The sequence below is a fragment of the Jeotgalicoccus nanhaiensis genome (assembly GCF_015235105.1).
Classification (GTDB): domain Bacteria; phylum Bacillota; class Bacilli; order Staphylococcales; family Salinicoccaceae; genus Jeotgalicoccus; species Jeotgalicoccus nanhaiensis.
Genome location: NZ_JADGLW010000002.1, coordinates 1 through 115,343 on the forward strand (window position 1 = coordinate 1; position 115,343 = coordinate 115,343).

Here is a 115,343-nt window from a genome sequence, read left to right on the forward strand (position 1 = left end):
AATCCACCTTCGCCATTTAAATAATCTGTTACGACTGTTAACTTAAATTCAAAACTATGTTTATTATTTTTCATACAAAAACTCCCCTTAAGTTGAATAGTAAGTACAACTTAAGGGGAGCACGTCAAAGTGCAGCTCTTTTTTACTGTTGAAGGAAGTTTATATAATTCTGCATGGCAGGAGAAGCCTCGTTGATCAGCGTTTTGTGTTCATTCACAAAATCTTTTAAATCATCCGGAGACATATTTTCAAGGAGGGCAAGGGAAACTTCAGTTAAATCTTCTTTTTGTATATACGATGATTTTATTTCCTCTCTCTGATATACATCGATACCCTTATATCCTTCCGGATATTTATAAGGATTGCCGATAAGGCCTCTCACTTTCATATTATTTAGTAAAACCTGCAGCATCCATTCGTTTTTCTTGTCAGGCATTTCTATATATTCAGCGTCCGGACTCTCTTTGCCGGGAGTCAATGGTTTATAGACATAGGTTTCAGAAAACCTCGGTTTTGCTTTGTCACTTTCAGCAGTCACTCGAATACGGTATTTTCCCGGCTCATCCAGTATAAACTGACAGTATCTTGAATCTGTACGGTGAGATTTTTTATATGGTTTTCCGTCTTTGTAAAGTTCATATACATAGTATCTTGGTTCAATATAGTTCATATAGACAGAGAGAATATTATCTTCCAATTTTTCGTCAAACAGCAGCTGGTTTTCATAGTTGTCAGAGTTGAATTTTCTGAGCTGCTGGACAAGACCTTCATATATTTCAATAGGAGCATCCAGCATATCAGGAACGCCTTTGTTATCAGCGCTCAGAACAAGCTTATTGTCAATGCTGTTGTACAGGAGCTCATAAATGCCGGCAATGAAATCATCGTGTTCATTGTTCGGAAGCACGTCTATTAAGATGACCTGTTTATAAAAGGATGTCAGTTCAAGTATTTTATTTAAATGCTGTTTCAGAGCCTTGAACTGTTCAATTTTACGGACTTCTTCATAATCCACTGACTCGTCGAGCAGCTCGAAGGACTGTCTGTTGAAATAAGAGCCGTTATATTTTACAAGTGTGTTCATCTCGCTTAATAAATCAATCATTAATACTTCAGCCCGGGATTCTTGCAGCTTGCTTAAATTCGCCTTGTTTAAGTCTCTGTGGGCAGTTGAGATTTCAACGATGTCTGATGTGTTGAGATCTTTCATTGCAACCGGGTAAGGCTTGGATAAGAGTGACAGGAAACTTTGGCCCGTCACGAAATTATTTACATCATATGGGAAACTTCTGAATTCTGTTAAACGGCCGGCAAACTGACTGCCGATAATATCGATTTTCATAAAAATGCTCCTTGGTATTTTTCGTAGAATGTTTTCTATTTCGCCGCCTTAATAGTATAATATAAGATGAATCACTGAGAAGGAGACGGCGTATGTATTTTTTAAAGAAAAATTTACTTAATATTATCATATGGACATTGGCACTCGGAGTAGTGGGTACAGCTGTTAATTTCTTCATACCACCGTCCAGTACAACGTACGAAGAATATTATACCTTAGAAAGCGGGCTTGAACCAAATACGATTGCAAATTTAAATATTCAGTTTAACGAAACTGTGAATAAGGCATCGGATAATATTCTTGTAGCCGCTGCAGACGGCCAGTCGGGATCTGACATTTTACACCTGACAATTACGACTGAACCGGGAATTAATTACAATTCTATTCAAGCCCAGGCTATGGATATACTGGCTGAAGAAGGTGTTGTAACAACCGACAGTACTGCTCCGAATGTCTATGAGACACAAAACGACGCTTTAAAAATAATTATCATTTTACTGTCGCTGTTAATCGGTGCCGGAATCGGTATTGTGACAGCGCTTAGTAATAGAAATATAAGTACTGAAGAAGATATCGAGCACTATCTTGGTGAAAGAACCCTCGGTACTTTCTAGGAGTGAGACTATGAGCGAAACGGAAGACAGATTCAATAACTTTGACGAAGATATAATTAACAAGCTGTATGATACAGCTATGGCAATAAGAAATGAAAATCACGACAATCCCAATAACAAAACAATATTCTCTTCTGTAAATAAGAGAATGGCAGTGACTGATGCTGCGATGCATATTGCTTATATACTGACGGAATTAAAAGATAAGGTGCTGGTCGTTAATCTCGACAGCAGAAGCACTCCGGCAGTGGAAGAGTATATCCACTCAAAAGCAAAACCGAATTTGTTTACGACTTTAAGAAATTCGATGTTTTTAAGTGAAGCAATCAACCATTCAGCCTTTGAAAAACTCGATATTATTCATGTTGAAGAAATGGATGAAGAGGAATTGATGGCTAAGTTCAGCGACTACAATATACTGTCGAAATTAAGTCCGCTGAAAAGTTACTATGACCATATTTTCCTGATCGGCCCGCCTTTTGAAGAGTGCGAAAATTACGGTGCTTTTTTAGAACTGGCTGACAGCGCAGTGACTGTTATAAGTGCTAAAAAGAACGACAGACAGGAATTAAATCAATATTTACAAAAAATTAACCTTTTTAATGTAAAAAGTTTTGGTATACTAAGAAAAGCAGATTAATTTATTTAAGAAAAGGTAGGGTGTTTTCAGAGTGAAACTAACAACAATAGGATTAGGTTATATCGGATTGCCGACATCAATTATGTTTGCAAAACACGGAGTTGATGTACTGGGTGTCGATATTAAACAAGAGGCAGTAGATATGCTGAATGGAGGACACATTCACATCGAAGAACCTGGATTGCAGGAAGCGCTGGAGGAAGTGCTTGAAACAGGCAAATTCAGAGCGTCTACAACTGCTGAAGAAGCAGATGCATATATTATTGCGGTTCCTACACCAAACAATAATGATGAACACAAATCAGCAGATATCTCTATTGTAATGAGCGGCGTTAAATCGATTGTTCCATTACTTAAAAAAGGTGATACTGTTATCGTAGAATCAACAATAGCACCGCGTACGATGGACGACCACGTTGCGCCTTACCTTGAAGAACAGGGCTTTAAAATCGGAGAAGACATTTTCTTAGTCCACTGTCCAGAACGTGTACTGCCTGGTCAGATTATGGAAGAACTTGTGTATAACAACCGTATTGTCGGTGGTATGACCCCTCAATGTGTTGAAGCAGGTAAAAAAGTTTACGGTACATTTGTACAAGGTGAAATGATTGAGACAAACGCTAAGACAGCGGAAATGTCTAAATTGATGGAGAATACTTATCGTGACGTGAACATTGCATTAGCGAACGAACTTGCTATGATTTGTAACCGTCTGGATATTAACGTTCATGAAGTAATTGAAATGGCTAACAAGCATCCGCGTGTTAACCTGCACACACCGGGGCCTGGTGTCGGCGGACACTGTCTGGCTGTAGACCCTTACTTCATTATTGCTGAAGCGCCGGAAGAATCTCCGTTAATTCAGTTATCAAGATCAATCAACGTGTCTATGCCTGAATATGTAGTGAGTATTACTAAAAAAATGCTGTCTAAACTGAACGGCAACAAAGTAACTGTTTTAGGTTTAACATATAAAGGTGACGTGGATGATATCCGTGAATCACCAGCGTTTGATATTTACGAACTGCTTCGTAAAGAAGAAGGACTGGAAGTAAATACTTACGATCCGCACGTGAAAATGGACTTTGTTGAGAAAGATATGAAGTCTGCAGTGACTGATTCTTCATTAGTATTAGTATTAAGTGATCACAGTGAGTTCAAGATCTTAACAGATAACGATTTTGAAACAATGAAAGACAAAGTAATCTTTGATACGAAGAATGTAGTACCGAATAACTTCTCTGAAGTTCAATACTACAACTACGGTAATATTCAAAAGTTCTAGACTATATATAAATTAAAATAAACTGTAGACAAAGTTAATAACGATGTCTACAGTTTTATTTGTAAAGGATTGCTGTTCAATGGATATTAAAAAGATTATTAGTAAAAGTAAACATTTTGAAACTAATATATTGGAGTATGAAAAGGGAGAATTAGTTATAAAAGATAACTTAGATCCTGTAAAAATAAACGGTTCAATTGATTGGGATTATAGGCATCCACAAAATTCAAGAACGTATCAAGTATATTTACACAGTCTAAATATTGTTAAAGATTTTGTACAAATGTATTTGAAGACAGATGATAAAAAATATATTAAAGAAGCCAGAAAAATTATTAATGACTGGTATAATAAAAACTCTGATTATAAAATAAATAACTTTGCCTGGAATGAACATGCTGCTTCATACAGAGTAAATAATATTATATACTTCCAGGAACACTCTGAGAAAACAAAGCTCCCCCAAAAGATATTTAATGAAATTATCACAAAGCATGTGGATTTTTTAAATGATGATCAAAATTATCGTGATAATAACCATGGAATAATGATGGATAACTCATTGTTAGTAGCTAGTTTTTATTTGGAAAATAAAGAGAAACAAGAGCTAATTACATCAAAAGTTTATTATCGATTAAATTACAGTATTAAAAGAGACTTCTCTTATAAAGGACTCCATCTTGAAAATTCACCTGAGTATCATAGATTAGTTTTGACTCTTCTCAATAGATCGAAGCGTATATTAAAAGAGTTAAATAAACCATTCCCAAGTGATGTTTTAGATATTCTTGAAAATGCTAAGAGAATAACTTCTATTTTCATAAAACCTAACCGTCAGTATCCACTTGTAGGGGATACGGGAACAATAATTGATAAGAAGATACCTAAAAAATTTGTGGACTTTATTGATTATGAAGCAGGTCTATCAATATTTAATAATAAAAATAATGATAAAATTTCTGACAGTACTTGGTTCTTATTTAAATCAGGTTATCAGAGTAAAACTCATAAACATAAGGATGACTTATCTATGAATTTATATATGGATGGTATGGATATTTTTATAGATTCGGGCAAATATAATTATGAAAAAGAAAATCCTATAAGAGAGAAAGTTGTTTCACCAGAAGGTCACAGTACTATTTATATAGAAGGTAAAGATTATAAATTAACTTCTCCTCAGAAAGATCAGTTGAAGTTGTCTTTAAATAAATATATTAAGAAACATAAATATAAATTAGTATCTGCTAAAAATAATATGTATCATGCAACTTATTTAAGCAGAACTTGCATTTTGACCGATTCCGATGAGCTTATTGTTTATGACTCGATAAATTCCAAAATCAATCAAAAATACATACAAAATTTCGTTCTAAATCCAAATGCTAAAGTAAGTAAAATCAATAATAGAACTTTTCGTATTATGATTAATGACAAAAAATATTGTTTACAACTTATAGATGATAATAATGAAAAGGTAAATGCTGATATAAAAGAAACGGTTGTTTCCTTTGAATTTGGGAAAACAGTAAAAACAACTCAGCTTCAATTTAGTAAGCAAGGTACCAGAACAAGCTTCTTAACAGCCTTCTATAGAGAAGGACATTCAGATAATATCAGTAATCTACGAATAGATAAAAGTCAGATTATGTTTTCGGATAAAGGTGAAAAACATATTATAAATCTATAAAAAGGGTGATTTAAATGAACAGTGATTTAAAGAATTATAAATATTCCAAGCAGTATATATTATTGGAAAAGGAAACAAATGTAATACTTAAAAATTTAAAAGACAATTCTAAAGTAATAGATAATACTGATTACCAATGGAAAATAGTTACAAGTGTAACTCAAAAAAACTATAACGGAGAGATGTACGACTTTATTCAACTCGATGATCAAAAAGTCGGATGGATAAAACTAGAAGATTCAATCCAAATATTTAGATTTAATCCAAGAACTTTTAAATTGATTGAGGACAAGTATTACAGTGATGAGATTAATATGAAATTAGATTTTGAGAAAGACTTTTATTCTGCATTTGAAGGAAAACTGTTAACTATAAAATCTGAAATAGACTACAATGATAAAAAATACTATGGTGTTTTTATAAAGGATAAATTTCAAGGATTTCATCCATCATCATATTTAGATGAAGCAGTTGAATATAATTTGTATTTTGATAAAGGAAATCTTAAAAACTCTCAAGAATTATTCACTGTTAGTAGCCTGTCCGGTCAAATAAAAGAAAAAATTGATATTAATACTGTGAAGTTGGTGCTCTTATTCCACATAAAAAAATTAGCGAAATTACAAATAAATGACAAAGAAATGTATTGGACTTCATTTAGTAATATTGAGAATATAACAGAAATATTAAGTCAGTCTGATGATACTTTTGAAAAATCTAAAGAAGATAAATTAATAGAGGATATTCTTTACAGTGTTGATATTGAAAGAAACAAGACGAAGAAAATTATTAAATCAGTTATTTCAGCTAAAGAATTTATAAACCTCAATAAAGATAAGAAAGACTATATGAACTTTCCCGAAGAAGATGAGATTAAACTTTTAAAAGACGCACTTAAACTTAGTGAAGAGAGACTTGCATCACAAAAGAATTTTAGTAACAGGTTGACAGAACAAAAAGATCGATACAAAGCACGGATGGTTTTAGTTGAAGAAAAATTAAAAGTATTGGATGAGAAATATAAAGCGTTGAAGAATAAATAGGTGGTGAGTTAAATATGGATAAGAAAACATTAGAAAAAAAGCTAAAGAAGTACAGTAAAGTATACAAAAAAGATTTTGGTTTAGCATTAAATGAAATGATTAATGATTTAAATCCTAGTATAAATATTAGTGAATACAGCAAAAATTATAACAATAAACAAGAAACTGACCTATTTTATTACCTTAAAGTGAAGGAATTGGGAAGACAAAATGCATTAGATGAATATATCGAAATAATTAAGCGTAACGAAATAGCAGAGAGTAATGGAAGCAGATATTTTAAAAAGCTAAATTTAAATATCGGTATAATTGCTGATGAATTTTTATATGAATCATTTAAAGATATTGCAAACATGAAATACATATCTCGAAATGATATATCTATAGACAATTCATTGGACTTTGTAATATTTGCAACTACTTGGAGAGGTGTTGATCATTCTTGGGTAGGAGCCGCTAATCCCTTCTCTGATGCCCGTAAAGATATACTGCATCTTATTGAATTGTATAAAAATGAGGGGATAACAACGGTCTTTTATTCCAAAGAAGATCCAGTAAATTATAATTTATTTAAGGACATGTCGAAACCATGTGATTATATTTATACAACTTCACAAGAAGTTTTAAAAGATTATATAGAGTATACAGGAAATCAAAATGTTGATGTGCTTCAATTTGGTATCAACCCTGCAATACATAATCCAGTAGGAACTAGGAGTAAATACTTCGAGCATTATAAAAATAAAATATTATTTGCAGGGTCTTGGCTTGTTAAATATCCAGTTCGAATGTCAGAAACGCAACGTCTTTTTGATTCTATTCTTAAAGAAACAGAGGATTTAATCATTATAGATAGAAATTTAGAGCTCGAGAATCCAAGATATCAGTTTCCTTCTAAATATATAAATAAAATAACATTTCCAGTTAAACATGATTTGTTAATGAAGATGCATAAACTTTTTAGATGGAGTATTAATATGAACTCCGTAAAATATTCTGAAACTATGTTTGCCAACAGGGTATACGAATTGCAAGCTTTTGGAAATATTTTATTATCGAACTACAATACAGGTATTAACAATATGTTTCCTAATGTCAGAATGATAAATGATAAAGAGGATTTTAAGTTAATATATAATACAAAGGAAAAAGATCTTCAGGAATTGCAAGCTAAAGGAATCAGAACGGTTATGAACAATCATACAACTTATCATAGATTGTCCAAAGTCGCTTCGGATATAGGATTGAAAGTGAATCAGTATGAAGAAAGTAAAATACTGGTTATTTTGCAGGATGATTCTGAAAATACTATCGCTAATTTTGAAAGACAAATATATATAAATAAATATAGATGTCAGGAATCAGACATAGATACAGTAAATATTAAAGAGTATGACTATATAACTTATTTTTCTAGTGAAGTACTTTATGAAGAGTATTATTTGGAAGATATGATATCTGCATTTAAATATATTGATGTAGATTTTGTAGTGAAAAATAACTCTTCTGAAGCACATAATTTTATAAATATTATAGAGGATAAATATCTATCTATGATAGATACTCTAAATATTCAAAACATAGACGATATAAAAAATTTAGATAAAGGGTATAATTTAGATGATGTTGAAGTGTTTAAAGGGGACCCTGAAAATCTCGATCCTGTAACTAAAGAATTAAGTGTTATTGTTCCAATTCATAATAATGGCACTTATCTAGAAGAAAAATGTTTTGCAAGTTTGAAACGATCATCGATATTTGAAAAGATGGAAATAATTTTTGTTAACGATGGTAGTACAGATGAATACACAATAAAAATTATGAATCGTTTAAGAAGAAGACACCCGGATATAGTTTATATTGAAAACCCTACTGGTTCTGGCAGTGCTTCAAAACCAAGAAACCAAGGTGTTAAAGTCGCAAGTACAGATTTGATTACTTACCTAGATCCAGATAATGAAGCGACAGGTGATGGTTACGCTCATATGCTTGAGACAATGAATGAGAAAAATGTAGATATGGTTGTTGGGAACATTGTAAAAGAATCTGATGAGAAAAAGAATATGATTAGTTATACAAATGTTATTAAAAATAATAACTCTGGAAAATTGTATATTGACGATCCACAAGAATTTCTTAAAAGAAGTGAAATGAGAGTTCAAAGTATTCAAGCATTAATAATTAAGAAAAATATTATATTAGATAATGATATAATTATGGTTGAAGGTGCTGCGGGACAAGATACTATGTTTTTTCAGGAACTGGTTCTCAATTGCAAAAGTATCCAAGGGATTAATAAACTAATTCATATATATTATGCTGCAGTATCGGGAAGTGTCACAAACACTGTCAGTAAAAAATTCTTTATTAAATACTTAATATTGGAAAAAGAACGTGTTCCTTTTCTAAATAAATATGGACTAATGAACACGTATTTAGAAGAAAGGTTTAATTTCTATATTAAAAAGTGGTACAAACCTAGAATAGATAGACTATTACCACAAGATAGAAAAGAATCAATAAAATTATTTTTGGAGATTCTAGATTTATATAAGGATTACAATCCCGTATATGATTTAGACAATCAGAAATTAATTAAAGAACTATCAGAGGAATTGTCAAATTAAGAGTGGGAGGTAATATTATGATAGATAAAATAATTGAGTTATCTTCGTCTTATATAGAAGTTCATATTAATGATGATTATAACTACCTAGATGAGATTTTAAAATTACAAAAAGTAAAGATCATTGTATATTTAAATGATTATTTAAAATTTGAAGAAAACTACAAATATCTATTTAATATTCCGTTTAATAAACACATTCAACTGCGTGCAAACAAGCACACACTTAATAAAATAGACATGGAAATTATAAAAAATAACTTCATAATTAAAAACATAGAAATAAAAGATTATCACTACTATATAAACTGTTTTACAGTTGAAGAAATGCATAATTCATTAATTATCAACAATCAAAAAATTATTGATAAGATAGATCTTTTGCCGAGTAGTATTAATTCGTTATCCAAAGCCCATGAATTAGCTTATACAGCAAATGCAATTCTGAATGAGTATAAAGAAACGGACTCGAATTTAAAAGTTATTAAACAGAAATTAAGTTATGTTAATTCACTTGCAAGTAAGATGTAGGAGGGAATCCCCTTGTATGATAAATATCAGGCAAAATTAAAATCTATTAAGAAAGAACTCAATGAAAATACTGATAGATTAGAGAATGGTATATCGATTGTAATTCCTGTTTATGATGGCTTGGACTTTATTAATACTTGTTTGGAGAGTATTCTCAATCAAGAAATCTCCACAGCAAAATATGAAGTAATCATAATATTAAATGGTAAGTTTGCAGATGATATAAACTTTATCTACAGTAACATTGATAAATATAATAATTTAGATCTTACAATACTAATTAATGATGAACCGAGTGCTGGAGCAGCAAGAAATTTAGGTACACAATATGCTAAATATACGCATGTTACTTACGTCGATATTGATGATTTTATTTCATCCAGATTTATACAATCCAGTTTCGATTTATTAGAGCCTCAAACTATATTGTATACACAGATACATAATATAACAGACGGGGAAATTGACGAGACCAACAGTTTGAATTATGAAATAATAAATACATCACAGAAGGAAATAGCAGCACTTACGGATTTAAATAAAATTTCAACAATAACAGCCTGCAAAATAATTCCAAAAAAATTTTTATTAACCCAAGAGTTCAGATCTTCCCTTAAGAGTGGGGAGGATACTGTCTATTTCTGTGAACTCTTTGCTAATAATAGACCAAATCTTAAGGTTGTACCTGTGGATGAGGAAGTAGTGTACTATAGAGTAATTCGAGAGAACTCAGTTTCTCGAAAAGCAGGAAGTTATGATTTCTTAATACTTCAAAGAATTGAAATTTTAGAAATTTTAGATGCGTTGTATGATTTAGTGAAAAACAAACAAGTCCAACGATTAATTCGGTCTAAATATTTAGCACAGATAGTATTTATGAATAGTTATATTAGAGAGAATATAGCTGAACATGGTAAGATTGTCGATTTAATTGATAAAATGAATTTTAAACATTTTGATTATTCGATACTAAATAGAGACCTAGCTAAAAAACTTGTTGTGTCATATTGTTTCCCTCCATATAGCGATACAAGTGCTACGATTATTTCTAAACGGATTTTAAAAGATAATCAAATTGTAGATGTAGTATCAAATAACATGAATAAAATTAGAAAGAAAGAAACTTCTTTACAGAAAATCGTAAAACATTTAGTAGGCAAAAATAAAATCAGCAATACTCAAGCATCATTTAGTAATATGTTTTATCTAAATAAATATGTCGATGATGCATTTAGTTTATTTTTAGAGAACACTGAAAGATATGAAGAAATTTATAGTCGAGCAATGTTCCCCATCTCACATTTCCCACCACTATTTATGAAAATTTTGAAGCCTGAAGTTAGATGGACTGCTGAATTTTCAGATCCATTGTTAGTAGATATACATTCTAAAGTGAGATTTACTGATATAGGAAATAATAATCTTGTAAGATATCTATCAAAAGATATACTGGGATCTTTTAGCAAATATGTTGATAATAATCTTTTCAACTTAATGGAAATCATTCCTTTTGCATTAGCAGATGAGTTAGTGTTTACAAATGAGAATCAAATGGAATCTATGATTAAACGCTTCACTATTGAAGAAAAAGAAATACTCAGAAGAAAATCAGTTATTCTCAAACATCCCACACTAGATAAGAAATATTATAGTCTGAAACCTAGCTCATTCGATTTTGATAAATCCGTTATCAATATAGGGTACTTTGGTAACTTCTATAAAAATAGAAGTTATCATCATTTTATAAAACTAATTGATTACTTAAATGAAAAATTTAATTTTCAATTTAAACTCCACTTGTTCACTAATATCGATGTGATACCAGAAGGAGAACAAAAAATATTAGATGAATTAAATATTAATTTATATCCATATTTATCATTCTTGGAATTTTTAAATACAACTCTAAAATTGGATTTCTTATTGATTAATGATGCACTAACGCGTGGTATTAAAGATACAAACCCATATCTACCTTCAAAACTCAGTGACTATCTTGGCAGTAATACACCAGTCATTGGTTTTGTGGAAACTGGTAGTGTAATGAGTACTGAAAATAATGGCATTATAAAGATTAATGTCGAGAATATTGATTATAATAAATTTAATGTTGATGCTTCTACTCTTACTGAAATTGAAAACAAAGTCACAGAAATCACGAATGATATTAACAGACAATATTTAGTTTATAATTCGGAATCTATAGATCTGTGCCGTGATAATAACGAAATATCACTTAGCCCAGATCTGAGAATGAATAATTTAGCAATAAAAGAGTGGATGATAAAGCCACTGGAACTTCCAATAAAAATGAAGAACATGTATACTTTATACTACAAAAACAATGGTGAAAATGTCGAAAAAATAGGTATCCAAAGCTTTTACAGTGTTAAAAATGTTATAAAAGTTAATATTGACTATAATGGTGAATTCAATAATGAAGTTTGTATATCAAAATTTAGAGATCTCAAAGAGATATCCATACAGCCAAAAGAATTTATTAAGATAAAATTAAAATATAAAAAATATTATAATCAAAGAACTTTTATCGAAGCTGGAAGATTAAAATTGATTAACCTCTAGATGTTTTTACTGAGAATAGGAGTGAAAATATGGCTGTCAATTCATACAGGAAGGATCAATTTTTAATTACCAGAGGAAAATTAGAGAATATTCCTGAATATTTGAATCAAGTAGAAAAGTTAACTAGTGCTTACTTTTACTATGAAAAATCGAGTAATTTAACTCAGGTTATTGATGAAGATGTAAATATTATAATGTTAGGTTACGTTTTAGACATTAGAGATTCAAAAAAGGATAGTAATGAAATATTAAAACACTTAAGTAAACAATACAAAATATCGCGTGAATACTTCTATGATGCTTTGGATTACTTAAATGGAAGATATATTTTAATAGTAGATGACTCCGATGATACACAGGTATATACTGATGCAACCTCTATGAAGCCAATATATTATTGGAATAAAGAGCTTTTTGGTTCACATGAAGTAATAGTTCGTGAAGTAGTTAAAAAAAATAGGAATGTTACTTTAAAAACAAGATGGACTAATGGTTATATGGATTATACCGGTACACAATCTATTTATAAATTTAACTGTAATAATTATTTTTCTTTCAAAGAAAACCAGTTTAGTAGATATTTCCCAAGATACGATATAGAAAACCAATCAGCAGAAGAAATAGCTGAAAAAACTATTCCGTTTCTAAAAAATCAGGTTGAATGGTTATCGAAATTAGACAAAACATTATATCTATCTTTAACTGGAGGCATGGATTCTAAAGTATCCTTGGCAATCCTTAAATCAATTAAATCAAAACTCAATTTATTCACATACCTAATTGATTTTGAAAAGGAAAAAGAAGGGCCAAGAAAAGATATATATACACGGGATAAAGAATTGGTAGATAGACTGGTGTATAACTTTGATTTGAAACATAAATATTATAATTTCGAAGATTTAAATATTCCAGATGAGTTTATAAAGCAGATGAAATACAATTTTAGTTCAGCTCATTCCGATGAAGTTGCATACTTAGTCAGAGAAAATATGGATTTTAATAGTATACATATAAAGTCGAACATTTACGAGATGGCTAAATTGCCATATACTCAATCTGGATATAAGGTAACGAAAATTGAAGATGGTTACAACATTTCTAAAAAATGGCTACCGCGTAGTATTCGTGACAAAAATGATATAGGTAAGAAAATGTACTTAGACGCAGCCCGTAGATGTAATTTAAATCGTGAAGAGATTTTAAATGCCAATTTAAGCATGATGTTATATCTTGAATCAAAGCTTAGTAATTGGCATAGCAGTATTACGCAGGAAACAGAGGCAATACAAGAAACTTTTATATTTTTCAATAGTAAATTTTTATTGCGTAATTTATTGTCATTAAAAATGGATGAAAGAAGAAATACCATTCTTCTGAGTCTATATATTAAAGCATTCTGGCCGTTCTTGAATTATCAAGTTGCAAACAGCTATAACACATTAGATGTATATAGAAGTAACAGAATAGAACTAGTTCATCCTATTGAATCTTTAAGAATAGTTAACCCGATGAATGTTAGTATGAAAACTATCGAGAACAAAGTAACCGTTAAGCCGTATGATGGAATAGCATTACGCGATACTAATATTAGTTTTGAAGTAGTCAATGACAGTAGTGAAGATGTATCTGTAAATATTAAGAGTAACTATAGCCATCCAGAAAAAAATATCTTTATAATTATTAATAAAAAGAAACTCTCTATAAATAATTATATTGAAGGTCAAAATATTAATATTAAAGGGAAAACGTCAATACAAGTTCAAATAGAATATCGTAAAAACTTTAAGTATAATTCATGGGTTAAAGCAGGAGAATTAACTATAGGGTAGATATGTAATGATTGGAGATGCTTTAAGTGGATTTCAAACTTTTAAATTCTATAATGATAGAACATTTAGCTGATCTTCCTATTAATAAATACACAACTAATTTTCAAGGTACTTTAATGTTAGCCAATCACCATATATCTAAACTAGATGACTGTAGAAGTGTAAAAGCTAGTAAATTTGCTATAAAAATGAAATATAAGAATGAATTGTTTGGATCAATTTATGGACAAACACCTACTTCTAATAAAGTTAAAGCAAAAGAAATTTCAAAAGATAAACTGGCAACAGAACTAGCATTGAAAAACGCTGGTATTAGAACAAGTGATTCAATTGGATTTGGTGTGGATCAGTATGAACAAGCTAAAAAGTATGTAGAAGATTCAGGAAAAAGCTATGTTTTTAAGCCAAGTAATCTTAATGGTGGCCGAGGCATTACTTTAAATGTCGACTCAAGTAATTTTGATCAAGCGTGGAAATTCGCAGAAACTGCGACTAGAGAAAGAAAGAAAGAATTCAATTTAATAGTTCAGGAATTTATATCAGGAATTGAAACCAGATTTCTTGTTATTGAAAAACAGTTCAACTCAGCAATTTTAAGAGTACCAGCTAATGTTATCGGTAATGGTAATAATACAATTCACGAACTTATAGCTATAAAAAATAAACAAAGAACATTCAATCCTCATTTGAAAGTATTACCAATTAAAGTTGATGAGAGAGTTATAAATAATTTAAACAATGAAGGTCTTAGCCTCGATAGTGTACCTGATAGTGACCAGGTGATTTATCTTCATAAGTCTTCAAATATCTCATTAGGTGGAGATAGTTACGAAATATCTCATCTTGTTAATAATGCTATGATACAAGCTGCCGAGTCAGCAGTACAAGCAATTCCGGGATTAAGTACAGCAGGTGTGGATATGATTTATAAATCACTAGATGACAGAGATCCTTATGTATTGGAACTTAATCCGGATGCAAATTTAAGAATGCATCATTATCCGTATAAAGGAACTCCAAAAGAACCAGTATTTGATTTAATAGATGCTATGTTAGCAGATTTCAAATCAAAAAATAATATTGATTAAATAAATTTAAATAAATGAGGCTGTATAAATTGGATAATAAAGATTTAAATTACTTATTTAATAATAGTCCACATAAAATACAAAATAAATATGATGAGAATATAATTACCTCAACAGCGGGCTTACAGCTTAACTTCTTAAAGAACAGTAATTATAAATATAAAATACGCAATACTAAAAGAAAATATTTGAAAAAGTTAGATATATTGAGGGTGGACGGATCTAGAATAGGTACAGTATTAAATCCATTTTATCCTACGACAGCAAAAATTGGTAGAGAATTAACAAATGATAAGTTAAAAACAGAATTATTATTAAATAGATATGGAATAAAGACACCGCAATCTATAGTATATGATAAAGATGAAATGAATCTTGCGTATGAGAATGCTTTTAGAAATAATGAAAGTAATATTGTTATTAAACCATTATCTTCTTCCTTAGGTAGAGGTGTAAGAGTCAACGTTTCTAAAGAGCGTTTTAAACATAATTGGGAGTTATCAGTAGCTGCAATAAAAGAAAGAGATAAAAGAATGGTGGTTCAAAACTATTTAGAAGGTTTCGAAGCCAGAGTAACTGTCATTGAAGGCGCAATTGAATCTATTGTTGTTAGAGTACCACCATATGTATGTTAAATAATTCATTTATTAATTTTTTTCTAAAATATTGCGGGAAATAAATTGATATCTCACTGTGATTTTGCATATCTGGTGATAAATATATATCATGATTTATACTTAATTGATTAAGTTTATCAATAAATGGTTTAACGTGTATCTCATATTGCCAATCATTTTCGCTACTAATAAGATAAAGATTAGATAGTACAGGAGAATTTAATAAATTAAACATAATTGAATTTAATTGATTGTACCTTTTATTATAATCTTTCGAATTAGCATCTCCTAGAAGGAAATCAGTAGATTCCGGACGTCTCATAGTTATTAAGTCTGCTATTTTGGTTTGAAAGGCACCTGCAAAAATAGCTCCGAGCTTATATTTTAGACCGAAGTATAGAGCTGCAGTTCCACCCTTTGATGATCCGAGAGTAATAATGTTTTCTAAACTGATAGAATAATTCCGGGCAGTCATAAGTATTAAAGAAATGACACTACTATCGACATCAAAGTTTAGATATTGCCCGAAATAATACGAACCAGTTTCGCCATTATCATCTAGAATATACAATTTATGAACATTTGTATCAGAGAGTATGTTCATATAATTATACTTATGTTTAATTTTAGAATCTTTTGATGCATAACCTGAAAATATCACGATTAATTTATTAACTGATTTGTTACCTTCTTTAAAAATATATTTGACATCTTTATCGCTACTATAAATTTTTTCACCTTGCATATTGTTCACCTGTTTTCTAATATTATAATTATTTTAACATAATAACCTTGAAAGTATTAGTGTGAATAAATAAACTTAATCTGCATATTATCTTACCAACAGCCTAACTATATAAAGTGATTTAAGTTATAATAAGATAATCAGTATATAAAAGGGTGATAAAATGGATTTAAAGAACATTATTTTTAATCACTTAGAATTAAAGATAAGTAATCAATACGCTATGAAAGTGGCAAAGAGAATATTGGATGATATTTTAATCATTAGGGTAGGACATGTCCCTGACAATATTGAATTGAGTCCAGATTATTTAATATTTAATAATAATTTTAATTGGCATATCGACATAGGGGAAAAGACAAACATGGCAATGTTCCATCTTAATACATTGGAACCTATAAAGTATCTATTACAAGCTTATGAAATTGATAACAATGACAAGTATTTATACAAAGCTATTGAAATCTTGGAAGCGTGGAATAATAATCTTATAGAAGATAAGGAGTCAACTTATACATGGTATGATCATTGTGTCTCAGAACGTACATTAATTATTATATTACTAAAAATAAACTTAAATAATAGAAATATAAATGACTATAATACTTTTATTCATACTTTATTGTCAAAGCATCAGCTATACCTTGCTGACTCTGATAATCATAGCTTAGGTAATCATGGATTGATGATTGATCGAAGTCTATACATTTTAACGAAATATTTAAATAATAATGATAGTTATGTTTTACTTGCAAAGAAAAGAATACGTAGACTATTTGATATCTCATTTACCAAAAATGGAATTAATACCGAAAATTCAATTTCTTATCATTTATTTAATATGGATTTATACTTAATTATTGAATATGAACTTTTAAATTATTTTGAAGATTCAATAGGTGAGGATTTTAAAAAGAGAATTGAAGCAGCATTTAATTACATAGCAATATTCACACAAAATAATACTAAATTCCCTAATATTGGAGATGGGGAGAGGTATGATTTAAAGCAATTATACTCACGAAGAATGGGAGAAACTTATCAGTCGTATATACCTAAAATGTTAAAAAGAAATGAAGAACAAAAAAATTTTTACTTTCCAGATGAAGGGATATTTTACTATAAACAAGACAAAAGATTTTTCTCATTTATTTCAGGAAAGTTATACAACAATCATAAACACGGTGATGATTTATCGTTTACCTACTCGTTTGATGAAGATGATATTTTAGTTGATTGTGGAACCTACACCTATCAAAAAGGTGAGTTTAGAAAGCATTTTATGTCAGCAAGATCTCATAATGGCCTAATTGTTGAAAATAAAAGTTACCCCTTTCTTAGTAAAGAATTGAGTAAAATAGGTTTAATACATTTTGAAGAAAATGATGAATATACATATGTTGTTGGTAAAAATGATTTATATGAATCGGTAAACATTAATAGACATATAATTATAACCAAATTAAACAGTATTATTATTTATGATGAGCTAATCTCTGATTTTAGTCAGCTGGTGAGCCAAAACTTTAATTTACACCCTGATTTTAATGAGTCAATAGCATTTGAAAGCGACAATTTGTATAAAGTAACTCATCCTATGTCAAAACGAGAGTTAGTTATAAAGCAACACCAACCAACTAATATTCAATGTAAAATTGGAGATATAGAAAAAGCTGACTATGGAATATATTCGGAACGTTTCCATAAGATATCACCAATTAAGAATGTTCAATTCGACACACACGAAAATATATTTTTAACATCTATTCAGTATGGAAGAAATAATTCTGAAATTACTGTTCAAAAAAATGATAATCATATTTCTATTGTCGAAGAAAATTTATCACTTGTAATTAAATTGTATCAAAATTCGCGTGAACTTAATAAACTATCTTTTATCAAAGAGAAAAAGATAGACGGAAAAAGATTTAGTTTTGAATGTATACATAATTATAATTTTGAGAATCCTCAATATGCATGGTATATATACAAAGATGGAAAAATATTTGATAAAAAATGGTATTCTGAAAGCAACATCTTGAATTATAAATTTGTAGAGAATGGTAAATATAGGATCCAATATTATATACTTGATAAATTAAGTAATGAGAAAATAATTAAATGGCATAATGGAATATATATATAGTTTTACCTTGAAGATATTTAAGCCAGGTCATAGACCTGGCTTATTTTTTGGTATTTATATTTGATATTAATTGCTTCAATTACCTTTAAAATAGTATGATTTTAATGAATCAATTTGTGGAGGGCTCTTATGTATTACTTCAAAACCATTCTCTTCTTGTGTTTTTGCTGTTTTCTATTACTTCTATCTGCCTGTAATAATGTTTCTACTACCCAGGCGACAAGCAACAACCTTATCAACAAAGTCAATCTCGTAGGAGACCGCTGGGTTAACTACAAGGGTATTTTAGAAAACAATAAGGCAATGATGCAGTCGCAGTTCATCCCGTATAATCCAGAAAAAGATTATGAGGTAAGCCGTGACACTTATGTATCCTACTTCAATGGTGAAGAGTTTATAAAAACAGAACTCTATGAAGATACACCAGAGATGCTTAATTCAGTTGAAGAAGCAGATGGTATAATACTCAGCTTTAATAAAAGTAATAGAAATGGCATGCAGCTCGTTGAAATTGAATAATATCAAATGCGGAGGCAACAATGAATATTAAAATTGCAATCCCTTTACTTGTTATACTTGCTCTTACATTTATAGCAATTTTAATAGAAAGTTTTATACCTGGAGAGTCTGATTCACCAAAAGACAGCGATGTGATTGTCATTCTCGGCGGCGGAGATCAGGGCCGTGTAGAGAGAGCTGCTGATTTATATCAGTCAGGCTATGCCGGTAAAGTGCTGATTACCCCAGCAGGGGACAGATATAATGCTGAAGAACTTACATCTATTGTTCGCCATTACGGTGTCGAAGAGGAAGATGTAATCGTTGATACTGAATCCACCAGCACGTATTCAAATGCAGAGAGAACTATAGAAATTATGGAAGATAATAATTTTGAATCTGCAATGATAGTTACAAGTGATTATCATCTTAAACGGGCAAAACTAGCGTTCGAACGGTTGAATGATAATGAAAAAACCTTTAACTATATCTCCGCTTCAAATCTTGAAGGAAAAAAAGGTCTCGACAGAGAAGACGCTTTTTCCCACTGGATTAGCGAGTTTGTAAAAATATGGGGCTACCGCTTCGGCTTATATAATCTCTTTGGTTAACAGTTAGACAGCCAGCAATATTATGCTATTATTTAACTGTTACTTACTTTAAACAGAAAAGGGGAACATCAATGAAAACCAAATTGTCTTTTATGAGTTTACTCGTGGGAATTATGCTTTTATCAGCGTGCAGCGGCGGTTCAGATGATAATCTGATGGATATGGGATCGCTCACTGAAGGCAGCTGGATGGGCTATAATGGTGAGGCTGTTGAAAATGAAGAAATGATGACTACTGATTATATTGACTACGATCCATCTAATACTTATGAAATTAACCGTTCAAGCTACGTATCTTATTTTAACGGGGAAGATTTTATTGAAACGATTCAATACAGCGGAGAGCCGCCGATGACACTGGATACTGTAGAAGAAGCCGACCGGATTATGGTGAGTTTCAATCAGTACAATGAAGATTCTATTAATTTAAAAACTGCAGAATAAAAGCAAGCCGTGAGAGGATATCTCACGGTTTTTTATTTACATTAATTTTACTTTTGTAAAACTGTATCTAAGTACTGGCCTGTTACACTGCAGGTAACAATACAAGTGAGGTGAGTACTGTTATGTCTTATGAAAATAAAACACTAATTGTCTACCTTGACGGTGATTACCGCCGCTTTAAAGCAGTTGCAGATCTTTATCAGAAATTTGATTACGGCAAGGCGCATATCCTAATTACATCATTTAATGACGAAAACGAACTCCGCGGTACGAAAGATCTTTTAAACTCCACCTACGATTATATAGACGAACGTCATATCCTCACAGAATACTTCTCAACGACTACCTACAACAACGCAGTAGAAATTCAGCAGATACTATCCAGATTAAATTACAGTCATGTCATCATTGTTACGAGCCAGTACCATATTTTCCGCACCAGAATGATTTTTAATAAGGTGTTTAACGGAAGCAGAAAATTAAAATTTATAGGCGTTAATCATCAAACGACACTGCTCGAATATTCATCTGAAGCGGTGAAATTAGTATTGTATCTGCTGCGGAATTACAAGTTTTTTACTAAAGACAAACTGCTTTATAATAAGAGCAGATACAGAAGACTATCCCGGTTAAGATATCAGTAATAAAATCAGCAGGAGCATCAAATTTTAATCCCCTGTATGTTAAACTGTTAATAATGACATAAAGAATAGGGGATTACATGAAAAGCTATAAAGAAACTAAAGAAGAATTATTGAATCAGACAGACTATAGAAACTTTACATACAGAATGACCCGTCTGCCGGAGATGATTGAAGCGCAGTCCAAAAATCTGGATGACATTTTAGCTCAATTTAAAGAAGAAGGTTTCAATCACTTATCTGTGGTAAAACTTTGCCGTGCTTTCGTCAGAATTGATTTAATCAGATTATCACTCATGCAAAGTACTCACGGTGTCTTGAGCGAAGATAAGAAAGTTCAATATCCTTCAGAGTACGAAGTGCTTGAAAGATTTACTCTGGAAAAAGCTGATCAGGACTTTTATCCTTTAGATTTTCCTAAGGAACTTGAAGACAAGAACCAGGAAATCCGCGCTCAGCTGATTCAGCTGACGAAAGAACTCGAACCGCTGCTGCGTCTTGTCGAGCAGAACACAGGCGATATGAACGAGACACTTAAAGTTGTCATCACACAGCTGCAGGCAAGCAACAACCATGTGCTCAGCAAGATTTACGATGATGTATTCTATACGACAGTGCTGGACTACAACATCGATAATGCCTTTGAAACAGCATGGAAAAACAATTTAATCCAATCGCCGCTGGTATCATTCTACTCGGTATTCACACTGTCATTTTACGATGATATGTTTAAAGATCAGCTGGTATAATTTTAAATTTGCACCGTTCTTAATTTGTATTAAGGACGGTTTTTTTATTTTGATTGATTAATAAATGACTAATATACATCTAATCGGGTATTTATCTATTAGCAAATACTTTACTGAAAGTGAGTGATTCCTATGGTGACATGTCAAAATTGCGGTGAAGAAGTACTGGAAGGCACAAGAGTCTGTCCAACATGCGGAGAGTTCATCCGCGAAGATGAGAATTTCACAGATACCAACGGTCTGATTCAGGAAAGAGCACCTGAAGAGGAGTTCTTAAACGGTCCCGGCAAAGATAATAAGATGGAAGATATGCCGGAAGAGAATTATCCTGAAGACGAGTTAAATAAACAGCAGAAAAAAGAACGCAGTGATTTCGGCCGTGCAGATGAAGACTAAAGTTTGCTTCCCGGTGCTGCCGGGAAGTTTTTTCTTATGATGAAATGACTAGATATATTTGATAAGGGTATTTGTCTAAGAACATAAACGGAAAAGAGGTTTACATTATGGATGCATGTCAAAATTGCGGTGCGAAAATCGCCGAAGAGACTGCTATTTGTCCGAATTGCGGAGCATATACTTACGGCGGAGAACAAGCCGAAGATGTCGAAGACAGAATTGAGAACGTAGCAGTGGAAGAAGAAATTCTGGACGGTCCTGTGTCTTACAATGAACCGATAGAAAATCTTCCTGATGAAACATATCTGGATGACGAGGTGGACGACCTGGAACTTGAAGCGGAACGCAGAAAGTTCGGCAAGTCGACTGAATAGAAAAATCTCAGGATAATCCTAAATTAATAAAAGCAGAGGTGTAAACTCATTAACGTTTACACCTCTGTTTTTTAATTATCGCTCAATCTGATTTCTTTTATTTTGTGATTAATCAAATTAATATCTTTGTTTGTCGGAATATCGTTTACCGCAATCACTCTGCTGTCCGATATGGGCAAGGTGAAATTTGCAATCAGTAAATCGACTTCGTCTGATGTCTCGAGCAGCGCTTCGATATTATATGAATCGATTAATTCCGTATCCACACGCTCATAAAATTCAGTTTGCAAAATAGACTGCATTAGCCGGGCATGATATATATCGTGGCTGCTGACCACTTTTACTTTAATTTTACGCTGGGATTTTAAAAGATTTCTAAACAGGTTTTCCCATCTCGTGACAAAAGAGTGCATTAAATGAAAAATAAAATCTTCATTATATTTAATCTCCATCAGTTCAACGTAATTTTCTAATTTTACTTTAAGACTGCTATAGAACTTTGGGAACAATTCTCTGAACTGCTGCAGCAGCATAAATTTATTATTGATGATTAGTGGTCTGACATTAATATTGCGAATACCGAGCTGGGCGCTGTTATGTATATTGTAAATCAGCATTTCCCTGTTATCGATTGGTATGTCAAATTCTGTAGCTAATTCATTGATAATCTGTGTTAAATGAATGTAGGATTGGGCAGAATAACTGTCAATTGTCGCGCTTTTCAGCAGTTCATCATGATTAAAGAAAAAATAGTCGGAAATTATATAAGACAGGTTGTCAGTAAATACTTGGGCATGGAAATCTCCTTTAAAGACAGCAGAAAATATTTTAAAAAATTGATCAGACTGATTCAGCATATTTAAAATGCCGGATGTTCGAACTCCCTGATTATCCACTGTATGTCCCTGGCTTACCCGTATATGTGAGACTGCGAGAGAAAGTTTCAGTAATTTTAAGTCAGAATACTGAAGTTTGAATTTTAATGTATCAGTGAAAGCCGTAAACATTTTTAATAATTCATCATGATCGATATCCGTAAAAGGCCACTCATTGATATCATAACGTTCTGTCAGATATTGAATATAGAAGCTTCTTATTTCAATTTCGTCACCGTGAAGACAGCAGGGAGAAGTTGAAAAACTGATCTCAAAGTTATCTTTCAGTCCTTCATTAATACGTGCAATTAAACGGTAGACGGTCGGTAGCGAAATATGATAGATATCAGCTAAATCATCAACGGTTACATTTTTATTGAAAAGAGTATATTCAATAATATTGAAACATATATTATTTTTCATAATATAATTTCCGAAAGAGTCGATAGAACAGTTATCGTGAAAACGAATACTGTATTCTTTAGAACGCGATTCAATTTCAAATATATGCGATAAATCGGACTCTGAAATTTCTCTAATATCCTCGTAAACGGTTCTCACTTTTGCTCCAAGTTTCTGTGCCAGATCATCAATATGTATAAAACTGTCAGACTGGTAAAGGAACTGGATCAGCTGAAATTTTCTATGATTTGAAGCTGTTAATACTTCTAACATAATGCCACCCCATGTATATAAATTAATCTCAGTATATCGAACATTATATATTCTTTAAAGTAGTGCTTGTAAAATATTGTTAAAAGATTGATGAAAGGTATGTTCTTTTTATCTAGTTTATAAGAATAAATTTTCTGATAAGTTATTGTTATAAAAGCAATGATTGTTATAATTAAAATAAATAAGGAAAAGGAGGAAAATTTATGCAATGTCCAAATTGTAAGGCGCAGATTTTTGAAGGTGACCGTTTCTGCGGAGAGTGCGGAACAGATGTTTCAAAAATCACAGGCAGCGAGCCTGACAACGGTCATATTAAGATGGTGTCTGATACAAATCAGCAAGGAAAAGCAGGCACTTCAGCGCCTAACAGCAATACATATTTTAAAACGGTTTTATCTTTTATTAAAAATTCTTTTTTAAGACCGGGAAGAATGATTGGAGCCGACAAAATTTACGATCCATCTGTTACATCGGGGACGGTTGGTATGGCAGCAGTAATTGTCAGTCTGCTCTTCTTTATTATGGGGCGGTCGCTGGCAGGTCCTTACACGTCAGTTCCATTCTCTGTACTGTTTAGAATTTTCTTCGTGCTGGCAGTATTAATTGCTATATATTACGGGGTCACCATGCTCATGAATGTTTTATTGTTGAAAAATGCGAAGAGCTGGCAGCAGATTCTGCATGATTTTTCTGTTTCTACAACGATTGTACTCGGCTTGTTTGTAGTGGCAATTGGCTTTTCAGCAATTACACTGGTGGAAATCGGTATGCTTTTCTGGGTAGTTGGATCACTGTTATTTATTACAGCACCGATTTATATTTGCCTGAAGTACGCACAGAATCACAATGTGAAGTTTGACAGCTACTACTCATTAATTATTTACTTCATTATTAATGCAATTATTTATTATATTTTAGTCCGTATTGCAATTGCACAGTCCCTGTACTATATGGAAGATTTATTTATGTTTTAAATTAGGAGGAGCCAATGAAATTTTGTAAGAATTGCGGACATGAACTTCGCGATAACGCTAAAGTGTGCACTCACTGCGGTACGCCTGTATCCGCACAAGACGAGGAAAAGAAAGAGCAGCCGGCTTATGTGACATCACAGACAGCTTCAGATGATGCTGCGCGCGAACCTATGGATCCGAAGAAAAAGAAAAAATTAATTACGATTATCAGCATTGCAGCAGCAGTGATTATTGCATTGTTTATAATTTATAAAGTACTTGAAAATATGGCGTCCCCGGACGCCGCGCTCGACGATATCAGTGAAGCTGTAACGAGTGAAGACACAGAGTCATTTCAAAACGCAGTCAGCACCGATATATCAGAAGAAGAAGCACTGGCTTACTTTGCCTATGTAGACAGTGAAATCGGCATGTCTCAGTATCAGGATATGATTAATGAACAAAAGACGTATCTCAGTGACGGTGTGCCAGGCAATGACATTCATGACGGGCTGCATACGCTGCTGTCGATTGAACAAAACGGTTCTAAATATTTATTCTTCGATGATTATCAGTTTAGTATTCCGAAATCCAATGTATATGTTGAAGAAAGCGGCGGACTGGATACTTTTAACTACGAATTTAATGGGGAAACTGTATCGTGGAATACCAGTGACAGTAAATTTAACGAACTGATTCCGGGTAAATATAATTTTGATGGTACCGGAATTATTAATGAATCAGAAGAATATAACGCATCAGTTCAAGTGAATTTTGCAGAGTCCTATGATAGAGTAGAAGGTATTTTGAATGCAGATCTGTATAACGTGGAACTGACTGTCCCTGCACTTTCATTCTACGGTTTGGATATCAGCAGTGAAGATATTTCATTGACATTGAACGGGGAGCCGTTCGCAGAAGATGAAGAGCTCGATGCAAATCCAAAAATCGGCCCATTTAAATATGATGAGGAATACGTAATAGAAGGCACAGTCGAATACGGCGGTGAAACTTTTAACATGGACAGCGTAACGCTTAATTTAAATGAAGACAGTGACGAACTGTTTTCCGATTATGACGAATCTATTCCTTACTATATGCTTGAAGTGAAATTTGATGAAGAAGCAATTTATAACCAGCGCGATAAAGTGTCTGAACAGGAACAGATTGAAGAAAACCGGGAATCGTTTGAAGAAGATATGGAATCAAATGCTGAAAATCTGGTCAGAGATTATTTAAATGCTCTGGAATTTATGTATCTGTTTGATGATATTGGCGAAGTAGAACCTTATATTGCTGAAGGTTCTGATATTTTGGATATTCTGGAAGGCAATCTCGACAGCGATTCATTTGGCAATATGGATATACAGCGAGTATCGTTCAGCAATTACAGCAAAGACGGCAACTCGATTGTAATTGATGCGGAAACACGCAGAATGCATGATGATATTGATGAGCCGGTGACTTACTCTACACGCTATAATATTGAGTATGACCCGGAAACACTGGAATTGAAAATTACAAGTTTCACCGATTTATAATTAAGTATCTTTAAAACAAGAGCTCCCTTTAAAGGGGCTCTTTTTATCTATTGCAATATAGATACTAAAGTATTCATTTTACTGGTAATATATACAATGTATGATTCTAAAATGAAAGTGGTGAAGCCACTGTGAACTTTCCAAGGAAGTCTCAATTTCTGTTTACATATGAAGGAATTGTTTTTACTCTGATTTTTACGCTGCTGTTCAGCACAGCCCATCTGACAGCGATTGATTTCGGCGGACTCGGAAATGTCGTGAAAAATGACATGCCATTGTATATATTGATCTTCACAGCAATATTTATATATTTGCAGCGTAATTCTAAAATTTTTTTTTACCGCAGTAAAGACAGGATTCTATATAATCTGGCTGCTGTATATTTTGACTATACTCATTAATGATTTCTCTGCAGGAGAGTTCAGCTGGACTAAAACCGCAGTTTATATTTTAATTTCTTTAATTTTTTTATATAAAATTCCATCAGAACTTCCTGTATTTTTAATTTCAGGCGGGATAATAAGCGGATTTATATTGCTGGGCGGTACTGACGGAAGCGGTGTTTCCGTCGCTGCGTCCTTGATTTTAAGCTCGGGTTTGCTCCTCCTACCTAAAGATAATCAAGCCTTTCTTTTCTATCTGCTGCCGGCAGTATCAATCATTCTCATAATTCCGTTCAGCAGTACAGCTCTAATTACCATGGGAGGGACATTTTTATCCTATTTCATCCTGATTAACATTTCCTCCACCGGACGGTATACTACTTCTGTTACAGTGACAATAACAGCTGTTATAATTTTCACAGTAAATTTTATATATCAAAATTTTATTTTACAGAAAAGCATATATACTGTTTTTGACAGTATTCTCGAAACAAATGGCATCATCACGCTGATTCTTTTTATATTTCTGCTCATCTATACTGCTGCAATCTCTGTTCCATTTTCAGCAGCAGCATATATTTCTTTATATTTAATCGCGTTTTCAAGCCTTTTGATTTATGAACCGGTCTTCTTTTCAAATTTAGTGATTTTTACTCCTTCTGTGATACTAATCTTATTATTATCAATAATTTTATCTAATAAACATAAAAGTGATTACCGATTTTAAATTGAAAAATAGAACGCTGTAACCCTTATACTCCAAGGGTTACAGCGTTTTTTTTTTTTTGAATTTTTTATCTATTTATTACGAATTCTAAATACTTTCCGTAATAATATTCCAAATATTTAAAAAGCATGTTACATTCACTTTACCTTGAGCGGGGTAGAAATTTACCACTATCATGTAGGAGGTCAATATGGATGAAAATATGAGTATTGAGCATATGTTTGATGTTATTAAAAAGTATTTTCCTTTTATTTTACTGCTGACTTTATTTTTTGGAATGGTCGTTCTCGCATTTACTTTATTTTTTATGACTCCAAAGTACGAGGCCCAAACACAGATACTCGTCAGCCAGTCAGAGAGAAGCACGTCGTTCAATAACTTGGATATTGAAACAAGTCTCCAGCTCATCAATACATACGGAGACATTATTGAAAGTCCAATCGTACTGAACGATGTTATAGACAGGCTGGAGCTTACAGAGACAGCAGAAGAGCTCGCAGCAAAAATTAATATCGTTACAGAAGAATCATCGCAGGTCATAAATATTACAGTAACTGATGAAAGTCAGTCACGCGCCGCGATGATTGCGAACGAATTGTCAGATGTATTTCAGGAAAAAGTCACTGAAGTTATGAGCGTTGATAACGTCTCGGTACTTGCTCCTGCAAATATTGAAGATAATCCTGTACAGGTGTCACCGGATCCTGTGCTGAATACTATTATCGGTTTGTTTATTGGGGCAGTGACCGGCATAGTCATTGCATTTTTAAGAACCTATCTTGACCGTTCGGTGAGAACACCGGAAGAAGTGGAGAAACATCTCGGACTGCCGGTGCTCGGCGTGACGACAAAATTTGAAAAATAGGGGCGGGGTTTATGAATTTTAAAAAAGAAGGCTTTGTGAACAGCCAGGCGAGAAACCTCGCGTTTTTACAGCCGGGAAATTCACTGATCAGCGAGCAGTACAGAATTATCAGAACGAATATAATGTTTTCCAATGTCGACAGCGATATTCAGTCTGTTTTATTTACATCCGAGATGCCCGGAGCAGGAAAGTCAACCACGGCGGCAAACGTGGCAGCTGCTTTTGCCCAGGCGGGAAAGAGGACCGTTCTTGTCGATGCAGATCTCAGACGTCCGACCAGCCATTATACCTTCGGGCTTTCCAATCAAAGTGGTCTGACCACAAGCATTGTTAATCAGCTGCATATGGAAGAGATTATTAAACACACATCTGTTGAAAATTTGGATCTTATCACTTCAGGTCCCGTACCGCCGAATCCGTCGGAATTGCTGTCATCTATAAAAATGACTCAGCTCTTAAGAGAATTGAAAAGTCACTACGACATGATTATTGTCGATTCACCGCCGGTTCTCGCCGTCACCGATGCTCAAATCTTAAGTAAGCACACAGACGGTACTGTCATTGTGACCGATGTAAAAAATAATAACGTGCACAGGCTGAAGGAAGCGAAACAGCTGCTTGAAAAAACAGATTCCAAAATACTCGGGGTTGTTCTGAATAACGTCAATATGAAAAAAGAAAGCAAAAATAACTATCATTATTACGGGAGTGATGATTGATGATCGATATCCATAATCATGTTTTAATCAGGGCGGATGACGGTCCTGACTCAGAAGAAGAAGCAATTAAACTGCTTCTGCAGGCCGAGGCTGCGGGAATAACGGATATCATCGTGACGCCGCATCACTACAGCGGAGATTTTGAAAATCCAGGAGAAAAAGTAACGGAAATGCTGACTCTCTTAAACAGGGCTGCAGAGAGTACGGAGATTGCTGTCAGGCTGTATCCGGGACAGGAAGTCAGAATTAATCCGAATCTCTTGTACCAGCTCTTGTCCGGTACAAGTATTACTCTTAATAATTCCCGGTATGTGCTTATTGAATTTTCTTATATTGAAATAGCTGATTACACAGACCAGCTGATTTTCGATCTTCAGATGAATGGATTTGTTCCAGTAGTTGCCCATCCTGAAAGGTGCACACCGCTGATGGATAATATTGATGAACTGTACAAGCTCGTTGATAAAGGAGTTATTACCCAGATTACAGCAGGTTCCGTCACAGGTTTGTTCGGCAGCAATTTAAAAGCTCAGACTTTAAAAATGATCGAGCAGAATCTTGTCCATGTTGTTGCAAGTGATGCACATCATTCGGTAACGAGGCCTTTTATGCTGCTTGAAGCGTACAAAATTATCGAAACGGAACTCGGGAAATCCTACGTATATTATCTTAAAAACAATGCAGAGGCGATCTTGAATAACGAAGAAGTGACTGTAAAGTCACCGGCGCGGAACGACTTGAGACATGAGTTTAAGAAAAAGAAAAGACGAAACTTATGGGGTCTATTTTAGAGGAGAGAAGTGTTTAATTATGGGTGTTAAAAAACGCTTTTTACTATTTCTGGTGGCAGATTCATTGATAGCGACATTTTCGGTGTTTATCGGATATTACATTCTGGAACCTTTTTTCCTGGAGTACTCCCTGCCCGTTCTTCTTGTAGCAGCGGTTATTCTTCTGGTCAGTCACCATATTTTCGCCTATATCTTTAACTTGTATCACCGGGCCTGGCAGTTCGCAAGTGTCCGGGAAATGATTTCAATAGCACAGGCGGTCACATGCTCCGTCCTCACGTCATACATTATTATTCTGATGATTTTTGAATTTTCGTTTACCAGACTCATGATAATTACCTGGATGATGCATTTAATTTTAATCGGTGCATCGAGATTGTCCTGGCGCGTAGTCGCTTATCATATAAACGGCAATTACATCAGAACCACAGCACTGACAAAAACTCTGGTTGTCGGTGTCGGCAAAGGCGGCTCGGTACTGATTAAGCAGATGCTGGAATCTCCGGCAATCGGCATGAATCCGGTCGTAGCAGTAGATGATGATCCGCTGAAACAGCGGATGGAAGTATGCGGCGGTGTCAGAGTAGAAGGGACCCGCGATGATATACAGCGTCTCATTAAAAAATACGGCATTCAGAAAGTCATTATTGCTATTCCTTCTTTAAACAAAAATGAGCTTAGAAAAATTAATGAGCTGTCGCTTCACGACGGTGTGGAAGTGATGACCATGCCGAGTATCAACGGAGTGTTGTCAGGAAAAATCGAAGTTAATATTTTGAAAAAGGTAGAAGTGGAAGATCTGCTCGGCCGGGAACCTGTTGAGCTCGATACCGATGGAATCGAGGACCAGGTTATGGACCGCACTATACTGATTACCGGCGCCGGCGGCAGTATCGGTTCTGAGCTTGTTCGTCAGATTGCAAAGTTCCATCCGAGACAAATACTGCTCCTCGGCAATGGTGAAAACAGCATTTACACCATTCTCGAAGAAGTCAGCAGTAAAAAAGATAACATCAAATACATTCCTGTTATCGCTGATGTCCAGAACAGGGAGCGCATGTTTGAAGTATTCAGCAAATACAGACCGGATATTGTCTACCATGCTGCGGCGCATAAGCATGTGCCGATGATGGAATATAATCCGCGGGAAGCTGTAAAAAACAATATCGTCGGCACTAAAAATACTGCCGAAGCTGCCTGCCGCTTCAAGGCGAAAAAATTCGTCATGATTTCAACTGATAAGGCTGTCAATCCGCCGAACGTTATGGGGGCAACGAAACGCATGGCGGAAATGATTGTCCAGGCCTTAAATAAAAATTGTGAAGAAACGACACTCGTCGCTGTAAGATTCGGCAACGTGCTCGGCAGCAGGGGGTCTGTCATTCCTAAATTTAAACAGCAGATACTGGCCGGGGGACCTGTAACTGTTACCGATGAGAGAATGACGAGATATTTTATGACAATACCAGAGGCCTCCCGGCTCGTCATTCAGGCAGGGACAATAGCTGCGGGCGGAGAAGTATTTGTGCTGGACATGGGCGAACCGATGAAAATTACCGATCTTGCTAAAAATATGATCAGGCTCAGCGGTTTTACAGAGGATGATATCGAAATAAATTATATCGGTTTAAGACCGGGTGAGAAGCTGTATGAGGAACTGCTCAGTGAAGATGAGATTCACCCGGAACAGGTCTATGAAAAAATTTACAGAGGCAAAGTATCAGAAACACCTCTCAGTGATATCGAACAGCACATACAGGAACTGCTTTCAGCTGAGGAAAATTCCGTAAAAGAAAAAATACTGAGTTTTATTAACAAAGATAAAGCTGTAAAAAACAGTGAGAATGTTATTTCACTTGAAATAGGCTGATGAAAGGAAGGGGAAGATTCAATGGTCAAAATATTAGTGACGGGAACCGCCGGTTTTATCGGTTCCCACTTAGCCAAAAGGCTGCTTGGTGAAAAACACGAAGTAATCGGCATTGATAATCTGAATGATTATTATGATGTTGGCTTGAAACGAGACCGACTGAAAGTTTTACTGAATAATTCGCTTAAAAACTATGAGGTTAACCTCGCAGATAAAGAAGCGGTGGCGGAAGTATTCAGACAGGAAAAGCCCGATATAGTGATTAATCTGGCAGCTCAGGCAGGTGTGCGCTACAGCCTCGAAAATCCGCACGTCTATATCGACAGCAATATAAACGGTTTCGTTAATATTCTGGAAGGCTGCAGGCACAATGATGTCAAGCATCTGATCTATGCCTCATCGAGTTCTGTATACGGTGCAAATACACTGAAACCTTTTTCGACATCGGTAAATATCGATCATCCGCTCAGCCTGTATGCTGCTACTAAGAAGTCTAATGAACTGATGGCGCATACCTACAGTCATTTGTTTAAAATACCGACGACCGGGCTCAGATTCTTTACAGTGTACGGACCTTGGGGCAGACCTGATATGGCCCTGTTTAAATTTACAGAAGCCATAGTCAAGGAGGAAGCGATTGATGTTTACAATCACGGCAAAATGATGCGGGACTTTACTTATGTGGATGATATTGTCGAAGCTATCAGCCGGCTGGTGGATCTGCCTGCTGAACCGAATCCCGACTGGACTGGCAACTGGCCGGATCCGAGTTCCAGCAGTGCACCTTATAAAATTTATAATATCGGCAATAACAGTCCGGTAAAATTAATGGACTTTATAGAAGCTATCGAAGAGAAACTCGGCAAGGAAGCAAAGAAAAATTATTTGGGACTGCAGGCGGGAGACGTGCCGGAAACGTATGCGGATGTCGATGATTTATATAAAAATATTAATTTCAAGCCGGCCACGGATATCAAGACTGGCGTCAGTCATTTTGCAGACTGGTATTTAAAATACTACGAATAGGGTGATTCTGTGAAGCAATTATTAAACGTCTATTATAAATCGCCGATTATGCTGCAGCATCTGTTTACTAGTCTGTACGGCTATAAATTGAAAAGAGACAGGTATAACCGGCTGTACCGGGATTACCTCGAAGATTATATTCATCACCGCATTTCTCCGGCAGAGGAACTGTTAAAACTGCTGCAGCATCTGTCGGCAAATATCGAAGCTTATAAAGGAATAGAAGTCGATGAAGAAGATGTAGAAAACACATTTATGTCGCTGCCTTTTACTGTTAAAGATGATTTAAGAAAGGAACTGTCTCACAGGTCTCACCTTAAAGGCCAGCTCAGACAAAACAGAACGAGCGGTACAACCGGTGAAAATTTAATTGTGCATAACTCTGAACACGACCGGGCGAAACGGATGGCTTATTTAGATTATATAAAACTGCTGCACGGTGTTAAGCCGTTTTCAAAGCGGGCTTCTTTTACCGGTCATGAAATTTCACAAGAGCAAAACAGCAAGGTCGTATGGCGATATAATTTCCCGATTAACCAGGTACTGTACGCAACCTATCAGTTTAATCATCAGAATATGAAATTTATCTTCGATAATTTGAAAAAACAAAACCCTGTATCACTGGACGGTTATCCTTCCGCGATACATATGATCGCAAAATATATGCTTCAGAATAAAAAAACAGCGCACTGGAAGATAAAAGCTGTATTTCCTACAGCTGAAGTGCTGGCGCCGCATGTTAAAAAAGATATAGAAACAGCATTTAAGACAACAGTGGTCGATCAGTACGCAAGCAGTGAAGGTGCACCTTTTATTTACACAAATACTGATGGTAAATACACAGTCGGACATGAAACAGGTATTTTTGAATTCTTTAAAGTTGACGGGAACATATACGAAATGGTTGTGACGAGTTTTCTGAACTATGCTACGCCGATTATCAGGTATAAAATCGGCGATCGTGCTGAGATTAAGTCGGATAAGCCGTATTTAAACTCTTTTACTGATGATTTCCAAGTCGAGCGGATTATCGGGAGAAAGAGCGATTATTTAATCGGCAGCAATAACAATAAAGTAACGGATGTTAATATTTCATGGATTATAGACGGTCTTGAAGAAAAGGTAGTCCAGTTCCAGCTCATTCAAAAAGCGAGAAATAAATTTGTTATGAATCTGGCTGTCGAAGAGACCTTCAATAGAAAGAAGGATCTTCTCGAAATTAAAGAGAGGCTGGACAGGAAATTCGGCAGCGGCTGCCAGTTCGATTTCATCTTTTTAAAAGATATTCCGCGTGAGAAAAATGGGAAAATCCGGTTCATCATAAATGAAATGGGTGAAGTTCATGAATAGAAAAATAGGGGTTGTGGGACTGGGTTACGTCGGTCTGCCGGTGGCGATTGCCTTCGGCAAACAGCACAAGACAGTCGGTTTTGATATTAATAAAGAGCGTATCAGTGAATTGCAAAAGGGCTGTGACCGTACTCATGAAACAAGAGAAGAAGATTTAAAAGCAGCAGATGTTCATTTTACAAGTGATAAGTCAACTCTGTTAGAGTGCGATTTAATTATTATCGCGGTGCCGACACCGATTAACAAACATAAGCAGCCGGAACTCTCTCCGCTTATCAGGGCCAGTGAAACAGTCGGCAGCATCCTGAAAAAAGGAGATATTATCGTTTATGAATCGACAGTCTATCCGGGTGCAACTGAAGATGTCTGTGTCCCTGTTCTCGAAGAGTACTCGAACTTAAAATGCGGTGAAGATTTCTTTATCGGTTATTCTCCTGAACGGATTAATCCGGGGGACCGTGAACATACTTTTGAGAAAATTACCAAGGTGGTCAGCGGGCAGACTCCGGAAGTATTAGATGTTATCTCAGAAGCGTACTCCTCGGTAGTGAAGGCAGGAGTGTATAAAGCAGAAAGTATCCAGGTGGCAGAAGCGGCTAAAGTAATTGAAAATATCCAGCGCGATGTGAACGTCGCCCTGATGAATGAGCTTGCTGTAATTTTTAATAAGCTCGGCATTGAAATTAAAGATGTTCTCGCAGCGGCGGGCACCAAGTGGAACTTTCTGAAATTTTCACCGGGGCTTGTCGGCGGACACTGTATCGGGGTCGATCCCTACTATTTAACTCACAAAGCGCAGGAAGTCGGCCACCATCCTGAAATTATTCTTGCCGGCAGAAGAATTAATGACGGCATGGCAGGCTATATCGCGGTATCAATTATTAAAGAAATGCTCAGAAAGAATCTGCCTGTCCGGGGAGCGACTCTGAATTTTTTAGGATTGACGTTTAAAGAAAATACACCGGATTTAAGAAATACGAAAGTGATTGATCTGATTAAGGAGCTGAAAGACTTCGGGCTGAAGGTGGCTGTGCATGACGCCGAGGCAAATGCTGAAGAAGCGAAGCGGCTGTATGGTATTACTCTGATTGATAAAACTGAACTTCAGCAAACGGATTTTCTTGTGATAGCAGTACCGCATCAGGAATATGTTGATAACAGGCAGGATTATTTGAGTACCTTAAGCAATAACGGCATTGTCTGCGATATTAAAGGCATGGTTGAAGTGGAAGATTTAATCGGCAGACAGTCAGTCTGGAGGCTGTAAATGAATAAAAAGATTATGCAGGTAACAGCAATCGGTATGTCTCAAGTTAAGCTGCTGTCAGCCTTGAACAGTACGCTTATGGAAGAAGGATATGAGGTGCACAGTCTCTGTACAGCTGATGAATACGAAGATGAAATCAGACAGTCGGGTGTTGTTTTTCATAATGTCAATGTGGCCCGTTCCATCAATATTACAAGCAATATTAAAACACTGCTCTCAATGATTAAAGTTTTTAAAACCGTGAAGCCGGATATTCTGCATGTTCACACACCGGTGGCTGCTCTGCTCGGAAGAATTGCAGGAAGATTATCCGGTGTGCCGCACATCATTTATACAGCTCACGGTTTTTACTTTCATGAGGGCATGAGCAGATATCAGTATTACTTTTATTATCTGCTGGAAAAATATGCCGCGCGGTTCTGTACAGATTATATTTTTACTCAGAGCAGAGAAGACTGTGAGCTCGCTGTAAAGGGAGGATTTTTAAGAGAAGAAAACTGCCTTCATATTTCTAACGGTATCGATCTTGACGCCCGTTTTAATTATAACAGCGTCAGCCAATCTGCTATTAACAGCCTGAAAAAAGAACTCGGCATCGGCAAAGAAACGGTTGTTTTCAGCTTTTTAGGAAGAATGGTCAAGGAAAAAGGGATTTTGGACTTGCTTGAAGCCTTCAGCTCAGTAAATGAAATATATCCTGACACAGTCTTAATATGCATGGGTAGTATGCCGGACTCTGAAAGAGACCAGACAGCGGGGAAAGAGATTGAAAAATATCATGACAAGCAGAGTATTATTTTTACCGGTCAGCTTAAATCGCCGGAATTGTATTATGCAGCCTCGGATGTCTTTGTCCTGCCGTCATACAGAGAAGGTATGCCGCGTTCGATAATAGAAGCTATGGCGATGTTTAATGCGGTTATTGCAACGAATATCAGAGGGGCAAGAGAAGAAGTCACTCACGGGGAAAACGGCCTGCTCGTTCCGGTAGGTGATACGGCTGAACTAGCCCGGGCTATGAGTTATCTGCTTGACCGTCCAGAACTTATCGAACAGATGAAAGAGGCCGGCTATGCGCGAACTTTAGAGGAATACGATGAAAAAAAGGTTGTTAAAAAACAGCTGGAAGTATTCGGTCAGTTAGTAGAGGAGGACGGTTATGAAACGGTTATTTGATGTTACAGCTGCAGCAGGTGGAATTATTTGCATCTCTCCAGTACTTGCTGTTATTGCACTTGTTGTGAGAAAAAAGCTCGGTTCGCCGGTCATATTTAAACAGACGAGAATCGGCCAGTACGGAGAACCGTTTGAAATTTATAAATTCCGCTCGATGACTGATGAGCGGGATGCTGCAGGCAATTTGAAAAGCGATGAAGAACGTTTGACCGATACCGGGAGCTTTCTTAGAAAGTACAGCCTCGACGAGCTGCCGCAGCTGTTTAATGTACTTAAAGGCGATTTAAGTCTCGTCGGCCCGCGTCCTTTATTAATGCAGTATTTAAAACTGTTCAATAGAGAGCAGATGAAACGGCATATGATTAAACCGGGCATCACGGGCTGGGCCCAGGTTAACGGCCGCAATGAATTGTCTTGGCAGGAGAAGTTCGATATGGATGTCTGGTATGTGGAAAACCGGTCCTTCTTATTGGATATAAAAATTCTGTACATGACGATCCGGGATTTATTTAAGCGTAAAAACGTCAACGGCAAAGACGGAAATATGGTGGAATATTTCACCGGAAACTAGGTGATATAAATGAAATCAGTACTTTTTCTCGGCAGAAAAAAATGGGCGGCACTGGCGCTCGATATACTGCTTAAAAACAATTACAACGTTATCGGTACAGTCGGCATGCAGCAGTTTCAAGGATCAGAAGATGAGTGTCCAACAGCCTCCTACGCAAAAGAAAATAACATTCCGGTTTACAGTCATTTGGATTTATACAGACTGCTGGATTTAGAAAAGCGGACTTTTGACGGCAAGAAACTGGATATTGTGATCTCATACCTGTTCCCTTTAAAGGTTAAAAAGGAACTGCTGCAGGCAGCAAATACCGCTGCTGTAAATTTTCATCCAGCACCTTTGCCGGACTACCAGGGACTCGGCGGCTATAATGCAGCAATTATGGATGAGCGCGATTATTACGGGGTGACTGCTCATCAAATGACGGAAAGCATTGATGCAGGTGAAATTCTAAAAGTTAAAACATTTAATATTACAGATGCAGAAACTGCCTGGTCGCTGGAACAAAAAAGTATGGAAGCAATGTTTGAACTTTTTACAGAAATATTTAGCGGAGACTTTGAGCACTGCTTGAAACACAGTTATAAAAACGATACTGCATCGGGCAGATATATCAACAGGAAAGAATTCGAAGCTATGAAATATGTTGAACCGGATGATACGGACGAAATCATTAATAAAAAGATAAGAGCTTTCTGGTATCCGCCTTACGAAGGGGCTAAAGTTCAAGTCGGCGGAAGCTATTATACACTTGTTGATTCAGCGCTGCTGGATCAAATTGCAGGCCGATACAAAGACGAAGGAGAGACGAAGGAGCTGACTTAAAATATGAAAGAAAGAATTTATTTGTCGTCACCGCATATGGGCGGAACGGAAGAAATGTACGTTCAGGAAGCATTCGATACAAACTGGATTGCACCGCTCGGTTCAAACGTATCGCGTTTCGAAGAGCAGATTAGAGAATATACAGAAGCAAAAGGGGCCTGTGCCTTGTCGAGCGGGACCGCGGGTATTCATCTGGCACTGGATCTGCTCGGTGTAAGGGCCGGAGATTATGTTTTCTGTTCGAGTTTGACCTTTATTGCGAGCGCTAATCCGATTACTTACCTCGGTGCGAAACCGGTCTTTATCGATTCTGAAATTGACAGCTGGAATATGTCTCCTGAAGCACTTGAGAAAGCTTTGCAAATATATGCTGCTAAAGGCCATCTGCCAAAAGCAGCAGTTATCGTTAATCTGTACGGTCAGTCTGCTCGAATGGAAAAGCTTCTGCCGATTTGTAAAAAATACAAGGTGCCGGTGGTGGAAGATGCAGCCGAGTCTCTCGGGGCGACATACAGGGGACAGAACAGTGGAACATTTGGAGAAATCGGCATCTTTTCATTTAACGGCAATAAAATTATTACGACATCAGGCGGGGGCATGATGATTTCCAATGATGCGGCACTGATGGAACAAGCACATAAAAAGTCAGCCCAGGCTAAAGATAAGGCTTTGTTTTATTCACACAGCGAAACGGGATATAACTACAGACTGAGCAATATCTGTGCCGGTATCGGACGGGGACAGATGGAAGTGCTGGACGAACGCATCCAAAAGAAAAGAGCAATATTTGAGCAGTATAAAAAAGGTCTTGGTTCTATACCAGGACTGTCGTTTATGCCAGAAATATCTCATTCTTTTCATACGCGCTGGCTGACCACACTGACGATTGATAAAAAGCTGTTAAATCTAACGCCGGAAGAAATTATTAACTATCTCGCCAGTCACAATATCGAAGCGAGACATGTCTGGAAACCGCTGCATCTGCAGCCGGTGTTTTACGGTGCGGATTACTTCAGCTTTGATGAGGATAATGCAAAAACTTTGTTTGAATCGGGGCTGTGCCTGCCGTCGGATACTAAAATGACTGAAGAACATGTCGAAGAAGTCATTAATCTTATAAAGACACTGATTAGCGAATATCAAGAGATCCCATCAGAACAAGCAAATCTTACAATAGCCGGGGAGGAAATACATTGAAATCGAAACGACTTTCGAAATTGCTGCCGGAAAAATTTCTTAAAGCGGTTCACTCATTTTATCTTGTAAAAATTTTTGCAGGAGAATACCTCAGTATCTTTAAAAAGAGGCACCTATTCAGCCATGTAGAACTGTCAGAAGGAGAAGAAGCTGCGATTCAGCAGGTTTGGAAAAGAAATTACAATAAGAAAATATCTACGCGCTGGCATCGTCTGTATCAAAGCTACAATGGGAAGTTCAATAAATTTTACTTCCCGGAAGTGCTCTTTACACTGAAGCTCGAAAGGAAGCTGAACGACCGGGAGATTGCACGCGTACTGAGTGATAAGAGCATGCTGCCCATATACTATCAGAATATAGCAGACGTCAGGATGCCGGATACGTATCTGATTAATAACAGCGGAATATTTTACACGGGGGAAAGAAAAATAATTGAGAAAGAGACAGCAGAAGAAATCATCGATAATATCGGCGAAGCGATTATTAAACCGACGCTCGATTCAAGCTCGGGAGATTCGGTAACGCTCTGTGATTTTCACGGGGGAACAGACCAACGAAGCGGTAAAACTTCCGGCGAAGTATTTAAATCCTATAAGGAAAATTATATTATTCAGGAAAAAATTATTCCGTGCAGAGAATTGGAAAAATTGTACCCGCATTCGATCAATACGCTGAGAGTAATTACTTATATTGTCGGTGATAGAGTTGAACATGCACCGATTACACTGAGCATGGGGAGAAGCGGAAATCATGTTGATAATATACAAGCCGGGGGAGTATCGGTTGCTGTGACAGATCAGGGAGTTTTAAACAGTGAAGGATTTACCCATTATAAAGAAGTTTATAAAAGTCACCCGGATACGGGCACTGTATTTGATAATTACAGACTTCCTGAAATCGAAAAACTCATAAATACAGCGAAAAGCATGCACGAAAAAACACCGCATATGAGAATGATTTCCTGGGACTTTACTTTAGATGAACAAAACAGAATTGTATTGCTCGAGTTTAATTTGTCAGGGCAGTCAGTGTGGTTTCCGCAGATGGTGAGCGGTAAGGCGGTATTCGGTAAAAATACTGAAAAAATGATTCAGCTGATTAAGAAATAACAGTAGTGAAAAAGGAGAGTGCGGCCATGCCTGTACATGATATATGTGCTTTTGATTTATACGGCAGCTGCAAGTATACGATATGAAAATAAAAATGCTGCACGTATTATCAACCTTGCTCTTTTCCTTGAATCAGTGGCTGCAGGTAATTTTAATAACGAGAGTTATCGGCCTGTATGAAATCGGACTGTTTTCTTACTTTCTGGCTATCGCCGGACCTTTAGTATTATTCAGCCGCTTTTCATTTTCTGATCTTGTGCCTACTCAGAAAAAATATAATTACGGCTACTCAATATTTTTTAAATACAGAAATATAATGAATATGCTGTTCCTGCTTTTAATCATTATCCTGGCTGTGCTTTTTGATTTCAGCACATATGAAGCTGTCTGTTTTATGCTTTTTGGAATTTATAAATTTTATGAAACGAAAGAGGATTTTATATATACAGAGAATATTGCCGAATCTAATATAAAGTTTTTGGCTTATTCAAAAATTATAAAAAGTATTATTACAGCAGTTTTATTTGCTGCAGGAGTATTTATAGCTGAATCTCTTCTTGCTGCAATCTTGAGCCTCCTGGTTTCGCAAATGATTATCTATTATCTTTACGATAAAAAATTTACATTTATTAATCGGTCTGAAACGCTGCAGTTTGGAAGAAAGCATTTTAAACATATTTTCTGGCTCGGCATCGGGCTGTCTCTCGTAGGATTGCTGTCTTCTTTAAATGCGAATATTCCGCGCTATTTTCTCGAGTATTATTTCAGCGTGGAAGTTCTCGGTATATACGCGACGATTATGTATTTTGCGACCATTTCCTTAAATATAGTAATAACGATTAATCAGAGTCTTATTGCAGAACTTGCAAGAACAGCTGCACAGAACATCCGGGCCTTTTATAATTTTTTTATAAAAATTATGATATTTTATCTGGCTGCGATTATGCTCGGAAATATTATACTGTTCCTGTACGGCAGTCAGCTGCTTGTGTTTATTTACGGCAATGATTTTCTCGGTTTCGAAAGAGAACTCATGCTGCTCGGGATTTTTATCAGTCTGATAGTCATTGAGAAGACACTGGAAATGGTCATGAATATATTTAATTTATATAATATCCAGGTTGTTTTCCAAATTATAAATATAGTACTGACAACTGTATTGTCTATTATATTTATAATTCCTTACGGAATAAGCGGTGCATTTGCTGTAGCAATCGTTACCGGCCTGTTCGTAGTTGCCGGCCAGATTGCGGCGATTATATATAAAAACTCAAAACTCTTTTAAGGGAGGTGCCGGATGCTGTTACTGTGGATTCTGACACTAATGTATGGATTAGCGGGTTTTCTGATCAATGATTATTTTTCAGTGCACATATATTTAACAGTATCGTTTATCGGCATCTCTTCAATCTTGCTACTGTTTGTGCTGTTAAAAAACTATTATAAATTTGCGGGTCTTATATTTTTGAGTTTTACGGTCAGAGTCGGACTCATGCTGGTTGATTTATATGCTGGAGATTTATTTACTGTGCCGCACAGCGGGGATGATACGGAGAATTTTTATGCTACAGGTTTAAAGGTCGCAAATGATATGACTATGCTCGGAGAATCCATTTACGGGGGGACATACTCGCATCTGCTCGGGATTTTATTTAGTGTATACGGAGATGACAGGCTGTTTGCGCAGTATCTTAATATACTGATTGCTGTAACTACGATAGTGATAGTGATACAGATATTCAGGATGCTTGAGGTACCGCTGAAAATCCAAATTATACTCGCTGCTGTGATGGCATTTTTCCCGCATTCACTAATATTTTCAGCCATACTTTTAAGAGAATCTATTATTTCACTGCTTGTCGTCTGTTCACTGTACTTCTTTATAAAATGGTATAAATTCAAAGGAAACCATAATATCAGTTTTAGTATTATTCTGGCGGTAGTCGGAGGAATGTTCCATACCGGGGTCATCGGAATATTAATCGGCTATATTTTCGCCCTTATATTTTACCGGCATGATTCAGGGAAACTTAAATTAACCCTCAAATCTGTTCTTCCGTTTGCACTGCTGGCAGCAGGGGGATTATATCTGCTGATGTTTCCGGAAATATTCAGCACACTCCCGCTTTTTAATAAATTTGAACAGGAACTGTCGAATAACAAAAATATTTACGATGTATTTAATACCGAACGCGGTGAGTCCGCTTATCTGACTAATTTAGAAATTAATAATTTTTTAGAAATGATTATTTTTGCGCCGCTTAAAATATTATATTTTATCGGCTCGCCGATGCCATGGACGCTTAGAAACTTGAGTGATCTGATCAGTTTCTTTCTCGATTCAGTTTTTTATCTGTTTGCAGCCTTTGTATTTATTAAAAATTGGTATCTGCTTAAAAAAAATCCGCTGCTCCTGATTATACTGATCAGTCTGGTATCCGGCTGGCTGATTTTTGGGCTTGGGATATCAAATGCAGGTACGGCACTCAGACATAGATTTAAACTGTTCTATTTAATTATTATTGCTTTAAGCCTAATCTGGTCTAAAAAGAAGCGACAAGACTGAAGAATACAGGAGCGTAAAAGTATGAAGAAAAAATTATTGATTGCCGCCGGTATAATCGTCTCAGTCTTACTGCTTATTTCTCTCGCTGACAGTTTCAATCACAATTATTCGGACAACCCCGAAGACAGTGATGTAATCGTAATGATCGGCGGAGATACTGGCAGGCTTAAGCGTGCTGCTGAACTATATCAGGATGGTTATGCGGATTATGTCATGATTACACCGGTTATTAATATACCGGGTCTGGAACAGAATATAGAAGCAGCAGAAGATTACGGCATTCCAGAAAATGCCCTGATTGCTGATTATACGGCGGAGAGCACCTATACGAATGCGACGGCGATAATTGATTATATGGAAGAAAATAATATGATATCCGCTCTAATAGTAACGAGCGATTATCATATTAAAAGAACAAAGTATATTTTTGAGAAAGAAAATGATGGCAGATTCACCTTTAAATATGTTGCCGCCCTAAGTAAAAACGGGGAGAGATGGTACGATACGAGCGATTCATTTTTTATATGGTGGAGTGAATATATTAAGATATGGTGGTACCGGTTCGGCTTGTACAGATTTACCGGCTGATATAGAAAATATTGAATTCACTTGCTTAAAGTTAAGGATAATCAATTTTCATTTATACGAATCTCTGCAATCAGCCTCTTAATTTCAATGAAATCTTCATCTGCAGGAACATCATTTACTGCGATAATCCGTTTATCAGCAACAGGAATGGTGAAATTCACGACGAATATATCTATATTAGAATCTATATTTAAAAGTTCATTAAGGTCAATAGAATCGAGAACGCTCACTTTTATTTCGTCGTGGAATTCGTATTTTAATATAGATTTCATCAGTCTCGCATGATATATATCGTGAGAACTGACTACATGTATCTTTATTTTACGCTGACGGGAATATAAGTGATGAAGCAAATTTTCCCAGCGTGTAAAAATATTATGAATTAAATGGTTGATGAGATCACTATTGTACTCCAATTCCATCAGTAATAAATAAGTTTTAATACGTTTTTCAATATCATTGTAAAAGTCCGGGAAGAGATTTTTAAACTGTTTTAAAAGGAAGGATTTATTGTCTACCAGTATATATCGGATATTAATATTTTTAAAACCCATTTGAGCACTGTTGTGAACACTATAAATTAAGGCATCTTTGTTAACGAGAGGAATATCGTAAGTTTTAGACAGTTCGTTAAACATTTCGCTTAAATTAATAAAGGAACGGGCTGCATACTCATCGTGATGGGCATGTGTCAGGAGTTCTTCATAATTAAAATAAAAATAATCCGTCACAACGTATGCCAGATTATCATTAAACATTTCGGCATTGGTTACATCTTTAAAAACGGCTGAAAACTGTTTATAGAGTAAAGGTGAATTACTTAATCTGTGCTGCAGCTTGGCCATACGGGTACTGCGTCCGCTGATATGAAATCCCTGTTTAAACCTTATATGGGACACGGCCAACAGTATTTTAATCGTTCTTAAAAATGAATACTGGCGGGTAAAATTCAAAGAGTCTGTAATTTTTCGGAATACATTCAGTATTTCATCTTCGTTAAGATTGTCAAAAGGCCATTCTGAAATAGGATATTTCTCAACAAAATACTGCAGATAAAAACTTCGTACTTCCACTTCATCTCCTTCAAGCCGGCACGGGTTGGTTTCAAATTTCAAATGGAATCTTTTTTTCAATCCTTTATTAATCCGGCTGATCATTCTGTAAAGCGTAGGCAGAGAAATATGATTTTTTTCGGCCAGTTCTTCCGCACTGAGACCCTCGTTAAAAAACACATAATCGAGCAGGGAGAAACAATCGTTATCATTCATAATATGATGACCGACAGCATCTATCGTCATATTATTCTTCATATGCAATTTGTATGATTTGGAACGTGTTTCTATTTCAAAGATATGCAACAGCTCAGGCGAAGACAGCTCTTTGACATCATCGAGAATATTACGCTCCTTACAGTTGAGAGTAGCAGTGAGTTCGTTAATACTCACATAAGTTCTTGAATCGCTTAGCAGTTTAACCAGCTTAAATTTTCTCTGACTTGCTTTTGTTAAAAAATCCAGCATATACTCATCCCCCATTTTAACAAAACAACTTTCCCCTTACTTCTATTAAACAGTAAATAGAAGTTAATTGGAAGGGAATAAATTCCAAATTTTAAAGTATGTCTTTTTCTTCATCTCATTTTATATAGTTATGTAATATTCAACGAATAGAACGAAATGCCATTATCATTTTTTTGTTTGCTTCACAAAAAATTGATTTGTAGATATTTTTTCAAAATGGTAATCTTTCTTTGTTTGGCTTTACGAATTATAAATTAAAAAGAATAAAAGGAGATTGATTAAAAAATATGCCTAAGGTCTTTAGTGCCGGCAAAATTATGCCGGTTATGTTTACAGTGATGATGGTAATATCTCTGTTTTTGGAACCGTTGACATATATGAACGTCAATGCACAAAATGCAGCAGAAATTATCCATGGAGATGATACGGGAAGCGTAATGAATTATGGAGAATCTCAGGAATACGAAGATTCTATCATTTCGAAAAACGCTACATATACCGGAACACCCGGAGAGTACTTTATCGATTTGAGAGTTGAAGGAAAAGAAAGAGAAGTCGATGAATCTACCGATATTGTTATTGTTTATGATAACTCTAACAGTATGTCAACGAATAATAGAGTAACAATAGCGCGTAATGCGACTACTCAGTTTATCGATGAAATGATAGAGAACAATGAACAAGTACAAATAGCGACAGTTATTTACGGTACCCACGTCATGGACGGCAGACGAAACATAGCAAGAAATGCAGGGAATACTGAAAACCTCTCTCAAAAAACATTGACAAGAGATGCTGAAGCATTAAAAAGATCACTGCCGACAAGTATTCCATCTAATAGAGGCAGGGGCGATGATGGAGGCACATTCACTCAGGAAGGAATCGAAGTTGCTGCTTCTATTTTAAATGGCAGTACCGCTCAAAATAAAATAATTGTCACTATAACGGATGGGATTCCGACTGTTAGTAAAAATTCTTCTAATACAGTTATAGGTAACGGGACAAGTTTTACAGCAGGATATACTAACCATGGTGTTGGTACTTTGCGCGCAGCTAATGCTATACAAGCAAGTGGAATAGATATGCATTCTATAGGTATTGAAATTACAGCTGGAAGTAATGCAACAGAAACTCAGGCTCACAATGTCATGAGCGGCTTGGCATCTAATCCAGGTCAATATTATCAAGCGGATAGAGTGTCAGAAATTGTAGATATACTTAGCGGGTTAGCAACAGGACTAACAGGAACCATTTCCAGTGGATCTATTGTTGACCCAATGGGAGAGATGGTTAATTTAAATATTCACTCTAATGGTTTTGTTTCAGCAAGTAATGAAAATTTAACAGACGGCAGCTACTACATAAGCGGTACGCCGCAGACTGCTGTTGATGCTGCAGGTGTCAGTTTGAGCGGTGATACACTGAATGTTAATAACCTGAATCTGGGTGCAAATCAGTATATAAATATCCGGTATAAAGTAAATCTGGATACTGATAACCCTGCTTTTAGCGCTGATGAATATTATGCTACGAATGGACAAACGACGTTTTTAGCGACACCTGAAGATTCAGTATACCGCGATTTTGAAGTTCCAACTATTAAAGGGGCAGATTTTGAACTTGGGGGAACAAAAGTATGGAATGACTCGGGCGGAGAAATGAATCGGCCAGAGACGTTAGAGATAGAATTACATCGAATGATTGACGGTGACGAAAACCGAACTCAGTATTTAGAAACGGTGGAAGTGTCACCAAACGAAAATGAGGAATGGAATTATATTTTCGAAGACTATCCAATGTATTCTTCTACTGGTGAATTATACGACTATTACATAAATGAAATTTCAGTAGATGGTTATACAGCAGAATACGATGAAGACTTGAACTTAGTTAATAATTTGGAATACGAACCGCAGATTTCTTTAGAGAAAACAAGTGATGTGGAAAGGATTTCTGAAGCGGGTGAAGCAGTCGTCTATACTTTTGAAATTACCAACACAGGTAATGTTATTCTCAGCGATATAGTACTGAACGATGAAAAACTTGGAGGAAATATTACTCTCGAAAACACTTCGCTTGAGCCGGGTGAAACAATAACTGTTACTGAGGAATACACAGTGACTCAAGCAGATATAGACAATGCGGCTTTAGAAAACACCGCAACAGTCACAGGCATCGACCCAGAGGATACCGGCGTGGAAGATGCAGACAGTAATACGATTCCAGCAACGCAGCTCGCTTCTATTGATTTAGTAAAGGAAGCTGATCGCGATGAATTAGTTGCCGGTGAAAATGTGAATTATACTTTTACTGCAACAAATGACGGTAATGTCACTTTATCTAATATATCAATTAGCGATGTCTTAGAAGGCTTGAGTGATATTACTTATACAGCAATTAACGGTGAGGAGATTACTGATCCAGAAAATATTAAGTTAATGCCGGGAGATGTGCTTACTGCTGATGCATTTTATCAGATTACACAGGCAGATTTGAATGCCGGTGAAGTTGAAAACACTGCAACAGTTACAGGAACAGATCCAAGTGAAGAACCTGTAACAGACACTGATACGGAATATATTGTCGGTGAACAAAAGCCTGGCATTCAAATCACGAAAACATCAGATGTTGAAGAGTTTACTGCCGTTGGCGAAGAAATTACGTATACATTTGAAGTCGAGAATACCGGCAACGTAACATTAGAAGATGTCATTGTTACTGATCCAATGTTTAAAGAAGGTATTTCATTAGAGACAACCACGCTCAATCCTAATGAAAGCACAACAGGAACAGCCGTATATCAAGTGACCCAAAATGATTTGGACAATGGAACTATTTTAAATACAGCTTCAGTTACGGGAACGCCGCCTGGAGAAGGAACACCTCCGACAGATAATACTGAAATTATTATTCCAGCAAGTCAGAATCCTTCAATCGAGCTCGTAAAATCTGCAGATTCAAATGAAGAACTGACAGCAGGTAATGAAGTGACCTATACATTTACAGCGACAAATAACGGAAACGTCACATTAAATAATGTTATTGTGACAGATATGCTTGAAGGCTTGAGTGATATACGGTATTTAGCAATTAATGGAGAGACAGCAGAGGATTTAGAAAATATTAGTCTGTCACCAGATGATGTATTAACTGCTGAAGCAGTTTATACAGTCACACAGCAAGATGTAGATAACGGTACGATAACAAATACTGCAACAGTAAACGGACAGGATACTAACAGCAATGAAGTGACTGATAATGATGAAGAAGTCATAGAGCTGAATCAAAACACAGATATTGAAATTGTGAAATCAGCAGCTGTTGAGACATTTAGTGAAGTAAATCAGCAGATTGAATATACTTTTGAAGTAACAAACACAGGTAATGTTACTTTGAATAACATTACTGTGGAAGATGAAATGTTCTCAGAAGGTGTTACTATCACACCATCTTCACTTGAACCAGGACAGACTGCAACAGGTACAGCTGTACGAACTGTATCTCAGGAAGATTTAGATAATGGTTCAATCTATAATTCAGCAACAGCGACAGGTACACCGCCTGGAGATATTACACCTCCGTCTGCTGAAGATAATGTAACAATTACTGCTGAACAAGAACCTTCTATAGTTATAGAAAAAATTGCAGACCGCTTAGATTTAATAGCGGGAGAAGATGTTAATTATCAATTCATTGTGACGAATGATGGAAACGTCACATTAAATAATGTTGCAATCTCAGATGTAATGGAAGGATTAAGCGATATTACCTATGTAACGGTCAATGACAATGTTGTTGAAGACCCAGAAAATATCACTTTAAATCCGAATGACGTTTTAACTGCATCTGCGAATTATAATATTACGCAGACAGACGTTAACACCGGAGCTATTAATAACACAGCGAATGTTACAGGTACACCGCCAGCAGGCGATCCGGTAACAAGCGAAGATGATGAAACAGTAACAGGTGAACGTCAACCAGCAATTGAAATTAACAAAACGATAGATGCAGATAGTTACAGTACAGCAGGACAAACAGTAGAATATACATTCGAAGTTATAAATACCGGGAATGTGACACTGCAAAATATAGTCGTTACTGATCCAATGTTCGAAGAAAGTATTGAACTTGAAGAAACAACATTGCAGCCGGGCCAATCAGCAACAGGCACTATGGTTTATGAAATTACCCAGGATGATGTAAATAATGGGTCACTTTCAAACGCTGCAACTGTCACAGGAACTCCGCCTGATAACCTGGAACCGCCGACAGATGATGATGAAGTAACAATTGAAGCGGGACAAAATCCTTCAATCAGTTTAATTAAAGAATCTGATAGAAATGATTTAGTTGCCGGTGAAGATATTAATTACAAGTTCACTGCAACAAACGATGGTAATGTTACATTAACAAACGTAAATATTACCGATATATTTGAAGGGTTAAGTGATATTTCTTATGTCACTATAAATGATGAAGAAATTGCAGACGAAGAAAATATTACTTTAAATCCTAACGATACATTAGTCGCGTATGCAGACTATACAATTAAGCAGAGTGATGTGGATTCAGGACAGCTGACAAATGAAGCAACAGTCAGTGGTACACCGCCAACTGGTGCAGATGTTACAAGTACAGATTATGTAGCGGTTCCGCAAGATCCAGAACCGGGCTTGTCACTCAGCAAAACATCATCGACAGAATCATTTAATGCTGTCGGCGATGAAATCGTTTATAACTTTGAAATCATCAATGAAGGTAACGTCACGGTCAGCGGTCTAACACTGATTGATGAAATGTTCCCAGATGGTGTTGAAGTCGAACCGACGACACTTGCACCGGGAGAAACTGCAACAGGTACCGCAACTCATACCGTAACGCAGGAAGACCTGGATACTGGAGAAGTTCTTAACGCAGCATCAGTTACGGGCACACCGCCGGACGGTGAAACAGAAGTGCCGCCGGGTGAAGACGAAGTGACTGTTCCCGGAGAACAAACTCCTTCTATTAATCTGGTTAAAGAATCTGACAGAGACGACTTAGTCGCTGGTGAAGATATTAATTACATCTTTACTGCAACGAACGATGGTAACGTTACACTGCAAAATGTAACACTTACGGACGTATTGGAAGGTATCAGTGAAATAAGTTATGTTTCAATTGATGGAGAAGAAATCGAAGATACTGAGAATATAACTTTATTACCTGGTCAGGAATTAATCGCCAATGCGAGCTATGAAATTACGCAAAGTGACGTAGACTCTGGGCAGTTGACCAACGAAGCAACAATTACTGGTACACCGTCAAACGGTGACGATGTCACAAGCACAGATTCCGTAGCGGTTCCGCAAGATCCGGAACCAGGATTGTCACTCAATAAAACATCATCAACAGAGTCATTTAATACTGTCGGTGATGAAATCGTTTATAACTTTGAAATCAACAACGAAGGTAATGTCACAGTCAGCGGTTTAACACTGATTGATGAAATGTTCCCAGATGGTATTGAAGTTGAACCGACGACAATCGGACCAAACGAAACAGCGACAGGTACCGCAACTTATACCGTGACACAAGAAGATGTGGATGCTGGAGAAGTTCTTAACGCAGCATCAGTCACAGGCACGCCGCCGGACGGTGAAACAGAAGTGCCGCCGGGTGAAGACGAAGTGACTGTGCCGGGAGAACAAACTCCATCCATTAACCTAATTAAAGAATCTAACAGAGATGATTTAGTTGCCGGCGAAGATATTAATTACACATTTACAGCAACAAACGATGGTAATGTCACACTGGAAAATGTCATCCTTACAGATGTATTGGAAGGATTAAGTGAAATAAGTTATGTATCAATCGATGGAGAAGAAATCGAAGATACTGGAAATATAACTTTATTACCTGGACAGGAATTAATAGCGAACGCCAGTTACGAAATTACTCAGGCAGACATAAATAACCAGTCGGTTATCAACACTGCAACAGTTACAGGGACACCGCCAACTGGTGAAGAAGTTACAGGAGAAGATTCAGTCACTGTTTCAGGTAAAGGCAATAAATCATTAATATTCGAGAAAGCATCAACGACGGAATCATTTACTGAAGTTGGAGATATTATCGAATATGCCTTTACTGTGACGAATAGTGGAGATATTACACTTGAAAATGTAACAGTTACAGATGAAATGTTTTCACAGGGAATCGAACTTGATCAGACAACGTTAGAACCGGGTGAGACTGCAACCGGTACCGCAGAATATACAGTTACTCAGGAAGACATTGATAACGGTTCGGTATTAAACGCAGCAACTGCAACAGGTACACCTCCTGGTACTGATGAACCTATTGAACCAGTACCAGATGAAGTTACAGTGCCTCACGTTCCAGCAGAACCGGCTGACGCATCAGTTCAATTAGAGAAATCGAGCGATGTTGCTTCGGTAAATGAAGCCGGTTACACAATTAATTACACATTTGTAATTACAAATACTGGTGATGTTGAATTCAATCATTTAATCCTGTATGATGCAATGCTCGGCGGATTGATTGAATTGGAAGTTACTGAGTTAGCACCTAACGAATCTACTCAAGTAACCGTGCCTTATGAAGTAACAATGACAGACATTATAAGTGGAAACATCTATAATGAAGCAGATGTTAGAGCATACACTCCTGATAACCAAAGAAAAGTTGATCAGTCAGAAAATAATGTCAGCACCCCAGGACAATCTGTTCCCCAAGGTGAAGCAACTAAAACTGTCAATGGATACGATAAATATGAAGTAAGTTCCAATGATGAAATCTTTACATTTGAAATGAAGACTGTACTTGACGCAGTAAATGATGTTACAACATTTACGATTAGTGATAAAGTTGATAATCGACTTAATATCAGCAATGTGGATGTTACGATTGCTGAGAGTGCAGCAACAGACTCAAATGAAGTTGCAGAACTTGAAGAGAACAAGTTAAATCTTGAAACACAGCTTGAATCGTTAAGAGCTGAACTTGAAAAACTTGAAGCAATAGAAGAAGAACAGCAAACTCAGGAACTTGAAGAAGATGAAAATTCAGATTCTGAAGAAGAGCCGCAAACTGAGGAAAATAAAGAAGCGGAAACTTCGAACACTGAAGAAGAAAACATTTCAAGTGGCACTCAGTCGGAATCAGAACAGAGTGATTCTGTTGAAGAACCTGCCAATGAAGAAATAGAAAATCAGCAGGAAGCAGCAGCAGTTACAGAAGAAATTACTGAAGAATCAGTTGAAGAAGGGACATCTTCACCAGAAGAAAGTCCTGAAGCTGAAAGTTTAGAAAGTGAATCAGCTGAAGAGGTTGAAACTGAAGAATCAGTGAAAGCCGAAGAAACAGTTGTTAATCCTCAAGTGATAGAAGAACTAGAATCTGATATTGCTGAGTTAGAAACTCAACTTGAAGAAATTGAACAGCAGTTAGATGAAGTCGAACAAGTTGATATTCCAGCAGGCAGTATTTTAGAGTTTGGTAATTTAAGTACAAACGGTAACAATATCACATTCACTATTACTGATGAGAAAGTTCTTGAAGCATTAGAAGGCTATGAAATAACAATGGCAATAGATTCATCATTTGCTTCTATTGATGAAGATGCTGAAAAGAACGGTGTTAGAAATCAGGCAACTTTCAATATCGGTGATAAAACACTTAATACTAATACAGTTGTTGTCGCACCGCATGTAGAAACAAAAGTTCCTGAAAGACCGGAAGAACCTGAGGAGAAACCGGAACAACCAGAAGGTCCATCAGAACCTGAGGAGAAACCGGAACAACCAGAAGGTCCATCAGAACCTGAGGAGAAACCGGAACAACCGGAAGGTCCATCAGAACCTGAAGAGAAACCGGAACAATTGGAAGATCCATCAGAACCTGAGGAGAGACCGGATCAACCGGTAGGTCCATCAGAATCTGAAGAACAACCAGTTAAACCGGAAGGTTCAACGGATTCTGGAAACAAATCGGAAGAACTGGAAGAAACAAATACAACATCAACAGATAAACAATTAGAAGATGATGCAACATTACCTGATACAGGAGAAACACAAAACAATCTTCTGTATGTTGGAAGCATTCTCGCATTACTCGCGGGTGTAGCACTGCTTTTCGTTACCCGGAAAAAGAAAAACGAAGACCACTAAAATTTTTAAGGAACTAAGCTGAGAAATCAGCTTGGTTCCTTTCTTCTTTTAAGTATTAAAATAGTATATTCAATAAAAAGGCGGCCCGAGTATTTTCGGACTGCCTGTAAATATATATCTTATTTTAGAAAATCTTCTGTTGATGTGGTTTCTGCATACATACCGTTTAAAGATACAATGAATGAGTAGTGAACCTGTTCTGCCGGCACATCATGCCGATAACAATTACTTTTGTGACACCATTGTCTCTTAATTTAATTTCAAGATAAGTCTTAAGGAAGCTGTTCGGGAAGTTTTTAACAATCACTGTTTTGACTTCTTTTGGTAGTACTGATTCATGAATATCAGCACCTTCTGATTCAGGCAGGAAAACGCCTAAAGAAGGATCTGCAGAGATGTGCTGAATAATTAAGTGAAAATCAAATCCTGTTAAAAAATGATATACATTTGTAAGAGATTTGTTAAATCAAAACGGATATTTTTATCTAAGCACTAATCCGTTGTATAATATAGGTGACTACAGTGAATGGAGAGATTTAATGATAGATATTCATAATCACTTATTAATCAACGTAGACGACGGTCCGAAGTCTGAGGAAGAAACTCTGGATTTACTCAATCAGGCCGTGGGCGAAGGTATTACAGATATTATATGTACGCCGCATCATCACAGCGGTACGTATAATACACCTGCTGATATTGTAAAAGAAAAGCTTTCTGAAGTACAAAATATTATCGATAAACACCAGCTGCCAGTTAAAGTGCATCCGGGCCAGGAAATCCGAATCAACGATGATTTGATTAAGGAGCTCCGAACGGGAGAAGCTTTGACACTGGCCGGCAGCAAATATATTCTTATCGAGTTTTCTTTTACAGAATTGCGCGAAGATGTAGATGAAGTCTTCACGGCACTCCGGGAGCTCGGTCTTACTCCAATTATTGCCCACCCCGAACGCTGCCGTCCGCTCGTTAAAAATGAGCAAATTTTAGCGCGCTTAATCAAAGAGGGGGCGCTGGCTCAAGTTACTGCAGCTTCCGTATGCGGAGAATTCGGCAGCGACCTGCAGGAAAACTCACTGGAGCTGATACAAAAAGGCCTGATTCATATTGTGGCAAGTGATGCGCACCATGCAGAATACAGGCCGTTTATGTCCAAAGAGGCATTTGAAATTATTGAAAACGAACTCGGTGAGTCCTATGTTGAAAAGATGAAACAGACGGCAGCAGATGTACTGCATAATCAATAGTAATTATTCCCGCTCTTTTTTACTTTGTTTCACTTTAAAATAGTCGCCGCCCTTTTTTTTAGAATCATCGGTTCCCCAGTCAGTTAGATTTTTCGTATCGACGAGCTTAGGGATATGTTTCGAACAGTGGATGTAAGCTTCATGCACTGTCGTCACAACCCAGCGTTCTGTCCGGTTTTCGTGCTGCTTTAATAGGGTCGTCCTGGTGTCTTCATCCGGAATAATTGTATGTAGTTCATCGTTTTCAATAATTTCAGCAGCACCGTTAACGTGCAGGCCGATCCGGTCTTCAAAGAAATCGATAAACAAAAGGCCGATATGCGGATTCTCGGTAATATTTCCAAGCGATGCCATGACGCCGTTGCCGCGGTATTCGGGGTACATGAGACGTTTATCGTCTATAATATAAACGAAACCCGGTTCACCAGCTTTAAAGGTCGAATCACAGTTGCCGCCGGCATCGCTTGTCGACATGAACAAAAACTGCTGGGCTTTCACAAACTCCTGCATTTCCGTATTTAAATAGTCAATCATTTGGTTGTTGTAAAAAGCATCCGCACGGCGTTCTGTGCCGTGCATTTTCTGTAAATTACGTTCACCCTGTGACATAATATCACTCCTTAATACGCTCAATTTTAACATTTTTAAAGTTATAAAATACGGGTATAGTTTACAAAGAGGTGAAGGAAATGAAACAAATTATTACGATTCATTATATCGGCGGGTCAACGATGGAAGTGAATAAGACTGAAGCAGTAAATGAATTACTCGGCTTAATCGACGGTACCTTTGAAGATAATCAGTTTGTGAAACTTCCGAATCGGAGCGGCGGAGAAGTTTATGTTAATTTAAGTCTGGTAACTTCTTTAGAAGTGCGGAGTATATAAAAAAGTAAAAAGGCCTGGAATCTTGATTTTAAGATTTCCAAGCCTTTTTTTGTGCTGAAGTAGATGAAGGACGGTTTCTCGAGTGTTAATGCAGGCTCTGTCCCTCTAGGATTTGTATGACGGGATTTCATGTGGCTCCGTCCCTCTAGGATTTGCATGACAGGATTTCATGTGTATCCGGACTCTTCAGGGTTTGCATGACAGGGTCTCATGTGTATCCGGATCCTTTAGGGTTTGCATGACAGGATTTCATGTGTATCCGGATCCTTTAGGGTTTGCATAACAGGATCTCATGTGTATCCGGATCTTTTAGGGTTTGCATGACAGGATCTCATGTGTATTCGGATCCTTTAGGGTTTGTATGACAGGATTTCATGTGTATCTGGATCCTTTAGGGTTTCAATGACAGAATCTCATGTGTATCCGGCTTTATTTTGCAGTCAATAACAAGCCATTTCTGTCATTTTTCTGCTAAAAGTCTACAAAAATTGACAGACATCATCCTCACTCATCAGAAACTGACATCAAATTCTCCATAATAGTGAGCATGTTAGCTCTGGTTGGAACGTTTTCGACACAAATAACTCGCGAGTGAGGGTTATCCTCAATCGGGAAATTGCTGATGATAAGGTCGTAACTATTACTGCTAAGCGCTTCCTTAATCACTTTAAGGTCGGTTCCAATCGTAATTTCAAGCTGTTCGGAAAACTCAAAATCGATGACGGATCTCATCATCGTGGCGTGTTTTATATCATTACTGCTGACAAGCAGTACAGAAGCTTTCTTCTGCTGGGCTTTCAGAGAAACAAATAAATCATCCCAGTGTGTCATAAAGGTATAAATCATATGGTTGAGCAAGATTTTATCGTTTCTTTCATAAATATCGACAATATAATCAGTCATATAATGATACATATCATTATAAAAATCAGGATAAAGTTCTTTGGCAGCCTGTACGAATTTTCTCTTTTTATCATTTAAAATGAAGTTCGTATACAGCTCGCTTCTGCCTAAAAATAAAGTGTTATGCACACCCATAATCATGTCGTCACGGTTGGGGATTGGCAATTCATATTTTTTAGACAGTGCATTTATCATCTCCAGCAACCTGAAATATGAATGGGTAATAACCGGGCTTTGGTTTGCTTTTCTGATAAAATCCTCATTGGTAAAAGGCACGTTTGCCTGTAAAAATACTGCGAATGTTTCAGACAATGTTTCTTCGGTAATTTTAATATCTAACGCATCTTCAAGCGCGGTCAAATCAAATGTCCGAGCGGCCTCATCTATAATTTCATACTTTCCGGTTTCAACATCTTCGTTTAAGAAATAATTGTTTTTATAGCGCAAGAGCCCAATTATTCCTACATATTTTACATACCTTAAGAAGGAGAAATCAACGTCGATTCCAATCAGATCAATAAGAGACTCGACTAAATCATCCATCAGTTTTTCGCTGACGATATCTTCAAACGGCCAGTCAAAAATACTATATTTTTCAGAGAAAAATGTGACGTAAAAGGCACGAATATCCTCTTCATTACCCGACACTCTGCACGGGTTTGTCTTCAATTCCACAGTAAAGTTTTCTTTTAAAACATCTTCGATTTTTCGGAACTGCCGGTAAATAGTCGATGTACTGACATACATAGATTCTGCCAGCTCTTCCAAATGCAGTGTTTCATTAAAAAACATTTCTTCCAGTAATTTATAGGAGAAATTGTGATTAATCAAATACTGGGTGACAGACTCAACTCCGGTATTCTGATGAAATTCCATTTTCACTTTATCCTGCAGCAGTGTAATGGTAAGAATATCAGACAAATTATCCATCTCAGCGATATCCTCTTTTAAATTTCGGACCGAAGTTTGGAGCTCGGCCGCCAGATCTTCAATGGGCATATAATCATTTTTTTGATAAAGCAGCTCAATCATATATAATTTTCTATTTTCAATTTTTGATAATAATCGTCTCATAATCTTGCCTCCAAATGCATTATAGAATGTGCATCCAGTAATGACAAAAAAAACCGGCTATCTCAAGCCGGTTTTTAAAATTATAGTGAATTGTTATCGTAAAAGTCTGTCATTGCTTTTAGTCCAGCGGCAGGGTCGATATTGTCTCCGCCGTGTGACTGTAAAAACACACCGAATGTAGTAATGAAGTTCAGCAGATTCTGTTTTTCAGCAACGTATCCCATACTTCCGATGCGCCAGATTTTACCTGCCACAGCACCAAAAGTACCGGCAATTTCAATACCGAAGCGGGACAGCAGTTCTGCTCTGAATTCCGCATCGTTAATACCTTCCGGTATTTTAACGCAGACAACCATTTGCATTTCATGTTCTTCATCACCGAACAGCTCAAGACCGAGTGCTTTGACTCCTTCTTTCATCGCTTCGTGGTGATAGCTATGACGGCGGGCTCGTGCTTCTACTCCTTCAGCTATTGCGAGTTTCAAGCCTTCATACAGCCCGTATACGTTTACCGTTGCCTCTGTATGGTGGTTTAAGCGGCGTTCGCCCCAGTAGTCCTGCAGCTGGGTTAAATCCAGATAGTTGCTCGTAATGAAATGGGATGTCGATTTGTCATTCTCTGTACGTATTCCTTTTTCCACGCGTTTCCGCTTATTGATCTCATCGCTGAAACGTTCATTAAAGGTAATCGGAGTAATTCCCGATGGCACCGACAGACATTTCTGTGCACCGCCGATTACAGCGTCGAGTGCCCATTCATCAACCGGGATATCCTGTCCCATATAAGTCGCTACTGCATCAACTACAGTAAAGACGCCGCGTTCTTTTGCTGCATGACCAATTTTCTCAATCGGCTGCAGGCGGCCGGAGGAGGTTTCTCCGTGAATAACTGCCAGTACTTTAGGTTTTACTTCATCCATTTTTTCAATAATATCATCCTCAGGGATTACTTCTCCCATCGGCGCTTCGATTGTGTGAACGACACCGCCGGCACGTTCAACAAGTTCAGTCACCAGGTAGCCGAAACGTCCGATGATCGGAACCAGCACCTTGTCGCCCGGTTCAACGATACTGGCAATTACAGCCTCGATGCCGGCACGGCTCGTACCGTCTATTGGAAATGACCATTTATTTTCAGTTTTAAATGATTTCCGGATTAGTTCCATAGTTTCATTCATTATGCCCGTGAATTCCGGATCGAATTGTCCAAGAATGGAATTGCTCATAGCCTGGGATACTCTCGGATCCACCGCAACGGGTCCAGGTGTCATGATTAGTCTTTTGTTTATTTGTAAACTTGCCATTATGCGCATCATCCTTCGTCTTTTTATTTTTTTGTACTGTTAATAATATAATTATTAACGCAATTATACAAATATTTTTATAAAACTTATTTTTACACCGGATTTTTTGTGATGTTTTGCACAATAACGATAAAAATTTTATCTACTATAGATAAAGTAATATCGGGAGCGGTGCTGTAAAATATAAAGTGATCATAATATAAAACTATTATAAAGGAGACTAACCATGGAAAACAAAAAACTTTCCAACAGCTACTGGATAAAAATCGTCATTGTTTTTACGCTCGGATGGATTGCAATTTATGCAACACGCACAATTTTAAATCCGATTATGACCAATATTCAGTCTGAATTTGCCATTAACGCAACCCAGCTCGGCCTTCTGAGCAGTCTGTTCTTCTTAGGATATACTGTCACACAGATTCCTTCAGGCTATCTCGGAGATAAATTCGGAAGGAAGAAAATGATTATCCCTGCCTTTATCGGCTTTGGTGTTCTTGCAATTATTTCAGGACAGATGGTTACATTCTATATGTTCCTGATGATGTGGTTCCTGACTGGTACTTTCCAGGGTGTATTCTACGGACCGCAGTACGGATTATCATCTGAAGCGATTCCGCAAAAACGCCTGACACTCGGCAGTGCCATTATTAACAGTGGTATGGCTATCGGTATGTCAGCCGGGTACTGGATTTCAAGTATTACAGTTCAGGAAATGGACATGTCATGGCGCACACCGTTCTGGATTATGGGTGTTATCGTAATTGTTATCGGTATTATTATGTGGATTATGGTGAAGGAGCACCCGCCGGGTTATCAGGCAACAACGAGCGAAAGCGGTGCGCCAGCGAAACTGAAAGTATCGGAACTGTTCAAAAACAGAAACCTTATACTGGCTTTTATCACTATATTCTGTTCAATCTATGGTTTCTTCGTAATTCTGACCTGGCTGCCGTACTACCTTGAAACAGCACGCGGCATCAGCGGCTCAAGCGTTGCTTTCGTGTCATCATTAGTACCATGGGCATCAATTCCTGGTATGCTGTTCTTCGGCTGGCTGTCAGACAAATTAGGCAAACAGCGTCCAGTACTATTGGTAATGGTTCCGCTAGCTTTCCTATCGACAATATCTATCGTACTCTTCGATCAGATGTGGGTACTCTATGTATCACTCATCGTTTACGGTATCGTTGGTAAGTTAAGTACAAACCCTGTACTGATTGCCGTTGTTGCCAATAACGCGCCGCGTGTCGGTCTTGCAACATCCTTCGGTATTTATAACTTTATCGGAATGTCGGCATCAATTTTAGCACCGTACATTACCGGTTTCATTACAGACGTTACAGGAAACTTAGATATGGGCTTCTACCTTGCAGGCGGCCTGCTTGTAGTCGGTATTATTGCGGTATTCCTGCTGGATGAATCAGGTTATAAAAGAGTAGAGCATGTAGAGAAAGTAAATTAATATTATTTAGTAAGGTACTCCCCGGAGCTGGTATGAGCTTCGGGGAGTTTTTATATAAGGAGATGAATTATTCGCTCAATTCTTACTATAAGCGCTTACATTATTCTATTAATAAGATAAAGTTATCAGTTAACATTAAATTTATATAGATTTATCTGAATATTTATGATAAATTCATATCATGTTTATTTTAGGGGGGATTTTTGTGAGCGATTCCAAGGATAGAGGAGTTGTCCAAAAAAGTTATGATAACCTTTGGAGTGAATCCAAAAGGACAAAGTCATTACTCAAGTTTTTTAGTACTAAAGATTTAAGGAATGCAGCTACCGGTGCGCCTTCGCCTGAAGAGCACAGGAAAGCATATAGTAAAGCTCAATTAATCGGTTTGATTTTAGGGCCGCTGCTTTTTGTTTTGGCTCTGCTGTTTTTAAAATCCGATTCGCTGGACAGCTCGGGTATTTTCGTTGTCGCCGCAGCACTGTGGATAGCAACATGGTGGGTGACGGAGGCGATTCCGATTCCTGCCACATCACTGCTGCCTCTGTTTCTCTTCCCGATGGGCGGAGTAATGTCCAATCAGGAAACAGCAAGTTTTTACGGAGATGACATAGTATTCTTATTCTTAGGCGGTTTCTTACTCGCCGTAGCAATGGAAAAATGGAATTTACATACCCGTATTGCCCTGTCTATTATTAAAGCTATAGGTACGACAACAGCAACAATTTTACTTGGTTTTATGGTCTCTACTGCCTTGCTTTCAATGTTCGTATCCAATACAGCAGCAGTAATGATTATGATTCCAATCGGTCTTGCAATTATTAAAGAAGCACATTCGTTATCAACGCCGGAACTCGGAGGCGATGTTAAATTATTTGAGAAAGCACTCGTCCTCGGTATCGGTTATGCAGGAACAATCGGCGGACTCGGTACTTTAATCGGAACGCCGCCGCTGATTATACTGGCAGGCCAGATGAGACAGATTTTTGATGTTGAATTAAACTTTGCCCAGTGGATGCTCGTCGGTATACCGGTAGTCATTGTAATGCTTGCGATTGCCTGGGCATATATGAATTACTTCTCGTTTAAGCACGGTATGAAAGAACTGCCGGGCGGACGTAAAATTATCACAGATGAACTGGAAAAGCTTGGCAAAATGACAAGAGAAGAAGTATGGGTGCTGATAATATTCATCCTGGCAGCAGCCCTATGGATTATGCGCGGTTTCTTCTTCGATCAGTTCGCGTTTACAGAAATGCTCGGCGACGGTTCCATTGCGATGTTCGCTGCTGTTCTTCTGTTCCTGATTCCATCGAAGAAACAAAACGGGCGTGTTCTCGACTGGGGTGTCGCAAAAGACTTGCCTTGGGGCGTTCTGCTTCTGTTCGGGGGCGGGCTGGCTTTAGCTGGATCTATAGTTGCCACAGGCGTAGATGCCTGGATTGGTGAAATGCTCGCAGGTGTAGGCGGCATGCCGCTGATTCTGATGATTGCTATCGTGGCAATTTTAATACTGTTCTTAACAGAGTTCACATCAAATACAGCAACAGCAACGATGATTTTACCTGTACTTGCAGGACTTGCGATTGCTCTTGATGTTCATCCGCTTGCTTTAATGATTCCGGCAGCAATGGCTGCAAACTGTGCTTTCATGCTGCCTGTCGGAACACCGCCGAATGCGATTGTCTTTGGAACAAATAAGGTAAGTATCGCAGAAATGGTTAAAACAGGGGTCTGGCTGAATGTCATTGCTTCAGTTATCATTATCGTTGTGGTTTATCTGTGGGTGCCGGTCGTTTACGGTATCGACCTGCATGTATTCCCGTTCTAACAGTTTAATAAATAAAATAAATGAGTCCCCTGCAAAAAGGCTGGGGACTCATTTTCGGCAGTGAGCTAATATAAAATTCAAGACAAAAAAGCAGCGAAGATATCTATTAAATAGATGACTTCGCTGCTTTTATAAATATTTTTAAGCGTGTGATTCTTTTCCGCTTCTAAGGTAGATTACAAAGAAGAAGAATACTGCTGCGGCAATCAGTAAGATTGAACCGATATAGAAAGCAAGTACTTGTGAACCGGTTACGTCACCGATATAACCTGTCAGCCAAGGTGCCACGACTGATGATGCCATACCGAAGAAGTTGAACAAGCCAAGAGCTTTGGCTGTTTTTTGTTCCGGAACAGAATCTGAGACGTACGTGATTAACACAGGGTCGATTGCAAGTTTACCCATTAGTCCGTAAAGGATCAGTGCGATGTAAAGAATCCATGGTGAAGGTGAGTAAACTGTAAGTCCGATCATAACTGCTGCAACGAGAAGGAGCATAAGAATATATTTCAAACGGTCCTGCTGTCTTCTGTCGATCAGACGTGCGAAAATCAGTGCACCCGGAATACCTGCAACAGCAACTAAAGCTGATACATAACCTACATCCGATTGTGCGAATCCTTTTTCAGCTACGAGGAATGATGGTAACCAGGTTACAATCATGTAGTAACCGTAACATACTGCGAAATACGTGAAGTATATTGTAATGTGTTTGCCTGAGAATAATGAAACATCATCCGCTGAATCTGTAACGATATCCGCTGAAGTGGCATCAGCGTTTTCTTTGTTTTCAACTTCAGGTGATTTTTTATCGCTCTTGATATTTATATAGAATACGAATGTCACACCTAAGATGATTAATGCTGTACCGTAAAGCATCCAGTTCCACTCAACGTTTAAACCGCCGACGAGGACTGAAGAACCTATAAGACCAATAACCATACCGACTGCAGAACCACTGTTAATGATTGCGTTGGCAAAAGTTTTCTTGTCTTTTGGCACGTGTTTAGCTGATAAACTGTATGCTGATCCGTAGTAACTACCTGTAGCAATACCCGAGATTAAAGACCCGATGTATACTTGTGGCAGTGAACCTGCTGTACCGAGTACAACAGCACCGATCGCAAAACCGATAAATGCTGGAATTAAGACTGCTTTCTGACCAAATTTATCAACCAGTACGCCCGCGGGAATTTGCATTCCTGTATAAGCAAAGAAATATACAGAAGCAATTAGACCGATTTCTGCGTTAGATACATCGCCTAAAGAGCTCTGAATCTGAGGGTAAATCGGCGTTAAAATCGTTCTGTAAATCCAGATTGCGACCCAACCAAGTACTAAAGCAACTATTATTTTTTTATAGTACTGGGAGCCGTTCTTTTCTAATTCATTCATTAAGTACGCCTCCTATAATTTTTAACTACCCATATTATACGCTTTAAAACACAAACACTCATTGTTCACATTGAACAATGAGTGCTGCTGTAATTATTGATTCCCTACAATTAATTAATTATTCTGGATGTGCTTAGAAATGAATAAGGCAAGGCGGATATTGAGAGAATGCACAGGATCAGTTACATTTACCCTGAGCATTTCTTCGCACTTATTAATGCGGTATTTGACAGTATTTCTATGCACGAAAATTTCATTGGATGTTTTCGTAATATCACACTGATTATCCATATAAATCTGCAGGGTTTTCTTTAATTCTTTATCTTTTGTATTCGACGGAAAAGCAAGTTCGCCGAGAGTGCTGAGCACAAACGGGCGGACTTTATCCTGCGGCAGGAGCTGCAGCAGTTCTTCAAAATTCCGCGGACGATAAATTTCGAGAAACTCGCGCTTTCCTTCATCTTTGCAGAGATCAAAAGTTTCCAGCGCTTCGACGAAAGAAGAGTGAATTTGAGTGAAATCCGATACTTCATTGCCTATGCCGAAAGACAGTGACTCTTTAAAGAACTTCTTGTATTCCTGCTGCAGATGGCGGCAGTAGGCTTCGTAATATTCATGCTTGTCCTGCAGCAGAATAGCGAATTTATTTGAATCGCCAAAACCGAAAATACTGATGTTCGGGTCGAGGGTAACGAGAACGCTTTGCAGCCATTCGAAGGTCAGCTGGTAGCGTTCATTGACATACTCCGAATTCTCAATATCGCTGCCCGGATCAATTCCGCAAATAATCACTTTATAGTACGAAGAATCTTTCAAATGATAACGTTCGAAAAACTCCGGGTTGCTCTCGAGACTGATAGGCGAGCCTTCAGTTGTATTAATCAGCGAGCTGAAAAGCAGATTGACATCTTCCTGCTCCGTCGCGCGTATTCTAGAGTCTTTATAAATCGCGAACGACAGCGAGTTAATCGCCTGTTCTATGGCGAGATGGCTGAAAGGATAACTAATAGTTTCGAGATTCGATACGATTAAATAATAAGGGAAATAGCTGAAAGCCGGAACTTCGAATACTGCAATCCTGCTGTTGAAATCGACATTTACGCTGTCTTTATCAGGCAGATACACGTTGTTGAAATACCTCAGGTTTTCCTTCAGCAGCTTCTGATCATTTTTAAAATCGTTGCTCGTTACCTCCACTTTATAAAACGGATTAATCAGCACAAGGGGCAGACGTAAAAACTGGCTCAGCTGATTCAGCATGCGTTCGACGCTGAATTCTTTAATCAGCATGGAATTCATTCGCTGCTGCACTTCCAGCGCGTAATATAATTTTTCCGTTTCATCTTTTGAAATATAAGTGGAAATGCTGTGAGTCGCCTGACCGAGCTTCCAGTTTTCAGGAATTTCTATCAGCGGGAAGCCGAGCTTGTCGGCGTGTTCAATCACTTCTTTGTCAATCGTGTGAATGAAACGCGATAATTTAATGCCGAGTGCCGCAACAGGTACACTGTCAAGCTCACTGATAAAGTTAATGAGCGACCGCTGGTTGTCCTTAAAATTCATGGCCGTCGTTAAAAGGAGAGTATCTTGGGATGTATAATCTTTCACATCCGGTGTTTCCGTAATATCGACACTGGTCACTTCGCGGGACAGGTCCGCACTTTTATTTATTAATTTGAAATTGCTGAAACGTTCCAAGGATAAAATCTCTTTAATAGATACCAATTAGTCATCACCTAAAATGCCGAATATAAGAATTTGTACAAAATGCACAAATTTAATATTCAGACGTAATATTTTAACTATATTTATTTCTTCACATAATAGTACACTAATAATAATTAAAACGTAAATATAATTAACCGGCTGTGCGTTTTACAGGCTGCACTAAGGGTAAAGTATACGGACAGCTGAGTAATACTTTTGCGTTTTACGTTTTTACAGAAATGGTCAGGAGGAATATAAATGGCTTTTGATTTAGTTATAAAAAACGGACTGGTTATTTTACCGGGTGGAGAAAAGAATGTGGATATCGGTGTGAAAGACGGCAAGATTGCTGCTATCGGTACAGATATTGATGCAGGCGAAGCCCGCGTTACAGATGCAGAAGGTTTAATTGTATCACCGGGTATGATCGATGCTCACGTACATATCAGTGAACCGGGCGGCAGTATCCGCGATCACTGGGAAGGGTACGATACAGGTACACGCGCATCAGCAAAAGGCGGAGTGACGTCATTTATCGAAATGCCTTTAAACCAAATTCCGGCAACAGTTGACGAAGAGTCGATTAACAAGAAATTTGCAGCCGGTGAAGATAAATTATCTGTGGATGTTTACAGCTACGGCGGCTTAGTGCCGTTTAATCTTGAAGGCGGCATTCAGGAACTTGATGAAAACGGCGTTGTTGCTTATAAAGCATTCGTTGCAACAGCAGGCGACCGCGCAATTGAAGGCGATTTTATGAACGTCGATGATTACTCTTTATATGAAGGAATGCGTCAAATTGCAAAAACAGGTAAAATTCTGTCGATTCACGCTGAGAACGGACCAATCACAGATAAACTCGGCCAGCTTGCCCAGGAGCGCGGTGAAAAATCTCTAGCAGCTTATGTGGACTCACGCCCTGTATTTACTGAAATTGAACCGATTCAAAAAATCATTTTATTCGCGCGTGAAACAGGATGCCGTGTGCATATCGTGCACGTAGCATGTGCTGAAGGTGTTGATTTAATCAATGAAGCGGCAAACGACGGTGTGGATATTACATGCGAAACATGTACTCACTACTTATACTTCTATAAAGAAGAACTCGATGATATCGGACCGGTAGTGAAATGCTCGCCGCCCATCCGTGAAAAATCACGTCTTGAAGGAATGTGGGAACGCGTATTTGACGGCAAAGTGATGTTCGTTACAAGTGACCACTCACCATGTACACCAGATCTTAAAGACACTGACGATGCATTTAAAGCGTGGGGCGGAATCTCAGGAATCCAGAACAACGTGGATATGCTGTTTGATGAAGCAGTCCAAAAACGCGGCATGTCACTCGTTCAGTTCTCTGACATTATTGCAACGAACGTTGCTGCACGCTTTGAACTTGAAGGAAAAGGCCGTATCGAAGTGGGATACGATGCTGACTTCGTGCTGATAAAAGGCGATTCACCATACACAGTAGAAAAAGAAGAATTAGAATACCGCAATAAAATCAGTCCTTACATCGGACGCGAAATCGGCGCTCAGGTTGCCGGTACAATTTTACGCGGTGAAGAAATCTATTCACTTGAGAATGGCGTAAGCAACGTTAAAATCGGTAAATTTTATAAATAAATTAAAGGAAGCACCGCGCAATTTTTGATTGCGGGGTGCTTTTTTGGTGGGGTGAGGGAGTTTGGTGGGGGGGGTGGATGCCTGTGTAAGTTTGACGTGGTAAGTTAAAGCGCGTTGGATGCCCATGTGGAATTGACGTGGTAAGTTAAAGCGCGTTGGATTCCCATGTGGAATTGACGTGGTAAGTTAAAGGGGTTTGGATTCCCATGTGAGTTTGACAAGGTAAGTTAAAGGGGTTTGGATTCCCATGTGAGTTTGACAAGGTAATTTAAAGCGGTTTGGATCTCCATGTGAGTTTGACATGGTAACTTAACGTGCTTTGGATGCCCATGTGGAATTAACATGGTAATTTAAAGCGGTTTGGATCTCCATGTGAGTTTGACATGGTAAACCAATGCGAAAAGAAAGACAACTTGCTGCGTGTACTTTGTGAAATCAACAACGTTCATAGAGCAACCTGCAAGTACTTTGTTAAATCGACAACGTCCTTAGAACAATCTGCAAGTACTTTGTCAAATCAACAACGTCCATAGAACACCAACACCAACCACCCATCGCCCAAAAGAAAAACACCGGCACTCAATCTGCCGGTGTTTCACTCTAAATCTGCTCAGCCATAAACTGAACTGCGCGTTCGTATATTTTAATATTGTCATCAGATACTTCCTGGTCGAAATTGTGTGTTACCGTATCGACTTCGACAAATTCACTGATCGCCGCAGTTTTCGCAAGTTTTCTGCTGAAAAACACCGGAACATCCGGATCGCCTTTTGCGTGTGCGATAAAGACCGGAGGCAGTGCTGCGAGATCATCATTGGTCAGACGGTATTTATCGGATTCGGTATCGATGCCGAGCGTTTCGGCCCAGTTTCCCAAATGCCGGTAGTATAAATAAAGCAGGTATCTCGGATCAGGGGGTTCGTTCACAGTCGCATAATCCCGTATATTATTCGCTGCCAGTTCTTCTGTGAGCATATTTGATAAATGTTTTTGGTCGTGCGGGAGGTAATTAAAGTCGCTGTGGGTAAAGTTAAAATAGCCGTAAAAGTCTATCACACCGGCGATGTCGAAGTCCCGCGCCGTGATTAAACTTAAGTAACCGCCTGCCGATCTTCCCATAATATATACATTACCGTGTTTCAAAGATGCCGCGAAGTGATATATGTGATGTAAGTCGGTAAAGATATCGTCGATATCAGATTCCGGCGCTAATCTGTAATCGGCAGTCAGCACATGGAATTTTTGTCTGAGTACTGCTGTATATTCTGAAGGGAGGTCCGTTCTTTCTCCGAATACAAGTCCGCCGCCGTGTAAATAAATCAAAGTGCCGAGCACGTCCGATTCATTCTGTGCGGTGCTTTCATACAGATTGCCAGAAAGAGTGTAAGTGTCAGTTTCTTTTATAGTTACTGCTGTCATAGGTTTAAGCCTCCTTTATTTACTTGTACTATTATACAGGCTAATGAATTTTTGTGTATTTGTCTAAAGTGAATAATTTGAAAAATAATGATTGTTGGAACTGTCAATGCCCGAGGAGGCAATTAAATCTATAATTATAAGTGAAATAATATGAGTGGAGTGGATAAAATAATGGATATTCGTGAAACCTTTCTAAAACTGGACAAACAGTTTACAAGTTACGGCGGCTTAGATCCGCGCGGAATTACACGTTTACTATATTCTGAAGAATGGCGTCAGGCAGTCGGTGCACTGCAGGATATCTTCAAAGAGAATGGTCTGGAAGTTTCCAGCGATGCAATCGGTAACGTTTCAGGCCGTTTAATCGGAAGTGAATTCCCGGATGAGACAATCATGAGCGGTTCGCACATTGATACAGTCGTTGAAGGGGGCCACCTTGACGGTCAATTCGGTATTTTAAGTGCTTTGATTGCTACACTTTACCTGAAAGAAAAATACGGTCAGCCGAAACGCACGCTCGAAGTGCTGTCGATTGCTGAAGAAGAAGGATCACGCTTCCCTTATACTTTCTGGGGTGTTAAAAACTTCTTCAACCTGCAGAATAATGACGATGTTAAAGACATTACAGATGACGAAGGTATTAAATTCGTCGATGCAATGAGAGACTCAGGATTTGATTTTAGAACAGACGATAAAGTCCGCGATGATATTAAAGCTTTCATTGAAGTTCACATCGAGCAGGGCCAGATCTTAGAAAAAGAAGAAAAACAAATTGGTGTAGTTACTGGTATCGTCGGTCAAAAACGCTACACAATTAACTTAAAAGGTGAAGCAAACCACGCAGGTACAACTCCGATGGGCTACCGTAAAGATGCGGTTGTAGCATTCACTGAAATCGCACAGACTTTAGTTCAAAAAGCACGCGAAATCGGCGACCCGCTCGTTGTTACTTTCGGCAGTGTTAAACCGGTTCCTGGTGTCGTAAACGTTGTTCCTGGTGAAGTTGAATTCTCCGTGGATACTCGTCATATCGATGAAGAAGAACTGAATGCATTTGCGAAAACTGTAGAATCGACAATTAATGAAGTTGCTGATAAATACGGTATGACTGCAGATATCAACCTGTGGATGGAACAGTCTCCAGGACTGATGGATGAGTCAATCGTCAAAATGATTGAAGAATCAGCTGAAAAAGTAGTTGGAGATTCTTACAAAGTAATGCCTTCAGGTGCCGGTCATGATGCACAGATCTTCGCAGGCTATATGCCGACAGGAATGCTTTTCGTTCCTTCAATCGGAGGCATCTCGCATAATGTGGAAGAAGAAACTGATATTGACGACCTCGTTAATGGTATTGAAGTACTGGCAGAAACTCTTTACAAATTAGCGTATTAATCAGCGGTTAAAGATTTTTATAAAATATTCGGATACTAAGAAAGGGAGATATAATAATGGGTTACTTAAACCATCAGCAGGGATACAGAGAAGGATTACTTGAAACACGTTCAATCGTTAAAAAGGATGAGTTCGCGGTACTTACTCCGGACGGACTTGTAAATAACGTCGTACCTGGATTTGACGACTGCGACATGTCAATCCTCGGTTCACCGCGCATGGGCGCACGCTTTGTCGACTATTTAGTTACTGTTAAAAACCAGGGCGGAAACACTCAAGGTTTCGGCGGAGACGGAGTACAAACTTTCATGTATGTAGTATACGGAAACGTTACTGCAACAGTTGACGGTGAAACTTACGAATTATCAGAAGGCGGATATGTTTACGTTCCACCTCACCTTGAACTGACTTTTGTTAACAATAATAACGGTGAAGACAGCCGTCTTTTCCTTTACAAAAAACGTTACCAGGAAGCTAAAGGTGTCGGCAAACCTGAAATCGTTACAGGCAATGTAAATGACATTCAGGCTAAAGCTTACGAAGGAATGGACGAAGTGCTTGTACAGGACCTTCTTCCTGCAGATATTGCTTACGACATGAACTTCCACATCCTGTCATTTAAACCGGGTGCTTCACACGGTTATATCGAAACTCACGTACAGGAACACGGCGCTTATGTGTTAAGCGGACGCGGAATGTACAATCTTGATAACAACTGGATGCCTGTTGATAAAGGCGACTACATCTTTATGGGTGCTTATGCGCTGCAGGCAACTTATGCAGTTGGTCTCGATGAGTCATTCTCATATATTTACTCTAAAGATGCCAACAGAGACGTTGAAATTTAATTAAACTATTCAGGAGGCAACGATATGTCAGAACAACTGGTAATTTCGAATTCATCTGAACTTCGCCGGTTATTTAAAGAAAAACTGATGCTGAATGGTATGCCGGAAGCTTACGCTGATCGTGCCGCAGACGTCCTCGTCTGGGCAGATGAGCGCGGTATTCATTCCCACGGCTCAGTGCGCATGCAGTATTATTCTGAACGCTGCGCAAAAGGCGGCTTCAATAACGATCCGGAACTTAAGTTTGAGAAAACCGGACCGTCAACTGGTGTCTACCACGGCGATAACGCTGTCGGCCACTACGTTGCATATGAAGCGATGGAAGAAGCGATTAACCTCGCTAAAGAATCCGGTATCGGTGCAGTCGGCGTCAGCGAAATGAGCCACTCAGGTGCTATCGGCTATTTCGTACAAAAAGCAGCAGAACAAGGTATGGTGGCTTTATCAGTCTGCCAGTCAGACCCGATGGTTGTACCTTTTGGCGGCTCTGAACCGTACTTCGGTACGAACCCGATTGCTTTCGCTGCACCGCGCAAAAACGATACACCAATCGTTTTTGATATGGCAACAACAGTGCAGGCCTGGGGTAAAATCCTCGATGCACGCAGCAAGAACAAAGACATTCCTGACACATGGGCTGTTGATAAAGACGGCAACCCGACGACCGACCCGTACGCAGTAAATGCACTGCTTCCGGTAGCAGGTCCTAAAGGTTACGGCCTGATGATGATCGTGGACATTTTAGCGGGAAGCCTGCTCGGCTTAAACCACGGTAAGCACGTTACAAGCATGTACAAAGACTTGAGCGAGTACCGCCGTCTCGGACAGTTCCACCTCGTTATCAATCCTGACTTCTTCAGTTCAAGAGAAGCGATGGAAGAAAAAATGGATACGATGGTTGACGAACTTCACGGCAACAAACCGGCAACAGGATTTGACCAGGTATACTACCCGGGTGAATTAATGGAAGCGACGAAAGCTGAATACGAAAAATCAGGTATTCCGATTCCGGAAGACATCATGGAGTATTTAAAATCGGATACACCATATTAAAAGGTGAGGTTTTGTAAATGCGCGTATCAAAAGAAGAATTATTCAACTTAATGAAAGATAAACTTCAAAAAGCAGGCTTAAAAGAAGATGCGGCGGCTGATATTAGTGATGTTTTAACATTTGCTGACCACCGCGGCATTCATTCCCACGGTGCAGTGCGCGTCGAATACTATGCAGAACGTATTGCCAAAGGCGGTATTACCAACGACCCGGAATATAAATTTGAAAAGACCGGCCCGTCAACAGCTATATTAGATGGTGACAACGGTCCAGGCCATCAAGTTGCAAAACAGGGTATGGAGCGCGCTATTGAAATCGCACGGGATAATGGTGTCGCTGTCGTCGGCATGACGAACATTTCCCACTCCGGTGCTCTCGGCTACTTCGTTGAACAGGCGGCAAAAGAGGACATGGTGGCAATTTCTGTCTGCCAGTCCGATCCGATGGTTGTGCCTTTCGGCGGCACAGAGCCGTACTTCGGTACGAATCCAATCGCCTTCAGTGCACCGACCAATGACGAGCGTATTATTACGTTCGACATGGCAACGACAGTGCAGGCCTGGGGTAAAGTGCTCGACGCCCGTTCTAAAGGCAATGATATTCCGGATACTTGGGCTGTTAACGATAAAGGTGAACCGACGACAAACTCAAGAGACGTTCACGCCCTCGTTCCTGTAGCAGGACCGAAAGGCTACGGCCTCATGATGATGGTCGATATCCTTTCAGGCAGTCTCTTAGGTCTGCCGCACGGAGTGCATGTATCGAGCATGTACAAAGACTTAACGGCAGGCAGACAGCTTGGCCAGCTTCATATCGTGATTAATCCGGCTTACTTTACGGATGTTGATCAGTTTAAGCGTCAGCTGTCGACTATGCTTGACGAACTGAAAGAACAGACACCGGCACCAGGATTTACAGAAGTCAATTATCCGGGAGAACGCGGCAAGATGCGTGCGGATAAGTACGATGAAGAAGGCATAGAAATTGTCGATGAAATTTATGACTACCTCGTGAGTGACGATATTCATTTTGATCGCTACCACGGCAAAAACAGATTTGCAGAATAAATATTAATGGAGGTACATGATGTTATATACAATTATTAAAGAAAATACGTATCAGGATTCTATCGTATTAATGCTTTTAAGCCAGAAATTAAGCGCTATGGACGGCGTGAACAAAGCATCAGTTATGATGGGAACGCCTGCTAACAAAGACATTTTTAAAGGTGCAGGACTCGGTACTCCGGAACTTGAAACAGCAAGTGCCAACGATATCGCTATCGTAATCGATACTGAAGACGAATCAAAAGTTGATGAAGTGAACGAAGCAGTTGATACTGAACTTGCAGGCGGAGGCGGTTCTGACGAGTCTGCTAAGAGCAGTGAAGCTCACAACTGGAAACGCGCGCTTGAACTTGCAAACAATCCGAACCTTGCAATGATTTCAATTCCCGGCACATACGCTGCTATGGAAGCTGAAAACGCACTTCATAACGGATTGCACGTATTCATGTTCAGTGACAACGTGGCAAAAGAAGACGAAGTTCGTCTGAAAGAACTTGCACACGATAAAGGATTATTAGTAATGGGTCCTGACTGCGGTACAGGAATTATCCACAGCGTGCCGTTGGCATTTACAAACACAGTTGCTGAAGGCGACATCGGTGTCGTAGGTGCATCAGGTACAGGAATTCAGGAAGTTACTACTATTATCGACCGTATGGGCAAAGGTGTAACGAACGCTATCGGTACAGGCGGACGCGACTTATCTACAGAAGTTGGCGCTGTAACTATGCTCGACAGCATTAAAGCGTTAAACCAGGATCCTAAAGTTAAGGTCATCACTGTTATTTCTAAGCCGCCGGCTAAAGAAGTACAGGAAAAAGTAGAAAGCTTACTGCGGAGCATTGACAAACCAGTCGTTGCTTTATTCCTTGGTAACAAACCTGAATATCAGGAAGAAGAAATTTATCACGCTTACACTCTTGAAGAAGCTGCAGTTGCATCAGTTCAGCTGTCAAATGGTGAGAAAGTTAACTTCACACCTTCAGCTCTCGACAACATTAAAGCGGACTTCGACGAAAATCAAAAAGGCATCAAAGCTTACTACTCAGGCGGTACGCTTGCAAGTGAAGCAGCGATGATGATTAAACATTCACTTGGTGAAGAAGAAATTAAAGATGAAGGTTTCACTTATAAATCTGCATCACATGAAGTTATCGACCTTGGTGATGACATGTACACACAAGGTAAGCCTCACCCGATGATCGACCCTGAAAAACGTATTGAGAAACTAGAAACATCTGCTGACAGTGAAGATACTGCAGTTATTATGCTCGACAACGTTATCGGTTACGGTTCACATGCCGACATGGCTTCTGAACTTGCTCCGACAATTAAACGCATTACTGACAAAGCAGCTTCAGAAGAGCGTTCATTAGTCGTTCTAGCAACTGTAGTCGGTACTGACAAAGATGCACAGGGCTATGATAAACAGCGCCAGATTTTAGAAGAAGCAGGTGCGGTAATCTGTGATACTAACGATCAGATGGTCCGTACAGCAATCGAATTAATCGGCGGCAAAGTCGTTCAGCCTGAACTTGAAATCAAAACATTCGACAAAGGTACTGAAGACCTGTCTGTAGACGATAAAATGATGAGTCTGATTTCTAACAAACCGAGCGTAATCAACATCGGTCTGAAGAGCTTCACTGAAGCAGTAGAAAACAGCGGAGCTGAAGTTGTTCAGTTCAACTGGCGTCCAGTTGCCGGCGGCGATGAGAAGCTTATGAAAGTACTTCAATTCTTAAACAATTATGAAGGAGAGAATGTATAATGGCTTACCAAACTATAGATGAAGCAAACAAAGCAGTCGTACAGAAAATGATTGGCTCAGCACCTTTCTTAACAGATGTTGTACCTGCACACACTGTAATTCCGGAACTGACTGAGCATGTATTATTACATGCCGGTCCTCCGATTAAATATGAAAACATGACTGACCCTATGCAGGGTTCATGTGTCGGTGCTATTCTTTTTGAAGGATGGGCAGACGACGAGCAGGGTGCACGTGAATTGCTGGAAAACGGCAAAATCACTTTCATCCCTTGTCACCACGTAAATGCAGTAGGGCCAATGGGCGGTATTACTTCAATGAACATGCCTGTTGTAGTTGTCGTTAACAAAGAACACGGCAACGAAGCTTACTGTACTTTAAACGAAGGTATCGGTGCGGTTCTCCGTTTCGGTTCTTACAGCGACCAGGTTCTTACACGTCTTCACTGGATGAAAGATGTACTTGGCCCGGTATTATCAAAAGCGCTTAAAACTATGGACGAAGGTTTAAACGTCAACGTTTTAGTTGCTAAAGCGATCGCTATGGGCGACGAATTCCACCAGAGAAATATCGCAGCTTCACTGGCTTTCCTTAAAGAAGTTGCTCCGGCAATTACAAGCCTTGAAGATGTTGAATTAGAAAAACGCGAAGAAGTTATGCAGTTCCTTGCTGACACTGACCAGTTCTTCTTAAACGTGGCAATGGCAACAGGTAAAGCAATGACTGATGCTGCGCGTACAATTGAACATGGTACAATCGTTACAGCAATGTGCCGTAACGGTGAAAACTTCGGTATCCGTATCGCAGGTATGGGTGATGAGTGGTTCACAGCACCGGTAAACACACCTCAAGGTCTGTACTTCACAGGTTACTCAGCTGAAGATGCAAACACGGATATCGGTGACTCTGCTATTACTGAAACAATCGGTGTCGGCGGTATGGCGATGATTGCAGCACCTGCTGTTACTCGCTTTGTCGGTTCAGGCGGTTTCAACGATGCACTTGAAACAAGCAATAACATGGCTGAAATTACAGAACAGGAAAACCCTAACTTCATTATCCCGACTTGGGACTTTAAAGGTGCACCAACAGGAATCGATGCACGTAAAGTAGTTGAATCAGGAATCCTTCCGGTAATTAACACAGGTATTGCACACAAAGTTGCAGGATTTGGTCAGATTGGTGCCGGTACAGTTAACCCGCCGATCGAATGTTTCGAAAAAGCAATTACAGCTTATGCTGAAAAACTCGGGTTTAATGCATAAATGATATATGAGTCAAGTGCGATCGGAGAGATCGCACTTTCCTTGTTACAAACAAACAAAGCAATGCGTGTGCACAGTATTTTTAACAATGGCTTTAATATTGTTAATGACAAGAATGAGTTAATCTTTATCGGAACAAATAAAAATGGTTATTTTCCATTTGGAATTACGATAGATCAATATACAATTCATCACATCAAAGAAACGCTTAAAATCAATGACACCGTCAGGCTGACGAAGAATGGCGTGAATCACAATGATTTTATGCTGATGGTAAATAAGGCCGAACTGTATGCTTATAAAGAAGTGACAGAACAGGCTGATATCAGTACAATTAAAAAAGTTGTCGATAACTATGACTTTACAGATTATGCCGAGGGCGATTTCAATCCCGAAAAGCTTTCGTCGATAATCGATGATCTTGCTGATGACAGTGCGGATTTTCCGCTCGCATATTTAGCGGGACGGGGCATCGGGCTGACGCCGTCAGGCGACGATATTATTACAGGTATTCTGTATGTCGATAAGCTCCAGCCGTTTATCGCCGAGAAGCATCTCTTTGAACTGGATCAGTATATTAGTCAAACGGTAACGACAATTGTCAGCGAAAACTTTATTAAACTGGCGTTAAAAGGAATATTCAGTACACGTATTACAGCAATTGGCAATGAGCCGTCACAGGAAAGTGTCGATGAACTGCTTGAGCTCGGCTCAAGTTCAGGGCGCGACACGCTGTACGGTATTTATATGACACTAAATAGGAGATGAAAGAATGGGTAAAAAAGTAGTATTAGCTTTAGGCGGAAACGCAATTTTACAGCCTAAACAGGAAGCAACATTTGAAAACCAGTACCAGAACGTAGTTAATGCGGCAAACCGCATGGTTGAAATTTCAGAAGCAGGCCACAAAATCGTAGTTACACACGGTAACGGTCCGCAGGTCGGCAACATCATCGCTCAAAACGAAGCGGCAAAAGAAGAAATACCAGCAATGCCGATTTTCGTCAACAATGCTGAATCTCAAGGTATGATCGGCTACATGATGGAATCTGCTCTTAAAAACAGACTGGCTGAAGGCGACGACAAAACAAACGTTGTTACACTGCTTACAATGGTAGAAGTCGACAAAGACGACAAAGCTTTCGACAATCCGACTAAACCTGTCGGCGTATTCTTCACAGAAGAAGAAGCTAAAAAAATGACTGAAGAAAAAGGCTATCAGATGTCTGAAGACGCAGGCCGCGGATTCAGACGTGTTGTACCTTCTCCTGAACCAAAAGTCATCCACGGTGTTGAAGAAATCAAAACACTGATTGAAACATCACTCGTTGTATCATCAGGCGGCGGCGGTATTCCTATTTACCGCGACGACAAAGGTCAAATCCACGGCGTTGAAGCTGTAATCGATAAAGACCGTTCAGGCTTAAAACTTGCGGAACAGACTGAAGCTGACGTATTCATGATGCTGACAGACGTTCCTAACGTTTATATTAACTTCGGTAAAGAAAACGAGCAGAAGCTTGAAGAGATTACTGTTGAAGAAGCTGAAAAACACGTTGCTGACGGACAATTCCCGGCAGGTTCTATGCTTCCTAAAATCGAAGCGGCAATCGCATTCGCTAAACACGAAGGCAAAGAAGGCATCATCTGTTCATTAGATGAAGCAGTACTTGCACTTGAAGGTAAAGCGGGTACAAGAATTAAATTATAAGGTATGCAAAAAGCGGTGAAGACTGAGTCTTCACCGCTTTTTTGTGCTGTCTTATAATAATTTTTTGGTCGTATTTTTATTCATTATCCATCTGACCAGAAGGCCGATACCGATGAGTACACCTGCATAGCCGAAAATCGGATAGAAGAAATTAACGAGATCTACAAAGCCGATAAACGTTAAAATGTAGCCGATAACAAGAGATGTAACCAGCCAGATTTTATATTTTTTGGAATAAGGTTTTGTAAAACGCGCTAAAAATGCATACAGCAGACCGACGACAGTGTTGTAAATCAGTAAAATAATAATAATCGAGAATATAGTCCCGAAGACCGGATGAATGGCATTTGCCATAACAAGTGTCGGCAGTGCTACGCGGTTTGCCTCATCCAGTACTGCAAGCATTCCGGCATTGAGCAGAAACAGCATAATAAGAAATATTATTCCGCCGTAGACTGCGCCTCGCCGTGCGATAAATTGTTTATCAGCATCAGCTCCCATAATGGACAGAAAGCTGAAAGCGACACCGATAACGACGCCTGAGTAGGTGATTGCATCGAACCACCAGAGACCTGTCGGTGTACGGCTGATATCTGCAGCCTGGTTCACCTCGCTGAGGACGACTTCCGGATTGAAAATATTAACCAGTGAAATGATTAATACTGCAATAATTAAAAACGGTGTCACTGCACCAAGTACAGTAACAATTTTGTCGAAATCCAAAAGCAGTGTGAAGAACACTAAAAATAACAGCACGATGGAACCAATCCAAGGTTCGAGACCGAAACTTTCTTCAAAAGCTGAACCGCTTCCCGCAATCATTATAATTGCAATCCCATACATAAAAAAAGCAAAGATATAATCGACCAATGTACCTGCAGTTTTCCCAAACAATTTATGTAATGGTACTTCATGAGAAACTACATCGTATCTGTATCCAAGCTTGGCAGTCTGCCTGCTCATAAATAATACGCAGATTGCAGCAACCGCTACACCTGCAAAACTCCAGAGGCCAAAACTGGTAAAGAACTGTAAAACTTCCTGACCGGTAGAGAACCCCGCGCCTACAACAATTCCCGTATAGGCAAAAGCAAATTTAATTGCATCTTTTTGTGCTTGCACAAAAATCTCCTCCTAAATTAGTAACACAAGTGAACATACTAACACAGTTGGGCTTTTAAAATAACCGTAAATGTGTAATAAGTAATATATAATTTAGTGGTAATTTCTGTAATTATATTTCAGTGGTGGTATTGATACAGTTTTGCAATTTTTGTAAGTTGTTTGGCTTTTATGATTTTTGTGGAGCATTTTGCTGTATAACTGAAATAAGCAAATTTATATTGGAGGCGGATAAATGTTCTTGAACCCGAGACTTAAATCCCATGATTTATTATTTTACGATGCGCTTGAAAAAAGGACCGAATTAACGAAGCACGAAAACAGAAGACATGCTGCAGCGTTGAAAGGTTTTGAGGGCGAGTGTTTATACGATGAGATTTTTAATGATGTCGGACACGACGATGTCTTAGTTTACCGGGACCTTTATCTTAAAATTGGAGAATCAGTTACCCAGTACGATGCGCTCGTCATTGATGATGAAGGAATCGTTGTAAACGAGATAAAAAACTACACGGGAGATTACAAGGTGGAAGGCGGTGACTGGTACCGCGCCGGCCGGAGGATAACAGAAGATCCGGTCGCTCAGCTAAACCGTGCCGTCGGAAAACTGATCGGCTTGAGGAATACTGCTAACAGCAGCTTTCGGGTCAGCGGTAAACTGATTTTCCCGAGCGATGATTTTTATCTTCATACTGACGACAATTCTATTTGGAGTAAAATTGTTGTGCGTTCCGATTTAAGAAGATATTTCAGGCAGTTCCGGGGCGGGAAAATCGGTAATAAATCCCAATTCATAGTCCGGCTTTTGAGTGAACAAATCGCAGAAAATCCTTATTTTAAAAGTGATGTTGATGAGACGCGGCTGAGGAAGGGAGTGTACTGCGAACAATGTAGCAGTTATATCTTGTTAAAAACACGTTTTCATTTCACTTGTACAGAATGTCAAAGTAAAATGACTAACGAAACACTTCTATTACGTGCACTTAGTGATTATAAGTATCTTTTTTATGGAAAACCAATGACGAGAGTTTCATTTATGAACTTTATCGGACACAGTCTAACATTTAAAGTTGTATACAGAATTTTATTAAAGCATTGTTACGTGGATAGAAAAGGAAAGAAAACGACATATACTTTTAAGTATCGTAATTTTGAAGAGGCAATGTCGAAAGCGGAGCTGTACTTTAAATATAAAGACCATTTGAAGGGCTGAGCTGATTGTTGGATTCCCATGCGGTTTTGACATGGGCAACGAGCAGCGTTTGGATTCCCATGTAGTTTTGACATGGGCAACTAACAGCGTTTGGATTCCCATATAGTTTTCACATGGGCAACGAGCGGCCTTTGGATTCCCATGTGACTTTGACATGGGCAACCAACAGCGTTTGGATTCCCATGTAGTTTTGACATGGGCAACCAACAGCGTTTGAATTCCCATGTAGATTTCACATAGGCAACCAGCAGCGTTTGAATTCCCATGTGACTTTGACATGGGCAACCAACAGCGTTTGAATTCCCATGTAGCTTTCACATAGGCAACCAAGAACACGAACCACCACACCCACCCAACACAAACACCCCATCCACACAAGGCGGATGGGGGTTTATCTTCTTTCACATCATCTAAAGCAGTTTTTTTTTCGTATTTTTGTTCATGATCCAGCGGATGAACAGCGAAAGTGAGATTGCGAGTCCGATATAGCCGAGGATCGGGTAAACAATATTGACAAGTTCGACGAATCCGACATTGGCTATGATAAAGGCTGCGATAAGCGAGACGACCAGCATAATTTTATACTTTCCGGAATAAGCAGTGGTGAAGCGGGTCAGGAATGGGTACATTAATCCGACTACTGAATTGTAAATCAGCAGAATGATAATGATTGAATAGACCGCCCCGAGCCACGGTGCCATATTGTCCGCCATTTCCATGGCCGGCAGCGGCACCTCGTTTGCTGTCGGCATTATTGACAGCACGCCGACATTGACGAGCAGCATTAACAGCATAATAATCAGTCCGCCATATATTGCACCGCGGCGGGCAATTGCGTGTCTCTGAGCTTCAGATCCCATAATCGATAAAAAGCTGAATGCTGTCGCGAGCGCAAGTCCCGCATAAGTAATTGCATCGAACCACCAGAATGAACTTGGGGTGCGTGACGGTTCCACATAGTTATTAACCTCAGAGTAGGGAACGTATGGATTTAGTATGTTGTAACCGGTTATAATGACTACTGCGATAATTAAAAGCGGTGTAATCCCGCCTATGATATTGACGATTTTATCGAAGTCGAGCAGCAGTGTGCCGAATGTTAATAGTATAAGAATCAGCACGCCGAGCTGCGGATGTATTCCGAATGCCTGGTTAAAAGTTGCTCCGCTTCCCGCAATCATTACAACTGCGATGCCGTATAAAAAGAATATTAAAACGTAATCGATGACCAGGCCGAGTTTGGCACCGAATAGAACCCTGAGCGGCGTTTCATGTGACTCGGCATTCAATCTGAAGCCGAGTTTTGCCGCCTGTCTGCCGACGAACATTAAAATTAGCGCCGCCAGTATAATTCCTAAAATACTGACCAGTCCGTGACTGGCAAAAAACTGCAGTACTTCCTGTCCTGTTGAGAATCCGGCTCCGACGATGATTCCGGCATATGCAAAGCCCATTCGCCATGAAGCACGGTTTTTACCTTGTGACATAATTTCATCTCCTGTATGTTGTTTACATAACTTATATAAACTATTAGAAAAAAGATAAACATTATAAGCGAAAAAGATATAAAAAAAATCCTGCAGCTGCCGGGAGGCAGTCACAGGATTAATCATCTTATTCATCTTCATTATCCGACAATTTTTCAGCCAGCTTTCGTGCTTTAAGTTTTAAAAATACCCAGCGAATAGTCAGCATTACTCCGATAGTCATGCCGACATAACCAAACAGCGGGTAAATAATATTAACGAGTTCGACGAATCCGACGTAAGTGCCGAAGTAGCCGATAATCAGCGAGGCGGCCAGCAGCATTTTGTATTTACCTGTCCCGGGTTTTGTAAAACGCGCGAGGAAAGGAAATAAAAAGCCGACGATAGAATTATAAATTAATAATATAATAATTACCGAGTAGGCGGTACCGAGCCATGGTGACACATTTACTGCCATCTGCATCGTAGGTAGGGCCACGTCGTAAGCATTCGGTATGATTGACAGCACCCCGAAGTTTATCAGAAGCATTAACAGCGTGATTAAGAGTCCGCCGTAAACCGCACCGCGTCTGACGATAGATTGGCGGGCGGATTCAGATCCCATTATTGATAAAAAGCTGAAAGCTGTTGCCAGCGTAAAGCCGGCATAAGTAATAGCATCAAACCACCAGAAACCAGTCGGTGTTCGTGATACATCGTTATACTGATTTACTTCCGACAGCGGGACCATCGGATTCAATATGTTATACCCTGCAATAAAAAACATTGCAATGACGAGCACCGGGGTAATGACGCCGATTATGGATACTATTTTATCAAAATCCATTAATAATGTAATAAAAGCAAGTATAATCAGAATGATTGCTCCAACTTGCGGATGAATGCCAAAACCTTCGTTGAAAGTTGCGCCGCTTCCTGCGATCATCACGATAGCGAGACCGTATAAGAAGAAGGCGAGGATAATATCAACGACGAGTCCGAGTTTTTTCCCGAACAAGGTATTCAGCGGCAGAACGTGGGATTCAGCGTGTGTCGAGTATCCGAGTTTTGCCGCCTGGCGTCCAATAAACATTACTGCGAGTCCCGTTAAAATAACTCCGATAAAACTGATAAGTCCATAACTTGCGAAAAACTGAAGCACTTCCTGTCCTGTTGCAAAGCCGGCACCGACAACGATACCGGTATATGCAAAGGCATATTTCCAGGAAGCGCGACTTTTACCATTTGCCATGATTCCAACTCCTATTTCTGTATGCTACTGATTATACCCTTTTTTATAAAAACATAACAAAAAATTTCCTGTTGTATCAAACGGAGTATTCCGTTATGCAAGATTTCCTGCGTATAGTATACTCAGGTACTAGAGATTAAGTTTGATCGTTTGTTTTGAGAGGAGAATTTTAAATGTATAAAGGCTTTAATTTTACACATGACTATAAAGCGCTGCCGCGAACTTTCTGGTCTCCTTACGAACCCGAAGAGTCTGAGGCGCCGAAAGTTGTTCTTTTTAATAACCACATGGCAAGACTGCTTGAACTGGATGAGCATGCACTTGAAGACGATGCTGAGTTTTTCAGCGGCAACCGTCTGCCGGAATCAGCAGAACCGATTGCACAAGCCTACATGGGACATCAATTCGGTATATTGAACATGCTCGGTGACGGACGGAACGTCCTCTTAGGAGAGCATAACACAGATGGAGAAAAATACGACATTGTTCTAAAAGGTTCCGGGGCAACGAAATATTCGCGTCAGGGCGACGGCCGGGCGCCGATTGATTCGATGCTGCGCGAATATATTATCAGCGAGTATATGGCGAATATCGGTATTTCTACGACACGTTCGCTTTCTGTCGTTGATACTGGGGAAAAACTGACCCGGCAAAAAGTAACGCCGAGCGGCATTTTGACCCGAGTCGCGAGTTCTCATATCAGAGTCGGCACTTTTGAATATGCCGTGCGCCAGTCGAAAGATGACTTAAAGGCACTTGCGGACTTCGCTATTGAACGGCACTATCCATATTTGTCCGCGCTTGAAGAAGATAAAAAGTATCTCTTATTTTACGACCATGTCGTGCGGAAGCAGGCAGAACTGATTGCACAGTGGCAGGCTGTCGGTTTTATTCATGGAGTGATGAACACGGATAACATTTCAATTTCAGGCGAAACGCTTGATTATGGTCCCTGTGCCTTTATGGATGTTTATAATCCGGATACATTTTTCAGTTCAATTGATACCGGCGGACGCTACCGGTACAAAAATCAGCCGCCGATCGGGCAGTGGGATTTAGGCAAGCTCGGAGAAGCGCTGTGTCCGCTGTTTAACAGCTCCGAAGAAGAAGCGGTGCAGGCCGCCCAGACAGTGCTTGATAAGTATCCTCAGTATTATAATAGAAAGTATATTTCACTGATGGGCGACAAGCTCGGAATACTGGATCTGGATTATGAAGAGCAGTATGATGTACAGCTGGTCGATGATCTGCTTCGCTTTATGTTTAAATATGAAGCGGATTACACACGCACCTTCCGGGACCTTTATCTGACGAATTACGATAAACTGCCGATGTTTAACGATAGTGACTTTATTAACTGGTTTGAACAGTATCAGGCGAGAAAGAAAGCTCAGAGTGCAAAAAAAGAAGAAATTTATATCGCGATGAATGCGGCGAATCCGAGTTTTATTCCGCGAAATCATCTGGTTCAAAAATCATTGGATCTCGCAGTAGAAGGTCATTACGGCGAATTAAAACAGCTGCTGAAAGCTGTATCGAAACCGTTTAATGATAAACTTGGCGGGAAATATACCGATGCACCGGGGGAAGATGATGCTGACCCGAACTTTAAAACATACTGCGGAACATAAAAATAAATTATTTCGGGGACAGAGAAAAGAATGCAGAATTTTTTAGAAGAAGTTATTAATCAGTTTGGCTACGCCGCAATTATAATCCTGATTGCAGTGGAAAATATTTTTCCACCGATACCTTCGGAAGTTATTTTAACATTTGGCGGTTTTATGACTGCAGCATCTAATATGTCAGTAACCGGTGTGATTGCTGCTTCGACGGCAGGCTCCGTCGGCGGGGCGGTCGTGCTGTATTACATCGGCGGTATCCTCGGGCTTGAACGGATGAAGCGGATAATCTTAAAATACGGCAAATGGCTGCGCCTGACGACAGCGGATGTAGACAAGTCGTATGCCTGGTTTGATAAGTACGGTCCCTGGACTGTATTTTTCTGCAGATTTATTCCCTTGATCAGAAGTCTGATTTCGATTCCTGCCGGAATGAGTAAAATGAAGATGCCGAAGTTTTTACTGCTGACCACAGCGGGGACGCTCATCTGGAATACGGTGCTGGTCAATCTCGGTGCTTCAGTCGGAGAGAACTGGGAAGATATTACAGGAGTTATGGATGTGTATTCGAATATTGTTTACGCAATCCTTGTGATTTTAGCTCTTGCCTTCTTAGCTTGGCTCTTTTACTTCAGGCCAAAGAAAAAAGTGAAATAAAAAAAGGAGAAATCACCATCCGGTGATCTCTCCTTTTTAGTTTACTGTTTTTCATAGCCGGCGAAGAGGGTGACGACCATGTCGAGCACGGGTGTGTGCAGGTCATCGTCCTCTTTCATGTTATAGATAAACTGCTGGATGTGTTCAAACTCCGTAGTGCGGTTAGCCATAACGTCGTAATACATACTCGTGCCCATGTCGCGCGGATAGCTGTAATACATATCCATAGCAGTTTCGGTAAAGTCATCACCAACCTGCACAGCGTCAGTATTGTATTTGTTTACAACGGTTATCGCTTCTTCGAGCAGCTGGCGGGTCAGCTGAACCATCTTATCATCTTCGAATATTTTTGAGGTATTTTTGCTGAGTGCGGTCACCGAGTTAATACCGACATTTATCAGCAGCTTCTCATAGCGTATTTTGTGAAAATCGGAACTTTTAAAGAGTTCGAAATTAACCTGTTGACGAACATTAATCATCGCGATCAGTTCATCGATGTATGTATAGTCTGTTTCCGGCAGAATAATTTTCTGATTGACGAAGTGTTCGATGTAATCGTTATGCTGCTGGCCGCTGATGTAAACAACGGACGGAATCCCGCCTTCGAAGACTGAATCGTAGCCCATGCCGTTCAGTGCATAGACAATTTCCGAATTTTTGTGGGTAATGTTATCAACTGTATCTTTCAGCATTTTAAGTGCCGGGGTCTTTGTCGCGATAAAGACCACATCAAATCGTTCCGATACTTTATTTACATCGTGAACCTGTATTTCATGATATGTTTTTACCCCGTCTTCGAGGATAGTAAAGCCGTCCCTCGGTGTCCGGGCCATTAATGTAAGCTGTACTTTATCAGCGGGCAGTTTAGAAAATTCGCGGGCGATAATACTGCCGACTGCACCCGCACCGATAATACCTATTTTCATATATGTCACTCCGTTTTTATCTTGTATTTGTGGTAAAATAATTATATCTAATTTTAAGAAAGTAGGGAAACTATGAAGTCGACAGCAGATTTAATCAGCATGAAAAACAATGACAGAATAGTGATGGTAACAGCATATGATTACCCTTCTGCAAAACTTGCAGAACAGGCGGATGTGGACGTCATTTTAGTGGGAGATTCACTTGGAATGGTCGTGCTAGGCTACGAATCACCGGTACAGGTGACACTGGACGATATGATTCACCACGCGAAGGCGGCAAGACGCGGTGCAGGGGATACCTTTATCGTCGTTGATATGCCTTTTGGTTCTCATCATACAGATGTAAATGAAGGTATTAAAAACGGCATCAGATTGTATCAGAACAGCGATGCGAATATGATCAAAATGGAAGGCGCCGATTCATTCGATGTTATCCGCGGACTGGTTAAAGCGGGTGTGCCTGTCTGCGGGCATTTAGGATTAACACCGCAGCACTTCGGTATTACAGGCTTTAAAATGCAGGCGGGAGACGCGGAGCAGGCTGAACAGCTGCTTCAGGATGCGAAAGCACTTGAAGCGGCCGGCGCATCGATGATGGTGCTGGAAGCAATTCCGATGGACCTTGCCAAAAAGGTAACGGAATCAGTCAGCATTCCGACGATCGGCATAGGAGCAGGCATTCATACCGACGGCCAGGTGCTCGTTTATCACGATCTTCTGCAGTACGGCAGCGACCGTCTGCCGAAATTCGTTAAACCGTATGCGGATATAAATTCAGTTGCTGTTGAGGGGCTCACGAACTACCGGAACGAAGTGAAGAGCAGAATGTTCCCGACAGAGGAAACAACCTATAAGAAACGGGTGTACGAATAAATGCATCATACCGGAAGTATTAAAGAAGTCAGAAGACTTTTAGACAGAGAGAGCGGTAAAAAAATTGCGCTTGTGCCGACTATGGGCTATCTGCATGAAGGCCACGCAGCGCTGATCGAAGCAGCGAAGCAGCACGCTGACCTTGTGGCAGTCAGTATTTTTGTCAATCCGCTGCAGTTCGGGCCGGAGGAAGATTATGATACTTATCCGCGCGACTTAGAATATGATTTAAACATCTGCCGGGAGCACGGTGTGGATTTTGTTTTCCATCCCGAAGATGATGAAATGTATCCGGAGAGTATGGAATTCACGCTCGGCATTAAAACGATGGCGAATATACTGGACGGGGTGAAGCGCCCGGGCCACTTCGAAGGTGTTGTCACAGTGGTCAGCAAACTGTTTAATATTATCCGGCCGGATATTGCGGTGTTCGGTGAAAAAGACCGCCAGCAGCTGATGGTTATTGAACGCTATGTCCGGGATTTTAATGTGCCGGTTGAGATTATCGGGGTGCCGACAAAGCGAGAAGAGAGCGGCCTTGCGAAAAGTTCCCGCAATGTCAATTTAAGCGGAGATGAATATAAGGAAGCACCGGAAATATATGCAGCCTTATTAAACGCTGCTGAACAAATTAAAAACGGCACTGTCAATACGGATAAAGTGATGTCGTTTATCAGGCTGCATATCGAACAAAAGACAAGCGGCACTGTCGATGACCTCGCGATTTACACAGCGCGCGGACTGGAGCCGCTTGAAAACATCGATCAGGATGTTATTATATTTATTGCAGTGCAATTTGAAAAAGCAAGATTGATTGATAATTTATACGTCAGCATTTAATGGAGGAGTAATATGGCACGGCGGATCGCAGCGTTATTAATATTATATGCAGCCTTGTTCTTTATCGCACCGGCCGTACAATCCTACGATTTCGAGGAAGGTCTGACCGAAGATTATTTTAATTACTGGCTGGAACAGAATGTCATTCCGAATTACGATACGGCAAAAATTGAACAGGTTCACGGAACTCAGGAAACAAACATCGATTATTCGCTGGGTTCTTCGTTCAGGACAGATGAAGAGGCGGTGGTTCATTCCGAATACGAGGGCGACTTTGTTATTATGAACCAGCCGGGAGCCTTTCACATGGTGCTCGTCCGCGACGGCGTTGTGACCGGCGGCTACACTAATTCGGGCGATGTGTCATTCGGAAATATGAGTATTGAAGGAATGAACCGGGATAAGCTGCGTGAAGTATACGGCGAACCAGTCGATTATATCCGTAAACAGTGGAAGCGGCTGAAAGTTGACCATGAAGAATATGATGTCTTCGATGCCGGCAACTACTATGCATATTTCTTTTACGATATACATGAAAACTATAAAGCGAACGGCATGATGATTATAAATAAAGATGAAGTAATTGAAATCAACGATCTTTATAATCATCCTGCGAAGGAAGATAACGAGGAAATGCATTTTAATTTAGTAAATGCAACACGTGCTGAGTATGGTTATTCTCTGCTGGAACGGAATCCTTCTGCAGATCAAGTCGCCTACGGGCACAGCAGTGATATGGCAGAAAATAATTACTTTGATCACGACTCACCCGATGGCCGTACACTTAAAGACAGACTGATAAACGGCTCGGTTGAATTTAGACTGGCAGGGGAAAATATTGCGACCGGCCACACATCGCCGATATTCGCCCATCACAGTTTACTGAACTCTCCGTCACACCGGGTGAATGTACTGAATGATAATTTTAACCATCTAGGTGTCGGCATCGAGTATAACAGTGACAATATACCGTATTATACGGAAAATTATATACAGAAATAATATGGTGTGGCGGTGCACCCGGATTCGATGAATCCGGGTGTTTTTGTTTGTTAACGGGTTGAGAGAATCACAATGGGACGATTTAATTTTTGGTGATGAACAAAATGAAGGCGCCGTGAGTTACTCCGTCATGTATACGAAAATCACGATACATAGTCATGACGGCAGCTCATGCATACGCATTCCCCGATACATAGTCATGACGGCAGCTCATGCATACGCATTCCACGATACGTAGTCATGACGGCAGCTCATGTATATGCATTCCACGATACGTAGTCATGACGGCAGCTCATGTATATGCATTCCACGATACATAGTCATGACACACTCTCATGTATACGAAATTCAAAATACATATACATGACGTACTCTCATGCATACGCAAATCACGATACATATACATGACACACTCTCATGCATACGCAAGCGCCTCCCGCCCAGCACAAAAAAACCGCCCGGGACACATAGTCCCGGGCGGTCAAAATTAATATTATATTAAACAAATTCTCTGAACAGGCCGACGACTTTACCGAGGACGATAACGTTATCGAGGTAGATTGGTTCCATCGAAGTGTTTTCCGGCTGCAGGCGGTAGTAGCCTTTTTCTTTATAGAAGCGTTTAACAGTTGCTTCGTCGTCTTCTGTCATAGCGACGATAATTTCACCGTTGTGCGCGATGTTCTGTTTACGCACGATGACCCGGTCGCCGTCGTGTATACCGGCATCAATCATACTGTCGCCGGCGACATTCAAGAGGAAAATTTCACTGTTATGATTTGCCGTAAAGTGTTCGGGCAGAGGGAAGTACTCTTCGACGTTTTCTACGGCTGTAATAGGCAGACCTGCTGTAACTTTACCGAGCACCGGCACATGAATGACCGGTGAAGCATTGTCATCGGATGCCTGAACGATTTCGATGGCGCGGGGTTTTGTCGGGTCGCGTTTAATATAGCCTTTAGTTTCAAGTTTTGCCAGATGGCCGTGAACCGTTGAACTCGACTGGAGTCCGACGGCATTGCCGATTTCGCGGACACTCGGCGGATAGCCTTTATCATTTACGCTGCGTTTTATATATTGAAAAATATCTTTTTGTCTGTCTGTTAAATCTTTCATAATTTTACCTCCAGCCTTATATTAATTAAATTTTATCATATAGTGTAATCACTTACAAACATTTGTTCGTATTTATATTGACTGCGAACAAGTGTTCTGTTATATTGTTATTACAAACATTTGTTCTTAGGAGTGGATATTAATGACAATGAAAGATTTCAAGACGCTCACGGGATTATTCGCGGTAATGCTAAGCTTCGGGCTTTTATATAGTTTTAATATGGTTGAACCTGATTATGCGGAGAACGTACATTCTCATGAAAATACTGCATTTTCAGAAAATGAAGATGATCAAACAATCGAACAAGAAGCGAACGGTACAGTATCGGCTTCGTCAATTGATGAACCTGAAGAGGCGGAAGATGAAACAGCTGAAGAAAAACGGCCGGCAAACGGTTTTATCAGCAGCGGGACACTGACGGAACGGGTTAATTATGACGTTTCCAGCAGAAATTAAATAATTAGTGTATATATTATCTATTAAAGTGCGGGACCATTTGGTTTCCGCACCTTTTTTATGGTAAATTATATTGGAAAGGGTGGAGCTCATGTTAGACGATCAAAAATTACAGCGTCTCAACCAGCTGGCAAAGTTAAAGCGTGAAGATAAAATATCTGAAGCGGAACTTAAAGAGCTGACCGGTCTGAGAGAAGAATATTTATCCAACTTTAGAAGTTCTTTTAAGAAACAGATTAAAAATACTAAAGTGATTGATCCGGAAGGTAAAGATGTTACCCCTGACAAAGTTAAGGCATTACGCAACAAAGATAAAAATAATAATGAAAAGAATTAAAGGAGTCGAAAGTAAATGTCATTTGATAAGACTGACTTATTAGCGGTCAATACAATTCGTTCTTTAAGTATTGATGCAATTGAAAAAGCAAATTCAGGCCACCCGGGTCTGCCGATGGGTGCAGCGCCGATGGCGTATGTACTGTGGCAAAAACATTTAAATTTTAACCCGAAAAATGTCGACTGGTTTAACAGAGACCGTTTCGTGCTGAGCGCAGGCCACGGCTCAATGTTAATTTACAGCCTGCTTCATCTTTCAGGCATTCTTGAAATGGATGACTTAAAGGAATTCAGACAGTACGAATCCAAAACACCGGGACACCCTGAGTTTAAACATACGGACGGCGTAGAAATTACTACAGGTCCGCTTGGACAGGGATTCGCTATGAGTGTCGGTATGGCAATGGCGGAAACACACCTGAATTCTGTATTTAATACAGACGACCATAAAGTGGTTGACCACTATACTTATGTGCTTGCTTCAGACGGCGACCTGATGGAAGGGATTTCGCACGAAGCGGCATCACTTGCAGGCCACCTCGGACTGAACAAGCTGATTGTACTTTACGATTCAAATGATATTTCACTCGACGGCGATCTTGACAAGAGCTTCTCAGAAGATGTTGCGGGACGTTTTAAAGCTTATAACTGGAACTATCTGCGCGTAGAAGACGGCAACGATTTAGAGGCAATCGATAAAGCAATCACCGACGCTAAACAAAGCGATAAACCGACGCTGATCGAAGTGAAAACGGTTATCGGTTTTGGCGCACCGACCAAATCAGGCAAGTCGGATGCTCACGGCGCGCCGCTCGGCGATGCTGAACGCCAGGGTGCTTATGAAGCATACGGACTTGACCACCTGAAAACATTCGATGTGGACGAGTCAGTTTACACGCGCTTCAATGAAACTTTAACTGCACGCGGGGAAGCTGAAGAAGCTGCGTGGAACAAAGTAGTTGAATCATTTAAAGCTGCGGATGAAGAAAAATACAATGATTTCACAGCTGCGGTTAAACGCGAACTGCCTGAAAACTATGCTTCAGAACTTCCAGTTTATGAAACGGGAATGAAAAAAGCAACGCGCGGCAACTCGGGAGATATGATTCAGGAATTATCAAAATCAATTCCGACTTTCTTCGGCGGGGCAGCTGACCTTGCGGGAAGTAACAAAACAAATGTTAAAGAAGCGAGCGACTACTCGAAAGACAATTATGCGGGCCGCAATATATGGTTCGGTGTAAGAGAATTTGCGATGGCAGCGGCAATTAACGGAATGGCTGCACACGGCGGGGTTTATCCTTATGCAGGAACATTCTTTGTCTTCAGTGACTATCTGAAGCCTGCAGTACGCTTAAGCGCACTGATGAAATTGCCGGTAACATACGTATTCACTCACGATTCTATCGCAGTCGGAGAAGACGGGCCGACACATGAACCGGTTGAACAGCTGGCGGGTCTACGTGCCATTCCAAATCTGAATGTTATCCGTCCGGCAGACGGCAATGAAACGCGCGCAGCCTGGAAAGTTGCACTGGAGTCTGATGACACACCGACAGCTTTAGTACTGACACGCCAGGATCTCACTGTTTTGGATATTGATAAAGAAAAAGTCGAAGAAGGCGTACGCCGCGGCGGTTACCTCGCTTATGACGGCGGAGACGATGCAATTGTCTTTGCAACAGGAAGTGAAGTCTCACTCGCAGTTGAAACTGCAGAAAAACTGGCAGCAGAAGGCGTAAATATTAAAGTTGCCTCAATTCCAAACGTCCAGGCATTCTTAAAGCAGGATGAAGAATACATTGAATCAGTGCTAAACACTGACATTGAAAACCGAACAGCAGTTGAAATGGCTGCGAGCCTCGGCTGGCACAGATTTGTCGGCATAAAAGGCAAACTGTTAACAATTGATACATTCGGAGCAAGTGCACCGGGCGGGGAAGTCGTTGAACGCTACGGCTTTACCGTAGAAAACCTGGCAAATATTATCCGCAGTAAATAAGCATTGAATTTAGATGTCCGTTAAGGTAAACTAAATAGTGGTTTACACGGAAAAGAGGTGAGCATTTTTGGCGACTTGGATATGGATATTGATCGTAATCGTAGCCCTCATTGGTGGTTTCGCATTAGGATTTTGGATCTCTAGAAAATACATGATGGATTACTTGGAGAAAAACCCTCCTATTAATGAAGACATGCTCAGAATTATGATGATGCAGATGGGTCAGAAACCTTCTCAGAAGAAAATTAATCAAATGCTGAGTATGATGAATAAATCATCAGAACAAGCTAAAAAAGACAAAAAGAAGTAAAGACTTATGAAAACACGCATTGTAAAAATGCGTGTTTTTTATATTTATTTAATTTTTAGAAAAATATTGCAATTTTGTTATCGGCATGGATATAATAAATTTATCACGCAAAGGGGGTAAAATAGAATGAAACACAAAAATTTTTTAGCATTTTTTGTAATCGCTTTCTTAACTGTTATGGCGGCTTGTTCGAGTGATGAAAACGTCGAAGAAGAAGCGGCCGGGGATGACGCAGCTGAAAGTGAAAATACAGGGGATTTAACAATTGGGACGATGGCGGATGTAGTGTCGCTGGACTTGCATGGTTCAAATGATTCTGCTTCAAGTCAGGTAAGAACAAATATTTATGAGAGATTATTAGATCAGGATGTAAATATGGAATTACAGCCGGGGCTCGCTACTGAATACGAGCAAGTTGATGAAACAACATGGAATTTTAAACTCCGTGAAGGTACAACTTTCCACAACGGTGAAGATTTTACTGCAGAAGATGTAGTCGCAACTTTTGACAGAGTTAGGGACGAAGCGTTAGCTTCACCAGTACTTTTTCTTTTTGAAATGATTGAAGAAGTTGAAGTTGTAAATGATTATGAAATTAATATACATACTTCAATACCTTTTGCGCCGCTGGCAAGTCACCTGGCTCACAGTACGGCAGGCATTATGCCTAAGGAACTGATTGACAGTGATTATCAGGCAGCTTTGGATGCAGCAGGTGTTGATATGACACTGGAAGAATATTATGAAGCACGTGACTCAGGCGGGGAAGAATACGATTCCGTTAAGGAGCAAATTTCAGAACACGTGGGTACGGTAATCGGGTCTGAGCCTAATGGAACAAACCATCTGAAATATGTTTCACGGAGTGCGGGAGATACAGTAGAACTGGAGAAATTTGAAGACTTCCAGGGCGGAGACCGCTACTTTGAAAATGTAACATTCAAAGTAATTCCTGAAAGCGGTGCACGTATGGCAGAGCTCGAAACAGGCGGTGTACAAATCGCAACGGATGTTGACTCTGCGAGCGTTGAACGTATTGAAAATGGCGCGGATACTGCATTAACAGTTAAAGATTCAGTTCGTATGTCATATTTAGGATTTAACATAAACAAAGAACCATTCGACGACATCAAGGTGCGTCAGGCAATTTCATATGCCATTGACCGCGAAGAAATTGTAGCAGGCGTGTACGATGACATGGGTATTCCTGCCAAAGGTCCGTTGGCTCCGGGTGTCTGGGGATATTCTGAAGACCTTGAAGGACAGGAATACGATATTGAAAAAGCAAAAGAACTGTTAGCAGAAACTGATATGGCAGACGGATTCGATACAACAATCTGGGTTAACGACGATCAGCAGATTATCGATACAGCTGTCTATATTCAAAATGAACTTGCTGAACTTAATATTAATGTAGAGATTGAGCAGTTCGAGTGGGGTGCATATTTAGAAACACTTGCGAACGGCAACCATGAAATGTTTATCCTTGGATGGACGACGGTAACAGGCGATGCAGACTATGGTCTGTACGCATTGTTCCACTCTAAAAACCAGGGTGCGGCAGGTAACCGTGTGTTCTACGACAACCCTGAAGTCGATGAGTTATTAGATGCAGGACGCGCGGAAGTTGATGACGAAGCACGTCAGCAGATTTATACTGATATCGAAGAAATTCTAGTTGAAGAATCACCATCATCATATCTGTTCCACGTCCAGTTTGCAGTTGGATATAATGAAAGTTCATTAAGTGAAGTTGAAATTGATCCGACAGGAAGAGTGCATTTGGATACGGTGAGATTTAAATAATATGGAAATACCTCTTGGCTGCTTTTGTCAGTTAAGAGGTATTTTTATGCAGTAATATCTTAAATTTTTAATTTTTATACGAATTCTAACTATTATATTGCAAAATTATATATTTTCTATATAATTCAAATTATCAAAATATTTTTGGGGGTTAACAAAAATGGTAAAAAGAGGATTTAAGTATCTCCTTTTATTTACTGTAGCATTGGTCTTAGCTGCATGTTCAAGCGATGAAAATGTAGATGAAGCTGCAGAGGGAGAAGGAAGTACAGAAGAAACATCAGGCGGAACGATTAACATCGGTATGTCTGAAGATATGGTTACAGTTGATCCGCACGGCTCGAATGACTCGGCTAGTGCACAGATCAGACGTAACATTTACGAGTCTTTAATTTTCCAGGATGAAGCGCTCGAATTGACTCCGGGACTTGCGACAGAATGGGAAGCGACGGAAGATACAGTTTGGAATTTTAAATTGCGTGAAGGAACAACCTTCCACAGCGGGCAGGAGTTTACTGCTGAAGATGTGAAAGCAACAATTGACCGTGTTAATGACCCGGCTGTTGCATCCCAGGTTGCATTCCTTTACGAAATGATTGAAGAAGTAGAAGTAGTTGGAGACTACGAGGTGAACTTACATACAGAATATGCCTTTGCTCCATTACCTGCGCACTTGTCACATAACGCAGGGGGAATTATGAGTAAGGATTTAATTGACAGAGACTACCAGGCTGCCTTGGACGCGGCCGGCAGTGATGTCAGTTTAGAGGAATACTACGATTTACGTGATGCAGGCGGTGATGAGTTCCAAACTGTTGCTGATGAAATCAGTGAGCATATCGGTACTGTTACCGGTGCTGAGACAGATGGTACGAACCACCTGCAGCTGGCAGACCGTTCGCCGGGAGATTCAGTGACTTTAAGCAGATTTGAAGATTTCCAAAATGGAGAACGCGAATTTGACGAAGTCATTTTTAGAGTTATACCGGAAACACAGGCGCGTTTAGCTGAACTCGATACCGGCGGTATTGATATCGCGAATGAAATTGATACAGCTAGTGCAGAGCGTATTCAAAACGGTGATGCAACTGAATTAATCGAAAGCGAATCAGTACGTATGAACTACTTAGGATTTAATATGGAGAAAGAACCATTTGATGATCCTTTAGTTCGTCAGGCAATTGCCCATGCAGTTGACCGTGATGAAATTATCAGCGGTGTGTATGACGGTTACGGTATCGCAGCTGAAAGTCCGTTAGCTCCGGATGTCTGGGGTTACGATGAAAACCTAGAAAGCATTGAAGTTGATATTGAACGTGCAGAGGAACTTTTAAGTGAATCATCACAGCCGGACGGTTTCACTACAACATTATGGGTAAATGACGATCCTGCTATTGTGGACTCGGCAGTTTATATTCAAAATGCCTTAAGTGAAATCGGGATTACTGTGGAAGTTCAGCAGTCAGAGTGGGGCGCTTTCCTCGATCAGACTGCAAACGGAGAACACGATATGTTTATCCTCGGCTGGACTACAGTAACAGCTGATGCAGATTACGGATTGTACGCACTCTTCCACTCAAATAACTTTGGTGCACCGGGTAACCGTTCATTCTATAAGAATGAAGAAGTCGATGCATTACTGGATGAAGGACGCACAAATCCGGATGAAGACGGACGTCAGGAAGCATACAGTGAAGTACAGCAGCTCCTGATTGACGATTCACCGGCAGTTTATCTAAATCACACGAGCTTCCTGCTCGGAGTGAATAACGGCAGCGTAAGCAATATTGGTCTTGATCCTGTAGGGAATATCAGACTTGAAAATGCCAGCTTCAGCACAGAAGAATAAAATATAAGAGCGCCCGGATGGAATAGAAATTCTGTCCGGGTGTTTTTGTGGCTGCGAAAGGGTTAGTGCGCCACTGTGGAACTGACAATGGCACGGTAGAGGTTCCAGCGCGCCACTGTGGAACTGACAATGACTCGGTAGAGAGCCCAGTGCGCCACTGTGAAACTGACAATGACGCGCCGTCTCAATATAAACTGGACACATAAAATTACTTACTAGTAAAAAGTAACATGACGTAGTATAATAAACAGCGATTATTATTTAGAGGAGTTTACTATGAATAAAAGTTTGAAAGAGAAACGTTCAGTTCTCGACTGGATTGAAATGAGTGGTAATAAATTACCGCATCCGGTCACGATATTTTTAATTTTTACCTTGCTGGTTATTATTATTTCTCATGTTTTATATTTACTTGGAGTTAATGTCAGCTATGTCGGAATAAATCCTGAGTCAGGAGAACGTGAAGAGTTAACAGTTCACGCAGTCAGTCTGCTCACCGGCAACGGCATACGCTATATGTTTACAAGTGTTGTTGAAAACTTTACGACTTTCGTTGCACTTGGTCCTGTACTGGTCGCAATGATCGGTGTTGGTGTCGCGGAGAAAAGCGGTTATATCAGTGCGCTCATGACAAATGTTGTGACGAAAGCACCGCGTAAATTTGTGACACCGATTGTGGTGTTTATGGGTGTAATGTCAAACGTTGCAGCCAGTGTCGGCTATGTAGTGCTCGTGCCGCTCGGTGCGATTATATTTCTCGGTTTCCGCCGCCATCCGCTGGCGGGTCTCGCAGCAGCTTTCGCCGGTGTCGCAGGAGGATATTCTGCTAACCTTTTAATCGGTACGAATGATCCGCTCCTTTCCGGTATTACAACTGAAGCGGCCGGTATTCTCGATGCGTCTTACATCGTGCAGGCAACGGATAACTGGTTCTTCATGTTTGTCTCAACTTTCCTTATCGTAATTTTAGGTACTTTCATTACCGACAAGATTGTTGAACCGCGCCTTAAAAAATTCGATTTCGATAATGAAGAAATCAGTGAAAACAAAAAGTTAAACAAACAGGAAAAACGTGCTCTGAACTGGGCAAATATAGCAGCTGTCCTTACAATAATTGGGATATTATGCCTTGTGGCTTTCCCCGGTTCCCCTTTACGGGGTGAAGATGGAGGAATTGTCGGTTCACCGTTTATTTCGAGTATCATATTTATAATGATGCTGATTTTCCTCGTGCCGGGTCTTGTTTACGGTGCTGTGAATAAAACAATTAAAAACGATAAAGATGCTGTAAAATTGATGGACTCCTCTTTAGAAACAATGGCGGGCTTTATCGTGCTGATATTCTTTGCAGCACAGTTCGTTGCCTTGTTTAACTATTCGAATCTGGGAACGATTATTGCTGTTAACGGTGCGGGTCTGCTGGAGAATTTAAATATTGGCAGTATGCCGGTGCTTGTAGTATTTATACTGATTACAACACTGATAAACCTCGCGATTGCTGCGGATTCGGCTAAATGGGCAATTATGGCGCCGATTTTCGTGCCAATGTTCATGCAGCTCGGTATTGCACCTGAGGTAACGCAAGTGGCATACAGAATCGGTGATTCATCGACGAATATTATTTCACCGCTTATGCCGTTCTTCCCGCTGGTCGTGGCGTTCGCACAACGATACGGCAAAGAAAATGGTATCGGGACAGTTATTTCATTGATGCTGCCTTATTCGGTAATTTTCTTAATCACCTGGATAATTATGTTTGTAATCTGGATGCTGCTTGGTATACCAGTCGGTCCAGGTACAAATCTTTCATATTAAATGTGTTACAGCCGCAGAATTTTCTGCGGTTTTTTTGTGTTTACGATAGTTTTATGGTTTGGAATACACATGATAGCCTCTCATGCCAACCCGAAAGAGCTGGGATACATATGAAGTTCTGTCATGCAAACCCTAATCGTCTGGGGTACACATGAAGTTCTGTCATGCAAACCCTAATCATCTGGGGTACACATGAAGTTCTGTCATGCAAACCCTAATCATCTGAGGTACATATGAAGTTCTGTCATATCAACTCCAATAGTCTGGGATACACATGAAACCGCGTCATACAAACCCCAATCACCCTGGATACATATGAAACCGCATCATACAAATCCCAGCCATCATCTTCCATTATCATACTTATGATTTATTTCAATTTCCGAAATATATGGTAAAATTCAAAGTGAAATAAAGGTGTAGAAATAAGGGGAGTGTACGGATGCGGGTATTTAAAAATTTGGGGTGGTTTTTTAAGCTCGAAAAGAAGAGTTACATTATAGGGTTGTTCATGCTTGTTCTTGTTGCACTGATGGAGCTCGTGCCGCCGCAGGTTATCGGCCGGGTGATCGACAGAATTACGACGGAGACTTTAACATCGAATACGCTTGTGTTATTCGGTGTACTGCTGATTTTTGTAGCGGTTCTCACATACATATTCAGGTTTTTCTGGCGTGTGATGATTTTTGGTGCGTCGAACAGACTGGGGCGGACGCTCCGTGAACAGCTGTTTGAAAAGTATTCTAAAATGTCACCGTCATTTTTCGGCAAGCGCCGCACGGGGGATTTAATGGCGCACGCGACGAATGATATTAATGCGGTGCAGATGACGGCGGGCGCCGGTATTTTAACTATCGCCGACTCGGTAATTACAGGAGGCGCCGTGCTGATTACGATGGCGCTGACTGTAAGTCCGAAACTGACACTGATTGCGATGATTCCGCTGCCTTTCATGGTCATTTTAACCAGCTGGTACGGGTCGATTTTAAGCAGGCTGTTCCGTGTGGCGCAGGCGGCTTTCAGTTCTTTAAACGATAAAACCCAGGAGTCCGTTGCGGGCATCAAAGTGACCAAAACATTCGGCTATGAGGATGAAGATTTAAAGGACTTCACCAATTTATCGGATGATGTCGTTAAGAAAAACTTAAAAGTAGCAAAGATCGATGCGCTGTTTGATCCGACAATTACGGCGATTATTGCCATCAGTTATTTTCTGTCGATATTTTTCGGTGCACGTATGGTCGTAGCCGATGAAATTTCCCTCGGCCAGCTCGTCACATTTACTACATATCTCGGTATGATGGTCTGGCCGCTTCTTGCTCTCGGCTGGTTCTTTAATTTAGTGGAAAGGGGCAAAGCATCGTACGACCGGATTGAAGAAATTATGAACACGAGAAGCGAAATCAGCACTAAAATTTCAACCAACAGTATTCCCTCTGGTGATATTACGTTTAATGTCTCTGACTTCTCCTTCCCGGGAGAAGATGAAGTGTCGCTTCGGAATATACATTTCACTTTAAAAGAAGGAAAGACACTTGGTATTGTCGGACGCACAGGTTCAGGGAAAAGTTCTATTATCAGACTGCTGCTCCGGGAGTTCGATACGGACCCGGGTAATTCTGTCAGTATTAACGGAATTGATATTAAGCAGTATGATATTAAAAAACTGCGCGGGCTATTTGGTTATGTGCCTCAGGATAATTTCCTGTTCTCGACGACAATCAGAAATAATATTGCCTTTATCAATCCTGATGCGAGTCTTGAACAAGTGCAGGAGGCTGCGGATTTAAGTTATATTCATCAGGATATTACCGCCTTTCCTGAAGGTTATGACACAGTGGTCGGTGAACGCGGCGTGTCGCTGTCCGGCGGGCAGAAACAGAGAATTTCAATTGCCCGTGCTTTAATGAATAATCCGGAGATTCTCATACTGGATGATTCCCTGTCGGCAGTCGATGCTGAAACGGAAACAGCAATTCTAAGCAATATTGAACAAAATAGGGCCGGGAAAACAAATATTATTACTGCCCACAGAATGAGTGCGGTAAGGAATGCTGATTTAATAATCGTTATGGAAAACGGGCGTATTATCGAGCAGGGCACTCATTCATCTCTGACCAAAGCGCGCGGCTGGTATTATGAAACATTTAAAGCGCAGTCGCTGCGCAGGGATTTAACGAAAGAGCTCGATGAGACGCTGGAAGGGGGTGGTAATCATGACGACTGATGTCATTAACTTAACTTTAAAAGATCAGCTCCGTGTACTCGGACGGCTGCTTAAGTACACACTGCCGTTTAAAGGTGTTCTCGCGCTCGCTTTCAGCATGCTGATTATCTCTACCGTGATGGGTGTCATGACACCGTACCTGGTCATGATTTTTATCGATAATTATTTAACGCCGTCGGTCTTCCCGGAAGAAGATATCATGTGGCTGATTATCGCCTTTATTACCGTGAATGTGCTCGCGGTCGTGACGACTTACTGGCAGATTTATCTTCTGCAGCTGCTCGCTTTTAAAGTGATTCAAGAGCTCCGAATCGATGCTTTTAAAAAAATCGGCCATCTTGGGATGACTTATTTCGATAAAGTCCCGTCAGGCAGTGTCGTCTCGCGCCTGACCAATGATACGCAGGCGATTGTCGACATGTTTACCTCGGTGCTCGGCACATTTTTAATGGCGATATTTATGGTAATATCGAGTTTTGTGATGATGTTTATCCTGGATGTAAAACTGGCGTTTATCGCTCTGATTTTTATGCCGTTGATTGTCTTTATATTGCTCGTATATAGGAAATACTCCGCGCGCTATTTCTCGCGTGCCCGCGGGCTGTTAAGCGATATGAACGCTAAACTCGCGGAATCGATTGAAGGCATGAAAATTATCCAGGTCTTCAATCAGGAGAAAAGACTGCAACGTGAATTTGAAACGATTAACGAAGAACATTATCAGTACAATCTCCGCACGATAAAACTCGACGGCTTGTTGCTGAGGCCCGCGATTGATATGATTTATATCCTGTCTATAGTCGTGATTTTAAGCTACTTCGGATTCTTAAGTTTTGAAACAAGTGTTACTGCAGGAGTTATCTTTGCCTTTATTCAGTATATGGAGCGGTTTTTTGAACCGATAAATCAGGTCAGCCAAAACCTGAATATCTTCCAGCAGGCGCTCGTTGCAGCAAGCAGGGTATTTACGCTGCTCGATGACAATCGCCATGCACCGGTGCAGCAGACAAAAGACCAGCATGAAATTACAGAAGGCCGGGTGGAGTTTAAAAACGTCACATTCAGCTATGACGGTGAGGTTGATGTATTGAAGAATATCAGCTTTGAAGTGCCGCCGGGGACAACGACGGCACTCGTCGGTCATACAGGTTCAGGCAAGAGTTCCATTATCAATCTGATGCTGCGGTTTTACGAATATGAGCACGGTGATATTTTAATCGACGGCCATTCTATTAAAAAACTGCCGAAAGAAGAAATGAAAGAGAATATTGGGCTCGTGCTCCAGGATCCTTTTATCTTTTACGGTACGGTAACTTCGAATATTAAACTGTATCACAGCACGATGACTTTTGAGATGGTGCAGGAGGCAGCAAGATTCGTCGGCGCGGATTCATTCATTAATAAGCTGCCGCACGGCTATGAACAAAAAGTAGTCGAAAAAGGTGGGGACTTCTCGAGCGGGGAACGCCAGCTGCTCGCTTTTGCAAGAACGATGGCACCAAACCCTAAGATTCTGATACTCGATGAAGCCACTGCAAACATCGATTCATCGACGGAAGAGAAAATCCAGGCCTCATTACAGAAAATGAGAAGCGGCAGAACAACACTCGCCATTGCACACCGCCTGTCGACAATACAGGATGCTGATGAAATACTCGTCCTTAATAAAGGAGAGATTGTTGAGCGGGGAACACACGGCGAATTGGTACAAATAAAGGGAATTTACTATAAAATGTACCGTTTGCAAAATAGCGAACAATAATTTGTCATAATTAAACAGATTAATATATTCATTGCCCCTGTCAGATTTGATATACTAAATCTGAATGGGGGTATTTTCATGGGATCAGAAGTAACATTTCTCCTCGCCTTCGGAGCAGGTGTGCTGAGTTTTGTGTCCCCTTGTGTACTGCCGGTTTTCCCTGCATTCGTATCGTATATTACCGGAATGAGCTACAACGAGGTTGAAAAACAGAATTTTAATGGCCGTGCCATTTTACATACCTTGTTTTTCTTAATAGGATTTAGCATTATCTATATTGCTCTCGGCTTTGGAACGGCATTTTTCGGAGGGTTCCTGATAGAATACAGTAACTTAATCCGTCAGATTGGTGCAATCTTAATCGTTATTTTTGGACTCGTTATTACAGGTGTCCTGAAATTTGATTTTCTGATGAAAAACCATAAAATAGAGTTTAAAAACAGACCATCCGGTTTCTTCGGTTCAATCTTAATCGGTATGGCATTCGCAGCCGGCTGGACGCCGTGTAATGGACCGATTATCGGTGCGATATTTGCAATGAGTGCATCAGAACCGAGCAATGCTTTAATGCTGATGGTGGTATATTGTATCGGATTTGGTGTTCCGTTCTTCGTCCTCAGTTTCTTCGTGTCGAAGACGCGCTGGATGCTGAAATATTCAAACGTAATTATGAAAACCGGCGGAGTAATCATGATACTGATGGGAATATTATTATACTTTGACGGCTTAACGCAGATCATTATTTGGCTGCAGCCGCTCTTCGGAGATTTCCAGGGGTTTTAATATGATAGAATTTCTTGAATCAATCGAAGAACTGCTCTTCCTGCTTGCATCAATCGGCGCAGTAATAATGGGGATTATCGTCATTTTTGTCCGCAAACATGCGAGTAAGACGCCGCTGACATTAAAGAAAATAATCATCCCGCCGGTGATGATGTCAACGGGAGCACTGATGTATATATTCCCGTACTTCAGATTGTCCTGGACACACATTGCCGAAACGGTACTGATTGGTGCTGTATTCTCGGTAGTGCTGATTATAACTACGAAATATGAAGTTAAAAATTCCGAGTTGTACGTCAGACAGACAAAAGCTTTCCCTATAATTTTAATGGGACTGCTGCTTGCGAGAATTGCGCTTAAGTATATATTCTCTCTGACCACAACACCGGGCGAAATCGGCGGCATGTTTTTCCTGCTCGCCTTCGTCATGATTGGAATCTGGCGTTTATCAATGCTTATCAAACATAATGAATTTAAAAAACAGCAAGCCGCGGTGTGATGGCTTGCTGTTTTTTTGTTATGGGGGGAGAGTGGCTTCTGCTCCGTCATTGTTGAAACCACAGTGACGGAGTAGACGCTCTGTCCTGTCATTGTCGAAACCACAGTGACGGGGTAGACGCTCTGTCTTGTCATTGTCGAAACCACAGTGACGGGGTAAACGTCCTGTCCCGTCATTGTCGAAACCACAGTGACGGAGTAGACGCTCTGTCCCGTCATTGTCGAAACCATAGTGACGGAGTAGACGCTTTGTCTTGTCATTGTCGAAACCACAGTGACGGGGTAAACGTCCTGTCCCGTCATTGTCACATCCACAATGGCACGCTTGGCGCGACACTGCCACAAGCACCCTCAATAATCTCCCGACTCCAACAAAAAAACAGCAAACCGTCCTAAGACGGTCTGCCGCTTACTTTTTCTGTCTGTTCAAAGATGGAGAATTTCTGTTTCTCATCGTCTGCCAGTTCGAACAGTTCCAAATATGGTGTGTAATCTATCTCAAGCTGCTTTAATTTTTTCTTCATGAACTTATGGTCTTTCTTTGGTGTCGCGATAATGTAGCCTTTCATTATCTGATCGAGTTCAATCGTTTTAACACCTTCATCCAGCGCAATCTTCGAAATTCTGCCGGCAATTCTTTCTTTAGCCACATCTCTGAATAATTCCGGAACGGGGCTGACCAGTTCGTTTAGGAGCGTACGTGCATCAGTATTCCAGAGCGGCAGTGCTTTGTCTATGTAGTAATCCTGCCAGTCGAGTTCTGAATAACCGTCGCCTTTAGGCATGCGCCGCAAAAACTTTCTGAACATAAAAAATCCGCCGATCGTCATCGCTCCGAGCATGATGAACGTCCATATCGCAATCAAAATCATAAATATATCAAATGACACTGTAATCACCTCTACTTAACTCATATTATACATATTTTGAAACTTGTTTGTCCATTTAATAATTTGTGACGATATATAGGGTGAGAGGAGGTGAGGACATGATAAAAGGATTAAGTGCCAAGTTTTACTTCTTTGTGATGAATGAGGAAGGCAAGGAGGTTACAAAATCGCGTACGCTTAACCGTCTGGCAAGCGATGCCAGTGATGCAGGTGTAAACGCTCTGGCGTCTATTTACGAAAACCTGACAGGAGAACAGTATTCTATCGTGGAGAAAGTGGTCACTCACATCGTCGATTAATTTCAGCTCTCACCACTAATAGAAAGGAGGAATAGTCATGGATGAAAAATTAGTAATGGTTTTTACTACTAATCAGGACAAAAGATTTACTCTGACTGTCAACAACCCGAAAGCAGGTCTTACATCTCAGGAAGTTGAAGCGGAAGCAGCGCGTCTAATCGCAGAAAATATTCTGCGTCCGTCACAGGGAATTCCGGTTTCTCTGTATTCTGCGAAAGTCGTAAATACAGCAACGACAGTGCTTAAGTAAGATGGACTGGATACCCTTTGTGAGCGATGTTGGATTTCCGGCTGTAATAACATTTTTCCTGCTGCACCGCATGGAAACTAAGTTAGATGATTTAATCATTACAATCCAGCAGCTCAAATAAGAACTGACTCTCCCGGACTTTGACCGGTGAGAGTCTTTTGTGTTTAAGAAATATGATAAAATCAATGTAACGACTTTAAGAGGTGACTTTAATGCGGATTTTACATACAGGCGACTGGCATATCGGCCGTAAAATGAACGGTCTCGATCTGATAGAAGATCAGTCCTACATATTAGAACAGTTAATGAATGAGATAGAAAACAGCGACATTGACCTTGTCGTTGTTGCAGGAGATATATTTGACCGCGCGAACCCTTCGCGGCAGGCGCTGAAACTGGCGAATGATACACTGTACCGTATCAACATTACACTTGGAAAACCGCTCCTTGTCATCAGCGGCAATCACGACAGCCGCGAGCGGCTGAATTACGGCAGCGAATGGTTTAAGGCGACGAATTTTCATATTAATACATCACTTGACCAGGCGCACATACCTGTAACAATCGGCAATACCGACTTTTACCTGCTGCCGCATATCGAAGTGCTTGAGGCGCGGAATTATTTTGAGGATGAGGACATTGTTTCTCACCAGCATGCCTACGATAAAATACTTGAGAAAATTAACGGGCAGCTGGACCAGGAAAAAATAAATATACTTATCGGACATCTGTATTTATCGGACAGTGTTGCCAGTGATTCCGAACGGCCGCTGTCGATGGGGTTGAGTGAAGCGGTCAGCGAAGAAACATTCAGCGCGTTCGATTACGCACTGTTCGGTCATCTGCATCATCCTTTTGCGGTAGACAGCGAAAAATCATTTTACAGCGGATCTTTATTAAAATATTCATTTTCCGAACACAAGCAGCCGAAAGGCTGCAGAATTATTGATACTGACAAAGAAAAGGTATCTTTTATTCCGCTGGAACCCCGGCATGATGTCGTTGTGTATACAGGAGACTATGAAGCAGTTGTCAACGGGGAGATTTCCTTTAAAGATAACAATGCGTATTTTAAGTTTGAATTATCGAATATGAGCTATGTAACGGAACCGATGAGTAAAATTAAAATGCTTTATCCGAATACACTCGAATTAAAACCGTTAATCGAAGACCGGTCAAAAGACCTTCAGACCGTTGATATGACGACGACGAGCGACGAGGAAATATATAAGTCGTTTATCGAAACGACTCTCGACAGAACTGTAACAGCTTTTGATAAAACGATGTTTAAGTCATATTTTGCAGGTGAACATAATGAAACTGATTAATTTAAAAGTAGAATATTTCGGACCGTTTGAATCAGAAGAAATTAATTTTCGCAGCCTGAACAATAAATTGTTTTTAATCAGCGGGCGGACCGGCTCCGGTAAAACGATGATCTTTGATGCGATTGTATACGCCTTGTACGGCAGTGCATCGACTGCCGGCCGGGATGAAGAGTCCCTCCGCAGCCAATTTGCGCCCATCGATAAGCAGGCAGAGGTTAAACTTACCTTCGATGTGCGCGGCAAGGAATATACAGTGGAACGGACGCTCAAATATCATAAACCGGGTAATAAGAGTGCCACCCCACCAAAAGCGGTGCTGTACGACGGAGAAGGGAATATTCTCGCAGGTAAACTGAATGAAGTGAGAGACGCAGTAGAGGAAATAGTGAAACTGAACCGGGCGCAGTTCAGAAAAATTTTAATACTGCCGCAGGGAGAATTTAAAGAGCTGCTCGTGTCATCGAGTACAGACAAACAGGAAATTCTGCGCACTCTGTTCCAGACAGGACGTTTTTTAAACTTTGAACTGAATTTAAAAGATAAACTGAAAGAACAGTCTGCTGAAGCGGCGAAGCTCGATATGAGAATTAACGAATGTGTTAAACACATCCATACTGACGATATTGATATTACAAAGCAGGAGGAATTTCCGAATTACAATATAGCTTTGGAATATGCAGACGGGGTTATCTTCAGTTATAAGAAAAAACTTGAGTCTCTGGCTGAAGAAGGCAAGAAGTTTAAAAGTGAGCTTGATCAAAAGCAGGAGACATTACTTAAAAAAGAGAAGCACAATGAACAAATTGTTAAGCTGAACGAGTTAATCAAGTCGAAGGAGACTTTACAGAGCCAGGCGGAATCAATCGATGTGTGGCGTTCTGAAATCGCTGATTTTGAATCGGTCTCATCAATTAAATACGAACTGCTGCGTCACCAGGAACTTAAAACGGCAGGCCGAGAAATTAAAGATAGCCTGGCTGCGGAAACAAAAAAGGAAACGCATCTGTCAGAGAAACTGAATAACAGTGCAGCCCAGCTTGAAGAGACAGAAAAAAATATACCGGATATGAATAAAAGGCAGCAGCAGTATTATAAGCGCGAATCCTTTTTATCATCTTCCTATGAAACACTCGATGATGAAATCGCATCGCTGACGGCAGAATCAGAGCAGAAAGAAGCAGAACTTAAAAAACTTTCAGCTTATATTGAAGATATTAAAAAGAAACTTGGAAAGCTGACAGCAACACACAAAAAAGCTTCAGAACTGCAGGAACAGCACAGTGAACTCCGCAGCAAAAGCAGGCAGCTTGAAAATGAGGTGCAGGAAGCGCATAGTGACCGGAAACTCATTGACGAGCGCACACAGATAAAGAGAAATATCGAAGAAAATAATGGAGATATCAGCCGGCTGAAGAAAGACTTAAGCGTCTTTAACACCCGTCTTGCCGACTATGACGAAGAAACAGTCCAGACACTCAATCATCTTATCAATCACCTTGAGCTCGGCGAAGCATGTCCAGTCTGTGAACAGACTGTGCTTGAACTGCCGGAATCAGGCGGGTTTTCAAAAGAGGACCGCCGGGAGCTGAATACTTTAACAGAAAAAATCACTGACTATGAAGAAATTAATCAAAAGCACGTTATGCGGATTGATGTAATCGATGAAATATTAAAAGATAAAGAACAAAAAGATGCGGATATGCTTGAAGTGCAGCTGAAATCTGCAGAAGAAGAAACAGAGAAAACGGCATCAATGCTGGCTGAGACAAACAGCGAACTTGAACAGAAAGAACAGCTGAATAACGAACTGGCTCGTGAAAATGAAAATATGCATGCCTTGATGATGAGAAGCCAGGAAGTGAAAAACGCACTCAATCAGCTGACAGCAAAACTGCAGGAATTTAAAGAAGTGACCGGTTATAAGGACTTCAGCGCTTTTAAAACTTATATGAACAAGGAAGGCGAAGATATAAAAGAGTTTCAGGAAAATCTGAATCAGCTGAAAGAAACTGTTAATGATTTAACTAAACAGCGTGATTTAACTGCTCAAAAGGTAAAATCCCTGGAAGCTGATGCTGACAAGACCGCTCTGTCAGAAGCCAAGTTTAACAGTAAAATTGAAAAATTTATGACTCAGCATGGTTATGCGGATACAGAGACACTGCACCGCATTATTAACGATGAGTCTATTGATGAGAAAAAAGAAAAAGTAAAAACTTTTGATGATGAAAATTTATCGCTTAACAAGAGTCTGGAAGAATTAAAGAAAACATTGGAATCTACAGAAAAAGTCAGTACTGAGGAAGATATTAAGGCCATAAATGAAGCTGAAAAGTCACTCGAGTCCGCGAGAGAATATTATGCGGCGGTCAATGAAAGAAAAAATCAGAACATCAATTCAAAAGAGTATCTGGCAGAGCTAATCAGCACTTTCAATGCATCCTATGAAGAATTCAGCCAGCTGAATGAACTGGTCGAAGCGGTGCAGGGCAAAAAGGGACAGAAGGTTTCGCTTGAGCGGTATGTGCTCACGTATTATCTGGAGCGTATTTTGGAACTTGCCAACGTGAGACTGACTGCGATGACGAACCACCGGTATAAACTGCAGCGGAGCATGAAAAAAGTGAACCGTTACAGCGGCCTTGATATAGAAGTTTTTGATTACTACAATAACCAGGCGCGCAATATTAATTCACTGTCCGGCGGAGAAACTTTCCAGGCTTCACTCGTGCTGGCACTTGCTTTAAATGAAACACTGCAGCAGGAATCCGGCGGAATTACACTGGATACCATGCTGATCGATGAAGGATTCGGCACACTCGACCACGAAACACTGGAAGTTGCGATATCTACTTTGATTGACCTGCAGACAACAGGAAAAACAATCGGCATCATCTCCCACGTCGAAGAATTGAAAGAACGTATGGAGCATATCTTGTATGTGAAACCGGATAATGAGCGGAGCACGACGAAAATTGTGACCCTCTAGACAATGATTAGTCATAAAAAGTGCATAATTTTCACGCACAGAATTTTTAATTTTTGATAACATTGGTAGTAAGATGAAATATAGGAGGGGACACACTTGAAAAAGTGGTTAATCGCGGTTTTGGCTTCACTGATGTTTTTATCAGCATGCAGTGCAGGCGCAGTAGAGCCGATGAGCCGGTACGGTGATGAAGTACAGGACTTCGAAGTGACGAATCAGAATGATGAAACGTTCACTAGAGAAGATATGGATGGTAAAGTATGGCTCCTCAGCTTTATCTTTACGAACTGTGCGACTGTCTGCCCGCCGATGACTCAAAATATGACTCAGGTCACACAGGAACTGGATGAAAAGGGCATCGAGAACTATGGAGTAATGAGCTTCTCTGTTGACCCTGAAGTCGATACACCTGAAGTATTAACGGAATACGCAGGCTGGTATGATATACCGGAAAATACAGAATGGCAATTTCTTACAGGATATGACTATGAGTTTATTAGAGGATTCGCAGAAGATAACTTTAAAACCATTGTCGCACCGCCGCCAAAAGGCAGCAACCAGGTCACCCACGGTACTGCTTTCTATCTGATTGATGCAGACGGTACAATCATTAAAGACTATTCCGGTGTAGATTCAGGCGATACAAAATTCCCGCAGGCGGAAGTAGTATCCGATGTGGAAAAACTGGTAGAACGGGAAACAGAAGAGTAAATATGTTATAAAAAGTAATCCTTAATGGGATTGCTTTTTATTTTACAGAATATTTACATATGAATATAAATACTATTGTAAAATATTTCTAATACAGATATACTAATTACATAATAAGTAAGTACATACTTTTAGTCCGGATTTTATATACTCCGGAAACTAGTTTTCATTTATACTCAGGAGGTCATGTAATTGACTAAGCAACGGAAGAATAAGGTTTTAAATGTATCACTGGCAAGCATCTTAACATTATCTTTATTAGCACCATTAGATGATTCTGTATATGCATCAGAAACAGATGATTGGGTAGATGGAAACCAACAAGTAGGCGGAGAAGATACGAGTGTAGATAACGGAACTGTAGAATTCCCAGATTGGTATGATAAGGATGCAATTTACAGTTCAAATGGTACACTAATCTATACGGGTGAAGACGCAAACCATTACAGAGGGATGTTATCGGCAGTACTAGCTAGTCCAAATAACTATATTCTTCATAACGGTGGGGTATACGAGTACTTCTACGAAGTGGATGCAGATGGTTACGCAATTAATGAATCAATGGGTGGAGAAGTATTACCAAGCCAGTTTATCGGGTATGAAGTATCTATATCAGACATTAGAACTGTAGGGGCAAATATTCCACCATCAAAACCAGAAGGTAATCCTGGCGGTGAAGTAGTAGACCCAGATGAAGATGATACAGTGGAACTCCCAACAGAACCTGAAACAGATTATGAAGAAGGTGGGGACACTGGATTCGATGATGAAGATACACAAATTGGGGATATTGATGATAACGAAGATAATTTCGGGACATTAGACCCCGATGAAGAAGTAACAGTGCCAGAAGAGGGTGACGATGGGGACTATGAAATTCCAGTAGAGCCAGAACCAGAGCCAGAACCAACACCAGAACCAGAAGTTGAGCCAGAACTTGATGAAGAAAACAACTGGGAACAGGAAATTCCTGAGGATGAGTCATCACAAGTAGAACCAACACCGTCACCAGACGATGAGCCTGGTGAAGATGATAGTGATGAGCTTCCATCAGAAGAAGCAGATCCTTCTTACGTAAATAACTTTAAACTAGTTGATTTAGACACTGGTCGAGAATATACGAAGTTTACTATTCTTGGTCAGAACTATACACAACGTTTAAATGACCGGATAGAAGCTCTAAATATTGAACGAAATGTAACTATGGAAATCAATAATGAGGAAGTAACAAGTAAATCAATTAGCACTTCTACAATAAATGGAAATTCCATTTCAACAACGACAAGTGAAATTACTGTATATGTAATCAATGAATCTTTAAATGATTTTGATCAAGAAGGCCCGTCATTAATTCCTAATGGCACTATTTATGATGATATCAATATTGAAAATGCATACAGAAAGATTAATATATATAATGGTACAGATCTTATACAATCTCAGGCCTTCATTTATAATGAATCTATTGATGATTCAATTAAATCAGCAATATATCAACTTGATCAATCTAACCCGGGAGTATACTATTATGATAATGTAAGTGTTTCTAGAGGAATAACTTCTATAATGACTAATACTGGTATATTTAGAGGGACATTATTAGCTATAGATATTTTTGTAAATGAACGTGATTCAGAAGAAATAACACCAGAACCAACAGAACCTGAGACAGATGATAATGGCGAAGTACCAGAAGAGACGCCAACGCCTGAACCAACAGAACCAGAAACAGGTGATAACGGTGAATCGTCAGAAGAGACAGCAACACCAGAACCAACAGAACCTGAGACAAGTGATAACGGTGAAGTATCGGATGACGACAGTAATGATGAGGCATTAGAAGAAACACCAACACCTGAAGCGGGAGAAGATGCTACTCAGTCTTCAGAAAGTGATGATAATTTATCCACTCTTATTGATGAACGTACAGGAATTTCTGTTTCAAGTGAGTATGATGAACTTGAAGGGCTTCAGTTAAGAGTACAAGTTTTAAATGCATCAGATCGTATTTCTAATCCTCATGATCGTTATGATATTGAATTAGTAGATGCAGATGGTAACTTCTATGAACTTCAAAACAGTGTCACTGTTTCTATACCCGTCAATGGAGAAGTAAGTAACGTTTATTACCTTGGTGAATCATTAACTGATTTACCATATGAACTCATTGAAGGTAACGTGATTTTCAATGTAGATAGTTTCAGTGAGTATGTAGTAACGTATAAAGAGAATACAGATAATGTAAATTCTGCGGCAGTAAATAACAATGATAGTGGTCAAACTAATATTGATAATGAGAATATCACAGATTCAAATTCTTCAACTGTGAAGGAAGAAAATATTACAGGTGATGACAAAGAAATGCTTCCTGATACCGGTGTATCAGCATCGAATATAATATTACCTGTTGCATTATTAGCACTTCTTGGAGGAACTATTCTTTACTTCACAAGACGTAAGACTAATTAATTATTAGATATCGTATTATTTACTAGTATCCGATGTGGAGCAATTGATTGAACAGAATTATGAAGAAAAATAAATAGTTTTTGAAGAGTGCCGGGCGTTGTAATGACTGCCCGGTGCTCTTTTTTCTTTTGGCTCTACGTCAAATAGGGTTGATGAACAATTAAATCTGAGAGCCTAACTTGCGATAAGCGAGTGAGGCGCTTTTGGTTTCGGTTGGTACAGTCGTGTCATCAATAATATACGAACTCTAAAATGCGCAAAGTTTCGATAGCCAAAAGCCACACGTTTTAATGTCTTGATACTGTTATTAATACCCTCTAATGGGCTATTGGTCAGTGTCGGATAGTGTAATGTATGTTCAATATACGGATAATATTTTTTGAATGTGCGCAGTACTCTTCTCATTCCAGATGAACTTACACTTGGTGGAAGTTGTATTGTAAACCCATTAGGTGAATTTATTGTTGAACCAGTTATAGGTAAAGAAGAAATCTTATACGCAGATCTTGATTTAGCTAGAATTCCAGAAGCACCGTTTGATTTTGATGGGGTTGGTCATTATTCTAGACCAGATATTTTTCAATTATCTGTAAATGAAAAAAAGCAAACTAATGTCAATTGGAACTGATTTATATTAATATTAAATATTTTTATAGACGAGTACGAAGTAACACGTTTACTTTGTACTCTTTATTTAGGTTAGGCGGTTTTAATAATTTACTTTAGTTGAAAAAATATAAATTGTGAAAAAATAGAATTGTTAGTAAATTTATCTGGAGGTAATTTTATATGAGAGCAGCAGTATTTCACAATGCACATGATATTCGTGTTGAGGACGTTGACGTTTCTAAAGTTTCGGATAATCAGGTAAAAATAAAAGTTGCATGGGCGGGTATTTGCGGCAGTGATTTACATGAGTACAATGCAGGGCCAATTTTTATTCCTAAAGATGAAGAATCTCCATTAACTGGAAGAAAGGCACCGCTGACGATGGGGCATGAATTCTCGGGCGTCATCGAAGAAGCAGGAGCTAATGTCGATGGGCTAAAAGTTGGAGATAAAGTTACGATTAATCCATTAATTACAGGTGAAGTTCATAAAGAAAAACTTATTGATATGTACAAAGGGTTTACATTTGTCGGCTTAGGCAGTGATGGTGGGTTTGCAGATTATGTCGTAGTCGATAAAGAGAATATCGTTAAGTTACAAGACGATACTTCACTAGAACTCGGCGCTCTGGTAGAACCGACAGCAGTTGCACTACAGGCAATTAGAGAATCTGAAATGCAGTTCAGCGATTCGGTCGCAGTATTTGGCGCTGGACCAATAGGACTGTTGACAGTCATTGCAGCACGCGCAGCAGGTGCGAAAGATATTATTGTCTTCGATTTAAGCGATACGAGATTAAAAAAAGCGAAAGAGGTCGGTGCAACTTACGCTGTGAACTCGGGTAATCAAGATCCGATTGAATTTGTTAAAGCACATTACCCGGACGGCGTAGACAGAACGTTTGAAGTCGCAGGTGTTCCGATTACTTTAAATCAGGCAATACAAGTGACGAGAGCAAGAGGCATGGTCACAATCGTGTCAATTTTTGAAAAAGCAATGGAATTTAATCCAATGTTATTAACATCAAGCGGTGTGAGAATTTCATCTACCCTCGCGTATGAGCCGGATATTTTCGAAGCCACTGTGAAAATGATAGAAAGTGGTCAAATCAATCCATTTCCAGTTATTACAGACTATATTGAACTTGAAGACATTGTGGATAAAGGGTTCGAAACGCTTATTAACGATAAGAGTCAGGCGAAAATTTTAGTTAAGTTGAGCGGCGAAAAATAATGAATTTTGAACCAGTCTATTCATTTTTGAATAGACTGTATTTTATAGTATTAAAATACTATATATATTTCGTGTAGATTATATATATCAATGATTATGGTGATAAAGAAGTATATATAAAATACATTGAAGATTTAACAGATCTTAATACAAGATTTAAAATAAATCCTGTAAAAAATAAATTATCAAAGTTAAAAAGTAAGGAAAATAAAATTAAATACATATCTGATTATTAAATCATACTTTAGGGTAGATTATTACAAAGGAGCGTGGATAATAATATGAGTAAATCTGTATTAATTATGGTTACAAATGCTGACACAATTGCAGGTAACAAGAATAAACCGACTGGTGTATGGCTGTCTGAAGCGGCAGAGCCGTATATTGCATTTCAAGGTGCGGGGTTCAAAGTCGATATAGCATCACCTAAAGGTGGAAGCGTCCCAATTGATCCAAATTCAGTCGAGAATGGCAACGAGGATGAGAGTTTTACTGAAGTAGCGAAGCTGCTTCAAAATACATTACGAATGAAAGATGTTGTTTATGAAAATTATGACGCAATATTCTTAGCAGGCGGTCACGGGGCAATGTTTGACTTCCCGGGAGAACCGGACATTCAAAATATAATGGCATACTTTAAGGATAATGGGAGAATTATCAGCGCAGTATGTCATGGACCGGCAGCATTTGCCGATGCAAAAACTAAAGATGGTAAATATTTAGTGGACGGGGTGAAACTGACAGCATTTACAAATGAAGAAGAAGATTCCGTAAACTTATCAGAAGATATGCCGTTTATGCTGCAGACAAAACTTGAGGAAAACGGTGCAGGTTTTGTTAAAGGGACAGCCGGCGAAGAACATGTTGTTTCAAGCGGCAATTTCGTTACAGGGCAGAATCCGGCATCATCACAGGCTGTTGCAGAAGCAGTCATTAACAGACTAAGATAATAAAATTATGGTTATGACGGTGTCCTTTATTAAGGCGCCGTCTTTTATTTTCGTGGAAATGATGGTGAGGTTAAAGGACAACACCATATCCCCGTTGTCCCCGAAGGTCTGTTAAAGGACAACACCATATCCCCGTTGTCCCCGAAGGTCTGTTAAAGGACAACACCACATCCCTGTTGTCCCCAAAGTCTCATTAAAGGACAACACCACATCGCCGTTGTCCCGGAAGCTCTGTTAAAGGACAACACCACATCCCCGTTGTCCCGGAAGGTCTGTTAAAGGACAACACCATATCCCCGTTGTCCCGGAAGCCTCATTAAAGGACAGCACCATATCCCCGTTGTCCCCGAAGGTCTGTTAAAGGACAACACCACATCGCCGTTGTCCCCCAAAACAGCAATCAATACAAAAAAGACCCGGAAACGTAAGTTTCCAGGTCATCAATCAAAATATTAGGCTG

96 protein-coding genes and 1 pseudogene (1 of these 97 running past the window's edge) are annotated in these 115,343 nt (G+C 39.4%); 78 read left to right on the forward strand and 19 right to left on the reverse strand.

Features of this window, described 5'->3' with window-relative positions; translation table 11 throughout:
- Positions 1–142: 142 nt before the first annotated feature.
- Entirely contained in the window at positions 143–1,342 is a 1,200-nt protein-coding gene (locus tag IR135_RS02265; RefSeq protein ID WP_135096360.1) for a hypothetical protein, read from the reverse strand.
- Positions 1,343–1,434: 92 nt separating this feature from the next.
- Between IR135_RS02265 and IR135_RS02270 the strand changes: the two genes are divergently transcribed.
- The 11 genes from IR135_RS02270 (at position 1,435) to IR135_RS02320 (ending at position 15,906) form a co-directional block, all read left to right on the forward strand.
- The gene (locus IR135_RS02270; protein ID WP_135096362.1) at positions 1,435–1,956 is read left to right on the forward strand and encodes a hypothetical protein; all 522 of its coding nucleotides are present in this window, start codon (positions 1,435–1,437) and stop codon (positions 1,954–1,956) included.
- A 10-nt stretch (positions 1,957–1,966) separates the two neighbouring features.
- On the forward strand, positions 1,967–2,596 hold the full coding sequence (locus IR135_RS02275) for a ParA family protein (RefSeq protein WP_135096364.1): 630 nt from the start codon (positions 1,967–1,969) through the stop codon (positions 2,594–2,596).
- A gap of 31 nt (positions 2,597–2,627) precedes the next feature.
- Positions 2,628–3,881: a nucleotide sugar dehydrogenase gene (locus IR135_RS02280; protein WP_135096366.1), complete on the forward strand. Its 1,254-nt coding sequence runs from the start codon at positions 2,628–2,630 to the stop codon at positions 3,879–3,881.
- Between the two features lie 79 nt (positions 3,882–3,960).
- Positions 3,961–5,571, forward strand: coding sequence for a heparinase II/III domain-containing protein (locus tag IR135_RS02285; RefSeq protein ID WP_167753344.1), 1,611 nt, complete (start codon positions 3,961–3,963; stop codon positions 5,569–5,571).
- Positions 5,572–5,585: 14 nt separating this feature from the next.
- Positions 5,586–6,614: a hypothetical protein gene (locus IR135_RS02290; protein WP_135096370.1), complete on the forward strand. Its 1,029-nt coding sequence runs from the start codon at positions 5,586–5,588 to the stop codon at positions 6,612–6,614.
- A 14-nt stretch (positions 6,615–6,628) separates the two neighbouring features.
- The gene (locus IR135_RS02295) at positions 6,629–9,241 is read left to right on the forward strand and encodes a glycosyltransferase (protein WP_135096372.1); all 2,613 of its coding nucleotides are present in this window, start codon (positions 6,629–6,631) and stop codon (positions 9,239–9,241) included.
- A 17-nt stretch (positions 9,242–9,258) separates the two neighbouring features.
- Positions 9,259–9,771: a hypothetical protein gene (locus IR135_RS02300; RefSeq protein ID WP_135096374.1), complete on the forward strand. Its 513-nt coding sequence runs from the start codon at positions 9,259–9,261 to the stop codon at positions 9,769–9,771.
- A 12-nt stretch (positions 9,772–9,783) separates the two neighbouring features.
- Positions 9,784–12,354, forward strand: coding sequence for a glycosyltransferase (locus IR135_RS02305; RefSeq protein ID WP_167753345.1), 2,571 nt, complete (start codon positions 9,784–9,786; stop codon positions 12,352–12,354).
- Between the two features lie 29 nt (positions 12,355–12,383).
- On the forward strand, positions 12,384–14,183 hold the full coding sequence (locus tag IR135_RS02310; RefSeq protein WP_135096378.1) for a hypothetical protein: 1,800 nt from the start codon (positions 12,384–12,386) through the stop codon (positions 14,181–14,183).
- A gap of 26 nt (positions 14,184–14,209) precedes the next feature.
- Positions 14,210–15,271 (forward strand): ATP-grasp domain-containing protein, encoded by a 1,062-nt coding sequence (locus tag IR135_RS02315; RefSeq protein WP_135096380.1) that lies wholly within the window; start codon positions 14,210–14,212, stop codon positions 15,269–15,271.
- 29 nt (positions 15,272–15,300) lie between these two features.
- Positions 15,301–15,906, forward strand: coding sequence for an ATP-grasp domain-containing protein (locus tag IR135_RS02320; protein ID WP_167753346.1), 606 nt, complete (start codon positions 15,301–15,303; stop codon positions 15,904–15,906).
- Here IR135_RS02320 and IR135_RS02325 read toward each other — a convergent pair.
- Positions 15,881–16,633 carry a hypothetical protein gene (locus IR135_RS02325; protein ID WP_135096384.1) on the reverse strand — a complete coding sequence of 251 codons (753 nt, stop codon included), beginning with the start codon at positions 16,631–16,633 and terminating at the stop codon, positions 15,881–15,883. The genes IR135_RS02320 and IR135_RS02325 overlap by 26 nt on opposite strands.
- 163 nt (positions 16,634–16,796) lie before the next feature.
- Between IR135_RS02325 and IR135_RS02330 the strand changes: the two genes are divergently transcribed.
- From IR135_RS02330 to IR135_RS02365, 8 genes are all read left to right on the forward strand, one after another.
- Positions 16,797–18,779: a heparinase II/III domain-containing protein gene (locus IR135_RS02330; RefSeq protein WP_135096386.1), complete on the forward strand. Its 1,983-nt coding sequence runs from the start codon at positions 16,797–16,799 to the stop codon at positions 18,777–18,779.
- A 129-nt stretch (positions 18,780–18,908) separates the two neighbouring features.
- Positions 18,909–19,298 carry a hypothetical protein gene (locus tag IR135_RS02335; RefSeq protein WP_135096388.1) on the forward strand — a complete coding sequence of 130 codons (390 nt, stop codon included), beginning with the start codon at positions 18,909–18,911 and terminating at the stop codon, positions 19,296–19,298.
- A 20-nt stretch (positions 19,299–19,318) separates the two neighbouring features.
- The gene (locus IR135_RS02340; RefSeq protein WP_135096390.1) at positions 19,319–19,888 is read left to right on the forward strand and encodes a YdcF family protein; all 570 of its coding nucleotides are present in this window, start codon (positions 19,319–19,321) and stop codon (positions 19,886–19,888) included.
- A 71-nt stretch (positions 19,889–19,959) separates the two neighbouring features.
- Positions 19,960–20,331 carry a hypothetical protein gene (locus tag IR135_RS02345; RefSeq protein WP_135096392.1) on the forward strand — a complete coding sequence of 124 codons (372 nt, stop codon included), beginning with the start codon at positions 19,960–19,962 and terminating at the stop codon, positions 20,329–20,331.
- Between the two features lie 122 nt (positions 20,332–20,453).
- Positions 20,454–20,975: a YdcF family protein gene (locus tag IR135_RS02350; RefSeq protein WP_135096394.1), complete on the forward strand. Its 522-nt coding sequence runs from the start codon at positions 20,454–20,456 to the stop codon at positions 20,973–20,975.
- A 77-nt stretch (positions 20,976–21,052) separates the two neighbouring features.
- The gene (locus IR135_RS02355; RefSeq protein WP_135096396.1) at positions 21,053–21,721 is read left to right on the forward strand and encodes a hypothetical protein; all 669 of its coding nucleotides are present in this window, start codon (positions 21,053–21,055) and stop codon (positions 21,719–21,721) included.
- A 132-nt stretch (positions 21,722–21,853) separates the two neighbouring features.
- Positions 21,854–22,117 carry a zinc-ribbon domain-containing protein gene (locus tag IR135_RS02360; RefSeq protein WP_135096398.1) on the forward strand — a complete coding sequence of 88 codons (264 nt, stop codon included), beginning with the start codon at positions 21,854–21,856 and terminating at the stop codon, positions 22,115–22,117.
- Positions 22,118–22,224: 107 nt separating this feature from the next.
- Positions 22,225–22,491 (forward strand): zinc-ribbon domain-containing protein, encoded by a 267-nt coding sequence (locus IR135_RS02365; protein ID WP_135096400.1) that lies wholly within the window; start codon positions 22,225–22,227, stop codon positions 22,489–22,491.
- A gap of 71 nt (positions 22,492–22,562) precedes the next feature.
- Here the strand turns inward: IR135_RS02365 and IR135_RS02370 are convergent, their stop codons facing one another.
- Positions 22,563–24,041, reverse strand: a complete 1,479-nt coding sequence (locus tag IR135_RS02370; RefSeq protein WP_135096402.1) for a helix-turn-helix domain-containing protein — start codon at positions 24,039–24,041, stop codon at positions 22,563–22,565.
- A gap of 203 nt (positions 24,042–24,244) precedes the next feature.
- Here IR135_RS02370 and IR135_RS02375 point away from each other — a divergent pair, with 203 nt between their 5' ends.
- The 18 genes from IR135_RS02375 (at position 24,245) to IR135_RS02460 (ending at position 43,562) form a co-directional block, all read left to right on the forward strand.
- Positions 24,245–25,015, forward strand: coding sequence for a zinc ribbon domain-containing protein (locus tag IR135_RS02375; RefSeq protein WP_135096404.1), 771 nt, complete (start codon positions 24,245–24,247; stop codon positions 25,013–25,015).
- A gap of 14 nt (positions 25,016–25,029) precedes the next feature.
- Entirely contained in the window at positions 25,030–26,535 is a 1,506-nt protein-coding gene (locus IR135_RS02380) for a TcaA second domain-containing protein (RefSeq protein ID WP_135096406.1), read from the forward strand.
- Between the two features lie 131 nt (positions 26,536–26,666).
- Entirely contained in the window at positions 26,667–26,936 is a 270-nt protein-coding gene (locus tag IR135_RS02385; protein WP_135096408.1) for a hypothetical protein, read from the forward strand.
- 899 nt (positions 26,937–27,835) lie between these two features.
- Positions 27,836–28,510 (forward strand): YveK family protein, encoded by a 675-nt coding sequence (locus tag IR135_RS02390; RefSeq protein WP_135096410.1) that lies wholly within the window; start codon positions 27,836–27,838, stop codon positions 28,508–28,510.
- An 11-nt stretch (positions 28,511–28,521) separates the two neighbouring features.
- Positions 28,522–29,229 (forward strand): CpsD/CapB family tyrosine-protein kinase, encoded by a 708-nt coding sequence (locus tag IR135_RS02395; protein ID WP_135096412.1) that lies wholly within the window; start codon positions 28,522–28,524, stop codon positions 29,227–29,229.
- A complete protein-coding gene (locus IR135_RS02400) occupies positions 29,229–30,020 on the forward strand; it encodes a tyrosine-protein phosphatase (RefSeq protein WP_135096414.1) in 792 nt (263 codons plus the stop codon). The genes IR135_RS02395 and IR135_RS02400 overlap by 1 nt, the downstream gene beginning before the upstream one ends.
- Positions 30,021–30,039: 19 nt before the next feature.
- Entirely contained in the window at positions 30,040–31,890 is a 1,851-nt protein-coding gene (locus tag IR135_RS02405) for a nucleoside-diphosphate sugar epimerase/dehydratase (protein ID WP_135096416.1), read from the forward strand.
- A 21-nt stretch (positions 31,891–31,911) separates the two neighbouring features.
- Entirely contained in the window at positions 31,912–32,916 is a 1,005-nt protein-coding gene (locus IR135_RS02410) for an NAD-dependent epimerase (protein WP_135096418.1), read from the forward strand.
- A gap of 9 nt (positions 32,917–32,925) precedes the next feature.
- Positions 32,926–34,266, forward strand: a complete 1,341-nt coding sequence (locus IR135_RS02415) for a hypothetical protein (protein WP_318272237.1) — start codon at positions 32,926–32,928, stop codon at positions 34,264–34,266.
- Entirely contained in the window at positions 34,259–35,533 is a 1,275-nt protein-coding gene (locus IR135_RS02420; RefSeq protein WP_135096420.1) for a nucleotide sugar dehydrogenase, read from the forward strand. The genes IR135_RS02415 and IR135_RS02420 overlap by 8 nt, the downstream gene beginning before the upstream one ends.
- The gene (locus tag IR135_RS02425; RefSeq protein WP_135096422.1) at positions 35,534–36,709 is read left to right on the forward strand and encodes a glycosyltransferase family 4 protein; all 1,176 of its coding nucleotides are present in this window, start codon (positions 35,534–35,536) and stop codon (positions 36,707–36,709) included.
- On the forward strand, positions 36,693–37,280 hold the full coding sequence (locus IR135_RS02430; protein ID WP_135096424.1) for a sugar transferase: 588 nt from the start codon (positions 36,693–36,695) through the stop codon (positions 37,278–37,280). The genes IR135_RS02425 and IR135_RS02430 overlap by 17 nt, the downstream gene beginning before the upstream one ends.
- A 9-nt stretch (positions 37,281–37,289) precedes the next feature.
- Positions 37,290–38,102, forward strand: coding sequence for a formyltransferase family protein (locus IR135_RS02435; protein ID WP_135096426.1), 813 nt, complete (start codon positions 37,290–37,292; stop codon positions 38,100–38,102).
- A gap of 3 nt (positions 38,103–38,105) precedes the next feature.
- Entirely contained in the window at positions 38,106–39,299 is a 1,194-nt protein-coding gene (locus IR135_RS02440) for a DegT/DnrJ/EryC1/StrS family aminotransferase (protein ID WP_135096428.1), read from the forward strand.
- Complete coding sequence (locus tag IR135_RS02445; protein ID WP_167753347.1) at positions 39,296–40,408, forward strand: sugar-transfer associated ATP-grasp domain-containing protein; 1,113 nt, start codon at positions 39,296–39,298, stop codon at positions 40,406–40,408. The genes IR135_RS02440 and IR135_RS02445 overlap by 4 nt, the downstream gene beginning before the upstream one ends.
- Before the next feature lie 82 nt (positions 40,409–40,490).
- Positions 40,491–41,693: an oligosaccharide flippase family protein gene (locus IR135_RS02450; protein ID WP_135096431.1), complete on the forward strand. Its 1,203-nt coding sequence runs from the start codon at positions 40,491–40,493 to the stop codon at positions 41,691–41,693.
- Positions 41,694–41,705: 12 nt separating this feature from the next.
- Complete coding sequence (locus IR135_RS02455; RefSeq protein ID WP_135096433.1) at positions 41,706–42,974, forward strand: hypothetical protein; 1,269 nt, start codon at positions 41,706–41,708, stop codon at positions 42,972–42,974.
- Positions 42,975–42,995: 21 nt separating this feature from the next.
- Positions 42,996–43,562, forward strand: coding sequence for a YdcF family protein (locus IR135_RS02460; protein WP_135096435.1), 567 nt, complete (start codon positions 42,996–42,998; stop codon positions 43,560–43,562).
- Positions 43,563–43,603: 41 nt separating this feature from the next.
- Here IR135_RS02460 and IR135_RS02465 read toward each other — a convergent pair whose 3' ends face one another.
- Positions 43,604–45,082, reverse strand: a complete 1,479-nt coding sequence (locus IR135_RS02465; protein WP_167753348.1) for a helix-turn-helix domain-containing protein — start codon at positions 45,080–45,082, stop codon at positions 43,604–43,606.
- 287 nt (positions 45,083–45,369) lie between these two features.
- On the opposite strand from IR135_RS02465, the gene IR135_RS02470 reads away from it, so the two are divergent.
- The gene (locus IR135_RS02470) at positions 45,370–53,256 is read left to right on the forward strand and encodes a Cna B-type domain-containing protein (protein WP_135096439.1); all 7,887 of its coding nucleotides are present in this window, start codon (positions 45,370–45,372) and stop codon (positions 53,254–53,256) included.
- Positions 53,257–53,422: 166 nt separating this feature from the next.
- Here IR135_RS02470 and IR135_RS02475 read toward each other — a convergent pair whose 3' ends face one another.
- Complete coding sequence (locus IR135_RS02475) at positions 53,423–53,665, reverse strand: isochorismatase family protein (protein WP_318272272.1); 243 nt, start codon at positions 53,663–53,665, stop codon at positions 53,423–53,425.
- A gap of 130 nt (positions 53,666–53,795) precedes the next feature.
- Between IR135_RS02475 and IR135_RS02480 the strand changes: the two genes are divergently transcribed.
- Positions 53,796–54,503: a tyrosine-protein phosphatase gene (locus IR135_RS02480; RefSeq protein ID WP_135096441.1), complete on the forward strand. Its 708-nt coding sequence runs from the start codon at positions 53,796–53,798 to the stop codon at positions 54,501–54,503.
- A 3-nt stretch (positions 54,504–54,506) separates the two neighbouring features.
- Here IR135_RS02480 and IR135_RS02485 read toward each other — a convergent pair whose 3' ends face one another.
- Positions 54,507–55,112 (reverse strand): pyridoxamine 5'-phosphate oxidase family protein, encoded by a 606-nt coding sequence (locus IR135_RS02485; protein WP_135096442.1) that lies wholly within the window; start codon positions 55,110–55,112, stop codon positions 54,507–54,509.
- Between the two features lie 80 nt (positions 55,113–55,192).
- On the opposite strand from IR135_RS02485, the gene IR135_RS02490 reads away from it, so the two are divergent.
- Positions 55,193–55,390, forward strand: a complete 198-nt coding sequence (locus IR135_RS02490; RefSeq protein ID WP_115884581.1) for a hypothetical protein — start codon at positions 55,193–55,195, stop codon at positions 55,388–55,390.
- A 504-nt stretch (positions 55,391–55,894) separates the two neighbouring features.
- On the opposite strand, the gene IR135_RS02495 is transcribed toward IR135_RS02490, so the two are convergent.
- Both IR135_RS02495 and IR135_RS02500 read right to left on the reverse strand, forming a co-directional pair.
- Positions 55,895–57,367 carry a M protein trans-acting positive regulator PRD domain-containing protein gene (locus IR135_RS02495; protein ID WP_135096444.1) on the reverse strand — a complete coding sequence of 491 codons (1,473 nt, stop codon included), beginning with the start codon at positions 57,365–57,367 and terminating at the stop codon, positions 55,895–55,897.
- Between the two features lie 80 nt (positions 57,368–57,447).
- Positions 57,448–58,671, reverse strand: coding sequence for a pyridoxal-phosphate-dependent aminotransferase family protein (locus IR135_RS02500; RefSeq protein ID WP_135096446.1), 1,224 nt, complete (start codon positions 58,669–58,671; stop codon positions 57,448–57,450).
- A gap of 226 nt (positions 58,672–58,897) precedes the next feature.
- On the opposite strand from IR135_RS02500, the gene IR135_RS02505 reads away from it, so the two are divergent.
- Together IR135_RS02505 and IR135_RS02510 are read left to right on the forward strand one after the other, a co-directional pair.
- Positions 58,898–60,136, forward strand: a complete 1,239-nt coding sequence (locus IR135_RS02505; protein WP_135096447.1) for an MFS transporter — start codon at positions 58,898–58,900, stop codon at positions 60,134–60,136.
- A 205-nt stretch (positions 60,137–60,341) separates the two neighbouring features.
- Positions 60,342–61,964 (forward strand): SLC13 family permease, encoded by a 1,623-nt coding sequence (locus IR135_RS02510; RefSeq protein ID WP_318272240.1) that lies wholly within the window; start codon positions 60,342–60,344, stop codon positions 61,962–61,964.
- A gap of 141 nt (positions 61,965–62,105) precedes the next feature.
- On the opposite strand, the gene IR135_RS02515 is transcribed toward IR135_RS02510, so the two are convergent.
- The gene (locus IR135_RS02515) at positions 62,106–63,359 is read right to left on the reverse strand and encodes an MFS transporter (RefSeq protein ID WP_135096449.1); all 1,254 of its coding nucleotides are present in this window, start codon (positions 63,357–63,359) and stop codon (positions 62,106–62,108) included.
- Between the two features lie 114 nt (positions 63,360–63,473).
- The gene (locus IR135_RS02520; RefSeq protein ID WP_135096450.1) at positions 63,474–65,084 is read right to left on the reverse strand and encodes a PucR family transcriptional regulator; all 1,611 of its coding nucleotides are present in this window, start codon (positions 65,082–65,084) and stop codon (positions 63,474–63,476) included.
- Between the two features lie 240 nt (positions 65,085–65,324).
- On the opposite strand from IR135_RS02520, the gene allB reads away from it, so the two are divergent.
- Complete coding sequence (allB, locus tag IR135_RS02525) at positions 65,325–66,692, forward strand: allantoinase AllB (RefSeq protein ID WP_135096451.1); 1,368 nt, start codon at positions 65,325–65,327, stop codon at positions 66,690–66,692.
- A 600-nt stretch (positions 66,693–67,292) separates the two neighbouring features.
- Here the strand turns inward: allB and IR135_RS02530 are convergent.
- On the reverse strand, positions 67,293–68,111 hold the full coding sequence (locus tag IR135_RS02530) for an alpha/beta hydrolase (protein WP_135096452.1): 819 nt from the start codon (positions 68,109–68,111) through the stop codon (positions 67,293–67,295).
- A 171-nt stretch (positions 68,112–68,282) separates the two neighbouring features.
- Here IR135_RS02530 and allC point away from each other — a divergent pair, with 171 nt between their 5' ends.
- From allC to arcC, 8 genes are read left to right on the forward strand one after another with little or no spacing between them, the layout of a single operon-like run.
- Positions 68,283–69,506, forward strand: coding sequence for an allantoate deiminase (gene allC, locus IR135_RS02535; RefSeq protein WP_135096453.1), 1,224 nt, complete (start codon positions 68,283–68,285; stop codon positions 69,504–69,506).
- 56 nt (positions 69,507–69,562) lie between these two features.
- Positions 69,563–70,354, forward strand: coding sequence for a (S)-ureidoglycine aminohydrolase (gene allE, locus IR135_RS02540; protein WP_135096455.1), 792 nt, complete (start codon positions 69,563–69,565; stop codon positions 70,352–70,354).
- Between the two features lie 24 nt (positions 70,355–70,378).
- Positions 70,379–71,407, forward strand: a complete 1,029-nt coding sequence (gene allD / locus IR135_RS02545) for an ureidoglycolate dehydrogenase (protein ID WP_135096457.1) — start codon at positions 70,379–70,381, stop codon at positions 71,405–71,407.
- Between the two features lie 17 nt (positions 71,408–71,424).
- Positions 71,425–72,474, forward strand: coding sequence for an ureidoglycolate dehydrogenase (gene allD / locus IR135_RS02550; protein ID WP_135096459.1), 1,050 nt, complete (start codon positions 71,425–71,427; stop codon positions 72,472–72,474).
- Positions 72,475–72,493: 19 nt separating this feature from the next.
- On the forward strand, positions 72,494–74,245 hold the full coding sequence (gene fdrA / locus IR135_RS02555; RefSeq protein WP_135096461.1) for an acyl-CoA synthetase FdrA: 1,752 nt from the start codon (positions 72,494–72,496) through the stop codon (positions 74,243–74,245).
- Positions 74,245–75,510, forward strand: coding sequence for a DUF1116 domain-containing protein (locus IR135_RS02560; RefSeq protein ID WP_135096463.1), 1,266 nt, complete (start codon positions 74,245–74,247; stop codon positions 75,508–75,510). The genes fdrA and IR135_RS02560 overlap by 1 nt, the downstream gene beginning before the upstream one ends.
- A 42-nt stretch (positions 75,511–75,552) precedes the next feature.
- The gene (locus IR135_RS02565) at positions 75,553–76,278 is read left to right on the forward strand and encodes a DUF2877 domain-containing protein (RefSeq protein WP_167753349.1); all 726 of its coding nucleotides are present in this window, start codon (positions 75,553–75,555) and stop codon (positions 76,276–76,278) included.
- 4 nt (positions 76,279–76,282) lie between these two features.
- Entirely contained in the window at positions 76,283–77,221 is a 939-nt protein-coding gene (arcC, locus tag IR135_RS02570; RefSeq protein WP_135096466.1) for a carbamate kinase, read from the forward strand.
- Positions 77,222–77,272: 51 nt separating this feature from the next.
- Here the strand turns inward: arcC and IR135_RS02575 are convergent, their stop codons facing one another.
- Positions 77,273–78,343, reverse strand: a complete 1,071-nt coding sequence (locus IR135_RS02575) for a hypothetical protein (protein ID WP_135096467.1) — start codon at positions 78,341–78,343, stop codon at positions 77,273–77,275.
- 235 nt (positions 78,344–78,578) lie between these two features.
- Here IR135_RS02575 and IR135_RS02580 point away from each other — a divergent pair, with 235 nt between their 5' ends.
- Positions 78,579–79,556, forward strand: coding sequence for a nuclease-related domain-containing protein (locus tag IR135_RS02580; RefSeq protein WP_135096468.1), 978 nt, complete (start codon positions 78,579–78,581; stop codon positions 79,554–79,556).
- 410 nt (positions 79,557–79,966) lie between these two features.
- On the opposite strand, the gene IR135_RS02585 is transcribed toward IR135_RS02580, so the two are convergent.
- Together IR135_RS02585 and IR135_RS02590 are read right to left on the reverse strand one after the other, a co-directional pair.
- A complete protein-coding gene (locus IR135_RS02585) occupies positions 79,967–81,043 on the reverse strand; it encodes a hypothetical protein (protein ID WP_135096469.1) in 1,077 nt (358 codons plus the stop codon).
- Positions 81,044–81,170: 127 nt separating this feature from the next.
- Positions 81,171–82,274, reverse strand: a complete 1,104-nt coding sequence (locus IR135_RS02590) for a hypothetical protein (RefSeq protein WP_135096470.1) — start codon at positions 82,272–82,274, stop codon at positions 81,171–81,173.
- A gap of 173 nt (positions 82,275–82,447) precedes the next feature.
- Here IR135_RS02590 and IR135_RS02595 point away from each other — a divergent pair, with 173 nt between their 5' ends.
- Positions 82,448–83,905, forward strand: coding sequence for a protein adenylyltransferase SelO (locus IR135_RS02595; protein WP_135096471.1), 1,458 nt, complete (start codon positions 82,448–82,450; stop codon positions 83,903–83,905).
- 30 nt (positions 83,906–83,935) lie between these two features.
- Positions 83,936–84,553 (forward strand): DedA family protein, encoded by a 618-nt coding sequence (locus tag IR135_RS02600; protein WP_135096472.1) that lies wholly within the window; start codon positions 83,936–83,938, stop codon positions 84,551–84,553.
- Positions 84,554–84,594: 41 nt separating this feature from the next.
- Here IR135_RS02600 and IR135_RS02605 read toward each other — a convergent pair whose 3' ends face one another.
- Positions 84,595–85,479: a ketopantoate reductase C-terminal domain-containing protein gene (locus tag IR135_RS02605; protein ID WP_135096473.1), complete on the reverse strand. Its 885-nt coding sequence runs from the start codon at positions 85,477–85,479 to the stop codon at positions 84,595–84,597.
- A gap of 72 nt (positions 85,480–85,551) precedes the next feature.
- On the opposite strand from IR135_RS02605, the gene panB reads away from it, so the two are divergent.
- From panB to IR135_RS02620, 3 genes are read left to right on the forward strand one after another with little or no spacing between them, the layout of a single operon-like run.
- On the forward strand, positions 85,552–86,352 hold the full coding sequence (gene panB, locus IR135_RS02610) for a 3-methyl-2-oxobutanoate hydroxymethyltransferase (RefSeq protein WP_135096474.1): 801 nt from the start codon (positions 85,552–85,554) through the stop codon (positions 86,350–86,352).
- The gene (gene panC, locus IR135_RS02615; protein WP_135096475.1) at positions 86,353–87,192 is read left to right on the forward strand and encodes a pantoate--beta-alanine ligase; all 840 of its coding nucleotides are present in this window, start codon (positions 86,353–86,355) and stop codon (positions 87,190–87,192) included.
- A gap of 12 nt (positions 87,193–87,204) precedes the next feature.
- Positions 87,205–88,194 (forward strand): CAP domain-containing protein, encoded by a 990-nt coding sequence (locus tag IR135_RS02620; protein WP_135096476.1) that lies wholly within the window; start codon positions 87,205–87,207, stop codon positions 88,192–88,194.
- Positions 88,195–88,692: 498 nt separating this feature from the next.
- Here the strand turns inward: IR135_RS02620 and lexA are convergent, their stop codons facing one another.
- On the reverse strand, positions 88,693–89,310 hold the full coding sequence (gene lexA / locus IR135_RS02625; RefSeq protein WP_115884528.1) for a transcriptional repressor LexA: 618 nt from the start codon (positions 89,308–89,310) through the stop codon (positions 88,693–88,695).
- Between the two features lie 142 nt (positions 89,311–89,452).
- On the opposite strand from lexA, the gene IR135_RS02630 reads away from it, so the two are divergent.
- The 11 genes from IR135_RS02630 (at position 89,453) to IR135_RS02680 (ending at position 103,156) form a co-directional block, all read left to right on the forward strand.
- Positions 89,453–89,767, forward strand: a complete 315-nt coding sequence (locus IR135_RS02630; protein WP_135096477.1) for a hypothetical protein — start codon at positions 89,453–89,455, stop codon at positions 89,765–89,767.
- A 91-nt stretch (positions 89,768–89,858) separates the two neighbouring features.
- Positions 89,859–90,104 (forward strand): DUF896 domain-containing protein, encoded by a 246-nt coding sequence (locus tag IR135_RS02635; RefSeq protein ID WP_135096479.1) that lies wholly within the window; start codon positions 89,859–89,861, stop codon positions 90,102–90,104.
- 15 nt (positions 90,105–90,119) lie between these two features.
- Positions 90,120–92,105 carry a transketolase gene (gene tkt / locus IR135_RS02640; protein WP_135096481.1) on the forward strand — a complete coding sequence of 662 codons (1,986 nt, stop codon included), beginning with the start codon at positions 90,120–90,122 and terminating at the stop codon, positions 92,103–92,105.
- Positions 92,106–92,172: 67 nt separating this feature from the next.
- Positions 92,173–92,415, forward strand: coding sequence for a YneF family protein (locus IR135_RS02645; RefSeq protein WP_092599180.1), 243 nt, complete (start codon positions 92,173–92,175; stop codon positions 92,413–92,415).
- A gap of 126 nt (positions 92,416–92,541) precedes the next feature.
- Complete coding sequence (locus tag IR135_RS02650; protein ID WP_135096483.1) at positions 92,542–94,221, forward strand: glutathione ABC transporter substrate-binding protein; 1,680 nt, start codon at positions 92,542–92,544, stop codon at positions 94,219–94,221.
- Positions 94,222–94,381: 160 nt separating this feature from the next.
- Positions 94,382–96,070: a glutathione ABC transporter substrate-binding protein gene (locus IR135_RS02655; RefSeq protein ID WP_135096485.1), complete on the forward strand. Its 1,689-nt coding sequence runs from the start codon at positions 94,382–94,384 to the stop codon at positions 96,068–96,070.
- 276 nt (positions 96,071–96,346) lie between these two features.
- On the forward strand, positions 96,347–97,885 hold the full coding sequence (locus IR135_RS02660; RefSeq protein ID WP_135096487.1) for an AbgT family transporter: 1,539 nt from the start codon (positions 96,347–96,349) through the stop codon (positions 97,883–97,885).
- Between the two features lie 442 nt (positions 97,886–98,327).
- Complete coding sequence (locus IR135_RS02665) at positions 98,328–100,112, forward strand: ABC transporter ATP-binding protein (RefSeq protein ID WP_135096489.1); 1,785 nt, start codon at positions 98,328–98,330, stop codon at positions 100,110–100,112.
- On the forward strand, positions 100,102–101,874 hold the full coding sequence (locus tag IR135_RS02670; protein WP_135096491.1) for an ABC transporter ATP-binding protein: 1,773 nt from the start codon (positions 100,102–100,104) through the stop codon (positions 101,872–101,874). The genes IR135_RS02665 and IR135_RS02670 overlap by 11 nt, the downstream gene beginning before the upstream one ends.
- A gap of 78 nt (positions 101,875–101,952) precedes the next feature.
- Positions 101,953–102,657: a cytochrome c biogenesis CcdA family protein gene (locus tag IR135_RS02675; RefSeq protein ID WP_115884506.1), complete on the forward strand. Its 705-nt coding sequence runs from the start codon at positions 101,953–101,955 to the stop codon at positions 102,655–102,657.
- 1 nt (position 102,658) lies between these two features.
- Positions 102,659–103,156 (forward strand): CcdC family protein, encoded by a 498-nt coding sequence (locus IR135_RS02680; protein WP_228063395.1) that lies wholly within the window; start codon positions 102,659–102,661, stop codon positions 103,154–103,156.
- A gap of 391 nt (positions 103,157–103,547) precedes the next feature.
- On the opposite strand, the gene IR135_RS02685 is transcribed toward IR135_RS02680, so the two are convergent.
- A complete protein-coding gene (locus IR135_RS02685; RefSeq protein ID WP_115884769.1) occupies positions 103,548–104,027 on the reverse strand; it encodes a DUF2621 family protein in 480 nt (159 codons plus the stop codon).
- A 116-nt stretch (positions 104,028–104,143) separates the two neighbouring features.
- On the opposite strand from IR135_RS02685, the gene IR135_RS02690 reads away from it, so the two are divergent.
- The 7 genes from IR135_RS02690 (at position 104,144) to IR135_RS02720 (ending at position 112,091) form a co-directional block, all read left to right on the forward strand.
- The gene (locus IR135_RS02690) at positions 104,144–104,344 is read left to right on the forward strand and encodes a DUF1659 domain-containing protein (protein WP_135096493.1); all 201 of its coding nucleotides are present in this window, start codon (positions 104,144–104,146) and stop codon (positions 104,342–104,344) included.
- A gap of 37 nt (positions 104,345–104,381) precedes the next feature.
- Complete coding sequence (locus tag IR135_RS02695) at positions 104,382–104,594, forward strand: DUF2922 domain-containing protein (protein WP_135096495.1); 213 nt, start codon at positions 104,382–104,384, stop codon at positions 104,592–104,594.
- Between the two features lies 1 nt (position 104,595).
- The gene (locus tag IR135_RS02700; protein WP_074431610.1) at positions 104,596–104,715 is read left to right on the forward strand and encodes a YvrJ family protein; all 120 of its coding nucleotides are present in this window, start codon (positions 104,596–104,598) and stop codon (positions 104,713–104,715) included.
- Between the two features lie 91 nt (positions 104,716–104,806).
- Complete coding sequence (locus tag IR135_RS02705) at positions 104,807–105,922, forward strand: metallophosphoesterase family protein (protein ID WP_135096497.1); 1,116 nt, start codon at positions 104,807–104,809, stop codon at positions 105,920–105,922.
- Positions 105,909–108,911, forward strand: coding sequence for an AAA family ATPase (locus IR135_RS02710; RefSeq protein ID WP_135096499.1), 3,003 nt, complete (start codon positions 105,909–105,911; stop codon positions 108,909–108,911). The genes IR135_RS02705 and IR135_RS02710 overlap by 14 nt, the downstream gene beginning before the upstream one ends.
- Positions 108,912–109,007: 96 nt before the next feature.
- Positions 109,008–109,622: an SCO family protein gene (locus tag IR135_RS02715; RefSeq protein ID WP_135096501.1), complete on the forward strand. Its 615-nt coding sequence runs from the start codon at positions 109,008–109,010 to the stop codon at positions 109,620–109,622.
- A 192-nt stretch (positions 109,623–109,814) separates the two neighbouring features.
- On the forward strand, positions 109,815–112,091 hold the full coding sequence (locus IR135_RS02720) for an LPXTG cell wall anchor domain-containing protein (protein WP_135096503.1): 2,277 nt from the start codon (positions 109,815–109,817) through the stop codon (positions 112,089–112,091).
- 174 nt (positions 112,092–112,265) lie between these two features.
- On the opposite strand, the gene IR135_RS02725 is transcribed toward IR135_RS02720, so the two are convergent.
- Positions 112,266–112,496 (reverse strand): transposase, encoded by a 231-nt coding sequence (locus tag IR135_RS02725; protein WP_228063396.1) that lies wholly within the window; start codon positions 112,494–112,496, stop codon positions 112,266–112,268.
- A 1-nt stretch (position 112,497) separates the two neighbouring features.
- Here IR135_RS02725 and IR135_RS02730 point away from each other — a divergent pair.
- The 3 genes and pseudogenes from IR135_RS02730 to IR135_RS02740 form a co-directional block, all read left to right on the forward strand.
- Positions 112,498–112,719: pseudogene (locus tag IR135_RS02730) on the forward strand (nitrilase); the annotation flags it as partial.
- A 161-nt stretch (positions 112,720–112,880) separates the two neighbouring features.
- On the forward strand, positions 112,881–113,933 hold the full coding sequence (locus IR135_RS02735) for a 2,3-butanediol dehydrogenase (protein ID WP_135096507.1): 1,053 nt from the start codon (positions 112,881–112,883) through the stop codon (positions 113,931–113,933).
- A 281-nt stretch (positions 113,934–114,214) separates the two neighbouring features.
- Positions 114,215–114,883: a type 1 glutamine amidotransferase domain-containing protein gene (locus IR135_RS02740; RefSeq protein ID WP_135096509.1), complete on the forward strand. Its 669-nt coding sequence runs from the start codon at positions 114,215–114,217 to the stop codon at positions 114,881–114,883.
- Positions 114,884–115,335: 452 nt separating this feature from the next.
- On the opposite strand, the gene IR135_RS02745 is transcribed toward IR135_RS02740, so the two are convergent.
- Positions 115,336–115,343, reverse strand: the final stretch of a protein-coding gene (locus IR135_RS02745; protein ID WP_135096511.1) for a small-conductance mechanosensitive channel. Its footprint extends 643 nt past the window's final position; 8 of the gene's 651 nt are visible here — the last part of the coding sequence; the start codon falls outside the window, past its right edge — the gene reads right to left on this strand; its stop codon occupies positions 115,336–115,338.

Coding starts and splice junctions, on each gene's coding strand:
- IR135_RS02360 (WP_135096398.1), top strand. CDS start 21,854: ATGGTGACATGTCAAAATTGCGGTGAAGAAGTACTGGAAGGCACAAGA.
- IR135_RS02340 (WP_135096390.1), top strand. CDS start 19,319: ATGAATATTAAAATTGCAATCCCTTTACTTGTTATACTTGCTCTTACA.
- IR135_RS02270 (WP_135096362.1), top strand. CDS start 1,435: ATGTATTTTTTAAAGAAAAATTTACTTAATATTATCATATGGACATTG.
- IR135_RS02530 (WP_135096452.1), bottom strand. CDS start 68,111: ATGACAGCAGTAACTATAAAAGAAACTGACACTTACACTCTTTCTGGC.
- IR135_RS02465 (WP_167753348.1), bottom strand. CDS start 45,082: ATGCTGGATTTTTTAACAAAAGCAAGTCAGAGAAAATTTAAGCTGGTT.
- IR135_RS02355 (WP_135096396.1), top strand. CDS start 21,053: ATGAAAAGCTATAAAGAAACTAAAGAAGAATTATTGAATCAGACAGAC.
- IR135_RS02735 (WP_135096507.1), top strand. CDS start 112,881: ATGAGAGCAGCAGTATTTCACAATGCACATGATATTCGTGTTGAGGAC.
- IR135_RS02400 (WP_135096414.1), top strand. CDS start 29,229: ATGATCGATATCCATAATCATGTTTTAATCAGGGCGGATGACGGTCCT.
- IR135_RS02580 (WP_135096468.1), top strand. CDS start 78,579: ATGTTCTTGAACCCGAGACTTAAATCCCATGATTTATTATTTTACGAT.
- IR135_RS02295 (WP_135096372.1), top strand. CDS start 6,629: ATGGATAAGAAAACATTAGAAAAAAAGCTAAAGAAGTACAGTAAAGTA.
- IR135_RS02560 (WP_135096463.1), top strand. CDS start 74,245: ATGGCTTACCAAACTATAGATGAAGCAAACAAAGCAGTCGTACAGAAA.
- IR135_RS02265 (WP_135096360.1), bottom strand. CDS start 1,342: ATGAAAATCGATATTATCGGCAGTCAGTTTGCCGGCCGTTTAACAGAA.
- IR135_RS02395 (WP_135096412.1), top strand. CDS start 28,522: ATGAATTTTAAAAAAGAAGGCTTTGTGAACAGCCAGGCGAGAAACCTC.
- arcC (WP_135096466.1), top strand. CDS start 76,283: ATGGGTAAAAAAGTAGTATTAGCTTTAGGCGGAAACGCAATTTTACAG.
- IR135_RS02665 (WP_135096489.1), top strand. CDS start 98,328: ATGCGGGTATTTAAAAATTTGGGGTGGTTTTTTAAGCTCGAAAAGAAG.
- IR135_RS02335 (WP_135096388.1), top strand. CDS start 18,909: ATGTATTACTTCAAAACCATTCTCTTCTTGTGTTTTTGCTGTTTTCTA.
- allB (WP_135096451.1), top strand. CDS start 65,325: ATGGCTTTTGATTTAGTTATAAAAAACGGACTGGTTATTTTACCGGGT.
- IR135_RS02330 (WP_135096386.1), top strand. CDS start 16,797: ATGGATTTAAAGAACATTATTTTTAATCACTTAGAATTAAAGATAAGT.
- IR135_RS02585 (WP_135096469.1), bottom strand. CDS start 81,043: ATGTCACAAGGTAAAAACCGTGCTTCATGGCGAATGGGCTTTGCATAT.
- IR135_RS02710 (WP_135096499.1), top strand. CDS start 105,909: ATGAAACTGATTAATTTAAAAGTAGAATATTTCGGACCGTTTGAATCA.
- IR135_RS02490 (WP_115884581.1), top strand. CDS start 55,193: ATGAAACAAATTATTACGATTCATTATATCGGCGGGTCAACGATGGAA.
- IR135_RS02390 (WP_135096410.1), top strand. CDS start 27,836: ATGGATGAAAATATGAGTATTGAGCATATGTTTGATGTTATTAAAAAG.
- IR135_RS02440 (WP_135096428.1), top strand. CDS start 38,106: ATGAAAGAAAGAATTTATTTGTCGTCACCGCATATGGGCGGAACGGAA.
- IR135_RS02350 (WP_135096394.1), top strand. CDS start 20,454: ATGTCTTATGAAAATAAAACACTAATTGTCTACCTTGACGGTGATTAC.
- IR135_RS02740 (WP_135096509.1), top strand. CDS start 114,215: ATGAGTAAATCTGTATTAATTATGGTTACAAATGCTGACACAATTGCA.
- allD (WP_135096459.1), top strand. CDS start 71,425: ATGCGCGTATCAAAAGAAGAATTATTCAACTTAATGAAAGATAAACTT.
- IR135_RS02455 (WP_135096433.1), top strand. CDS start 41,706: ATGCTGTTACTGTGGATTCTGACACTAATGTATGGATTAGCGGGTTTT.
- IR135_RS02470 (WP_135096439.1), top strand. CDS start 45,370: ATGCCTAAGGTCTTTAGTGCCGGCAAAATTATGCCGGTTATGTTTACA.
- tkt (WP_135096481.1), top strand. CDS start 90,120: ATGTCATTTGATAAGACTGACTTATTAGCGGTCAATACAATTCGTTCT.
- IR135_RS02380 (WP_135096406.1), top strand. CDS start 25,030: ATGAAATTTTGTAAGAATTGCGGACATGAACTTCGCGATAACGCTAAA.
- IR135_RS02425 (WP_135096422.1), top strand. CDS start 35,534: ATGAATAAAAAGATTATGCAGGTAACAGCAATCGGTATGTCTCAAGTT.
- IR135_RS02485 (WP_135096442.1), bottom strand. CDS start 55,112: ATGTCACAGGGTGAACGTAATTTACAGAAAATGCACGGCACAGAACGC.
- IR135_RS02310 (WP_135096378.1), top strand. CDS start 12,384: ATGGCTGTCAATTCATACAGGAAGGATCAATTTTTAATTACCAGAGGA.
- IR135_RS02630 (WP_135096477.1), top strand. CDS start 89,453: ATGACAATGAAAGATTTCAAGACGCTCACGGGATTATTCGCGGTAATG.
- IR135_RS02655 (WP_135096485.1), top strand. CDS start 94,382: ATGGTAAAAAGAGGATTTAAGTATCTCCTTTTATTTACTGTAGCATTG.
- IR135_RS02660 (WP_135096487.1), top strand. CDS start 96,347: ATGAATAAAAGTTTGAAAGAGAAACGTTCAGTTCTCGACTGGATTGAA.
- IR135_RS02635 (WP_135096479.1), top strand. CDS start 89,859: ATGTTAGACGATCAAAAATTACAGCGTCTCAACCAGCTGGCAAAGTTA.
- IR135_RS02595 (WP_135096471.1), top strand. CDS start 82,448: ATGTATAAAGGCTTTAATTTTACACATGACTATAAAGCGCTGCCGCGA.
- IR135_RS02285 (WP_167753344.1), top strand. CDS start 3,961: ATGGATATTAAAAAGATTATTAGTAAAAGTAAACATTTTGAAACTAAT.
- IR135_RS02505 (WP_135096447.1), top strand. CDS start 58,898: ATGGAAAACAAAAAACTTTCCAACAGCTACTGGATAAAAATCGTCATT.
- IR135_RS02345 (WP_135096392.1), top strand. CDS start 19,960: ATGAAAACCAAATTGTCTTTTATGAGTTTACTCGTGGGAATTATGCTT.
- IR135_RS02275 (WP_135096364.1), top strand. CDS start 1,967: ATGAGCGAAACGGAAGACAGATTCAATAACTTTGACGAAGATATAATT.
- IR135_RS02420 (WP_135096420.1), top strand. CDS start 34,259: ATGAATAGAAAAATAGGGGTTGTGGGACTGGGTTACGTCGGTCTGCCG.
- IR135_RS02695 (WP_135096495.1), top strand. CDS start 104,382: ATGGATGAAAAATTAGTAATGGTTTTTACTACTAATCAGGACAAAAGA.
- panB (WP_135096474.1), top strand. CDS start 85,552: ATGAAGTCGACAGCAGATTTAATCAGCATGAAAAACAATGACAGAATA.
- lexA (WP_115884528.1), bottom strand. CDS start 89,310: ATGAAAGATTTAACAGACAGACAAAAAGATATTTTTCAATATATAAAA.
- IR135_RS02670 (WP_135096491.1), top strand. CDS start 100,102: ATGACGACTGATGTCATTAACTTAACTTTAAAAGATCAGCTCCGTGTA.
- IR135_RS02680 (WP_228063395.1), top strand. CDS start 102,659: ATGATAGAATTTCTTGAATCAATCGAAGAACTGCTCTTCCTGCTTGCA.
- IR135_RS02650 (WP_135096483.1), top strand. CDS start 92,542: ATGAAACACAAAAATTTTTTAGCATTTTTTGTAATCGCTTTCTTAACT.
- IR135_RS02620 (WP_135096476.1), top strand. CDS start 87,205: ATGGCACGGCGGATCGCAGCGTTATTAATATTATATGCAGCCTTGTTC.
- allE (WP_135096455.1), top strand. CDS start 69,563: ATGGGTTACTTAAACCATCAGCAGGGATACAGAGAAGGATTACTTGAA.
- IR135_RS02515 (WP_135096449.1), bottom strand. CDS start 63,359: ATGAATGAATTAGAAAAGAACGGCTCCCAGTACTATAAAAAAATAATA.
- IR135_RS02460 (WP_135096435.1), top strand. CDS start 42,996: ATGAAGAAAAAATTATTGATTGCCGCCGGTATAATCGTCTCAGTCTTA.
- IR135_RS02685 (WP_115884769.1), bottom strand. CDS start 104,027: ATGATTTTGATTGCGATATGGACGTTCATCATGCTCGGAGCGATGACG.
- IR135_RS02700 (WP_074431610.1), top strand. CDS start 104,596: ATGGACTGGATACCCTTTGTGAGCGATGTTGGATTTCCGGCTGTAATA.
- fdrA (WP_135096461.1), top strand. CDS start 72,494: ATGTTATATACAATTATTAAAGAAAATACGTATCAGGATTCTATCGTA.
- IR135_RS02365 (WP_135096400.1), top strand. CDS start 22,225: ATGGATGCATGTCAAAATTGCGGTGCGAAAATCGCCGAAGAGACTGCT.
- IR135_RS02450 (WP_135096431.1), top strand. CDS start 40,491: ATGAAAATAAAAATGCTGCACGTATTATCAACCTTGCTCTTTTCCTTG.
- IR135_RS02435 (WP_135096426.1), top strand. CDS start 37,290: ATGAAATCAGTACTTTTTCTCGGCAGAAAAAAATGGGCGGCACTGGCG.
- IR135_RS02675 (WP_115884506.1), top strand. CDS start 101,953: ATGGGATCAGAAGTAACATTTCTCCTCGCCTTCGGAGCAGGTGTGCTG.
- IR135_RS02605 (WP_135096473.1), bottom strand. CDS start 85,479: ATGAAAATAGGTATTATCGGTGCGGGTGCAGTCGGCAGTATTATCGCC.
- IR135_RS02410 (WP_135096418.1), top strand. CDS start 31,912: ATGGTCAAAATATTAGTGACGGGAACCGCCGGTTTTATCGGTTCCCAC.
- IR135_RS02690 (WP_135096493.1), top strand. CDS start 104,144: ATGATAAAAGGATTAAGTGCCAAGTTTTACTTCTTTGTGATGAATGAG.
- IR135_RS02600 (WP_135096472.1), top strand. CDS start 83,936: ATGCAGAATTTTTTAGAAGAAGTTATTAATCAGTTTGGCTACGCCGCA.
- IR135_RS02480 (WP_135096441.1), top strand. CDS start 53,796: ATGATAGATATTCATAATCACTTATTAATCAACGTAGACGACGGTCCG.
- IR135_RS02430 (WP_135096424.1), top strand. CDS start 36,693: ATGAAACGGTTATTTGATGTTACAGCTGCAGCAGGTGGAATTATTTGC.
- panC (WP_135096475.1), top strand. CDS start 86,353: ATGCATCATACCGGAAGTATTAAAGAAGTCAGAAGACTTTTAGACAGA.
- allD (WP_135096457.1), top strand. CDS start 70,379: ATGTCAGAACAACTGGTAATTTCGAATTCATCTGAACTTCGCCGGTTA.
- IR135_RS02590 (WP_135096470.1), bottom strand. CDS start 82,274: ATGGCAAATGGTAAAAGTCGCGCTTCCTGGAAATATGCCTTTGCATAT.
- allC (WP_135096453.1), top strand. CDS start 68,283: ATGGATATTCGTGAAACCTTTCTAAAACTGGACAAACAGTTTACAAGT.
- IR135_RS02375 (WP_135096404.1), top strand. CDS start 24,245: ATGCAATGTCCAAATTGTAAGGCGCAGATTTTTGAAGGTGACCGTTTC.
- IR135_RS02500 (WP_135096446.1), bottom strand. CDS start 58,671: ATGGCAAGTTTACAAATAAACAAAAGACTAATCATGACACCTGGACCC.
- IR135_RS02325 (WP_135096384.1), bottom strand. CDS start 16,633: ATGCAAGGTGAAAAAATTTATAGTAGCGATAAAGATGTCAAATATATT.
- IR135_RS02705 (WP_135096497.1), top strand. CDS start 104,807: ATGCGGATTTTACATACAGGCGACTGGCATATCGGCCGTAAAATGAAC.
- IR135_RS02495 (WP_135096444.1), bottom strand. CDS start 57,367: ATGAGACGATTATTATCAAAAATTGAAAATAGAAAATTATATATGATT.
- IR135_RS02725 (WP_228063396.1), bottom strand. CDS start 112,496: ATGAGAAGAGTACTGCGCACATTCAAAAAATATTATCCGTATATTGAA.
- IR135_RS02405 (WP_135096416.1), top strand. CDS start 30,040: ATGGGTGTTAAAAAACGCTTTTTACTATTTCTGGTGGCAGATTCATTG.
- IR135_RS02300 (WP_135096374.1), top strand. CDS start 9,259: ATGATAGATAAAATAATTGAGTTATCTTCGTCTTATATAGAAGTTCAT.
- IR135_RS02290 (WP_135096370.1), top strand. CDS start 5,586: ATGAACAGTGATTTAAAGAATTATAAATATTCCAAGCAGTATATATTA.
- IR135_RS02370 (WP_135096402.1), bottom strand. CDS start 24,041: ATGTTAGAAGTATTAACAGCTTCAAATCATAGAAAATTTCAGCTGATC.